Origin of the sequence: Bartonella sp. AC62GZZY (assembly GCF_042196525.1) — a bacterium.
GTDB lineage: Bacteria > Pseudomonadota > Alphaproteobacteria > Rhizobiales > Rhizobiaceae > Bartonella.
Window position 1 is genome coordinate 1 of sequence record NZ_JBHIQN010000002.1, and the last position, 115,343, is coordinate 115,343.

Sequence of the window (115,343 nt, forward strand, 5' to 3'; positions counted from 1 at the left end):
AACAGCCCAATGATAGGAACCGTGTGCCTATTAATAAAACAATCCCTGCCGAAATCAAGCGAGGAGACAGATGAAAACAAAACAAGCAAAACCAGTGAAAGCCGAACAACTTAGAAGTTATTATGAAGAAAGCCGTGGCTTAGAACGTGATCTTATCAATGAATTTATAAGGTCGCGCAGAACGGCATGGCGTGTTGCGAGTACTGTGGGTCTTTTTGGCTTATTCGGTATGATATGTGGAGTTGTTGGATTTTCTCAACCAGCTCCAACTCCCTTAGTATTGCGCGTTGATAATACGACGGGTGCAGTTGATGTTATCTCAATCATGCGTGAACACGAAGAAAGCTATGGTGAAGTTGTAGATAGATATTGGCTAAATCAATATGTGCTTAACCGCGAAACTTACGACTACGATACCATTCAACTGAACTATGACACGACAGCACTTTTAAGTGCGGCATCTGTTCAACAAGAATATTATAAAATCTATGATGGAGAAAATGCACGGGACAAAGTGCTTTCCAACAAAGCACGTATCACAGTTAAAGTACGATCAATCCAGCCTAATGGACTCGGTCAAGCAACTGTACGTTTTACGACTCAGCAACTTGACAGCAACGGTGCTGCTACTGGACCAAAACAGCACCAAATTGCAACAATTGGTTACACCTATGTTGGTGCACCCATGAAATCATCTGATCGATTGCTTAACCCCCTTGGTTTTCAAGTAACAAGTTACCGTTCTGACCCAGAAATACTGTTGAATGATTAAGGAATTGATTGTTATGAAAAAACTTGCGTTCGTTGTTCTATTGTCTTCGTTTTCTTCTCTTTATACGGTACCTGTGCAGGCGCTCAAAAGTCCATCAAATTCACAATATGATCACCGCATTCGCTATATAACGTATAACGAAGCGGATGTGGTTCAAATTGAAACAGTTCTTGGTGTGGCAACACATATTATTCTTGAAGAAGGTGAACAGTACATAACTCATGCCTTTGGTGATTCTGAAGCCTATGCCTTTGCTCATAAAGGGCGGCATATTTTTATTAAACCAAAAGCAGAACTTGCCAATACCAATCTCATCGTTGTAACCGACAAACGGAGTTATAAATTCCGACTACAATTTCGGAATGACCGTGCGGGATCAACATATGAATTGGCTTTCCATTATCCCGATTCAAACGATGAAAAGTCAGAAGAAAACAATCGACGCCTTGCGATTGAACGTGGTTTTCACCAAAGCGTCAACGGCTATAATCTCAGTTATACCATGAGTGGTCACCAAGATATTGCTCCGATAAATGCTTGGGACAATGGGCGTATTACTTACTTTAAATTTCCCGCTAACATGGATATGCCATCGATTTATGTCGTAGATGCTGAAGGTAATGAAAGCTTAATACCACGCACCGTTATCGGCAGTTCTAATGATATTATCGCCGTTCATAAGGTCAATCCTAAATGGCTTATACGGCTTGGTAAACGCGCTCTAGCTGTTTTTAATGAAGCCTATGACCCCAATGGCGTACCAAACACAACAGGGACAGTATCTTCGGTGGTTTATCGTATCAATAAAGGAGGAAAATGATGTTTGACAATAAGGAAGGAGAGGGAAAAGGTACAAAACTGGACAACGTCGAACAAAAACATATTGAAGGTACCTATGGAGGGTCCGAACTAGGTTCTGAACGTCGTCCAACAATTCCAGGTACCCGTGCATTGTTAATGGTAGGACTTATTGTCATAGTAGCGATACCGATTGCCTTGACTTGGAAAGCTTTTAAAATGCGTAATACCGTGGAGGTTGAGGAAGAAAAACCACAACAAATAGTACAGCAAATTATACCAAACTATGTCCCTCGGATTATAGAAGAGCCAAAGATTGTAGAAGAAGCAGAAAAATCAACACAAACAGAAGATTCAAACTTGGATATTCCACCGGCATTGAGTAAACTTCTTCAAACAGCCATTCCTCCACATATGCTCCAAGATTCTGAAGAATTAGCACGCAAACGTATGCTCAGTTCTAGCCTTAACAACGGTGGTAGCGAAGGATCTACAGATACAAATAATAAAGCATCGAATAATGATAGAGGTAATGGCGTATTATTTGATAACCTTCAGCCCGTGCGTTTAGGTCAATCACATGCGATGCAACTTCGTAACCGTGACTTTTTGATTACACAAGGAACGCAAATAGATTGTACGTTAGAAACAAAAATCATTACATCACAACCCGGAATGACAACGTGTCATTTAACACGCGATATTTATTCCACAAGTGGACGTGTTGTTTTGCTTGACCGTGGTTCTAAAGTCGTTGGTTTTTACCAAAGTGGCATACAACAAGGACAAACGCGCGTATTTGTGCAATGGTTACGCATTGAAACGCCTTCTGGTGTTGTTGTCAATCTTGACTCACCAGGCACAGGTCCTCTGGGTGAAGCAGGTATTGGTGGCTGGGTTGACAGACATTTTTGGGAAAGATTTGGTAGTGCAATTATGGTAAGCATTATCGGTGATTTAGGAGAATGGGTAAGAGGAAAAGTTGGTAAAAGCAGCAAAGAAAATAAAGATAACTCACAAAATAAAGGAGCTCAGAATGCTGAATCTATAGCAATCGATGTTCTTCAAAATTCCATCAATATCACACCAACACTTTACAAAAACCAAGGCGAACGAGTAAATATTTTTGTTGCTCGTGATCTGGATTTCAGCGATGTCTACAGTCTCGTCACACGTTAACTCGATACAAAAAGATCAAGCAGTTTTTCAGCTTCTGCAACCGCTTGATTGTTTTTTAGAAGATCCCACGATCACTGAATTATCTATTTGCCGCCCCTGTGAAGTATGGACGAAAAGCTTTAAGGGTTGGCAAGTACATAGCGTACCAGAGTTAACAACCACTTTTTTGCAAACGCTTATTACAGCTATTATCGTTTATAACGGTATGGCTCCCAGAAGTATTAATTATGTGCTCTTGCCTGGTGGACAACGTGGTACAATTATACAAACACCAGCTGTTGTTGATGGTGCTCTTTCCTTTGTAATTCGTAAACATTCTCTCATAGTTAAGACGTTAGAAGAACTCAAAGAAGAAGGGGCATTTGACGATTTTTCTGATGTAAGTTTTAATAAGCCTTCAGCAAAAGAAGCCAATAATTTGTTATCGAAGCAGGACTTCACACGGTTGGAACCATTTGAAGTTCAACTCTTACAAAGTAAACGTGAGGGAAAAATTCTTGAATTTTTGGAAGAATGCGTCCTTCACAAACGCAACATTATTATTGCAGGCAAAACAGGATCTGGTAAAACAACATTTGCTCGCTCTTTAGTTGAAAAGGTTCCTGTAGAGGAGCGTATTATCACAATTGAAGATGTTCATGAGCTTTTTCTACCCAATCATCCCAATCATGTACATATGATTTATGGTAACAATGTAGGCCGTGTTTCAGCTGAAGAATGCCTAGATGCATGTATGCGTCAGTCGCCTGACAGAATTTTTCTCGCTGAATTGCGAGGCAATGAAGCATGGGAATATCTCAATTCGCTCAACACTGGTCATCCCGGGTCGATTACAACAACGCATGCCAACAGCGCTTTGCAGACATTTGAGAGATGTGCCACCTTGATTAAAAGATCAGAAATTGGCCGGCAACTCGAGTTAGAAATGATAAAAATCGTTCTCTATACAACAGTTGACGTAGTGTTGTTCTTTAAAGATAGAAAACTCACTGAAGTCTTTTACGACCCGATTTTTGCTAAATCAAAAATCGCTTAAGGGGAGCTTTCTCTCTCGGTAATATGAAGCAAACAAAAATAGCCGTAACTAATTGTTACGGCTATTTTTTTAACTTTTCCTATTCTCTTTGCTTCTCCAATGGATTTTCTACACTCTTCATGAAGAAAAAAAGAAAAAAGTTAATAGACAACAACTCTACGAGAAAACCAAATTATACATAAGGCTTTCTTTATTCTCTTGCCTTTGATCATTCTTTCCATTTACCTTTTGAAAAAGTATCTTTGATGCAAAAAAGAAAAAATAGCTGCAAAATAAATATTTAAACAAAAGAAAAGAATAAATTTTGATTCGCCTATCAATGAAAGCTTCGTAAAATAGGTACTTTCGATCATCACAAATAATTATCGTCATCAAGACCAAAACTTATCGTTTAAAAATTCTAAGCGCTATTTTCAAGTGATTAATAAATATGTTTTTTAACCAAACAATCTCCAAATATGGAAAACCTCATACGAAATAAATTATCATTTCGATTTAGCATCCATAAACCACATTCTATTTGGTAATAAAAAGTATAGTGACATATCGACGTCTTCTTCGGACGAAGAAAGATTCTTAACCTCCAGTTGTTCGTAAACAACCAAATTTCTCTTAAACAAGCTTTGCTAACCATATTACGTGGCTTATGTCCCTCTCCTAAAGACGATATCCATAGATTCCATAAGGTAAGCTCTACTCTGAATATTCCGGCTCTCTTCTCTGCACCTCAAAAAGCGAAAATTCCTAAAAGAACAGATCTAAAATCCCTCTTCTTAAGATGCATCACATTGACTTATAAAGAGTGTTCATTATTTTGCGTTTTGGATAAAAGATCTTAGTACCGTAGGATTCTCTCATTTCAAAGCTGTTTATTAACCAAAACCATGTCTCTTGCACATTATAAGTAAATAAAACCGTATAGAATGAAACTGTACAAAAAAGCACTAAAAATGCCTTTTATAAACCATCCAAAATGCCCAAAATTGTAACAACATTGGGAGTTGGCAAAGTGTCTAATGACGCCCAACTTGCTCTTTTATGAAGTATAAAAATGGAGATGCTCTATAAATTTTATATTATTCATCGGGGCTTTACCATTATACCATCCACGAGCTCTGTAATGAAATAAGCTTAGGCACCTTAAAGAAAGGTTTCTTAAAAACAAGCGTGTAAATTGACAAGCAAAGTGTATTTGGTTCGGGGCGTTCTGTTTTACATAAGGGTTTCGATCTTATTAAAGAACGAGAGAAACAAAAGCGTGAAGCAATGCGTAATCTCTATTATTTAAAAGACATTACTCTAAATGCTTTTAGAAGTCGTAAAGCAGAATTAAAAAATGATGCTAAAAATGGAAACTGGTTTTCACCTTTACAGCTTCATATTCTCCTCAAATTAGGAGGCTGTATAGCGACTTTCAAAGATTACGCCAACAGAGATACATAATACTCTTAACTCCCATCTGATAAGTAAAAGCTGCAACAGCAAAAGCTCTTTTAGAAAAACAACGCCATAAAGTCATTAATAAACCGGCAATGAATTGGAAAAATGTTCCAGATTTTTATCAAACACTCTGCAAAGCAACAATAATGATACAACTGGCTTTGCATCTGCTTATTCTTACAGGTGTTCGTATTTTTACAGGTGTTCGTACCCATATCTTGCATCAATTCGTGAAAATCAGATTGAAGAGGATATATGAACAATTCTTGGCTCGAGAATACGAACGGTCTGCGTGATACTACAGGAAATTTTGCATGCCCTTAAAAATTTTAAAACAAGCACGCTTGTTTTTTCGCAATGATTTCTGTTTTCTGTAACCGGTCGTAGTCCTTATCAATGTGAATTTCCTATCACAATATATAAGAGAGGTTAGGTTAAAAACCTGTCCACATATATTTCGCTCTAGTTTACGTAATTGGCTAACAGACTCCACCTACCACACCTCAAAGGACGAAGCTTCTTAACACTCACTGATCTGCAAACAATCCGCCCCCTCACCTAGCAGATTTCACCTTCTAACCACTCTAATTACCAAATCCTAAATACGATAGTGTTTTTACGGTAGAACAGAATAAATACCAAAACAATGGCTGATTATATCGTTAATACTTAGGCACCTCTCTTTCATGTTAAGAAATATCTTTTATGCTAAAAAATAAAATAAGAAACACTTTTACTGCTTAAATAATCTTCTTCAGCATATATACAAGAAAAAATGAAACCCTCTAACATAATAAATAAGACCTAAACCTAGAAATCTCTATTTTTTATAGATAAAAACATATAAAATCAAAACCTACGAAACGCAAAAAATATAACATGTTTTCTTGATGATTGAATTCATTCAACTCAAATGAACCTATAAACAGCCCTTATTCCACATTCGCAACACGTGTTCTTAGAATTCTCACTAGTGTTTTCTAAATTTTCGGGAAAAACTATAAATTTGATATTTTTCAAACGTCTTATTTGCTCTTTAGTGAATTTAAATCTATGACGTTACAATAGTTTTAAATTACTACCCCCCTTAACTATATGATCTATCTCTACAATAGAGAGGGATTTTACGTTCTCCATTTTTTGAGAACTATAAATTTTGTTGTTTAATGCGATTAACAATCCAATCTTTAAAATAAAAATATGACCTTTATATATAATGATATTATCAAAAATTCCTAATCCCTGAATATTAGCAATGTTTTCGATATTATAATAAATGTGTCGTAAAATGACGAATTGTCATAATGATCACTCCTTTGTATTTCATTTAGATAATTTACATGCGTTATAATATTTGTATCAGCATTTATTTTTTGTGCTATATTTATACAGAGTTATCGTTTTTTATAAAAAATGATTAATTGAATCTGCATCAAAATAAAAATTCTGATACGAATTTAATAAAAATAAAAACACATGGCATATTGATTTTATTATTTTTACATAGAATGCCTATTTAAAGTATAGTCTACTCAAAAAACTAAAGCCTTTTTAAAGGCAATAATAACTATACTAACCGCCTCATAGAAGCCAATAAATTTTTAGAGATTAAGCCTCAAAAAGGCACAAAAAAAACGCACAATTTTCTGTTTTTTACTTTACTGTTCGTTAATTGATCAATTTTCAACTATGAGTTTTCTGCTCAGCCATTGCAAGGATTGCTTAATTTTTTAGGGATTACTTCACTTTTAGAATGATTATAGCTACTGCGCTCCCATAAGCAGCCGATCTTTTTTTAGAGATTTAATTGCTAAAAGGAGATAGAATTTTCCACCTTGCGCTTTCTTTTGATCAATCAGTCAATTTTCAAAGGCGGCGTTCAACCATGAGTTTTTTAATTTCAGCAATCGCTTTCGCTGGATTTAATCCCTTTGGACAAGTTTGGGCACAATTCATAATCGTATGACAACGATAAAGGCGGAAAGGATCTTCTAAATTATCAAGACGTTCACCACACATCTCATCACGTGAATCCGCAATCCAGCGATAAGCTTGAAGCAAAACAGCGGGCCCCAAATAACGATCACCGTTCCACCAATAACTTGGACATGAAGTCTGACAACACGCACACAAAATGCACTCATAAAGGCCATCGATTTTTTGGCGATCGGAGTGACTTTGTAACCATTCTTTTGCAGGTTCAGGAGAAACTGTTTGTAACCAAGGCTCAATAACTCGGTGTTGCGCATAAAAGCGATTCAAGTCAGGAACCAAATCTTTAACAACCGGCATGGAAGGCAACGGATAAACCTTAATGGGATGTTTTACATCATCCATCCCTTTGGTACAAGCTAATGTATTGGTTCCATCAATATTCATCGCACATGAACCACAGATGCCTTCACGGCAAGATCGACGAAGTGTCAAAGTTGGATCAATATGGTTTTTAATAAACAAAAGCCCATCAAGAATCATCGGGCCACAAGCGGAACGATCTACGTAATAGGTATCTAAACGAGGATTTTCCTCATCATCAGGCGACCAACGATAAACGTGAAATTCTGTTAGTTTTTTAGCACCTTTAGGTTTAGGCCAAACCTTTCCCGGTTTTACCTGAGAGTTTTTAGGAAGCTTAATTTGTACCATATTTCAGTCTCCCCTTAATAAACCCGTTTTTTAGGTGCAATGCGCTTTAAATCGATCCCACCATCAGCTTCAGATGTTAACGGGTCCACATGGACAGGTCGATATGATAACGTCACCTTACCTTCTTTTGACAAATGTGAAAGCGTATGTTTACGCCAATTTTTATCATCACGCTCTGGATAATCTTCACGCGCATGGGCACCGCGGCTTTCTAAACGTGCTTCCGCCGAATAAACAGTCATGATTGCATTCGCCATGAGATTTTCAAGCTCTAATGTTTCAACCAAATCAGAATTCCATATCAGAGAACGATCTGTAACTTTGATATCAGACAATTCCTCCCAGATTTTATTCATCCGCTGACATCCTTGTTGCAAAGAATCCTCTGTACGGAAGACAGCCGCATCTTCTTGCATCGTGCGTTGCATTTTTTCACGCAATACCGCTGTTGGTACCGCCCCTTTTGCAAAACGCAAACGATCAAAACGTGCTATAATTTCATCAACAGCAGCTTCATTCAGGGGTGGAATTTCTGCATTCCGATCAATAATTTTACCTGCGCGAATAGCAGCAGCACGACCAAACACCACAAGATCAATCAATGAATTTGACCCCAAGCGATTAGCCCCATGAACAGAAGCACATCCCGCTTCTCCTACCGCCATCAACCCTGGTTGAATACGATCAGGCGAATCAGCCGTTGGATTGAGAACTTCCCCGTAGTAGTTGGTAGGAATTCCCCCCATGTTATAATGGACCGTTGGCAAGATGGGGATAGGTTCTTTTGTTACATCCACCCCTGCAAAAATCCGAGCTGATTCCGAAATTCCTGGTAAACGCTCGTGCAAGATTGCAGGATCAATATGGTTGAGAACCAAATGAATATGGTCCTTCTTAGGTCCCACGCCACGCCCTTCACGAATTTCAAGAGTGATACAACGCGAAACCAAATCACGTGAAGCCAAATCCTTAAAGGAAGGTGCATAGCGCTCCATAAAGCGTTCACCCTCAGAATTGATTAAATAGCCCCCCTCACCCCGAGCTCCTTCTGTAATTAAGCAACCAGAACCATAAATCCCTGTCGGATGGAATTGCACAAACTCCATATCCTGAAGTGGCAATCCAGCACGTGCGATCATTCCACCACCATCACCCGTACAGGTATGCGCCGATGTCGCAGAAAAATAAGCGCGTCCATAACCACCGGTTGCAAGAACAACCATTTTGGCAGAAAAACGATGTATTGTACCATCATCGAGATTCCATGCCACAACCCCCGTACAAACCCCATCCGTCATGATGAGATCGAGGGCAAAATATTCAATAAAAAATTGCGCATTATGCTTTAAGCTTTGTCCATAAAGCGTATGCAAAATGGCATGGCCTGTACGGTCAGCTGCTGCGCAAGTACGCTGAACAGGTGGACCTTCACCAAATTGTGTCGTATGTCCACCAAAAGGACGCTGATAAATTTTGCCTTCTTGCGTTCGCGAAAAAGGAACGCCATAATGTTCTAATTCATACACAGCAGCAGGAGCATTACGCACCAAATATTCCATTGCATCGGTATCGCCCAACCAATCAGAACCTTTCACGGTATCATATAAATGCCACTGCCAATTATCAGGCCCCATATTTGAAAGCGATGCAGCAATCCCCCCTTGTGCTGCAACCGTATGTGAGCGCGTTGGAAAAACCTTCGTAATACAAGCTGTCTTTAATCCTTGTTCCGCCATACCTAATGTTGCACGTAATCCTGCACCACCTGCCCCAACAACAACAACATCAAATTTATGATCTACAGTGCGATAAGGGGCGTTACCTGCTTTAGCGCCCAGAGATGATCCTGTACCCGCCATACTTGTTTAACCCCCTAATGCAATTTTCAAAAGAGAAAAAATAATGATACCACCTACGAGAAAACAAAATAAAATATTTAACGTCAAAAAGAATATCCGAAAACCTTCACGTGGAATATAATCTTCAATCACCACCTGCATACCAAGTTTCATATGATAAAGGACCGAAAAAGTCATCAATCCCATCAAAATAGCAACAATAGGATGTGCAAGCCGTGCACGCACAATACTATAATCCTTGCCCACAAGCGAAAGAATAAGAACAATAAAAAATATCAAAAGTGGTAGATTGATAAACCCTGTCAAACGTTCTAGCCAAAAATGCTCTGTTCCTTCATGAGCACTGCCACGCCCCCGTACTTTTCCAAGTTCCGTTCGAAAATCTTTTTTCATATCTCTTTTCACCCCCAGCTAAACAACGGTATATCCAATAATCCAAATCGCAAAAGTAACAATAAGAGAAATAAACACTGTCGCCCACGCAGTGACTGTTGCCTTTTCTTTTGCCAAAAGGCAAGGCTTCAGATCCCAAACAATGTGGCGAACACCACCAACCATGTGATGAACCCCTGCCAAAGTATAAAGAAACAAAATACACAATCCAAACCAAGAACTATAAATTTCGTAAACTGTTCTAAATGTCTCCTCGCCACACGCAATAGCAATTAACCAAACAGCAAGAAAAACCGTTCCAACATAAAGTGCCATACCCGTAATGCGGTGTGCAATAGACATGGCCATAGTAATTGTCCAACGATAAATGCTTATATGAGGGGAACGAGGGCGCTCTTTTATCCTAGTTGTCTCTATCATAAAATATCCTGACCTGGTTTATCATAAAATATCCTGACCTGGTTTTTGCAACCGCAATGAACGAAAAAGTTCGCGCAAAACGACTAAACATACTCTCTCGTTTTTACTTGTTTGGCATCTCAAGATACCGATATTACAGGTCGGTTGTCTCAAATAACGGATTAAAGGTCACGCATAAAAAAACCGATTACTCCCCGGATATGATCCGCAAAACTCGCCTTAATCTAATACACTTTTATCTTCACGTCAAAGGTCTAAAATATTTTCCAAATATAAACAGACATTTTTTCAGATTAAACTTATCCTTTTGAGTATCCACGATATATGCAATAGTCTCTTAAACTGCACCCATGATTAAGAATAAAAAGAGGGAAAATTGATAGATTAAACATTTTTATGTCTCCTCCAAGCCTTTTAAAAGGCAAAACGAATCAAGAAAGACACAAATAAGCGGCATAAAAGCCGCTTTTGCATAAAGTTTAGCCGATATAATCTTTACTCAGAAACTTGCTTTTCAACATCTGTACTTACGGCTGCTGCTTCTACTTTCTCAACAACCTTTTCAGCTTTTTTCCGATAATCTCTCTTTTCAGCGATACGCGCAGCTTTACCTCTCAAGCCACGCAGATAATAGAGTTTTGCACGGCGCACTTTACCACGGCGCACCAGCTCAACACCTTCAATCAAAGGAGAAAAAACAGGAAATACCCTCTCCACCCCTTCACCGTAAGAAATCTTGCGTACTGTAAAGGTCTCATTCAACCCACCACCTGAACGTGCAATACAAACACCTTCATAAGCCTGAACACGCGTCCGTGTACCTTCTGTCACACGCACCATAACACGGACTGTATCTCCTGGCTGAAATGCTGGAAATTGGCGCTTTTCTTCAATTTTTGCACATTGTTCAGCTTCAAGCTGTGCGATAATATTCATTTCTTTTATCCTTCACGTTCTTTATCGAACAGTCAGAGCGCTCAACTCTTACCAAAAAAGCCTTTATTAAGAATAAGGAGCTCTTTAGGCTATGTCTTACACAGGAGCGAATACACCATTCCTTCATTTTAATTTTGGAACTACAGAAAACCTTTTATAAAAAACTCTCTAAAAAGAGAGCCATGCAATACACCACCTTATCATATGAATCAAGTTTTCTGATGATTTTTATCATAACGCGCATAAAGATCAGGGCGACGTTGACGTGTTAACAATTCGGCTTGGCTTTGACGCCAATCTGCGATCGCTTTGTGATGACCTGAGAGCAATACAGGCGGAATACCCCGCCCTTCGAAAAGAGAAGGGCGTGTATATTGCGGATGTTCCAGCAAGCCATTTTCAAAACTTTCACACCTTGCAGAAGCTGCATTCCCCATCACTCCGGGCAGAAGACGTATAATAGCATCTAAGATAACCAATGCGGCTGTTTCACCCCCTGAAAGAATATAATCACCAATAGAAATCTCTTCTAATTCTCGTGCTTCTATGACTCGCTCATCAACCCCTTCAAAACGTCCACAAACTAACGTCACACCCGTATCACGAGCCAAGCTATGCGCGTAAGCTTGGTCAAAAGGGCGTCCACGTGGACTCATCAACAATCTTGGCGAATCCTGTGGACAGCAATCAAGAGCAGCCGCCAATACATCCGCCCGCATTACCATACCAGCTCCCCCACCAGCAGGTTTATCATCAACGCTATGGTGTTTATCTAAAGCAAAATCCCTAATCTGTACCGTCTCCAGTGACCAAATTCCACGCTCTAAAGCTTGCCCTGCTAAAGAATACCCTAAAAAACCAGGAAACATTTCAGGATAAAGGGTTAAAACGCGCGCCTGAAATTTCATTTTATTTCTTATCCTTATTTTCTTAAACAGATTCTATAATAGCAAAAATAGCACAAACAAGACTTTTAACGCCATAGCGTTAATCTGAGTCTCCTTGATCTGCGCCATATTCAATACGATCCTTCTAAATACTTACACTAAAAAAAGACTCTAAAAATTCAGGACTATTTCGAAATAAAGTGCTTACAATATCTGCTCAAAAGAGCATTTTTAATATTTTCACACATTCCACTTTTTATTGACGAAATTCATCTGTTGTTTTTTACCTTCATCTTTATTTTTAGATTCAAGCTATTTCCTTTTTATCATTTTCTCCTCTATCGCTAAAACCAGCTGCCATGGGATCAACAACAAGAAAACCAGAGTCCATACAAATTTCTGGTACTGCCGCCTTACTAAAGGGAATAAGAACTCTTTTACCCGTATTCAAACGTATTTCAAGCAAATCACCAGCCCCGAAATTAAAAAAACCACATACCTCACCTAAGATTTTTCCCCCACAATCTTGGACACACAAACCTATTAAATCGACTTGATAAAACTCATCCTCCATCAAATCATCAATTAATTGATCACGCATCACATAAAGGCGAATACCATTTAAAGACTCAGCAGTATTACGATTTTCTATCCCTTTAAAACGTACAATCGCCTTATTTTTTTGCATGCGAAGAGTTACAATGTCATAAGAACGCCCCATATCATCATAAAGAGTACCATAAGACTTGAAACGCTGGGGATCAGCACTTAAAATTCTAACAAAAACATCCCCTTTTACACCATGAGGCGTACCAATAATGGCAAGATAGACTTTATTTTTAAGCTTTTCTTTATTATACTTCATGCAAAAATATTATCTCTCAAAAATGAACCCTTCAATCTTATAGTTTTCTATTCAATCTTGTTGCCATATGAGACAATCTTCTAAAAGACCTTTCTTGGTAACAAAAACAAATTAATAAAGGAGAAAGTCTTATGGCAAATATTATGCTATTTTACAAAGATATCACACCAATCAACAAAATTTCCCATAAAAATCTAAAATTTGCTCCTCCAAGTGATATGTCTTTTGCCAAGGATACTCATTGGGTTCCTTTAGCAAGTACTGAATATTTTCAAGCAGCACTAGACTATCCTATTTTATTTATGTGCGCTGAAGATGAACAAAAAAAACGGCACTACACATCCGCAGCTCTTGTCGGTCTTTCTAATGACGAAAATGACTATATCGCTTCTGATAAAAGTTGGAAAAACAATACTTATGTTCCTGCTTTTGTCCGCCGCTACCCTTTTGTTTTGGCACAAATTAGCAATGAAAAAGAACTTTCTGTGTGCTTTGATCAACAGTCCGGTATGTTTAATGAAGTTGCAGGAACAGAACTTTTTAATTCCGATGGCTCTATTTCTCCTTTTATGGAAGAACGTATTCGCTTTCTTGAAAGTTTTAAAATCGCTATGGAGAAAACCTCTGAGTTTATTGATGCTCTTGTAGAAATGGATCTTCTAAGCCAAAAATCCATCAATGTGAAAAACGATAAAGGTCTCTCAGCGCAATTGGAACATTTTTGGGTTGTTGATGAAGAAAAATTGAATAAATTATCAGCAAGCCAACTTGCCAAACTTCATAAAAATGGCTTTTTAGGATTAATTTTTGCGCATTTGATGTCAACGCACAATCTTTTGAAAATACTCTCTCTCAAAGGTGAAAAGCAGCTTATCAATCGTGAAGAGAAACCCCAAAACAAAAATGGTCATTCTAACGATGAAAAATCTAAAAAGAAAGAAACTCTCAACTAGATAATGCCTATCAAAAACGACAAGAGAAAAGATGAAAATATTCCTCTCATTCCAGCAGACCATGCAATTTTAAACGCAAGGAAAAATTGGTTAGAGTGTCTTACCCAAACACGTCGTATGTCAGCACAAACAGTGCAAGCCTATGAACGTGATACGCGGCAATTTTTGTCTTTTCTCTGTCAACACTTAAGCCATACACCAACCCTTACAGATCTTGCTCATTTACGCGTTAGTGACTTGCGTGCTTATCTTGCTTATCGGCGAACAAATAATGTAAGTGCTCGTTCTTTAAGCCGCGGAGTAGCAGGCATCCGTTCTTTTTTCAAATACTTATCACGTGAAGGAATCGTCAATGTTCCCGCAGCTCAACTTATCCGAAGCCCCAAACACCCCAAATCGCTCCCAAAATCTTTAGCGATAAAATCAGCACTTCACATAGTCAAACAAGAAAATCAACTGGAAAATGAACCTTGGATTACCGCGCGTAATGCTGCTGTCCTCATGCTTCTTTATGGCTGTGGAATGCGAATATCAGAAGCCTTAAGCCTCACACCAGAACAATTTTCTGATCCTGAAAAAACAAGTTTATTTATAACTGGAAAAGGAGGCAAAACACGCCTTGTTCCCCTCATAAAAATTGTTTACGAAGCCGTACAAAATTATCTTCAATGCTGCCCATATCCTTTAATAGACAACCAACCCATGTTTCGTGGTGCGCGGGGTGGTCCCCTACAGCCTGCCATTATTCAAAAAGCTGTCCGTAATTTACGTGCAAGCCTTGGTTTACCAGAAACTGCAACGCCTCATACACTACGCCATTCTTTTGCCACCCATCTTTTATCACGGGGGGGAGATTTACGCACCATTCAAGAACTTCTTGGGCACGCTAGTCTTTCCACCACACAAATCTATACCCACGTCGATACAGACCATTTGTTAAAAATCTATCAAAAGGCCCATCCCCGTTCCTAAAAACGTCTCATCAAAAAATTAGAGTGTTTCAACCTCAAGTGCCAAAGCGTGAACACAAGTAGCAAGCTCTTCTTTTAAAACTTGATAAATCGCTCGATGTATTTCTACACGCGTCATATTGGAAAAAGAAGAAGATAAAATTTTCACCCGAAAATGTGTTTCTCCTTTACCATCAAAAGCATGTTCATCATGAGGATGTCCCTCATGAAGATGACTTTCGTTAATCACTTCCAGTTTCTGCGGATGAAAAGCATCCTGAAGCTTTCTGTTGATGATTGTTTCTATAGACATTTTTCATTCCTCAAACAAAATGAACGTGCAAAAATACACCTTTTTCATAATAGAATAAGTGTGAAAACAAATTTTTCAAAAGTCAATTCTTGTAAAATTAATCAATTTTGCATAAACCAATAATATGACAATAACATCTAAATTATTCGATTCAATTCGCATAAGCTCAAATAAAAAACAAAAAGCTGAGCCAGAAGCACAACAGTGTCAGTGGGAAGGTTGTGAAAAAACAGGGTCCCATAAAGCACCAGCAGGTCGAAATCACGAAGGACAATATTTATATTTTTGTATTGAACACGTACGCGCCTATAATAAAAATTTTAATTACTTCTCTGGTCTTAGCAATAAAGATATCGCAAAATTTCAAAAGGATGCTCTCACAGGACATCGTCCGACATGGCCTACAGATCTGAGCAATGGTACATCGAAAAAAACAGCCGCGAATTATGCAAAGATTCGCTCTGGAACAGCGGCCTATCAAAATCGCATGCGCGATCCCTTCACGCTTTTTACTGGGCAGCATTCAAGCAATAAGTTTTCACGAAAATTAAAGCCCTTAGAAGCAAAAGCTTTTGATACACTGGGACTACAGGCAAACGCTTCAGCAGAAGACATCAAAATGAAATATAAAGAGTTGGTAAAAAAGCACCATCCTGATTCCAATGGTGGTAATCGTGCTTCAGAAGAGCGCTTTCGTGATGTTTTACATGCTTACAATTTGCTAAAAAAATCTGGTTTGTGCTAAAAACACGCGCTTATATGAGTCTATTTTCATTTAGACCATCATTATTTGCGCAAAATGTTACTTTTTTTTGCAAAACATTATAGAATACGTAAAAAAATCTTTCTTTAATATCTAAGGCTCTCATTATAGAGCATTGCATAAATACTTTAACTCTTGTATCGTTTCTAATGAATAAATAGCGTCCTCTCCCTTCCAGAAACATAATGACAAATCTTACCGTTGAAAATTTGCCCGATATTACACTTTGTGCTCGCGATCTATTTCATATTGAAACAGATCTGAAAGTCCCTGCTTTTAGCACAAAAAGTCCCCATGTTCCTGATATCGATGCTGATTATCTTTTTGATCAGCAAACAACTTTAGCGATTCTCGCAGGTTTTACCTTTAACCGCCGTGTAATGGTTTCTGGCTATCACGGTACAGGGAAATCAACGCATATTGAACAAGTTGCTGCACGTCTTAACTGGCCTTGTCTTCGCATTAATCTCGATAGTCATGTAAGTCGTATCGATCTTGTAGGAAAAGACGCTATCGTTTTAAAAGATGGCCTACAAATCACTGAATTTAAAGAGGGCATTTTGCCCTGGGCTTATCAAAATAATGTTGCTCTTGTTTTCGACGAATATGATGCGGGGCGTCCCGATGTTATGTTTGTCATTCAACGCGTTCTTGAAACTTCTGGAAAACTAAGCTTACTTGATCAAAGCCGTGTCATCTCTCCACATCCAGCGTTTCGTCTTTTTGCAACAGCAAATACCATTGGTCTTGGCGATACAACCGGTCTTTATCATGGTACCCAACAAATTAATCAAGCTCAAATGGACCGCTGGTCTATTGTTACGATACTCAATTATTTACCCCATGATAAAGAGGTTAATATCATTTGTTCAAAGGTCAAATCCTTTCAAACGACTGAAGGAAAAAAGATAATTTCACAAATGGTTCATGTTGCTGATATGGTACGCCAATCTTTTATCAATGGAGATCTTTCAACTGTCATGAGTCCACGTACTGTCATTACTTGGGCAGAAAATACAACAATTTTTCAAGATGTCGGCTTTGCCTTCCGATTAACCTTTCTCAATAAATGTGATGAACTCGAACGTGCCACTGTTGCAGAATTTTATCAACGCGCCTTTGGACAAGAGCTTCCCGAATCATTCATTCATGGTGTTTCGCCTTAAGGAATCTGTCACTCATGGCTACCGATATTGGTGACAACAAAAATCCAGCAAAAGATTCTTCCAACAACACTCTTAATACTGAAGCTTTTAAAAAAGCACTTTCCACCTGTATGCGTGCGATTGCAGGCACAAACAACCTTGAAGTTTCCTTTAGTCATAACCGACCATCTTTGAGCGAAAGTTGTGCACGTTTACCAGAATTACCTCAATACGCAACGAATAAAGACATCACCATTACCCGCGGATTAGGTGATTCCATGGCTCTGCGCAAAGCATGGCATGACAACCGCATTCACATGCAATTTGCTCCACTAGAATCAGAAGCACGTGCTGTCTTTGATGCTCTCGAACAAACACGTGTTGAAGCAATTGGCACGTTAACCATGGAGGGGCTTGCAAAGAACCTTGATGTCATGCTCGCTGATAAATACAAGAGAGCCCATTATCATAAGATTAGCAACCAAAGTGAGGCCCCTATCCAAGAAGCGATTGCACTTTTATTGCGTGAAAAAGTAACAAAGCGCCCTGCCCCAAAAGAAGCAGGCCCTGTTTTAGAATTGTGGCGTCAAGAACTCGAACAAAAAGCCGCAGCAGAGCTTAATGAACTTACACATCATATTTACAACCAACAGGCTTTTGCACAAATCGTTCGCCAAATGCTTGTTACACTCAAAATGACAGTACAACAGGGTGAAGCTTCTGCCAATGAAAACAATAAAAAATTAAAAAACGCGAATGAAGCTCAAGATCAAGCAGAAGAAGAAAGCGAAAACAAAAAACACGCTCAAAGTGAAGAACAAACCAGCACTGAACAAGAAAGTGATGTGCAAGACGACGGAAAAACACAAGCGACACAATCAAACAACAATGATCAAGCTGACGGCGAGCAAAAAAATGGACCTTGGCAAGAAAAGCCGCACAAACCCAAACACCTTTTTTCCGATTCGGAACAAATGCAAAGACTTGGCAATTATAAAATCTTCACCCGTCAATTTGATGAAATTTTGGAAGCAACAGATTTTTGTTCTGAAAACGAGTTAGATCACTTACGCCGTTCTCTTGATAAGCAAATCAATCATCTCCAAAACATCGTTGGACGTTTAGCAAACCGTCTCCAGCGCCGCTTGATGGCGCAACAAAATCGCAACTGGAAATTTGACCTTGAAGAAGGATATCTTGATACAGCACGACTTCCACGCCTTATTATTGATCCAACACAACCCCTTTCTTTTAAAATGGAAAGTAATACCCAATTTCGAGACACGGTTGTTTCACTCCTCATTGATAATTCTGGTTCAATGCGTGGACGCCCTATTAGCGTTGCTGCAAGCTGTGCCGATATTTTGGCACAAACTCTTGAACGTTGTGGTGTCAAAGTTGAAATTTTAGGTTTTACCACCAAAACTTGGAAAGGAGGAAAGTCACGTGAAAAATGGCTTACCCAAAACAAACCCCATAATCCTGGACGTCTTAATGATTTATGTCATATCATCTATAAGAGTGCTGATACCCCATGGCGTCGAGCGCGACGCAATTTAGGTTTGATGATGCAAGAAGGATTATTAAAAGAAAATATTGATGGAGAAGCTTTGATTTGGGCGCATCAACGCCTTTTATTACGGCGTGAACAACGTCGCATTCTTATGGTCATTTCTGATGGTGCTCCTGTTGACGATTCGACACTATCGGTCAACTCCAGCAATTATCTAGAAAAACATTTACGTGCAGTGATTCAAGAAATCCAAACCCATTCCCCCATCGAACTCATTGCCATTGGAATTGGTCATGACGTCACACGTTATTATCAACGTGCTGTAACAATTATGAATGCTGAAGAACTTGCCGACGCGATAACAAAACAATTAGAAGTACTTTTTAGTGATAAAAGTCCTCATAGTTATAAGAAATAAGCCTTCCTTGAATCAACAACGATTACATTTTAAAAAATTATTTCTATCATTAAACCATCGGAATTTGATGGCTAAAAACCTGAGAAGATAATCCCACAAATTGAATATCAAACTTTAAGGAAGGCTTCTACTTTACTAGATGCATTATGAATTCTAAAAGAAATGCTCTAACCATCTTCAAAAATTATAATGAGTTTGTTTTTACTTTCCGGTTTTATTGCAACGGATAAGTTTTACTTGGAATTCTCCATTTACGACCGTATCCTAGAGTACCTTTCAAATTAAAAGACTGAATAATCACCCATTTTTGTCTCGATCTTGTGTTATTTCCCTATATTTTAGATATTGAAAGACACGTAGACAAAACAATATCTCTACTAAACATGCCTCTAAAATGTTGCTCTCACAGAAAATATAATACTTAACCTTTCATCTTCAGTAAAACGAGAAGATAAAATTCGTATTTATGATACAGACAAGAAGAATAATCCAAAGAGGCTGTTTTAAACACTAAGAATTATTTTATAAAAGAATCAGCATAAATGGATTCATAGCGATTTTTCGGCAAAATTGCTAAAAGCAAACGACAAGCCAAACTGACACTCCATAACCATTCCAAAACAGTACTCTCCACGAGTGAATGATCAACATAAGCTCCCATCTCATTAATAAAAGCAAAAACCTTTACTCACATAAAATATAAGAAAAAACACGAAAAAAAGAATATTGCTTCATTCACGAAAAAAGCACACACCATTATATATCTTATCCGCACTCTTACATTCTTCCTTGCTTCCAAGCCGATTTCACGACAGTACCCATATATAGCATAATGTAGAATCCGGAATCATCCTTTACGCTTTACAAGCGAAAAGCCAACAGCAGAAACCTATTTTCAAGCTTCCAATATTTTAAGGTCAATCAGTATACTTCCAGCGTCTAATATTGCACTTTTATTGCATTAAAGCTCTTCATAAGAAGTATTTCCTTTTCAAATGGCGTTGTCTCCACGCCAATTTCTCTTGTAACATAGACAAATAAATAATTTTTATTCACTCAATAATAAGAGTATTTAAAAGGCGTAAAAGTTTATGATATTGGACTTTTTCACTCAAATGAAAAACATAATTATCATTTTAATCTATTAATGAAAATAAGTTATAATCTTTTTCACCTTAAACCGCTCGTAAAAAGTATATTTAGCCACTTCTCAAACAATTTTATTCACATTGCCTTCTTGTGAGATACAAACAAATGACTCTATTTCTTCCTCACAAGAGAATTTTGAAAGAAGAAAAGTGTTTTGTGTTAGAGTTCTTACTTAAGTTGGTAAATGATAAAGTATCATTATAAATAACGTGCCATACTAAACATAGCGTACAATTTTTTTGGCTTCAGGAAAACAAAAAGACAAAGACTATTATTTGTTACAAACAAAAGAGGAAGCATCCTTTGAATGCCCTCGATAAAGAGGAAGCTTTATAATGTTAAGAATTGTCCCATAAGGAATCAACATAAACAGACTCATAACAATTTTTACCGAAAAATCACCAAAAGCAAGTGAGAGCCAAACTGGCATGCCTATCCCTCCCAAAACAGTACTCTCCACCAGAGAACTATCAGCATAGCCTGTTATCCTATCAAGAACGGCAAAAAAGCTAGAAAAAGCAAGAGAAAAAAACAGCACTGTATCCAAAGCCGAACCAACCAATGCTGCTGCTAAAGGCGCTTTCCACCATGTTTTACGTCGCAACGGAGTAAAAACAATAATATCAAGGAGTTGCCCAAATAAAAAAGCCAGACTAGAGGCAATTGCAAGCCGTGGGGTCGCCAATACCCAAGAAACAAAGACACCCGCAAAAAAACCAGCATAAACCACACGCCGCGCAGCAGATGGACCATAAAAACGATTGGTCAAATCATTAATCAGAAAAGCAAATGGATAGGTAAAAGCCCCATAAGTCAACAGCTCATTCAAATCAAACCAGTAGACAGGATATTGAACAAAAATATTAGAAGCAGTGACAGCAAGGCACATTGCTAAAATAGAAAAAACAATATACCTTTTCTTTTGCTGTTCTAATAAAGGACCGCTTGAAGACATTTTTTTTAACCTGGGGTATGGAACCAAATAAAGTAGAGCGATCAAAAAGAAAAAAGCCGGAAACAATGACGCTAAAAATTACGCTGCTTGCTCAGCTTTTTTCTCACCTTCTTGCTCAGATTTCTTCTTAATGATTTGGCGCTTTAATAAACGCGCACGTTGCGATAACTCTTTATCGTCTGCTTTTATTAAAAAAACATCAAGACCACCACGGTGCTCAACAGAACGCAACGCACTTGCAGAAATGCGCAAACGATAACTTTGCTGTAACACTTCTGAAATCAATGTCACATTGCAAAGATTTGGTAAAAAACGACGCCGAGTCTTATTATTTGCATGGCTAACATTATTACCATACAGAACCGTCTTCCCTGTCAATTCACATGCACGAGACATAAACTTCACCCTTAAAACTCTAAGAAACTTTCAAATCCCTATACCCAAAGGATAGAATTAACGTAAAGCACGCACAACACTACCTCGAACGGGCATCATTGGGAAGTTTCTTTCTAATAGGGGGTCGACAACAAAAGGTCAAGTCTTTTATAAAACCTTTTTCATCTCTTATGGGAGCATTTTTCATCTTTTTCTGCAATAAGGCGTACAAAATGTTTTTTTTAAGTCACACCATGTTAGAATGAAAGCTTATTGTCCTGAAAGGAAATATAAATCATGAGTAAACAAGAGTCCCCCATGACAAAGCTTCAAGAAAATCCTAACCGTTTTTCTTCTTTTTTGTTTGGAACTTTATGTATTTGTTTTTTTCTTCTCTTCAGTGCATTAGGTATATGGCAAGTACAACGGTTAAACTGGAAAACAAATCTTATCACCAGTACCAATCAGCGCATTCATTTGCCCCCCATAAAAGCCCCCCCCAAAAATCAATGGGCAGATGTTACTTTTGAAAAATATGAATATCAACCTGTTGTTATCACGGGAAAATTTTTAACAGATAAAAATATTTTGGTCACGGCTACCGCTCAAAATACTACGGGATATTGGGTTTTGACTCCTTTACAAACCACTAATGACAATGCATTGACCTTTATCAACCGTGGTTTTATCCCCATGGATGAACGTAACAATTTTCAAAACTCAGAGCAATTGGATACAAATGCCTCATCTCAGCAACATTCTACCACGGACACAGAACAAACAACGATCATAGGTTTATTACGCATGAGTGAAAAAAATGGATTTTTTCCACGCAAAAATAATCCTGACAAAAATTTATGGTATACGCGCGATCTCCCCGCTATGGCACAAAAACTTGGTTTGTCCACTGTTGCCCCTTATTTCATTGATGCCGGAAAAAAAACAACCCCACAAGCAAACCTTCCCATTGCTGGTCTTACGATTATCCATTTTCGAAATAATCATCTCGTTTATGCAATCACGTGGTTTATTTTAGCTGCTGGTGTGTTAGGAGGTTTTCTTTTTCTGCTACGGCAAAAAAACTAAAAAAATACCTCTTCCATCTCAAGTAACAAAAATTTTTAGAATCTTGAAAACTGATAAAGAGAATAAAAGCTACCAACTTGCGCCTTTGTTAAATTAAAGATCATAGGCATACAATGAACTTTATACCATCCACAAAAGATTTACGCCACACTCTTAAAAAGAATTGTCATAACGCTTTTGAAAAACATAAAGTCAAATTTAAAAATAATAGGAAAGATAGTCACCCATTTTTGCCTTTATAATTTTATATTCTTGCTTCATTAGATTATTTCCCATTTCAGAGATTACTCCAATTGATATATGCAATACTTTCGCCTTCATCTAGTATAAAGGCTAATATAGCAGAGAACATACGGATGCATTTTTGTTTCAAAACTGCTATGAAGGTGAGATGTTGAGTTATAAGCAACAAAAAAACATTTAATGTCTCAATGAGACTTTTATACCTATCATCACACCTCAAATGAGAGGTTTTTACAGAATAATAGAAAAAGGTGAGTCATCCTATATTCTAAAAAGACAGTTTATCCTTTCAATGTATTTTGCTAAAGGCTTATGCTATAAACGTATAAGCTTGTTTTACTAGAATTTTAACTCTTTCATTTTTAAGGCTGCTGTTATGGGTGTTGTTGCCAAAAATTTTCCCATACCTGATCTTCATCAGGTTCGTCGTGTTCTCTTTTCTGTGTCTGATAAAACGGGTGTGGTTGCTTTTGCACAAGCTCTTAACGCTACTTACAATGTTGAATTGATTTCAACAGGAGGAACAGCCAAAACCCTCATAGCGGCTGGTTTACCCGTAAAAGATGTTGCTGAAGTTACCGGATTTCCTGAAATAATGGATGGGCGTGTTAAAACACTCCACCCTTTGATTCATGGTGCTTTGTTAGGGGTAAGAGAAGACCCTAGCCATAAAGATGCTATGGAAAAGAACAACATTCATGGAATTGATCTTTTAGTTGTGAATCTTTATCCTTTTGAAGAGACAGCCCAATCCGGCGCCGACAATCAAACAATTCTTGAAAATATTGATATCGGCGGACCGGCAATGATTCGCGCAGCGGCAAAAAATTATGCTTATACCGGTGTTGTAACAGCGATAAACGACTATGATTCGATTCTAGCTGAATTAAAGCAGCATAATGGATGTTTAAGCTTATCTATGCGTCATCAGCTAGCAATGCGCGCTTATGCACACACCGCTGCTTATGATACGGCAATAGCATCGTGGTTTGCACGGGATTTAGAAATTGAAACTCCATCGTGGCAGAGTTTTTCTGGTCATCTTGAAAGTGTTATGCGCTATGGAGAAAATCCACATCAACAGGCAGCATTTTATCGCAATAATGAAAAACGTTTTGGTATTGCAACAGCAAAACTTTTACAAGGCAAAGCGCTCTCTTATAACAACCTGAATGATACAGATGCAGCCTTTGAACTTGTGGCAGAGTTTGATCCGCAAAAAACCGCTGCTGTCGCTCTTATTAAACATGCCAATCCTTGTGGTGTTGCGGAAGGAGAAAATTTGAAAGAAGCTTATTTGAAAGCTCTTATGTGTGATAATGTATCGGCATTTGGTGGAATTGTTGCTTTAAATCAGCCCCTTGATGAAGAATGTGCTGAAGAGATTGTTAAAATTTTTACAGAAGTGATTATTGCTCCTGATGCCACAATGGCGGCACGTGAAATTATTGCCAAGAAAAAAAATCTTCGTTTGCTTATTACAGGTGGAGTTCCTGATCCACGTTGTGGAGGACTTCTTGCTAAAACATTAGCGGGAGGCATTTTAGTGCAATCACGTGATAACGTGGTAGTCGATGATCTTAAATTGCAAGTAGTGACAAAGCGGACCCCAACTCAAGATGAAATGCGTGATCTTCAATTTGCTTTTCGTGTAGCAAAGCACGTTAAATCGAATGCTATTGTGTACGCGAAAAATAGTGCAACAGTTGGAATTGGAGCTGGACAAATGAGCCGCATCGATTCAGCCAAAATTGCTGCAAGTAAAGCAGCAGAAAGTGCGCAAAGAGCAAGCTTAACAGAAACTCTCACAAAAGGATCTGTTGTTGCATCAGATGCATTTTTTCCTTTTGCAGATGGTTTATTAGCAGCAGCTGAAGCAGGGGCAACAGCAGTTATTCAACCAGGAGGCTCCATGCGTGATGAAGAAGTTATCGCCGCTGCTGATGCACAGGGGTTAGCGATGGTTTTTACAGGAACACGTCACTTCCGCCATTAATAATTTTGCTGCTTTTCTTTTCGTATGAAACAAAGGTTTCAAGGACTTTTTCATAATTATCGTATGACTATTGATAACTGTTGAAATGGAAGCAGTTATTCAATCCAAAGAATCTACACGTGAAGAAGTTTATCACCGCAGAAAATGCACATAATTTAGCCATTGGTTAGGGATAAGATGTTCTTGTTGATATTTTTAATGGTTACCCTTTCGCATGAGGAAAATGTTAAAGGGATATTATCTTGTATGTAGATGCATACCTGCTATGATATTATAACACAACTCTTTTTAGTAATATACTCTATTCTTAAACTAAAGAGTGTAATGAAAAGTTTGAGTAGAGGATATGAATATTCTACGTTTTTATAGTAATTGGCGCCGTTATCGTCGAACCGTTAATGCGTTAAGTCGTCTTTCAACATATGAACTCAGCGATCTTGGAATTTGTCGAGGTGATATTGATTCAATTGCACGACGTTATTCGCGTAAATCTTTATGAAAGTTGTTTGAGATATTTGAGAGAATGCTTTGCTATGAAAAAGTATGCATTTTGTGGTTTGTTATTATGACTTCATTTTTAGTATAGTAACAAAGAGCAGAAGAGTTGTTTTTCTTGGCCATTGCTGTGTATCATTTCTCGAATTTTCGGTGCTTCTGTGATATACAACTTTTGATTTATAATAATAATTTAGCGTTATTCATATTAAATGAGAACCCCGAACACCGTAAGATTCTTCCATTTCAAATTTATGTATGTTGAATCAACCAAAACCATTCGCCTGCACGTTACAAGCGGGGGGAGCTGTATGGATAAAAGCTCTTAAGAGAAGGCTAAAAATGCCTCTTATGAACCATCTCTAGTGCCAAGAGCTTGTTACAAACATTGGACACTGATCAATAGTGTGATAGTGCTGAGCTGCTCCTTCATAAGCGTAAAGATGGGGGTGCTTAATGGATTTACCGTTATACCTATCACGGGCATCGTCGCAAAATAGGCTTGGAAGCGTTAAGGGATTTTTCTTTAAAATAAGTCCGTGAACATACAATACAATAGCGCTCTGTTTTTCGTGAAGAGCGTAATCCTATTAATGCAACTCTCTCAGAGAGAAATATTGATCCCAACAGCACACTTAAGAACTTATTGAAGATAAGCAACGGCTTAATTTTCTCTCCATATCTTTAAAGGATCAAAATCCTTAACTAGTACTCATCTGTCAACAATGGTCTTTCAAAAATCTTTTTTTCTGAAGCCAATCCCTTTTAGCATCACCTCATGAAACTCTATGAGCAAACCTTGCCTAAAAACATCCAACCCATACTCCAAAAAAATGCTTCGTGTATAAAATTGATATGATCTTCAAATTTTGAGAATATTACTACAATAAACAATAATGTTTTGCGACACACAAGATAAAACGCAATATACTATGGGTTGGAACAATGTTCTAATTTTTTATCAAACGCTTTACGGATAAAACGCCAACGAACTTTTTCCTGAAATGCAGGACGAAAATATAAAACAATCTGTTGTGTCCGTTGTGGACCTGTTAATTCTGCAAAATCAATCGAATCTTCAAGACAAATATCTGCGTCAGGCGATATAAAATACCATACTTGTTCGCTCTTCACGTTCTCGTTCTTTACGGCTAAACACACACGTTTGCCATCGTAGTTAACTTCAACTTGTGGATGAAGATGAAACCGAACAGCAACATGATTTTGTTCATTTTGCACACTCTTGTGTCTCTTTCCCCCTTTATTTGGCATAAAAAAGCGATCAAAACCTTCGATCGTATCTCCATTTGTCGCCAAAATAAGACCACGCTCATGAATAAGATTAAAGGGTCTCACATAACCATTATGACTCGCAATAAAACCCGTCTTCTCTGAATCCTCTATACGGCATACTTGAACATCTGTTGGTCCATCAAACAAAAATGGCGCGCCATTTTTATTTTTATAATAAAAAGCACCCACTGAACAATCATTAAGCGTAGCTGTTGAATGTGCTGCAGTAACACGCCCTAAATGTCGATAATCTTCCCTCCCATCAGGATTAATACCGGTATTGATAATAAAACGGTGCCCTTGTGAAGACATTTCAAAAGACAAACATCCCGAACAAGCCTGCTGTGCTACAGAGCGGGGTGGAAACTTTCCTGTATCTGCAAGCACTGTTGTTTGATTGGCTTTTAAGCGCTGAAATCCTGAATAACGGGCATAACTAAAAGGATTCCCTCCTGTTTCATCAAGCTCCAAAAGTGATGATAAACGTTCCGACACAAGGGGACCAACCCCATTAAAATGGGCCAACGTTTGATCCTCATGGATAAAGAATCGTAAAGCTGGCAACATACGCTCAACAGAATCAATCAAAATACGAGGTGCCGTTTCATTGCTACGCATAAAAAGATGCCGTAACGACAATAAATCCGATAACAAATTCAGCAAAATAACAGGACTACGGGAAATATGCCCACCATCAACTAGGATTTGACGGGAAAGCTCCTCTATAAGCGTCGTTTGTACCTTTTTTTTCACTGCCACAGAAACAGGCAAAGCAAGAGAGGCGAATGTCAAAGCCATTGCTGCTTGTAAACGTTGATCATTGTGCTCCATACTACAAATTGTCACGCGCAAATAACGAAATTGCAAACCAAGTGCACGTAAAAAGCGTTTTTCAAACCGCTCACTTGCGCCTTCTAACAACATTTTCGAATGACAAATCCATGAAATCAAGCGCCGCGCCACAACAGGACCACTCCAAGCAAGCCCTTTTACCTTCTTGCCAGTATGATCAAACCAATCTTCTAAAAGAGAGCGTGCATGTGCAGAAGCTAAATTACTTTCTGCTACCTCCATATGGCGCAACCAATGAAAATCATGTAGAGCCGCTTCCCATTCTAGCGTTGGTGGAACCAATGAAAACGGCGAAACAGCACCAGAATGAACAATGTGACCAGCAAAAGCAAAACGACCATGATAAAATTCATGCGCCATCATTGGATCAGCTACATGCAAATCCATGGGATGCGCTAAAATTTTATGAGGACGAAACCCTGAAAACCGCCAACGAAACAATGGTCCAGCCCATAAACGCCGCATAACATTCTGTATCGTATCGATACAGTCTGCCACTTTTACCTGAGTAGCTTTTACCGCAACCGCCAAAATTTCATCTCCATTTATGCTGAATCAAATACAATTTCGACCATTTTTGTAAATGAAGCGTTAATTAAGCAATTTTTCGTAAGCGCGCAGCAAAAAAACCATCCATTCCTAAAAATACGGTTTTCTCAGCATCAAAATTTTTATGACAAAAATCCGCAGGCGTTGTCCGTAACATCCCCCCACAAAGCAAATGTTCCAATGCTCCCATTTCCTCTGGATAAATAGGGTCTAAAACAATGTCATTGCGTATCGATAAAATTTTCTCAATAAGATCTTCACCTTCTTCTCTTGCCAATGAACAATTGGAAAAAACAATACGTCCCCCTTCCTTTACCAAAGAAATTGCTGCGACAAGCAAATCATATTGCAACGCCGCTAACTTGACGATATCATCTCTCGATTTCGTCCATAAAATATCTGGATGACGACGGATTGTTCCTGTAGAAGAACAAGGGGCATCAAGAAGAACTGCATCAAAAAGCTGTGTGGGATGGAAGTTTTTCACATCGCCCTGCCAAATGTGAGCTGAAAAATGAAGCCGTTCCATATTTTCTTTTAAACGCTTGACGCGGTTAGCAGAAAGCTCAATTGCAGTCACCTCTGCCTCCTGCAAAGCCAATTGTGCTGTTTTTCCCCCAGGGCTCGCACAAAGATCAGCAACGCGTTTACCCCGAATACTCCCAAATAAACAAGCAGGCAAGGCTGCAGCAAAATCTTGAACCCACCAAGACCCTTCACGATAGCCAGGTAAATCAGAAACAGAACACTCCAAACGATTCAATCGAACAGAACCATTGGGCAACGCAACACCGCCAAGTCTTTCAGCCCATCCAACGCTATCAGATTTCACTGTCAAATCGAGAGGGGGTTCCATACTTTGAATTGCTATAATCTGATGTGCCTTTTCTGTTCCATAAGCTGACACTAAAAGCTGTCCAAACCACGCTGGAACACCTTCAATGGTAGGAACTTGTTGGCGTAAAAGCTCTGCCTCACGCGCAACATTGCGCAAAAGAGCATTCACAACTCCTGAAAAACGATGCATACGAGGATCAAGTTTTGCCACACGTACAGCTAAATCAATAGCCGCATGATCAGGAATATCAAGATAAAGAATTTGTGCGACACTGATATGCAAAAGATGCTGAAGTGAAAGTGCTTGTGAAGGCAAAGGACGTGCCAAAAAGCGTGAGAAAGCCGCTATAATCTGCCCTCGATGACGTAATGAAGCTATCAAAATAGCCCGACACAACAAACGATCTCGTTGTGAAAGTTTTAAATAGTGTGGATGTCCGTGTTCATTATCCGTCAAACCAGAAAGAGGCGTACACTTATCAACCACCGCCCCTAAAAGGCGCACACACACCTGCCGAACAGCTAATCCTGGAACATTTTTTTCAGACACATGCCCCGCTTTTTTGTGTTTCAAAACACCACCTTTATATTACTGCTTCCTTAAAAACTCCCTCAATAACTCTATCAACGAGATCTTTTTGAATTTTCATAACGAAGCCAAGAAGGACGTTTTGTAACACGCTGAAAAGAAATGTTTTCTTGCTCATCTAATGCATGAGCCTGACCACTATGAAAATCTCCATAGTTCATCCCGCTGCTTTTTTCATGTATAGCGTCTTCTTTATTCCAGCCCACACTTTTGGCAAGAGCCCCTTTCATCTCTTCTGCTTGCCGATAAAGAGCAGCAATACGATTTGCAGTTGCTGGATGTGTCGAAAAAAGACTATCGGCTCCCTCACCGCTCAAAGGATTAATAATAAACAGATGCGCGGTTGCTGGATTATGCTCTGCTTCTTCATTATATACCCCACGTCCCCCATCAGCAATCTTACGCAATGCGGAAGCCAACCATAAAGGATTACCACATATTTCAGCCCCTCTCCGATCCGCAGCATATTCCCGTGTACGGCTAATCGCCATTTGCACCAGCATCGCTGCAAAAGGAGCCACGAGCAAGGCAATAAATCCTCCAATTGCCCCAGCGCCATGAGAATCTTCTGAAGAGTTGCGCGGTCCTCCCATAAAGAAAGCAAAATTACCAAGCATTGAAATGGCTCCTGCAATCGTTGCGGTTAGAGTCATTGTTAATGTATCACGATGCTCAATATGTGCGAGCTCATGCGCCATAACGCCGGCAATTTCCTCCGAACTCAACCGCTTTAACAATCCAGTACTTGCAGCAACAGCTGCATTTTGCGGATTACGTCCCGTTGCAAAAGCGTTTGGCTGTGGATTCTCAATAACATAAACTTTTGGTTGAGGAAGAGAAGCTCTTTGCGCTAAATCACTTACAATTTTATAGTAAACCGGCGCAGAATGCTGATCAACTTCACGCGCCCCGTACATGCGTAAAACGATTTTATCTGAATTCCAATAAGAAAAAAAGTTTAAACCACTTGCCATCAAAAGAGCAATGACCATGCCACCACCCCCTCCAACAAGATAACCAACTCCCATAAAGAGAGCAGTTAAAAAAGCCAAAAGCATAGCTGTACGCATTATATTCATTACTCAAAAAACTCCATGATAAAAGTCAATCAATACTATATGATGGTGTTTTCTTTCTGCTTCTTCAATGGAATAGGTGTAAAATGAATAAAAAAGATGAGAAAACAAGCAAAAAAAATGCAACTGTCATTAAACAGCAATCTCTTTCTCCCGCAGCACAACGCGCCCTTAAAGAAGCTGAAGAAAGACGAAAACGCGCAACAAAAAAAGAACAACCTCTAGAAAACGGCGGACGCGGTGGCAAGGACCCTTCCCGCTATGGAGACTGGGAAATTAAAGGCCGCGCCATTGATTTTTAAAACCATTGATTAAAAAAACCAGTGCGGATTTAAACAAGCAGCTTTTTAAAGAAAATCCGTTTTTGATAGACAAAAACGGATAATATTTATTTTTCTAAAGCTTTTAAAAACACGTTGATTAAACAATCATGCTTCTTATGCTGTAGCAGATTCTGCTTCAGCCGCTGCCTCTGCTTCTTCTGCCGCTTGCTTTGCTGCTGCTATACGTTCTTGTGCTTTTTTACCCGGTTCACCTTTATGTGGATTATTACGAGTTGGACGCTTTTTCAAGCCAGCTGCATCTAAAAACCGTAAAACGCGATCTGTTGGTTGAGCCCCTTGCCCAAGCCAATATTGGATACGTTCTTCATTAAGTTTCACCCTCGGTCCATCTTTAGGCAACATTGGATCCCATGCACCAACACGTTCAAGAAACCGCCCATCGCGCGGACTACGAACATCTGCAACGACGATATGATAATAAGGACGTTTTTTTGAACCTCCACGGGACAAACGAATTTTCAATGCCATATTTTATCTCCTATTGTCAGCTCTGGCTTTCGTTTAAATTGACTTTTTTTGTTTTTTGCTCTTCAGCAATCACTTCATGATGACTCACAACTTCTTTAATAATAAATTTTAAAAATCTTTCAGCAAAATCAGGATCAAGATGACTATCTATAGCCAATTGCCGCAAACGCGCTACTTGATGTTTCTCCCGTAAAGGATCTACTTTAGGCAAATCATAACGCGCTTTTAAGCGCCCAACAGCTTTCGTACAACGAAAACGCTCTGCTAAGATATGAATCAAAGTTGCATCAAAATTATCAATAGATGCTCGTAAATGTGCCAATTCGTTTAATACTGTTTCCTGCATCATATTCCTTTCCCTCTTTACATCTTATTTTTTCTTAGGATGCTGAGGAAATTTTCCCCTATCGGCAATGCTATTGGAAAGACCAGGAAATATAGGCCCACGCTTGGGAAGTCCAGGCAAAATCTTCCCTCCATCATTATTTTCAATCTGCTTTTGAAGCGTTGAGAATTGCTTCAAATCCATTCCCGATAAATCAGGTATAACTGGAGAATCTCCACTCAAATTCCCCTTGCCTCCAAAACCCATTTTGGAACCAAGGCCTCCCAACATTTTTCCCATCAAACCACTTTTTCCTTTACCACCCATGGCTTTCATCATATCAGCCATTTGGCGATACATCTTCAAAAGTTTATTAATATCAGCCGCTGTCGTACCAGACCCCTTAGCAATTCGTTGTTTGCGGCTATGTTTTAAAAGCTCTGGATTCGCCCGCTCTTTCGGTGTCATAGATGAAATAATGGCCAATTGACGATCAAACAAACGATCATCAAACCCCGCAGCCGCAATCTGCTCTTTGACCTTCCCCATTCCCGGCAACATGCCCATAATACCGCCCATTCCACCCAGTTTTTTCATTTTCTGCAACTGTTCTGCAAGATCATTCAGATCAAATTTTCCGGCTTGCATTTTTTTTGCAAAAGCAGCAGCTTTCTCGTGATCCATTGTTTCTGCCGCTTTTTCAACCAAAGAAACAATATCCCCCATTCCGAGAATACGATCAGCAATACGACTGGGATGAAATTCTTCTAAAGCATCTATTTTTTCACCAGTTCCAATTGCTTTAATTGGTTTACCTGTAACAGCACGCATAGAAAGAGCAGCGCCACCACGCCCATCACTATCCATCCGTGTTAAAATAATCCCCGTAATCCCTACACGCTCATCAAAAGAACGAGCAAGATGAACAGCATCTTGCCCCGTCAAACTATCAGCCACCAACATAATCTCATGAGGAAGGGAACATGCTTTAATTTCAGCCAATTCGAGCATCAAAGCTTCATCAATATGATTACGTCCTGCTGTGTCAAGAATAAGCACGTCATAACCACCCAATTTAGCAGCTTGCACAGCACGTAATGCAATATCAACTGGCAGCTGACCCGCAATAATAGGCAAGCTTGCAAGTTTTGCCTGTTCTCCCAATTGGCGCAATTGCTCCTGTGCAGCGGGACGGCGTGTATCTAATGACGCCATGAGAACTTTTTTATTGTGCTTATCAGTAAAACGTTTTGCAAGCTTTGCTGTTGTGGTTGTTTTTCCCGAACCTTGCAAACCAGTCATCATGATAACAACAGGAGCTGGTGCATTTAAATCACTCAGAACACTTTCATTTCCAAGAATATGAACCAATTCATCATGAACAATTTTAACCACCATTTGGCCTGGTTTAATTGATTTAACGATTTGGGCCCCAACAGCTTTTTCCCGAACTCTATCGGTAAAAGAGCGCACAACATCAAGAGCAACATCAGCTTCCAATAAAGCGCGACGAATTTCACGCAGCGCCTCTACAACATCCTGATCCGATAAAGCGCCACGTCCCGTCAAATGAGACAGGATAGAACCAAGTCGCTCTTGCAAGGATTCAAACATCATTTACCTCATTGTTGCATAACAAACAAACCAAAATAGCATCCGAGAACGCATCGCGCCGTCGGATGTTGACCTCTGAGATCTCTTTATACCCTTAAACCGGGGTCTCAGTCGGTGGCTCCAAGTTAATTTTGTCACTGAAAGCTTGCTCCTTCAAACAATAAAACCCCAGCTTTGTCAAGTTTTATCATAAAATGTCTTTTTATACGAAGAAATAAAAACAACAAATACTATACTTCAAAACTTTCAACTTCAACACGCATAAAACAACCTGTTTCCTGTTCCATGCTCCATAATTTTCCGCTAGAGATATCAAACCAAACCCCATGCAATGTCAAAAAACCTTGATCTTTGCGAAGCTTTATCCATGGAAACGTCTCTAAATTTCTCAACGAATGACGAATAGAAAGCTGCTCTAATGCCGTCTGTTTTTCTGGCCACGACAGCGACTTATTATTCAAAACAATTTCTGCGGCTGGTGCTAAAAGACTGATCCATTGACCGATAAAATCATTTGATAATAAAGATTTATATGTCTCATTAAGAGCAGTACGAATACCTCCACAATGGGCATGACCAAAAACGACAATATGTCTCACCTCAAGCAATTGCACAGCATATTCAAGAGCTGCTGATGTTGCGTGATATTGGTCATCAGGAGAAAAAGGAGGAACCACATTCGCCACGTTGCGCAGGGTGAAAATTTCCCCTGGCTTAGCATCAAAAATCATTTCTGGTACTGCACGCGAATCACAACAAGCAATGACCAAAACTTCAGGTTTTTGCCCCTCAATCACCAATTGCTGATAATCTGCTATTTTATATAAAAAATGATTGTTTATAAAGTTTTGGTAACCACTTAAAAGTCTTTCTGGTAAATGCGCCATTCTTTTTTTACTTTTGCTTCTTTTTTTACTTTCATTTTGTATATTTTAAAAAACAAACTATTAACATACAAAAATACTAAAAATGCCTTTTCCTTGAAGAAAAATATTTCTTTAAAGTACAAAATATTACTAAAAAATAGCAAAAACAAACTCATTCTTTCCAAATAAAGAGCTATTTTCTTTAGGAAGAAGGTGTTACAGTATGTAAAAATATAATGGTCTGCTTTTAACAAAGAGAAGAAAAGGCCCCTAAGAGCAAAAAGGGAGAGTGAATGTGTTGCAACAAAAAAAAACAGAAATAAAAAACACCCAAGATAAAATAGAACAAATCCTTTTTGCTCAAACCGATGAAGAAGATATTGCTTATTACGAAAGTGAAGAACTTCAAAAGGCCACTGCTATCGCGGTAAAAGCTTTTAATCTCCATCAGACGGGAAAAAATACCATCTTCTTTGAACAAAACTTGACCCGTAATAACAAGCCTATAACCGTTATCACGCTTGTCAATGATAACAAACCCTTCCTTCTCGATTCTATTTTAAATGTCTTCAATCAACACAAAAACCATATTTATTTGATTGCACACCCCATTCTTGATAGTGCTTCTGGAAAACGCATCAGTCTGATGCAAATTCACATCGAGTCACTCAATAAACAGCAGACGCAGAAACTTGAAAATGAACTCACCTTAGTTCTTGAACAGGTTAATGCTGCTGTACAAGACTGGAAACCTATGCTTGAAGAAGTTGAAAAACATATTCATGCCTACCAAATAAGTCTTCCCCCGCACTACAAACAAGAAGGCGAAAAAGCCATTGAATTTCTTCACTGGCTAATGGACGATAATTTCATTTTCCTTGGTATGCGCACTTACAACTTCATCAAAGACCAAAACCCCCTAAAATCCTTTACAGCGAGTAATATTGAACTTGGTATACTCACGGATGCTTCTATTCATATTGTTGACGATAAAAGCATGAAAGAGCCTCCTCAAGAAGTTTTATCCTTCATGGAAAGCGATAATCTATTTATCGTGACAAAAGCGAACAGCCGCTCCAAAATTCACCGTTCTGTTTGGCTGGATTATATTGGTCTTAAAATATTTGATAAAGAAAACCAACTCTGTGGAGAATTACGCATTGTAGGGCTTTTTACCTCCTCAGCTTATACACGTTCTATTTTGCAAATTCCTTTCTTAAAAGAAAAAGCCCGAACTATTATTCAACGTCTTGGACACAATCACGCCGATTATTCAGGAAAAGCACTCATCAGTGCTTTAGAAACCTATCCAAGAGATGAAATGTTTCGCTCTGATGTTGATACATTGACAGAAAACACTAAACTTATTCTACAATTAGATGAGCGCCCACGTTTACGGGTTCTTGCCCATACTGATTCTTTTGGGCGCTTTGTTTCTATCCTTGTCTACGTACCGCGTGATCAATATAGCAGCAGCCTGCGTGAAAAAGTTGGCGAACATTTTGTTGAGCTCTATAAAGGTGACTTTTTTGAATCTTATCCGCTATTTTTGGAAAGCACTCTTATACGTGTCTATTATATCATCCATCGTAAAGGAAACGAAACTGTTCCCCTTATTGAGCGCTCCACACTTGAACAACATGTACGTTCGATTGCACGAAGTTGGGAAGATAGGGTTCAAGCCATCGCTCTTAACAAGAAAATAACAGAGCAACAAACACGTCTAGCTAGTGAATTCCCCAACAGCTATCGTGATTTATTTTCAGCTGAAGACGCTATTAACGATGCCGGACATATTCTAAGTCTTCATGATGAAAAGCCCCTTTTCGTGATCTTTTATCATGCACAAAACAAAGAAAAACAGTGCATTTCTCTTCGGCTTTTTCACCGCCATGAAGCACTTGCCCTTTCCAAACGTGTACCACTCCTTGAAAATATGGGGTTTCGCGTTATTGCTGAACAAACTCTTGAATTACCAGATGGCAATGGGCGCTCTGTGTATCTTCATGATATGCAGCTAGAAAGTACTTTCCAACGCTGTATCGATTTTGAAAAAGACGGTCAAAAACACGCCGAAACCTTTGAAGCCATTTGGGCACAAAATGCTGATAATGACGGCTTTAATGCTCTCACCCAAACAGCTGAGCTTGATTGGCATGAAATTGTTATTTTGCGCCATTATGGGCGCTATCTCCAACAAGCTGGAATTCCTTATTCGCAAGATCGCGTTGCCCAAACTTTAAATGCTTATCCTGACATCACCCAAGATCTTTATGCTTTATTTCATTTAAAATTTCATCAAAGCCATACAGAAAAAGAACGGGAAAAAAACCAACAAGTCATTCAAAAGCGCATTGAAGAAAAATTACGGAAAGTCTCTGGTTTAGATGATGATCTCATTTTACGCCGTTATTGTAACCTTATAGAGGCGAGTTTACGAACAAATGCCTTTACGCCTCTTCCTGATGGAAGTCCACGGCGTATTTTAGCCACCAAATTAAATCCGCGCCAGATTGAAGGTTTGCCTGAACCGCGCCCTTACCGAGAAATTTTTGTTTATGGACCGGAAGTTGAAGGAGTCCATTTGCGTTTTGGACCTATTGCCCGTGGCGGAATTCGTTGGTCTGATCGTGCATTAGATTATCGTACCGAAGTGCTGAGCTTAGTCAAAGCCCAACAAGTTAAAAATGCAGTTATCGTTCCTGCAGGTGCAAAAGGTGGATTCTATCCCCATCGGCTTCCCCAAACAAATGACCGTGCTGTTATCATAGAAGCAGCACGTCAAGCTTATACAGACTTTATCACTGCTTTGCTCTCCATCACAGACAATCTGGTTAATGGCAAAATAAGTGCGCCCCACAATATCATCTGTCATGATGACCCTGACCCCTATTTTGTTGTAGCAGCAGACAAAGGAACAGCAACTTTTTCTGATACAGCCAACGCCATCAGCCAAGCAAACCACTTTTGGCTTGATGATGCTTTTGCCTCTGGAGGCTCAGCAGGTTACGACCACAAAGACATTGGTATTACAGCTAAAGGCGCATGGGAAGCCGTCAAAAGACATTTTAGAGAATCATTTAATCATGATATTCAAACAACGCCCTTCACCTGTGTCGGTGTTGGCGATATGTCTGGTGATGTCTTTGGTAATGGAATGCTGCTTTCCAAACAAACAAAATTGATTGCCGCTTTTGATCACCGCGATATCTTTATTGATCCAGATCCAAACATAGACGAAAGCTACGCAGAGCGTACGCGCCTTTTTAAACTTCCTCGCTCAAGTTGGCAAGATTACGATAAAAGCAAATTATCAAAGGGCGGTGGTATCTTCTCACGAAAAGAAAAAACCATTACTCTCTCACCTGAAGCAGCACAAGCCATTGGTTTTGAAAAACAAACAGGAACACCCTTTGAAATTATCTCTGCTCTTCTCAAAGCCCCGGTTGATCTTTTATGGTTCGGCGGTATTGGTACTTATATCCGTGCTGCAACAGAAAACGATGCCCAAGTAGGTGATCGCGCAAATGATGCAATACGCATTACCGGAGAACAAGTGCGTGCAAAAATTATTGGTGAAGGAGCTAATCTTGGTGTTACACAACGTGGACGGATTGAATATGTCTCAAATGGTGGTCGATGCAATACGGATGCCATTGACAATTCTGCTGGTGTGAATTGTTCTGATATTGAGGTCAATCTCAAAATTGTTCTTGCATCAGCACTACGTGCCAAAACGTTAACCCGCGAAGATCGCAATAAGCTCTTGAAAAAAATGACGCCTCAAGTCGAGCAACTCGTCTTGCGTAACAATTATCTACAACCCCTTGCTCTTTCTTTGGCGGAAAACCAAAGCACTACTGATTTGCCCTATCAAATACGCTTTATGCACGATTTGGAACAAAAAAAACTTCTAGATCGCAGAGTTGAAATACTCCCTGATGAGCAAATTTTACGACAAAGAACAACCCAAGGCAAAGGTCTTCTCCGTCCAGAACTCGCCGTTATTTTTGCCTATGCTAAATTGACCTTAAAAGAAGAAATTGCTAATAGCCCTATTGTTGATGATCACTATTTCAATACAGCCTTGCTGAACTATTTTCCAACCCAAATTCAAGAAAATTTTAAGAAGGAAGTGATTAACCATCAATTGCGTCGTAATATTATCGCAACACTGATTGCCAATGACATTGTAAATCGTGGAGGCCCCACTTTTGTTAATCGGCTACACGATGAAACACAACAAAAGGTTGAAAATATTATTCGCGTTTTTATTGCCATCCGTGATGGTTTTGAAATTCCTCAATTATCTGATCAAATTGATAAGCTTGATAATAAAATACCTGGTCTTGTACAAAACAAATTCTATGCAGCAATGACCCCAATGCTCTTTGAAACGACCAATTGGGGTTTGCACAACATGGATCTCTCACGTCCACTAGAAGAAATTGTAAAAACAATAAAGCAAGCCCGTAGTATTATTGAAAAAGAGCTTATGCATTCTCCCAACAACGATATTAATCAAAAGATTGAAGAAAAAGCACTACACTACAGTGAAGAAGGAGCACCAAAAGCATTAGCAAAACAATTGGCTCTCTTGGAAGCAGCACCAATAATCTGTGATATTTCTTTGATTGCAAAACAAAGCAACAGTGATCTTATTAAAACTGCAGAGATTTATTTCTCGCTTGCACAAATCATTCGTATAAACCGCATTAATGAAGCTCGTCGAACAATTCCCATCTTAGATTATTATGATAGTATGGCTCTAAGCCAAGCCAAAGAAAATGTTTCCGAAAGCTTACGGCAAATCGTTATGAAAATCCTCAAAAATTATGGCAAGAAAAAAGATCCTTTTGACACTTGGAAACAAACAGAAGAAAATAATATTCATAATATTACAAACCGCATTAGTGCCCTTATTGAAAATGATCTCAATATTTCTCGTTTTACTTTTGCAGCAGGATTGATTTCTCAACTTCAAAATGTTGGCTTTCAAACCTAAAGCAAATACAAAACGACCCACTCAATCTCCCGTTCTATCCCACCACCACAACAAACCAGCGAAAATATAGAGCGGGAGTTTGCATTTTAAACATAACACCCAAAATAAAATCTCGCTATTTATCACAATAGAATTGTTTGCAACAATTTCAAAAAAACAACAGGATTGATTTTTCACCCTAAAAACATAAACTTTCAGACTTAAAAGCAGTACAAAACAGCTAAGCTTTTGCTCCGTTCTATCCATCCATGACTAACCAACAAGGGAAGAACGGAAGCCCTATCCTGCATTTTTAGACAGAGCACTCAAAATAAAAAATAAATTCAAATTTTACTGTCAAACATCCTTCATCATAAAAATATAATATATTGATTTACAATCATAATTTTATCATTTTTATGATGACTGATAATTCGATATTCTAAATTTGTCTCATTTAAAATCTGTTTATATTCAATTAATTAACCACATTTCCCCTTGCATATTGCAAATGGGAAAGCCGAATAGATAAAAACAGTAAAGAAAGAACTAAAAATGCCCCTCATAAACTGCCTCAAGTGCCAAAATCTGCAGTAACATTGAGAGTTAGCAAATATAATATGATGGTGTTGCCCCTTAGCTTGTTACTCCATAACCGAAAAGATGGTGGTGCTTAATGGCTTTATCCTTATACCATTCATAAGCGACATCGGAAATAAGAAGTACTGAGAAATATTTTTTTAACAAATGCGTAAATATGCAATACAAATATATTCTGTTTTACGTGGAAGACATATGGCTTCATTAAAAAATATCAGAAATAAAAGGATAAGCTTAATCCATTATTTAAAAGATATAACTGTAACTGCTTTTGAAATGCGTAAAATCGAATAAAAAATGACAGTAAAGATGGATGTTGATTTTCCCCTTTACAACTTCATATTCTCCTCCAGTTAGGCTGTTGACTTGTTTTAATAGATTACCCCCAAACAGATATATACAATATGCTTGCTCCATACATAAAAAATCTACGAACACACAACCCACCACCTGTATAAAAAGGTAATCCAGCATACTTTAAAATGCCACTTTTTCCATACAAACACTGTTGTTATATGTAGTTTGACATAAGATTTTGTACTAAGTGAAAAGAGGTTGGACGAGTTAGGAGTAGGTGATAATTTTTTATTTTTATAGCTATTTTTTTTTACCATTAAATACGCATTTTGTTAAAATATATTTTGACACTCTAAAATTGCAAAAAAGTGTGAAAATCAGAAAAAGTCGAAATTTGATAGTAAAGATGAAAAAAGGCTTTGGTACAACACCTAAAGTGGAGCAAGACGACCAAGTTTTAAAAATCCCAGTTTTACCCACCCATTGTTAATGAGCAATGAAAGAACGGGAGCGCCGTCCGCATTTTTAGGCAAAGCACCTAAAATAAAAAATAACGCTTGAAGATTATTGGCTTGCGCGGGAAATAAGCGCTGCAGAGTGTCAAGAAGCTTCATGGACTGAATAAGGACAAGTTCAAATTTTGCTGTCAAATATCCTTCATCATCAAAAGAAAAAGGTCCACTAATACGCACTGCACCACCTGTATGAAAAGTCAATTCACCTTGCTTTAAAAGTCCACTTTTTCCATACAGTCGCTGTTGCCAATTTTTTTCTTCATCTTCAGATAGAAAAGAAATGTCATTTAAAATCCATTTCAAATTACCATCAATTTTAGGAATATCAACAAAAGAAGATTTTAAAAAGGGAGAAGCATCAAAACCGTCAAAAGTTATATGTCCCGATAAATCATTCTTTTCATGTTTTAGATCAAAACGCAAAAATTCTGCCGTTATTTTTTGAGGCATATCTTGTGGCTCTAATGGCTGAATAATCACGTCATGCGTATTTTGCAAAGATGCCGGATCTTCAATATTTTCTTGTGTCGTTTTTTTATCTATCGTTTGTGCTCTTAATGCTTCTTGAAGCTTTTGATCTTCAGAGAAAGAGGAAAAAGATGCAATCTCAAGCCCTTCAGCTATAAACTTCAATGTTTTACCCGTTTTCCAATAAGGCTCTGTTTCAATCACCAAATTGCGCCAATGCGATACTATAGGAGTTTTTCCGGAAAAAACAATTAATGCAGGAGAACGAACATTAAACTCGACCAAATAAGGTGAATAAATTGGTGCACCAGCCGTCAAACGCCCCGTCGATAAAGAAACCCCATGTAAAGGCCAAGAAAATTGAAACTTGTCACAAACAACACCGACACGTAAAGGATAACCATCCCTGCGTACATTCTCGCATACCGCCGCCATATTATGGGAAGATACTTTTACAAATATATCAGAAACATGGTCTTCTATTTTACGTGAAAAAAAAACCAGAGTGCGCTATAAATAAATATCAGAGCCAAACAAAAAAGCCCAAAAATTAAATAGCTTAAAGAAAAACTTTTTCGTCTTAATGGTAATTGAGAGGATTTGGACAACATTAAAACTTTCTTTATCTCTTAACTTTCTCCCACCCTAAAAAGGACAAAGATTTCTAACCCCGGTCAGTTTATACACAACCCAACTTCTTAATCGACCGGACTTTATCTACTGATCACTTCAAGAAGCCCCCATACATCATTCTAAAGTACTGTATCTCATAAACTCAACAAGGCTTTCTTAAGAAGAACGATTATACCCTTTAACAAAAAATACCTCATGTGTAAAGTTTTACATAGATTTTCTACCTCTGCCTTAAACCATACTCTTTTACAGCACAACAAAAATGATAATGAATAGTGTTTCTTAACGATAAAGCCATTGAGCCCCCCATCTTTACGCTTATGGAGACCCCAAAGCCAGCACCATCATTATATTTGGCTAGCCCCCAAATGTTGCGACAGCTCTTGGCACTTAAGACAGTTCATAAGAAGCATTTTTAGTCTTTTCTTATACAGTTTTTGCCCACACGCCAGCCCTACTTGTGACATGCAAACAAGAGGTTTTTATTGAGTCAATATACACAGGTTTGGAATGAAAAAACCTTACTATATTCGGGGTTCTCATTCAATATACAAAACCGTGAATTACCTATATAAATCAATGCGTTATCAATAATCACACAAGTACGGGCGGTGTACAAAAAATCTGGTGTAATGCGCTTTCAAACCATTGACTCAAAGCTCGATCATAGATTAAACGACCTTTCAAATGTGCACAAGCAGGTTGAGCACCTTTTTCAGTCAATTTATGTGCCGAACGCACGACCAAACGCCGCATCATAGCGCGTGTAAATTCAGCATGAAACTGCAAGCCCCATGCATTGTTTCCATAACGAAAAGCTTGTGTAGGATATGTATTCCCTGTTGCCAAAAGCATTGCCTCTTTCGGTAAATCATAAATACCTTCATCATGGAAATGGTAGACCATCTCTGGCCAATTCATCAATTCCTTCCCTTGTGGGGTTGCTTCTAGTGGATACCAGCCGACTTCAACAGTCCCATCACTTCTTGTACCAACGCGCCCCCCTAGATTTCGCGCTAACATTTGTGCTCCAAGACAAATACCCAAAAAAGGCTTATTTTCCTTTAGTGATAACGAAATCCAATCAATTTCCTCACCAATATAGGCTTCGCTGTCATTCACACTCATCGGTCCCCCTAAAATAACAACGCCGGCATAATGCTCTAATGTATCAGGGAGTTTTTGTCCAAAAATAGGACGATAAATATCAAGAACAAAACCATTTTGTTGTAAAAATTTTCCCAAACGACCAGTATAGGTAGAGCGCCGATGAATAACGACAGCAATCCTTGGTTTGTTATTTTTTTGTTTTTTATCAAGACATCTCTGATTTAAAAACATTTTTTAACCAATCACATCTGCTACCAAGCAAAATTTCATTTTTTAAGCATAAGAGAATAATTTTATTGGACAAGATTAAAGATAATTTTTTTTCTTCTATATTAATTTTTTCTTCTGAAAAAACGCTCATACTACCATATTGATGCAATTTAAAATAAACGAAATTTTTTCCTCGATAAAGATGTTTCTTCTTCTGTTTTAACCCCTGGATCATCAACATTTAAGTGAGTTTGACTGAACATTTTTACATCTTTTTCTTTTATATCTTGTTTCTCCACCTGCGCATTATGCAAAAGAGAATCATCTATAGGTGTTAATTTTTCAAGCTTCTTATCTCCAACATCATCACTTTTTCCCATAACATACTCTTTGTCTTGCCTTTTCGACACAATATTGTCCGCCTCTAATGTGAGAGAAGGCATACAAGGAGGCGCTTTCCATTCAAAACAGCCCAAACGTCCACTGATTGGAGAAACCGCTGACCAAGAAGAAAAAATGGCCCCATCACACATCCACACTGGATCACGTTCAGCACGAAGTGCTAAAGAAAGCCATTGACGCACAGCACCTTGACTGTTTCCCTGTGCCTCTTCAATATCTGCCAACAATAAATAAACACTTTCCCGTGGATGACATTGTAATGCTTTTTGTGCCTTCTCTCTTGCTAATGCTGTTTCACCAGCATCCAAAGCTGCTTTAGCAATAAGGAAAGCCGACTCAAATGCATCTTTATTATAAGAAGCAAGTGTCTTAGCCCTTTTCAATCGCCCAATGGCTCCTTCTTCTCTTTCAAGATAAAGCGCTCCCAAGTCAGGATGAGGCTCCTTTTGCCAAGCCGCTATAATCATTTTATCCGCTTTACGCGTTTCGTTTAATTTATAAAGAATATCAGCAGCAATAACTATTATTGGAACAAAATCAGGCGCCAATTTATGGGCTTTCAAAATAGCTTCACGTGCTTGTACAGGATGTGTATCAAACAAAGAAAGTGCCTGCCCACTTAGTAGTAAAACCTGTATATGCTGCCGCTCTGGAGTCGCGCGAATAGAACGCGGGAGAGCTTTTTGCGTTCTTTCAAAAATAGTAAGTGCCTTATCCCATTTACCCTCAGTACTTAACCGATCGAGCACCGCCTGATGCGCCCATAAAAGTGCTGGCGATAAAGTCAGTGCCTCTTCGGCATATTGTTGCGCTGCCTCATAAGCTTTACTCTTCATCGCTTCACGAAACAAACCATAAAGTCCAACCAGTTTTGTCGGATCTTCCTTTCTCATCTCTTCATAAAGACCGATGGCGCGAACAGAATCATTTTGTAAAGACAAGGTTTGCGCTTGTAAGAGTTTTACCAATGGCTCTTGTTTTCCTGCAAGATATTTAGCAACCCGTGTTTCCATTTTTTGCGCAACCATACTATCACCAGCAAAAGTTGCAAGAATCCCCTTTGAAAGAGCTTCGTAACCACGCTTTTGATGGCGTTTATAAAAATAATTGGAAAGAGCATTCGGTATGGAAAAAAAGAAAGACAATAACCACCATAAAAGCACCAGCGTTACAAAAAACAAAATAAGCACACTTAACACTGTAAGAAATGAAGCAGAAAATCTGAAATGCAAAAATGTGAGAACAAAAATACCATTGTGATTAGCAACCCACGTGAAAGCTAAACCGAGGATACAAACAACAAAAATATAAATAAAAACACGTATCATCTTGGGCCTATTTACATCTTTGTTGCTTTAAAAGATCCTTGTTGCACAGACAATAACAATTGCTGCAACAACTGTTGAATAGCAATATGTCTTTCAAGCTGCTTAACAAAATCCATTGAAACATCTTTTGCACTTTGGGGCAATGATTGCCATTCACTCAAAGCCTTTTCGTAATCACCAGCTTGAATGGCAACTTCCATGCGTGCCGCAATAGCCCCCAGCGTTGTCCCTTCAACATTTCCAATCGGTCGCGAAACAATGAGCCCTTTTATCCACGCTAAAATTCGGTCAAAAAAACCAGCATCTGACGCAACAAGATTTTGCGTACCAACAATTGCATCAGCAACATGAGCAAAATCAACTGAAAGTTGTGCTGAACTTGGAAGACCCACAGTAGCTGTTTTTTGCAACACATCAAGTCCATTAATCGAAGGCGATAATTGCCGCAACAGCTTTAATTCATTATTATAAGATCCACCACGCTCTACAGCATTTTTTAATGAACTAATTGCAGTAAAGAGCGCGGTATCTATTTCTTTTTTCTCACTATTTTTAACAGCAGTTTCTTCCTGTAGTGCTTCTAACTGTTGTTTTAACGCAGCAAGATCATTTGCATTGCTCTGCCCAACAGACAAAGCCGTCTCTATCTCTTTCGACTCTCTAACAAAAGTTTGTACAGTTTCTTCAAGAGTTTTTACTTTTTCCTCTAAAATCGCAAAAGCTTTTTTGCTTTCTTCTTTCGATAGTTCATCATTTTTCGTTGTTTTAAACTGTTGTGATGAAAAAGAAGAAAACTCTGTTTTTAACGCATCGATTTCTTGAAAGACCCGGCTCAATTGTTCCTTTGTGTCTTCACCTTGACTTTTTGCGGCTTCAGCAATCTGCAAGGCTTTTTCCTCCCCAGCAGAATTTGCCACAAAAGGAGAAGGAAAAAAACCAGCCCATTGAAGCCCCATAAAAATTCCCAAAGCAATGAATCCCCCCAAAATCCCAGAAAGGGATAAGAAAAGCCAAATTGTACTAGAGATACTTTTATCCTGACCTTGCATATTCTGTTTTTCTCGTGCAGGAGATTCTACAGAATTGTGGATTTTTTCCTCTGAATCATGGGGAATAGCTTCATGTTCAATAACTGGTTTCTTACGGCGCGTACCAGTATAATGTGATTTAACTTTTGGTTTTGAAGAATCGACCATCTTTATCACTTTTTGTGCACACTTTTTTCAAAAATAAAATAATAAAATGAAAAAAGTTTTAAAAATGAAGCTTTTCTCAAATATCTTCGAAAGAGTATAAATTTACAGAAATTTTCCAAATCTCATTTTTCTCAATAATATTTACAATTATAGACTTTAATAGACAAGTTTTAAAAAAATATTTGCATTTTATACTCGAAAATACAGCTTTATTTTTTAATCAACGATATCATAAAATTCAAAGAAAATGCCAAAACACATATTTTTCATAGAAAAATCAATTCTAAGAGAAATACTTTGCATCTTTTTCTGTTCATGGTACGCACGTAAGAAAGAAGCTTCAATATAAGGTTTTGTTTAAAATGCGTCTGCTGGGAATAGAAACAAGTTGTGATGAAACGGCAGCGGCTGTCATTGAATATAACAATGAATCAAACAGCCGAATTCTTTCCAATGTTGTTTGGAGTCAAATTGATCACCATGCACCTTACGGCGGTGTTGTTCCTGAAATTGCTGCTCGTGCCCATGTTGAAGTTCTTGATCATTTAATTCTGCAAGCACTAACAGAAGCAAACACAAAATTAAAAGATATTGATGGCATTGCAGCCACCAGTGGTCCTGGTTTGATAGGAGGATTGTTGGTAGGCGTTATGAGCGCAAAAGCACTCTCTCTTGCCACTGGCAAACCATTTATTGCGGTAAATCACTTAGAGGGACATGCTTTAACAGCTGTGTTAACGCACAACGTCAGCTTTCCTTATTTATTACTTTTAGTTTCAGGAGGTCATACACAAACAATCATTGTTCATGGAGTAGGCAACTACCGGCGTTTAGGAACCACTATTGATGATGCGTTAGGAGAAGCCTTTGATAAAACAGCAAAACTTTTAGGTCTTCCTTATCCTGGTGGACCAGCACTTGAAAAAGCAGCTTTATTTGGTGATAAAAATCGCATCCCTCTTCCACGACCTTTAAAAGGTGAAAAACGATTAGACTTTTCTTTTTCAGGACTCAAAACTGCTGTTCGACAAGCCGCAACAGCCATAGCTCCCCTTACAGAAAATGATATTGCTGACATTGCCGCAAGTTTTCAAGCCGCTGTGACTGATACGGTACGTGATCGTGTTCACCTAGCTTTACAACACTTTACCCACCAATATCCTCTCTCTGATAATCAAGAAAAGCGTTCTCCTGCTTTAGTTGTTGCGGGCGGCGTTGCCGCAAACCAAGCCATTCGCTCTACGTTGCAAGACCTTGCTCATCAACATGGTTTTGAATTTATAGCCCCTCCTCTTTCCTTGTGTACGGATAATGCTGCAATGATTGCTTTTGCCGGTGCACAAAAACTCGCACGAGGAGAAACAAGCTCTCTTGACATTGCACCCCGCTCACGCTGGCCATTAGATGAAAAAGCCCCGCCCTTGATCGGGATGGGACGCCGTGGAACAAAAGCATAATAAAATTGACGTCCCACACACATCTTAAAGAACGAAGATTTCTACTCACTCCAGTCTATAGATAGTCCGAATTCTCTATCGAGCAGATTCCACCTGCTTCCCACTCACACAATTCACTTAACCCAAAGCTCGACACGTAAATCTAAATATTCACCACACATTCTTAAAAACCTCATGTCTCAAAAAACTGCCTTATATCATTACACTTCAAATGACGGTATTTTACAGCATAATAAGATCTACTCTCTCCCACAAAGCATAGATATGAATGCCATTCGTTGACCTCATCATCTTTGACCATTTATTCGTTTCATTGTCATTGTAATCTTAAAGCTTTTTAGAACCAATTTTCTTAATTTTTTCCAACAAACTCTTATAGTGACCGCATTTCAGACCATAGTTGAAAAGAGAAACAAAGAGCAAAATACTTTTATACAACATGAAATATCAATGGAGCGCGTCTCTCTACTACACATTATTTTGAAACAAGAAAAATAGATAATAGCCGTTATTTACCCCATTTTAAAAATCATCGTTGATGGTATTACAAAGATACTTACAAAAATGCATAACAGTCTATGAAAAAGGAGAACTCATGGCTTATTGGCTTTTTAAATCTGAACCCCATAAATGGTCATGGGAGATGCAAAAGAAAAAAGGAGTTAATGGCGAACAATGGGATGGTGTACGCAATTATCAAGCACGTAACAATATGCGCACTATGAAATATGGTGATAAAGGTTTTTTTTATCACTCAAATAAAGGTTTAGAAATTGTAGGAATTGTAGAAATATGTGCTGAAGCACACCCTGATTCTACAAGTTCTGATCCACGCTGGGAATGTGTAGATATCCGAGCACTTTGTGACATGCCAACACCTGTTTCATTAAAACAAATCAAAGCCAATCCTAAACTAGCAAATATGGTGTTGGTCAAGGCCAGCCGCTTATCAGTACAACCCGTGACAGAAGAGGAATGGACAGAAGTCTGTTTGATGGGCAACCTTAAGAAGGAAATGCTTTTATCTTAAAGCAATAAATTTTATTCATTAATAATCCATTGATTTATAATGATAAATTACTGTTTTGCATGTTGAATAAGAGTCCCGAATATCGTAAGATTCTCCCATTTCAAATTTGTCCCATGTTGAATCAATTAAAACCACTTTCTTGCACATAAAAAGCGGGATGAGTGTGTGAATAAAAATTGTTAAAGAAAAGAGTGAAAATGGCTCTTATGAACCGTCTTAAGTGCTAAGGGCTGTCTCGAAATACCCACGAGCTGGCAAAGTGTGTGATCCGGCTTACTTGTTCATAAGCGTAAAGATGGGAGTGTTCGATGAATTTACCGTTAGACTCATATGAAAAAGCACTTCATATCGCACAAGGCATCCCTCTCTATTGATGTGTTTTCACGCTAAATACATAAATAGGATACTCTTCCTTATCATTTTTCATTCTGCACTCTTCTCAATATAAAATGCCCCAAAACTTCCCCCCTTCATTAGGTATTTTTTAGGCATTTCTAAAGGCAAGACTTACTCAACGATTATAATAAGCAACACCCACGAGCATCACACAGACCTCTTCGCACACAAACTCTACGAAAAAACAAAACTGAACGTGGATAAAAAAACAATAAAAATGACCGTGAAATTCTCCTAAACGGTACATATCTGCTAGGTGTTGCACAGTTCTCTTCACGCTTAAAAAACGCATCATATTGAGTGTTCATTGTTCGCATGTTGGATGAGAGCCTCTCATGCCGCTGGATTCTCTCATTCCCAACCTGTTTATATTGAATCAATCAAAAGCTATTTGCTTGCATATTCTAAGCGGAGAAAGTCCCATATAGATAAAAAACGTGAAAGAAAGCACTAAAAATTCCTCTTATGAATCGTCTCAAGTGCCAAGAACTGTCCGCAACACCCACGAGCTGGCAAAGTGAATGATAGTGCTAGCTTGTTTCTCCATAAGCGTAAAAATGATGACACTCAATGGCTAAAACACATTCTAAAGCATAAAAAATGCTTCCAACCAATACGTAAAATACTCTGCAGACGGAAACACCTTCTTTTCGGCAAACAACCATAGAAATTATAAAAGTTTATTTTTTCAAAGACTTTTTTTTAATTTTCCTCTTTTAATTTTTCTTGCATGAAATCTCATTTTTCATGAAACTATATCAATCAGTGCATCAACATGCCTATAAGGAAAAACATGAACCAATACACTCTTTTAATCGTTGAAGGCGATGATCTACGCCCCATTTTAGTAGAACAATTGCAAATGCATCAAGAATTTAAAATTTCCCAAGCAAAAACAGCAGAAGCGGGAATGAGAATAATCCAAAAAGAAAATATTGATCTCACTATTTTGGGATTTCAACTTCCTGATCTTGATGGCTACAAAGCCGTTAAACAATTACGCACCCAAGGATTTCGTGCTCCCATTATCATGATAACAAATTATGATACAGACTGTGATAATATTTTAGATCTTGAAACAGGCGCCAATGATTATGTAACAAAACCCTTTCGCTTTGCAGTGTTATTGGCGAGAATTCGAGCACAGTTGCGCCAATATGAACAAAATGAAGACGCAACCTTTCATATTGGTCCCTATACTTTTAAACTAAGACAAAAACTTCTTCTTGATCAATGCAACAATAAAATCTGTCTCACAGAAAAAGAAGCAGCGATCCTTAAATGTCTCTATTATGCCAATGATAAAATTGTCAGCCGTGAAACATTGTTAGAACAAGTTTGGGGATATAATGAAAATATTATCACCCATACTTTAGAAACCCATATCTATCGTTTGCGACAAAAAATCGAAAACGATCCCTCCAATGCACAAATTCTCATAACAGATCAAAATGGTTACCGTTTAAATCTTTAATTCGAGATTTACTGTTTCAAAAATAATTTTAATATCCTAAATGAAAACAGAAACGAGATGAAAAAACCTTCGCATATAATTCGAATGCTATTACTTAGAACTTACTCTTATGACAAAATATATAACATTACGAATAAAAAACGAAATATTCCAACATGAGAACCAGAAACAAAAATGCTTTCAACCCTCACGATATACTTTGTAACTTCTGTTTCACATGCTTTTGTTCTTTCTAAAGTTTTTAATATGTTTCGCATATAAATAATCGTGATATCTTTTAGCAACATTCTTGATCATAACTATCATCTTTAGATGAGTGCTATTTATAATTATTTTTTTCAGAAAAACCGCTCCACACATTGCTTTATCTCACATTCACTAACCTAACTTGAGAGATGTTTTTTATCTTTATAGTTTTCCTCCATTCTTTATGACTTTATCTCCTCTTAAGAGATTATATAATTCATGATATAACGCTAAATGTTTATCCTAACGATAAAGCCACTGAGCACCACCATCTTTACGCTTATAAAAGAACAAGCCAGCACCATCACACACTTATGTTAGATCTCGATGTTGCAGAGGAGCCCTTGATACTTGAGATGGTTCATAAGAAGCATTTTAATCCTTCCTTGTACAGTTTTTAACCACCATAAACCATATTATGCAAGATCCTTTGGACTCTGCTATTTTTATGCTTACGAAGATACCAGCATTTTTTCTTTTAAAATGTTTCCGCTATTCATGAAATATGGTTCGATATATAGATACTTGAGATTTTTATTCACATACCAATTCCACATATTAATGTACAAAAGAATATTTTTTAATTGTAAATGCAAAAAATTGAAATAAGAGAATCCTTTTATACTTGCGGTTCTTATGACAATGACAAAATGATTAATTATCTTTATAATTTAAAATATTTCTTGTCTGTGGTGATAAAGCAGGAATAAAAATACGTCGCGACTGACGACGCTGTACGAGCAGACCCTGATAAACACGTTTTTGTGCCTGACACATTAAGAGTCCACCAAAATAAGGCAAAAGATAGCGAGCAAATGGCTCGTAAAAAAATGAGAACAACCGCGAAAAATACCCCGTAGAGGGCATATAGTGTACAATTTCTTGTATTGGTCCAGAAATAAAATTTGTTTTTTCGAACAAACGAATAAGCTGTTGTTGACTATAAGGTTCGCCATAACCAAAGGGCGTAGTCGTATTGCGCGCCCAAAAGCCAGAGCGATTAGGAACAATAACGATCAAATGACCATTGGGTGCTAAAACACGCCATATTTCATTCAACGTTTCAAATGAACTTTCTGTATATTCTAATGCATGGACCAATAAAATACAATCAACTGACGCATCAGGAAGCGGCAAATCTTCTTCAAAAACAAGCGCTGTAGCAACTTTCTCAGCACAAGGCCAAGGCGAAACACCCTGAGCAGCAGGCATAAAAGCAAAACATTGTTGGGCACGTTCACGCAATACAGAAAGATAAGGAATCGCATAACCCAACCCCATAATCCGTTTATCCGTAAGATCAGGCCACCATAAATTTAATTGGTCACACAGCGTCTTTTGCACACGCAGCCCAAGTGCAGAAGCATAAAAATCTTTCAGCGTAACGATATCCAACTCAACATACCATGTAGAAACAAATTTCAAACATTACAGATTTTCATATATCCAACTTATATGGACTTCTGCTCTTTCTCCGCAATAGCGAACACTTCAATATTGCATATTTTAAACTTAAATGATTAAAAAAGCAGTACAATAGAATGATTATCGCGTTACAAGTGCTTTAATTATTTTCTTTGAAGCTGAACTCCATAGAGGTTCTTCATACACTGTTTTTGACATCAATTAAGAAAAAAGCCAACACTGATTAATTAAAATGAAGCAATCTTTCAAGATAGTTTTTTTCTTCTTCTGAAAGATGCTCTTTACCAAGACGTTTGCGAATTTCATCCAAAATCTGCCGCGTACGCATTTGATCACTTTCTTGTGGGAGTGCCTCGCCTTCTTGTTCTTCATCTGTTTTTGAAGAAAGTGGACGTCCTAACGGATCTTTAGGACCAGAATCAGCATTTTGATCATCTCCCGTTTCTTTAAGTGTTTCGCGCATTTTTTTCAAAACATTTTGTGCACCTTGCCTCAAAGATTCCAAAGCATCAGACTGATTTTGTATAGATACCTGATGATTTCCATTATCAAGAGCATTTTCCGCAGAATTCATTTTTTCTTCTGCCCTTTTCAAGGCGCCCCCTGTTTCAAATCCTTGTTCTGATAATTCTTTTTCTAATGTTGATAATTCAGATTGCAATTCAGCTTGACGTTTTTTTAAAGATTTTTTTTGTGTTTCCGGTACATTTTCTCCGCGTTTTTGTTCCATCTCTAACTGATGTGTTTCATTGAGAATTTCTTGCTGACGACGCATTAAATCTCCAAGCTGGTCCATCTTTTCTTTCATTTGTGCAGATTGGCTTTTTTCTCCCTCATTTTGATTACCTTTTTGCACATGCAAATGATCAAGCGTCTGTTCAACTTCCGCCAAGAGTTGTTCAGCTGCTAAAGAAGAGCCTGTTTTAGCCATTTCCTCAATTAAATTTAGCTTTTCTTGTAATGTAGCTTCAGAAAGATTAGGACTTTTTGAGCTTTTAGAATTTTTAGAAACTTGACTATCCGGTGCTTTTTCAGCCAAAGCACGAATATACGCATCCATAGCTTGACGTAAATCTGCCATAAGCCGTTCAATTTCTGCCGCTGAAGCACCGTAACGCAATGCATCACGTAAAGCAGCTTGTGCTTGTTTTAACTTTTTTTGCACGGATTCAAGTTGATTGCCTTCAATACCCAAAGCAATTTGCCATAAATAATCCACCACATTGCGCAAATCCTCGTCTGTTTGTGCTAAAGAAAGTCTTGTCCACGCACTTTGTAGAACAATAAAATGCGATGCATTTTGCAACCCCTTTTCTGGACGCACAAGCAAAGCAGAAAGCATATCAAGTACCCGCTCTCGCGCTAAAGGATTAAGAGCTAATAAACGACGCAGTTCAACCACTGCGCGTGCAACAGGATTCGAAAAAACACGCTGTGGTAATATCATAACAAAAGTTTTGCTACGTCCTTTCTGCCCCGCACCATCTTCTGCCACCAAAGTAATTTTGACTTGCGAACCCGCCCATGGATGCGCTGATATATCCTGCACCATTCGCATTTTCCCCTTTCCACCACGCGGAAGAAGAAGTTCTATTTCCGGAGCATTATAAAGAGAAGAAGCACTTTTATTCTGAGGAAGAAAAGGCTCTATTTCAACAAAAGCCTTTGTCACACCATAATCATCATCCACCACATATCGTAACTCCAATGATCCCGTTAAAATCCTCCCTGGTTTTTCCAACCAATGAATTGTTGGAAGCGTGTCCTTAATTATCTGCAAATGCCATTGCTGTTTTTTACGACGTGATGATACAAATAAATTTATTGAATGCTTTAAATGTGTTTCAAAATGAACAATTGGATCATTCAAAGCTGTTTGCTCCGTTTTCTCTGAAAACGAAATTTCCCTCCCATCTTCTACAGACTTTGCTTTTACTGTAATGCCAGCCCCATTGACAACACGCACAACAACATTACTCCCTTCAGGGATTTCTAGTTGTGTTTTCTCATCTTTTGTCAAATAAATCGGTGCCACACCGGTATAAGCAGGTGGTGTTACCCAAGCATCAATCCGCATGAGTTTTTCATCAACGACAGGACGAAAATCAAAGGCATCAGCCAAACGCCCCCCTTGTGAACCAAAAGAAAAACTAAAAGCGCACACAAAAAGAAGAGCACACAAAGCCCTCAAAGCTAAAGGATCATAATCCGCACTATTAAGAGAGATAAATCCAGTTTTTAAATGGTATAATTGCTTTGCCATTCGGCGTTGATGTTCACGCCAAATAACAACACTAAAATCTTCATCATTTTCAGAACATAAACGATCTGTCTGAATATTCAAAGGCTGGTGTTTAAGGCCATTGACACGTTCAAGACGTTGATCCACTTCCCGCATTGTGGGAAACCGAAAACCAATAAGAAAAAATAAACTTACCCCAGCACAAACAAGCATAGCCCCAAGTAAAAGCCAATGGAACCAATAGCCCAAAACGCCAAAAAGTCCCAACCAGCTAAACGAACAAAACAGACTAAGAACAAGGAAAAATGGTAATAACCGACCCCAGATCCGTTCCAATGAAAGGATCCCCCACATCAAAATGCGCACACACAAAAGCTTCATTGCAAAGCCTTTGATGTTTTTATTTTTCATAAACAAGCATTTATCCCCTTTTACCGTGGTGCATTAAGATCATAAACCCCATACAGAACAATTTCTAGAAAATAAATTGTTTCATCAAAGTTTAGTAAAAATAAGACCAAAAATATTTAATAATGCTCAATCTAATTTGGGCTCAATCCAATCAGGAATATGATCACATCCCATTAATTGCGCATAATCAAGACGTGGACGAATAACTGCATAACGCATATCTTGAACGAGAACTTCAGGGACCAGAAGTCTGCTATTATAAGTACTCGCCATCACGGCACCATAAGCCCCAGCTTGCGTAATTGCCAAAAGATCACTGGGTGCCAAAATTGGCAAGCAACGATCTAATGCTAAATAATCACCAGTCTCACAAACAGAACCCACAATATCTGCACGAATAAGGGAGGCGTCTTTTGCTGCTTGTTTCACAAGGACGACATTCTGCCAAGCATCATAAAGCGTTGGACGCATCAGATCATTCATCGCCGCATCCACAATAACAAAATTCCGCCCTTGCCCCTTTTTTAAATAGAGAACAGAGGTTACCAACACACCAGCTTGACCCACAATGCTCCGCCCCGGCTCCACCACAATATTAATCCCTAAAGGAGCAATATGCTTCTTTACCAGCGCGGCATAATCAAAAGGGGAGGGTACGGTATATTGTTCACAACCATAGGCAATACCAAGCCCGCCACCAATATCTATATGCGTTATTGCATAACCATCACTCCACAATTGACGCACCAAATCTACGATAATAATAAACGCCTCCTCAAACGGCTTTAAATCACAAATTTGACTGCCAATATGCATATCAATACCGCAAACCTGCAATCCAGGCAAAGAGGACGCTCTTTTATAAGCCTCTCTTGCCAACAACAAGGGAATACCAAATTTATTTTCAGATTTTCCTGTTGTAATTTTCTTATGGGTCTTTGCATCAACATCTGGATTAATACGCAATGAAACACGTGCTATTTTTGAAAGTGCAACAGCGCGTTGCGATAACTGTTCAAGTTCCGGCTCTGATTCAACATTAAAACAATAAATATTCTGAGAAAGAGCAAAATCTATCTCTCTCACGGTTTTACCAACCCCAGAATAAACAATACAATGCGCCGGAATACCAACAGCAAGAGCACGCCGTAATTCACCTTCTGAGACCACATCAGCTCCCGCTCCATTGTTAGCTAAAAGCCGCAAAACTGCTTGATTAGAATTCGCTTTAACCGCATAAGCAATCAGACTGGGCATCCCTTGAAATGCTCTTTGATAGTCCTTAAAATGTGTAACCAATGCATTGGCTGAATAACAGTAAAAAGGAGTTCCCACCTCCTGTGCAAGCATAGCAAGTGAACAACCCTCAGCATAAAGTATACCTTGATGATAGGAGAAAAAATCCACACTTGCCTCCTACTTTATCAAACGATCAAGAATAAAAGGTTTATCATCTTCACTTTTAGCAACAGATGTTCCCTGCGTAGGTTTTTCCACACTTGTAGGAGGCATCTCCAATGATCCTTTACGCCCACACCCAACGACACCAAAGCCCCCAAAAAGGACAACCATCAACCCCTTTATTATAACTTTCATTAGTCCTCTTTCCTCATCTTGCTTTCTTTTTTACTTTTAAAATACAATTATTCAAGCGCTCACGAAACGCTTTTTCCAATATGCAATTTGCCGAAGAACCTCTGAAGGTGCTGTTCCCCCAAAGCTTTTCCGACTTTCAACAGATTTTTCAACGGTCAAAACATCAAAAAGTGTTGCATTGATATCAGGACAAATTGCTTGAAGTTCATCTAATGATAAATCCTGAAGGCGACACTGTTTTCTTTCTGCCAATGCCACAGCACGCCCTGTTATGTAATGTGCTTCACGAAAAGGAATCCCTAATTCACGTACAAGCCAATCAGCAAAATCCGTAGCTGTTGCATACCCCAAATCCGCTGCTTGTTTCATGGCTTTTTTATTCACTTTCAAATCAGCAATCATCCCTGTCATTGCTGCTAGTGATAATTCCAAACTCAAAGCCCCATCAAACACATATTCTTTATCTTCTTGCATATCCTTTGAATAAGCAAGCGGTAATCCTTTCATCACCGTTAACAATCCCATAAGCGCACCATTCAATCGACCTGCTTTCGCTCGTACTAACTCTGCCGCATCCGGATTTCTCTTTTGTGGCATAATAGACGAACCCGTTGAAAAGGCATCTGACAAATGAATAAAACAAAACTGTTCACTTGACCAAAGAATTATTTCTTCCGCCAAACGCGAAAGATGCACCGCACAAAGAGCACCAGCGCTTAAAAACTCCAACGCAAAATCACGATCAGAAACACTATCAATTGAATTGCGTGTAGGTTCCCGAAAGCCTAGTGCTTGTGCTGTCATAAAGCGATCAATCGGAAAACTTGTTCCTGCCAAAGCAGCAGCCCCTAAAGGCGATTCATTCATTCGCTCAAGAGCATCACGCATTCGCGATAAATCTCGACCGAACATTTCAACATAAGCCATCATATAATGGCCCAATGTTACAGGTTGGGCTAATTGTAAATGCGTAAAGCCCGGCATAAAGGTATCAACATGTTGTTCTGCGCGAATAAGTAATTGCTCTATCAATCCTTTTAAAGCTTGTGCTATCTTTTGCGTTGCTTCACGTACCCACAAGCGAAAATCAACAGCAACTTGATCATTGCGTGAACGCGCCGTATGCAAACGCCCTGCTACAGAACCTATCAATTCACTCAACCGCACTTCAATATTCATATGAATATCTTCAAGCTTTCGTGAAAAAACAAATTTACCGTCTTCAATTTCTTGGCGAATAAGTTTCAAACCATGAACAATTTTTTCATAATCTGATTGTGAAATGATTTTCGTTTGCGCTAACATAGCCGCATGAGAAAGAGAACCTTCAATATCTTGTCGATAAAGTTTTTGATCAAAATCAATAGAGGCATTAATTTCTTCCATAATTGCAGCAGGACCTGCCGTAAACCGACCACCCCATATTTGGTTCTTTAACTTCTCATCTGTCATATTCTGAAAACACCCATCCAAAGGACAAAATTATGATTTTTCAAATTTTCATCAGCGAAAAAAACAATAAAAAAAGGCAAATCTCCCTTGCATTCTTTATCATTGCATTGAGTTTATACGCAACCATAAACTACGATACTAAAAGAGAGTTTTTTCTTTTCAATTTCATTTCAGCAGCACAAGCACAAGAAATAAACACTGATAAAGCACGAGCAGAAAAAATGATGGCGATACGAAAAGCAGCAAAAGGCTTTTTTAGCCACATACGATTTGCTGATACACCCTCGGATATGAATAAACTCTCTTTCAAGGATATTCTAGGAAAAGAGCGTACACTCAGCGAATTTACCGGAAAACCAATGCTGGTCAATCTATGGGCTATTTGGTGTGCACCTTGCCGCACAGAAATGCCCGAACTTGCGCAATTAAAACGTGAATTAGGTGGAGAAAACTTTGATGTCATAGCGATTAATATCGATAAAACTGCTTCTCCTGAAAAAATTCAGCAATTTTTACGAGATATTCATTCAGATAATTTGCTTTACTATCGCGATGAAACAATGGATATTTTCAATAATGTTAGAAAACAGGGGCTTGCTTTAGGACTCCCCATTACATTGCTCATTGATAAAGAGGGATATCTCATTGCTTCCTTCAATGGTGCAGCTCCATGGGCCAATGACGATGCCAAAACACTTATAAAAGCAGTGATTAAAGAGGCCCTATAACTTTAATAACCGCGTCTTTTTAAACGTTGTATAACAAGATCCAGTGCTGACAAAAAAGCAGAACGGTCTTTACGAGAAAAAGGACGGGGACCACCTATTATACTGCCCTGTCCACGCAAATCTTCCATCAAATTGCGCATCGCCAAAGCCTGACCAATTGAATTTACATCAAAAATACGCCCCGTTGGCGAAAGACAAAAACCCCCAGCTTGCACAACCCTTGCTGCTAAAGGAATATCACTGGTAATAACGATACTCGCCTCATGCACATGTTCTACGATCCAATCATCAGCACCATTGAATTCACCAGCAACGACTACTCTCTCAATGAGCGCTTCATCTGGAAGGAACAAAGAACGATTTGCCACAACAAATGTCTTAAGCTGATAACGATTCATCACACGATAAACTTCATCTTTTACGGGACAAGCATCCGCATCAACCAACAAAGTAATGGCAAGTTTTATTCCTCTATCTATCTTTTGATTTTCGTACGATCTACTGTTTTTTTCATTCATCGAAGAGAGCGCCAATAGTTACGATAAAACATTATTGCGGCGTTTATTTCACCTCCCAAAATAAAAATTGCGCTTAAGATGTAAAGAAAAATAATGGCAACCATAATAGATGCTAACCCCGCATAGGTTGAAATATAATCAAACATCGTCAAATATTGTGCAAAAGCAAGAGAAGCCATAAACCATACAAACATTGTCACCACGATTCCTGGTAAAATATCTATAAATTTCCGCTGTCCTGCTGGAAGCCATTTATGAACAATCAAAAGACTGATAAACAAAATAACGACTGCAACTGTATAACGCCATACACGAATAGCAGCAATATATTCAGTCATAAAAAAAGAATGATTTTGCATAATTTTGATCAACAAAGGCGCCAGAATCAATAAAAAGCTAATCACAACAAGACCAAAAGCTCCAAGGATTACAAAAAACAGACTTTGAAAACGACAAAACAACAAACTCCGTCGATCAGTAACACGGTAAGCTTTATTTAAAGCCGTACGCAAAGCCTCTATCCCATTAGAAGCAAAATAAGCCGCTCCAATGACAGAAAGCGTCAACACACCTCCTCGATGAATGGTTAAAACATTGACAATTTCCTGAGATAAAGGCTCTGCAATAACATCAGGCAATAACTGCACCAGTGCTTTAATTTTTTGCGGTGTATAGGTAAAAGCACCTAGAAAACGAGCAAAAGATGTTCCAAAAATAAAAAAAGGGAAAAATGCTAAAAGCCCCGATAGCGCAACATGGCTTGCAAAAGCACTCCCATTATCACGCCAATAATGACTTACTGCGTCACCAAAAATACGATAGCTATACCAAAAGATATTTTTTAACAAAATTCAATACTTTCTGGTAAAACTCTTCCTCAGTCTATTTCAAGTTTTATAAAAATCATCAAAACTCTGCAAATAAACATTTTGCAATGTTGCAATATAAAGGTCAATAATCAATACGGTCAAGCCCGACTTTATACCAAAACAAAAACAATAACCCACTCTATGAAGTTCTACAACGACTTCATTTTTTTGTTACTTCTACAGATCAGTAACCTCTTCTGTACATCACATGCCCTATAGAGAACTAAGCAAGATGATCGTGCACACATAAAACCTTTTGAAGTCATGGTTATCTGTATCGAAGCAATCGCCACTCTTTTTTATTGCAATCTATGACTGAATAAAGAAAAAACTTCTTATCGATTTCTAGAAAAAACCAACGAAATTCAACACCCCCCCTTGCTTTTATTCACCCTTTTTTAGAAACACTCTGACGTCCAAAATCAGGAGCATCAATTTCCTGTCCGGCATCAATAATATTGCGACGTACAGCACGCGTACGCGTAAAAAAATTAAACAGTGTTTCACCATCCCCTAAACGAATTGCCTGTTCTAAAAAAGCAAGCCCTTCACTAAAACGACCCAACATTTCTAAAATAGCATCTTTATTATGCAAACAAATATCCCGCCACATAACGGGATCAGAAGAGGCCAAACGCGTAAAATCACGAAAACCAGAAGCAGAATAAGCAATCACTTCTGAATTTGTTACTTTTTCTAAATCACTCGCTGTCCCAACAGTATTATACGCAATTAAATGTGGTAAATGCGAAACAATAGCCAAAACAAGATCATGATGCTTAGGCTCCATCTTTTTGACACGCGCACCACAAGCTTCCCAAAACGCTGTTAATTGTGCGACAGCAGCAACATCGCTATCTGCAAAAGGCGTTAAAATACACCAGCGATTGATAAACAAATCAGCAAAACCAGCGTCTGGACCTGAATATTCCGTTCCAGCAATAGGATGCCCTGGAATAAAATGAACCGTTTTGGGCAATAAAGGTGCCATTTCTGTAATAACCAATTCTTTTGTAGAACCAACATCACTTACAATCGCCCCAAGTTTTAAATGATCACGAATGGTTTTTGCCACTTCTGCACTAGCCCCAACAGGAACAGAAAGAATAACCAAGTCTGCTCCTTCAACAGCTTTTGCATTATCTGTCGTATAAAAGTCCCCAAGCTCCAATTCACGCGCTCTTTTCAGGGTTTCTGTACGACGTGTTGCAATAGAAATCTGAGCTGCAAGATTTTTCTTTTTAATCACTCTTGCTAAAGAAGACCCAATCAGACCGATCCCAATGAGTGCTATTTTTTCAAACTGAATATGGAGCATCTTTCACCTTCAAAGATTCTTTGCAAATGGCAATAAAGACAATCGTAAAATCACAATTTTCTTGTTTGTTTGTTCACGAGTTATGCGTAAAATATTAAAAAATGACAACTAGGAAATAAAGAATAACGCAATTTACCAATTATCATCTGCACAAGCTGACAACAGATCACTTTACCTAGAAAACACATAAAAAATAAATGACGAGAAATCTAACATCACGCTCTAAAGCTCCCTCTTAATTACTGATCAAAGCGCATCACCGAAACAAAATAAAATGCACTCTCAATTAGGATAACAACGACTCTACATAAAATCCCATCAGTTTACTTTATCTTACTAATTTACTCACAAAAAAACACATCAAAAGCGTAAGCAGACACTAACTCTTCTCCAATTATCCCGATACGTTCATTAATTTGTACATTAGACCTATATAAAAACGTATTACGCCTCCACCTACAACATCAACATAAGTTTCGCGAATATTGAAAACACCGTAAAACAACGCATACCAACAGATACCATTAAAAACATTTTCCTCTCCCGATTCCGGATACCATAAATCAAATAAATATGAGAAAAACACGCCCTCTCAATAAAGAAAAAGTTTGATAACAAAAACACCGAATATCCCTTTAATGGAATCACACCCCTCACGTAAAATAGAACGCCCTCAACAAAATAAATTTGGATTACAAATTCATGGGTTTGTTTTAAAAGGCATCTCGCTCCCTAGCCTATCTCACGACAGTGTTCATCAATGTTATAACTATAATCTATTAAGCACGACCCTCTTCACACTTAATAAAACACTATCATTATATTTTCCTACCCCCAATGTTGCAAAAAACCTTGGAATTTGAGAGCATTCATAAGAGGCATTTTTATTGCTTTTTTGTACAGTTTTTATCCACACGCCCCCCACTTATGACGTGCAAAAGACATTGTTCTGATTGATTCAATATGAAAAATAATAAATTATTAATAATAAACAATGGCTAGTTCTGTTTATGAGACACATTCATTGCTAAGATTATCATCTCTGTATCAAACATAAAAGTTTCCCCATAGGTGCTGTCGTTTTCATCATAATCTATTTTGACTTTCTCCTCATCCCAAGAAAATTCTTAATTCATACCGATCTGCAAACAATTCATTTTCTTGTCTAAAAGATTCCTCTAGCTCACTATTTTATGTGATTCAATTAATCTATAATACATTGATTTATAAATATAATTATTGTTTTCAGTTTAAATCATAACTTCGAATACTGTAAAATTCTTCCATCACAAACCCTCTTATCAATTAAAATCTCTTGTCTACACGTCACAAGAAGACATGTGAGCAAAATGATGAAAAACGCTCTCTAATGCTAAAAACTGTAGCAACATTAGAGGCTAGCAAAGTATATAATGAGTGTCGACTTGCACTTTTATTAAGCGTAAAGATAAAGTTGCTCTATGGGTTTTATATTCTTCACAAGGAACTTTACTTCTACACCATTCATAAACACCGACGCGAAATAGATATGACGCGCATTGAAAAATATTTCTAAGAAAGCGTATGAATCTACCATACAAGTGTCTTCTTTTGTTTGAGACACTCTGTTTTACATGTGGGTGTTACTCCATTAAGACTCTATGAACCAACCTAATATTCACCACATCCCCACACAAAAAACACCGAATGCGTAAAATTTCACCTGAGCCTTATATTACTAACCTAAAGAACAGTGTTTTGCGGCACAATAAGATAATAAAACTGTATCAAGATTGTCTTTTGAAGGAAAGTTGTTATCAAACTTTCAAGCTCTTAAAACGCCTCCTCAAAAATAGCGTTCCTTTAACCTCTACCTGATAACGCAAAAGCTGTAATTGCTGAAAATGCTTCTGTATTGTATTTAAAATAAAAAATCATAATATTTTTAAAACACTAAGCGGCCATCTGGCGTCGTGCAATAATTGTAAGCCCTAACAAAACTTGACGAATGATAGCTTCAGCCAAAAGCGGATTTTTACGGCTGTCTAAAACAGCACTCTGAATCCTTTCCATCGCATAAGAAATTTGCTCTAACTTCCAATATTTTAAAGCTTGTTCAACGATCTTTTTCCGTTGAAAAAAAATAGGAGGACGTGCTTGAGAAACCACCGTAAAAGGCGATTTTCCTTCAATCTCTACCTGATAACGCAAGAGCTGTAATTGCTGAAAATGCCTCTGTGCTGTACTTAAAATAAAAAAAAGCGTCCCATGCAATGCTGCATGTCGGTTAAAATGCGCTTCAAAGCCTGATATATCGCCCAATAAAAGAGCATCAATGACTTCATCTTGAGAAAGAACACTTACATCACTTACAACAGCTTTCACATCTTCAAGAGTAATATGAACATTTTCAGCGTAAAGACAAAGCTTCTCTAATTCACCGCGAGACACAAGACGATCCGCCCCTAAACTTTCATGCAACCATCTACGTGCATCCAAAGAAAGAGTCTTCTTAAACTGTCCTAAAACCTCATCAATTAAACTGTCAAGAGAACGCATATCATCAGCAAAACAAGGCAAAGCCATTGCTTTTGACGCTGTTTCAACAACATTGCGCAACCCTGTTCCTTTTTTTAAATCTCCTGCCTCAATGAGAATAAAACAAGCTTCTGGTGGCTTCTCAATTAAAAGCTTTAAAGCAGCAAGAAAACCTTTTTGGTTAGCCGCATTAGAGATCCATATCAAACGATCTCCCCCAAAAAGCGATAACGTACGCGCTTCATTTTCCAAACGTGCAGAATCTTTATCAATTTCACCAGCATCCAAACGAACTGTTGAAAATGGATCTTCTATTGCCACCCGTGTAAGCTTAGCAAAATGTTGTGCACGCTCACAAATCAGTCCACGATCCGTCCCATAAATGAGAACAATAGGAAAAGCACGTGAAAAACGCGTTAGAAATTGATCAACTTCATGTGCTTTTTTCTGAGCCACATTATTAACCTATTAACAGTTCATCATCATCAAGAACTTCCCCGCGAACTTTCTGAAACATACCAATTAAATCATTGACATCCAAGCCCTTACGCTCTTCATAACTCACATCCAAAATCACTTTTCCACCATGCAACATCAATGTGCGATCACCAAAATCAAGAGCCTGACGCATAGAATGAGTCACCATGATAGTCGTTAATTTTTTCTCTTCAACGATTTTTTCAGTCAATCGCATCACAAAATCAGCCATTCCAGGATCAAGTGCTGAGGTATGTTCATCAAGCAATAAAACATCCGCATGTGCTAATGTTGCCATCACAAGACAAACTGCTTGGCGTTGCCCACCTGATAAACTATCCATAGGATTATGAATATATGCTTCAAGACCAATGCCTAATTGAGCAATTTTTTCTCGAAAAAGTTGCCGTTTTTCATGGTTTAAAGCTGAACGCAAACCACGACGACTTCCTCGAAGAGCAGCAAGAGCCAAATTTTCTTCAATTGTTAAAGAACCACAACTTCCCTCTAAGGAATCTTGAAAAACACAAGCAATCTTTCCCGCACGTTCACTGACTGATTGCCTAGAAACATTTTGTCCATTAATAACGACTCTTCCTGTCGAGGGAAGCGTTGCACCTGCCAAAACACTAAGCAAAGTGGATTTACCAGCACCATTTGAACCAATAACCGTAACAAAACTACCCTGCTCAATTTTGAGGTTAATATCAATTAAAGCCTGTTTTTCCAAAGGCGTTTGCGGTTTAAATGTGACCCCAACATGAAACAACTCAATCACGTTTACGCCTCCTCCAATAACGTGGCACAATAAGAGTTAAAACAACCAACAGCGAAGTAATCAACTGAAGATCTGTCGATGTATCAATACCAATGCCATTTGCTTCAAATGCAAATTGCACCGCTACACGATAAAGCACAGACCCCACAATACAGCTGATTATAATCCACAAAATATTGCGCGTGCGAAAGAGAGTCTCACCGATAATCACGGCAGCCAACCCAAAAACTATAGTTCCAATTCCACCGGTAATATCAGTTGCGATGGCAGTTTGAATATAAAGAGAACCACCAAGAGCAACACACGCATTAGAAAGCCCCATACCAAAATAAATCAATGCTGATGTATGAACACCTTGCGCCGTCGCCATGCGTGGATTAGCGCCCATTGCACGCATAGCAAGACCAATTTCACTTTCCAAAAAGCGCCAAATCAAAAACGCCATAACTAGCAACACAATACCAACGAAAAGAGGACGCACAAAAATATCGGACAAACCAAACAGATTATAAAAGGGCGTTAACGCCGTATCGGCAAGGGCTAAATTAACATTAGACCCTCCCATAATTCCCATAATACGAAGATTAACCGTATAAAGTGCTGACATTGTTAAAATAGAAGCTAAAAGATTCAAAATGCCAAAACGCAAATTCAATAGAGCTGTTAATAAACCAGCCGCCATACCTGCACAAAAAGCGCAAGCCATAGCTGTCCACGCATTGAAACCTAAGAGAATCAAAACACCACAGACACAGGAACCAAGAAGAAACGAGCCATCAACCGTTAAATCAGGAAAATCTAAAACCCGAAATGAAAGATAAACCCCTATAGCAACAAACGCATAAATAAGGCCTAATTCCACAGCGCCAGAAAACGCAAATATATTCATGTAAAGACAATCCCCATGAAAACTTAACGTATTTTTATTGTATCAACACTCTATCAATAAAAGTTATTGAATCACTTTTGTTGCACGATCAATAACTGCCTGCGGAATAACAATCCCTGCTTTTTTAGCTGCTTTCAAATCAATTCGAATGTCATTATTAGCCGCCTGCACAACATCAATATCACCAGGCTTTTCACCCTTTAGAATACGTACAACCAATTTCCCAGCATCAACCCCTACATCATAGAAATTCACACCTTGCGTCATAAAAGGCCCGCGCCCGATAGTATTAGCATCAACAGTAAATACAGGCATATTGGCTTCCTCTGAGACCTTTATTGCACCTTCTAAAACAGATAAAATCGTATTATCAGCAGGAATAAAAATAATATCGACCTTACCGATTAAAGCGCGTGTTGCTGCCTGAACATCTGAAGGTTTTGGTGCCGATGAAGGAATGATTTCAATTCCTGCTTTTTTTGCTACATCCTTTAATACCTTAAGTGTCGAAACAGAATTTGCCTCAGAAGCATTATAAAGGTAACCAATTTTTTTCAAATCTGGTTTTACTTCTTGTAAAAGTCTAACACTTTCTGCAACATCTATACGATCCGAACTCCCTGTCATATTACCGCCAGGTTTGGTAAGCGAAGAAACGATTTTAGCTCCGATAGGATCAGAAATTGCTGCAAAGACGATAGGAATTGTTTTTGTTGCCGCAAGCATCGTTTGTGCTGAAGGCGTGGTAATTGCGACGATAACATCGGGTTTATCACCAACAAATTTACGTGCAATTTGCGTTGCTGTTGAAATATTACCCTGCGCTGATAAAAAGGTAAGGTGAAAATTTTCACCTTGCTTATAGCCATTTGCTGCAAGCACATCTTCCACACCTTTACGAACAGCATCCGCAGCAGGATGGACCATAATTTGCGTTATTGCAACTTTAACGTGTTTAACTTGGTCATCGGCCTTTGCAACACTGTTCATCATAAAAACAGTTGCAATGATAATCCCTAATATATTTATTCTCTTCAACATTATACTCCACCCCTCTCCATGCAAAAATTAAAAAAGGAATAATTTATTACTGAAGAATTTTCTAAAATCAATCTTTATTTCATTTTATTTAAACATGGACAAAATAAATCAAACTAAAATGATATTTTTTTGTTGCAATTCGTAGAAGCCTACGCCATACAGACAAGACATATATCGAATCGGTAAGCGGGTGTAGCTCAGGGGTAGAGCACAACCTTGCCAAGGTTGGGGTCGTGGGTTCGAATCCCATCGCCCGCTCCATTGAATTTTGTATTTATTCGTTCTTGTGTGGAGTTATAGCTTGTCATCGGTTGTTGTAGCTGTATGTAGCTTGCCAGCAGGTTTTGTATATTTTTCCATTCGGTTTTGTATCAATTTATTTTTTTCAAAGTTTTTCTAAGCTTCGTAATTTCTTATGAAACATCTATTGGATTGGGGGCTTAGATTTAAGATAATAATTTTGAACTTAGACGGATTTTTTACAGCCACCATATAAAAGATTAATTAAAAATGATGAGCAATGATAAGAAAAACAAATGTTAAACAAATCAAAAATTGACTTATCATTAGAGAATAATTTTTGTTCAAAAGTATGTTTTTTACCAAAATTGTGCCCTAAAATAAAGATTGTTGATTTTCCAAATGGCGTGTCTTCTATTAATTCAACATTTGCTTCAGATACATTCAATATTATCTCTGCTAAAAATTTACAAAAAACTATACCTGTAGAGCAGGCAAAGTCTATTATCGATTCCTTTAATGCGCAGAAACTACCTTTAGCTTGGTGGGTTGACCTCATTCGTCTCATTATAAAGTTGATGAAGTTCTCTTATCTATTGGCTTAGAGCATGTTGAAACAGAGGTAGGAATGGCAGCTTTAGCGCAAGATATAGACTCACATGTTACTTCTATGCCGGATAACTTCAAAATCAAAGAAGTTGAATCCCTTCAAGATTTTAGAGATTACGGAAATGTTATGGCATCAGTATTCGAGCCTTTTGATGAAGAAGCGGTTATATTTTATGAAGCAATAGGCCATTATTATAAAAAAGACTCTGATGTAGAGATGTTCGTTGGTTATATAAATAATAATCCTGTAGCAATATGTTTTTGTATTAAAGCAGATGGGATTGGTGGAGTGTATGATATTGTCTCCAAGCCGGATTTTAAGAAAAGAGGTGTTGGGACATTCATGACAAAAATTGCTATTGAGCATTTAAAAAGAAGGAGATGTCATGTAATTGGTATGCAAGCCTCTCACGAGGGAATTAGCATTTATAAAAAATTTGGTTTTACAAACTTTGGTAAATTTAAAATTTATTCCAATAAACACGTAGTGGTTTAGCTATGAACTCTTTTTTTGCTCATCAATTAAAAAATTTATTATTTTCAACAAAACTCAAATATGATCAAGCAATCGATATAACCAAGGAAGCTTGACCAATCCCCTTTAATACTGATAGTGAAAAGCTAAAATCAGTTATTACAAACATAATTGTTTCAAATGACGCACTCAAATTTTCTTATTTTTTTAATTTGTCTTAAAAAGATATCTATCACAAATCTAAGTTGAACAAATGTAATTTTTTATATGATCGATAATCTACTGTATGTTACTGATAATTATGAAGAACTCGAAAGAAAACATTTAAAACGACAGTTGCATCATAGTTTGTTAGATGGTTAGTCTGTTAGTTAATTAATAGAAAAAATTTTTGCTTTATACAATAACCAAAGGAGCTTAAAAAAACTTTTAAAGGTCCTTTATATGTATTGTTTCTTTTTCTATATTACAGTTGATGATGAAAAATCTCTCACGCTAATTGTAATTATTTTCAAACGAAATAAACTGTTTTCACCTATTATTTAGAGTAAATTAAATTTTTGGGATTTCTGGCACATCATTTGAAAGATAAAAGAAATTTTCCCTTGTACTTGTGCAAACAGCGTAGACATCATTTGATAATCCTCTTTCTTGAACAAATTCTTATCCAGAATAATCTTCAATACAAAAATAAATTAATAACTTGGTTTATAAAGATAATTTATCATTATTCATATTGAGCAAGCGTCTCAAATATCATAGGATTATCTCATTTCAAATCTCTATACATTAAAATCACTCACAATCATCTGCTCACACATAACAGGAAAAATTGAGGCATCAATAAAATTCACTTGAAGAAAGGAATAAAAACTCTTCTTCTGAACGCTCTGAAATACCAAAGACTATCGCAAAATTGGGAGCCCAAATAGTATAGGAGGTACCCCTTTCACCTTGAAAAGGTAAAAATGGGAAGCATAATAGCTTTATACACTTCATAGAGGCTTTAGACCATTCACGAACGTTATTATAAAATGGATGTGACACACTTTGAGAGAAATCTCTTTAAAATAGACATGTGAATTAACAATATAAATGCATCCTATTTTACATGAGAAGCATAACTTCAAATCAAGATAAGGTAACATAAAGTATTGAAATCGTCATAGTGCACAACAAAATTAGACCATTTTAAATGTTTAATGGTAACATCTGCTAAACAACAGAATAAAAATTCAATTTTGAAAAGATTAAACCACACGCTACAGGTCTATTGAAACTCCGATTGTGCAATCGACTACCTTCTTGCTAAAATTTAATCACTATAAATATAAAAACCTTAAAGTCCGCTCTAAATTCGTAAAAATTTCTAGATCTTGCTGTATAAATGTTGAAACTCCTCATGGCTACTCATCTGAAACGCCAATAATTCCATAAAGCATCTCCATAAAAAAGGATAATGACGTTGTAATATCCGAAAAAAATTTACCATATCACCTGAAAGATCATTGATAATTCCATCAGGAAGTATCAATTTCTATTTAGAAAACCCTATCCGTGCCGACAAAAACTATGTAAATGTTAGATATATAATAATTTTGATGACGATTTTGACTCATCCTGTTTTGCCACCAATATAAGAAACAGCAAATATAGTGGATCCGCCAGCTTTAATATCGCCTTGTAAAAGGTCTTTCCCTCTACACTTTTTGCTATCAAATCCTGATTTTCAATTCCTTGCTCTCTTTTTTATACTCAAAATTGCCTCTGAAACAGGATAGATTAATCGTAAAAAATATATAAAAGAAGCAAATTATAACATTTTTTCTTATCCTTCTTAATACAAAATAACTGTTAAGCTACAATGCGCTAACACTTATCAATCATAAGCCCAAAACATCATATAATGACGACACAAATTCATAGAATGAAGATTTTTCACAATCAACCGTTGTATTAATCTTTCCATAATGCATAAAAATGATGAAGCGGCCCTCGCCCTTTCCCTACTTTTAAAGCATCTGAGGCAGTTAAAGCGCCATGCAAATAATCTTTTGCTTGTTTAACAGCGCAATCCAAAGGTTGAGTAGGTAACAGAGCTGCAATGGCAGCAGAAATGGTACACCCTGTCCCATGATCATGAGTAGTTGAAAGACGAGAGGCTTCAAGTATAAAAAGGTTTTCACAGTCACAATAAAGATCTGGACTAGAACAATCGTAATTTTCTGTACTATTTTTGGTAATCGTATTCAAATGTCCCCCTTTTAACAAAACTGCATGACACCCTAGCGCCAAGAGTCGTGGAGCATATTGATACATAGTCTCTAAAGACCATTGCACTTCACCTCCCAATAACAGTGCAGCTTCAGGCAAATTTGGCGTGATCAAAGTTGACATCGGCACAAGAACATCACGCATAATTTCAATTGCATCAGACTTTAAAAGAACATCACCACTTTTTGCAACCATAACCGGATCAAAAACAATGAAACGCGCTTTATGATAAGCAAGACGTTCTGCAATAACCTGTGCAATCTGAGCATTTGCAACCATACCAATTTTAACGGCATCAACATGGATATCCTCAAAAACAGAATCAATTTGATCTGCAACAAAAGAAGCATCTAATGCCTGAAAAGAACGCACACCCTGAGTATTTTGTGCAACAACAGCTGTAACCACACTCATACCATAAGTTTTCATAGCTGAAAAAACCTTCAAATCCGCCTGCATTCCAGCGCCACCAGAAGGATCTGTTCCCGCAATAGATAAAATCCGTGGAATAAAAAGTTTATCTTTTTGTAATTCCATTAACCTCTTCCCTTCTGTTTTTAAATATCGGAAAATGAGTTACCGAAAAAATAGATGCTTGAAAAAACATAAAGAAGATGTTTTCTCATGTGAATTATATTATATATGAAGTCTTCTTATAGATATAAAATGGAAAATGTAGTGCTTATCCTTCGTTCTATTCTTTTTACGTTCGCTTTTTATACAACAACTTTCATACAAATGATTCTTTACGCTCCCGTTTATTTTTTAATGCCCCGCAAAAAGGCATGGATTGTCCCTAAAACATGGGCACGCGTTACACTCTTTTTGCAAAAATACATCGCAGGCACAAGTTATGAGATTGAAGGTTTAGAAAATCTTCCCAAAGGACCCTATATCATTGCTCCAAAGCATCAATCGGCTTGGGAAACTTTCAGTCTTGTTCCCTATTTTGATGATCCCACTCTCATTTTAAAACGTGAATTGATGTGGATTCCATTGTTTGGCTGGTATATGGCAAAAACACAAATTATCCCCATTAACCGTACAACCCCCATCAAAGCCTTAAAAATGGTTATACAAAAAGCAAAAGAGAAAGTAAAACAAGGGCGCCAAATCTTGATTTTTCCCGAAGGAACACGCCGACAACCCGGTCAAAAACCAGATTATAAGTCAGGAATTGTCGCGCTCTATAATGAATTAGGACTTCAAGTTGTTCCTATTGCACACAATGCGGGTTTATATTGGCCACGCAATAATTTTCGCCGCTATCCCGGAACAATTCGTGTCCGTATTCTTCCCCCGATAGAGGCAGGTTTAAGCAAACGTGATTTTCTAGATCAACTTGTCCAAAAAACTGAAAAAGCGTGTGATGAACTGCTTCTCTTAGCAGCTCAAGATCCTAGCCCTCCTCCTATGCCACCATACGCTGTTCAGAAACTTCAAAAACTAAATCATCATGAAACAATGCACTGATTGATAAGAATAGTGTATCACTTTGTATATTGAGCGGAGTATAAGAAACAAAAATATAAGAAAGATACTTCAAACTTTCTAATTCAAAATTATAAAACACATGTACATGATAAGAAATAATCAATGTGTAAATTTTTTTGAAAAAGAATTCTTCCTCTCTTTTAAATCATTTAAATAACATACATCTCATTGACTTATAAGGATGTTTTAGCGTTATTCAACTTGAATGAGAACCCTGAATACCGTAAGATTCTCTCATTTCAAATCTATTCTAGGTTGAATCAATTAGAATCATTTTCTTACACATTACAAGCGGGGATATCTGTGTGAATAAAACGATACAAGAAAAGATTAAAATGCTTTTTACGAACAGTCTCAAGTGCCAAGGGCTATCCTAACAGGAGAGCAAGAAAAATGCATGATTATGCAGATTCATTCTTTTCTGAGAAATTCAATCCCTCCAAGAACATGAAATCTTGCACAATCTTCATTATTTAAAAAGTATTTCTTGAGATACTTAAGTCATCAAACCAAATTCAAGGGGAAAATAAAAATGAGTGTTGGTTTTTATCCCACAGACACAACGGATACAGCAATTAACCATCTTTCCTCCCTATCCTAGACTTAAAAGCTTTGTGTGCTACATTAAAACAATTCTAAATAACGAATAAGAGGGAACTAGATTTAAATTAATGCAACGTCTCTTCTATAATTTATTTTTTTCTGTGATTTTGAGTTTATCCAGCGCTGTCGCTCTAGCGCAGCCTTTTATTTCTGTTGATGTTACAACGAGGCGTATCTTAAAACATAATCAAGCTTTTGAGCGTTGGTATCCTGCTTCCTTGACAAAATTAATGACCGCTTATGTTATTTTTCGTGCCATGAGCCGAGGAGAAGTTTCACCAAACAAACATATCACCATCAGCGAATACGCCGCAAAAGCTCCCTCATATCGTTCAGGCTATAAAGCTGGTTCTGTACTCACACTTGATACAGCCTTAAGTATCACCATGGTTAAATCTACCAATGATTTAGCTATTGCCATGAGTGAAGCCATTGCAGGTTCACAGAAAGATTTTGTACGTAAAATGAATAGCGAAGCTAAACGTTTAGGCATGTTTGGCACCCATTTTGCAAACGCAAGTGGTTTACCAGACCCTCAAAACTACTCCACGGCACGCGATATTGCTCTTTTAGCCGTTCAAATACGTCGAGAATTTCCACAATATGCTCATTATTTTTCTATTCCAGCCATTGATTTTGGTAATAATCGAAAAATTCAGCATAATTCAAACAACCTCATTGGCCGTTTTTATGGGATAGACGGTATGAAAACAGGCTTTATCTGTGCCTCTGGTTTTAATCTTGTTGCCTCAGCCACCCGCAATAAACGTACAATTATTGCTGTCATTCTAGGTGCTAACAACATAAGCGAAAGAGAAGAAAAAGCTGCACAACTTCTTGAAATAGGATTTTTGCACCAAGGAAGCCCCCAATTAACACTAGCAACATTAAAACCTTATGGGAGCAACATAACACAAGCCAACAATATGAGACAACAAACATGCACACCTGAAGCCATAAAAATGCATGCAAATTCATATGATGATCAAGGAAATATTATTCTCACCTCACCTTTTATCACTGCTCCACCTTCTTTTTCTCATCCTTTATCAGTACACCTCATTCGTACGCCACAAGCACCTAAAATGACAGTAAAACCACTAAGAAAACCCTATATTCCGTATAAAAAGCACGCAAACCATTCTATAAAAAGCCATAAATCATAATCTACAATTAATTATAATACTTTGATTTATAATGATAATTAATTATTTTGTACCTTATGTCAGACCCACAAGTATTGTAAGATTCTCTCATTTCAAATCTGTATTTGTTGAATCAATAAAACCAGTCTCTTGCGCGCCACAAGATGGATGAACATGTAGATAAAATAATTAAAACAAGGAATAAAAATCCTTCCTATAAATCCTTTCAAGAACCAAGAATTATCATAACATTGACGCTAAAAAGTGTATGATATACCCACGTGCACCTATCTTTATAAGCGTAAAGATAGTGGTACAATAGATTTCATGGGGGATTAACCATTATATCCCTCACGGACACCATTATAAATTGGTTCGACATACTGAGATATATTTTTTAAAAACAAAACTATGATTGATGATTAACATGAAAATAAAGTGCATCCCTCTCACGCTTATTACGGGCTTTTTAGGCTCTGGCAAAACAACTTTGCTTAACCGTATGCTACAAGCCCCTCTTCTAACAGAATGTGCTGTTATCATCAATGAATTCGGCGAAATCAGTATTGATCACCTTCTGGTTGAAAAAACGACAGAAGGAATTATTGAGCTTGCCAATGGTTGCTTATGTTGCAATTTACGCAGTGATCTCATCGACACATTAATTGATTTAATAAATCGCGTTCAGACAGGACAGATCAAACAACTCCATCATATTATCATTGAAACCACAGGGATGGCTGATCCCGCCCCTATTTTACAAATACTTTTAAGCCACCCATTGTTTATTCAAACATTGTCCATAAATGCTGTTATTGCAACATTTGATACATTAAGCCCACTTTCCATATGTAAGCGCTACCCTGAAATATATAAACAATTAATATTTGCTGATAAAATCATTCTCACCAAAACAGATCTTAGAGACCCACAAACGCTTTCAGATACACTCCTTAGCACACTTAAAACAATGAATCCCACAGCACAAATCATTGACGCCCATTCTGAAGATTTCTGTTCAAATCTATTAATAAATAACACATTATGGGATGAAAAAGGAGAAAATACAAAACTTAAACAAAATCTTACGACTACCCCACATGATCATACCCCCCATAAAACCATTCGTACCTTTTCACTAAACTGTGAGGATCCTGTTGATTACGCCACAATTGAAGCTTTTTTAGATCTCCTACAAGAGCGCTATGGTACAAAATTATTACGTATTAAAGCAATTATCGCATTGCGTGATGACCCTTATCGCCCACTTGTATTACATGGCGTACAAACATTTTTTCATCCTCCCATAAGATTGCCAGCATGGCCAAAAGGAATAAAACAAACACGTTTTGTCATCATTGCCGATGGTGTTGAAAAAGAAGCAATACAAAAGCTCCTCAATGCTTTTTTTAATAAACCAGCAATAGATACTGCAGATAAAACAGCTCTCTTAGAAAATCCTCTGGTCATTCCAGGAATAAAATTTTAATTTTTTCGCCCCTTCAATGATATAACATTAAATTCATTGGCACCACCATCTTTATGCTTTTAAAGGAGCAAACCGGCACCATTACACACTTTGCTAATTCCCAATGTTGAAACAAGCTCTTGGCACTTAAAACGGTTTGTAAAAAGCATTTTAGTCTTTCTTGTACAATTTCACCCACGCAGCGATCCCCGCTTGTAACGTGCAAGCAAATGGTTTTAATTTATTCAACATGGAACGGCTTTGAAATGAGAAAATCTTACGGTATTCAGGGCTCTAATTTGACTTGAAAACACTAAATTATCATTATAAATCAAATTGTTACGATAAAAAATTAATACCCATCAATCTGAAAACAGATTGTTTTCTCTCTAAATGCGCTTCATCTGCAAATAACTTCATGTGATTCATTTCACAGACCGATTGGCCAAATTCTTGGTTCTAAAATATTCTGCTCAACTCTATATTTATTCAAGCTAATTGAAATCAAAATCCCTGTTAAGAAAAAAACCAAAATCAGACAGAGGCAATATCGCATTTTAAAATATGTGAATGTATCTTATAACAGCACGACAAGACAATATTTCACAGCATAAAAGAATAAAAAGAGAGGTACATTTCATGTTAACTTACTCAAACGAAGGTTGAGACCAGTAACGATGTGCAAACAATCCAACTTCCTTGAAAAAATTCCTCTTGGCTTCCCACTTCATATGATTTACTTACATAAAGCTCTATGAAAAAACTCTGCGCTTTAAAATATTGACTACTCACTTAAAAACCTTATGTGCAAAGTTTTTGCATATCCTGTATCACCATTATTAAGTGATAGTGTTTACGGTGCTGTAGGATACAATAACACTCACTGCATTAGAGAAACTGAAGTTTTATCAATATCGCGATTAAAAACGTAACGTTTTCCGTAAACCTCAACAGTTGGAGGTTGACGATTTTTTTCAAAAAAATCATAACCTTTCTTAAGCATAACCCAGAATTGATAATGAGGATTCTTGCTATGACGTGACATATTATCCTCGGTCATGCGGAAAGGAAAAGCCTGCAACTGAAACTCTCTTTGTCCTCCTTTAAAAGCATCCCGTGCAAACGCATAAATCTGAGCCATGTTCTTATCACTCATAGAATAACAACCTGCGGAAAAGCAAGAACCATGCACCATAAGATTGCTTCCTGTGCGACCATTTTCCTGATCATACAGGTTAGGAAATCCTATATTAAAAGAGAGATAATATTTTGAATAAGGATTCATTTGGTTTGCGCTAATAGTATAAAAACCCTCTGGTGTCTGAAGATCCCCTTCTTTATATTTAGGTCCAAGCTTACCAGACCATTTGCAAATGCCATAGCGAGCAACCAATATAAAAGGTCCTGAACGAGATTGCTTCCAAACTTCAGCAAGATTTTCTTCCTTAAAAAACCGCATCATAATCGGTGCATAGGGATCTATATCATACAGAACCATTCTATTTTTAATTTCTTGCGGCAATGGCTGCTCAACTTTAGCGCGAATAGAGGCTGGTAATCTTCCTTCACATGCTGTCAATAGTCCCATTACAAACAACACACACACAGCGAGGAATCTGCTAAATGTCATCGAATAAAACTCCAATCCAACACCCCTCACAAAAAATAACCTATGTTAGAGATCGACCAATTTGAAGGTATTTTTCCCTTCTCTCTTGTTTAAGCACTTGACCATCTTTTCCAGCCATAGCTTTTAAAGCCTCTGAAATAACATCACCCGTTGCATCAATGACAATCTCTTTGTCACGATGCGCTCCCCCTAAAGGTTCCGAAATAATGCCATCAATAATCTTTAAGCGATACAAATCTTGAGCGGTAATACGCATATTCATTGCAGCATCTTTTGCACGAGCTGGATCACGCCATAAGATAGAAGCTGCTCCTTCTGGTGAAATAACAGAGTAAATTGCGTGCTCCAACATATAAACTTTGTTGGCAGCCGCGATTGCTATCGCCCCTCCAGAACCGCCTTCTCCAATAACAACGGAAACCACAGGAACTTTCAAACGCAAAGTTGTAGCTGTTGATTGAGCAATTGCTTCCGCTTGCCCACGTTCTTCAGCGCTTACCCCAGGATAAGCACCTGCTGTATCAATAAAAGTGAGGAGTGGCAAACCAAAGCGGTCAGCCATTTCCATAATACGTACAGCTTTACGATAGCCTTCTGGACGTGCAGAACCAAAATTATAGCGCAAACGTGTTTGCGTATCGTGACCTTTCTCTTGACCGATATAAGCAATGGCCTCACCTTTAAAGCGTGCAAACCCCGCTTGAATAGCCTCATCTTCAGCAAACTTGCGATCTCCGGCCAAAGGCGTAACGTCACTCAATAGGCGTTTAGAATAGTCCATAAAATGGGGACGATCCGGATGACGAGCAACTTGTGTTTTCTGCCACGGCGATAATTTTTTATAAATATCGCGCAACGCTGTTTGGGAACGCGTTTCAAGACGAGCAATCTCGTCACTCATATCAAGACTGCCTTTTTCCTGAGAAATTTTTTTTAATTCAAGAATTTTCCCATCAAGATCAGCAACTGGTTTTTCAAAATCAAGATAATTATACATTTGTGTCAACTCATTCAGTGTCACTTATACACTTATAATTTGCTTTATAAAGTCTTTTTCAAAAACATCACCTTTTCTTTAACGAGCCTTTTGCTCATCGGCAAGTGGATGATGCTCATTGACTAAACGATAAAGTCCCTCTTCCAACACATGGGTATAAATCTGAGTAGTAGCAATATCAGAGTGACCTAACAAATGTTGAACGGCACGCAAATCAGCACCATTTTGCAAAAGATGACTAGCAAAAGCATGACGCAACACATGGGGAGAAAAGCTATCACTTCCTATCCCTGCTCTTCTAGCGAGATTTTTCAACTCCCGTGCAACGACTTGACGAGCAATATATCCTGTCTCGGAATGCGCCGGAAAAAGATAAGAACTCGTAGCATCCTTTCCCTGATCACGCAAATTTAACCACTGTGAAAGAACTTGGCATGCTTTTTTTGATAACAGCACCATTCGTTCTTTTTTGCCCTTACCATGAACCAAAACGCTGTACTCTTTCCTTCGAACAGACTGAACCGACAGACTCACCAACTCACTAATACGTAACCCTGTTGCATAAAGCATTTCAATCAATAGCTGAAGACGCAGTGCACGGAAATAACCTTTGGACCCATAGTCTGCTTGATTGACTTCTAACTCCGCAAAATCAAGCAATTTTATCACTGCATCTTCACTCATGATTTTGGGCAAAGGACGCCCCTGACGAGGTGCATCAATATCATGAGAGGGATCATCTGCTCTCAACCCTTCAGCATAAAGGAATTGATAAAACTGACGCAAAGTCGATAAACGGCGCGCTTGCGACGATGCCGCAAAACCAAAAGTATGCATAAGCGACAAAAGGGTAATTAAATCTTCTTTTTGTGCTGAAAAAAGCGAAACAGAGTGTGAAGACAATTCGTCTTGTGCCCACTGCAAATCATGCTGATAAGCCGCAAGCGTATGAGGCGAAGCCCCTCTCTCCGCACTCATCATCTCAAGAAAATGATCTATCACAGCATCACTTTTCATTTCATTGATTCGCTCCCGTAGAAAGATTCCATGAATCCAAAGGAACATCAATGTACATATCCACAGTTACTGGTTCAACCCAAACCACAAGAGCACCCATTATAATGAAAAGAACAGAAAGCAAAATGAAAAGAATCATCAAAAATCTAGTCAATGTTGGCATAAGACAATAACCTACCCAAAAATATTCTATCTCGTATTATGCCTCACAAAGATTAACAGGAATTGACTTTAAGATGGATAAATGCCGAAATAAAGTTATGAAAAGCAATCGACAAAAACGCGTCCCCATAACACAAATAAAGAATCAGCTCTTATCGTCCCTTGATAAAAGAGCACTTGTCCTTGTTGGTCTTATGGGGGCAGGAAAATCAGTGATCGGAAAACGCGTCGCCACCATGCTTCGTTTACCTTTTTATGATTCTGACCAAGAAATTGAAAAAGCTGCACAAATGACAATCACGGAACTCTTTGAAATTTATGGTGAATCCGAATTTCGTGCTCTTGAACAGCGTGTTATTCTAAACCTCATGAAAAAAAGTCCCCTTGTTTTAGCAACAGGTGGTGGTGCCTACATAAATGAAAATATCCGAAAAGCCATTCACCAAAATGGTATATCCATATGGCTAAAAGTCGATCTTGATATCCTCATGCAACGTGTCTCAAAACACCCAACACGTCCCCTGCTTCAAACAGCCAATCCTAAAGAAACTATGCAAAAACTCATGGAACAGCGTTATCCTATCTATGCAAAGGCAAACTTAACAATTAACAGTCATAAAGAAAGCCGTCATACCGTAGCACAAAATGTTATACGATCCGTACAGCACTACCTATACACAGAAATTAACAATAGGGATAACCAGCATGCAAACCAAAACCGTCACTGTTAAACTGGACAAACACTGTTACGATATCATCATTGGTCCGGGTCTGATTACACAAGCTGCTTCACAGATTAAACATGCTCTTAACAAAAAAGATCCTCATCAAACGCGCTTGGCACTTGTTACAGATACAAATGTTGCCTCCCTTTATTTGGAGATATTGCAAGCAGAATTGACAAAAAATAAAATTCATACTGTCCCTATTATTGTAGAAGCGGGAGAACAATCAAAATCATTTTCAACCCTGCAAGTTGTCATCGATCAAATTCTTGCTGCGCGTTTAGAAAGAGGCGACTGTGTTATTGCTTTTGGCGGTGGTGTCATTGGCGATCTAGCAGGATTTGCAGCAAGTATAATCCGCCGTGGTATGAACTTCATTCAAATGCCCACAACGCTTCTTGCACAAATTGATTCCTCTGTTGGTGGAAAAACTGGAATCAATAACCAATATGGCAAAAATCTTATCGGTGCTTTTTATCAACCACAATGCGTTATTGCTGACACGTGTCTTCTTGATACCCTGCCGCCGCGCGAATTTCGCGCTGGCTACGCAGAAATAGTAAAATACGGTCTCATTAACCAACCTGACTTTTTTGAGTGGCTTGAAAAAAATGGGCAGAAAATTTTCTCTAATGGCCCTATGCGAACAGAGGCCATTGTTCGCTCATGCCAATTTAAAGCTGACATTGTAGCACGCGATGAATACGAAACCGGAGAGCGCGCACTCTTAAATCTCGGCCATACATTTGGACACATGCTTGAAACAGCAACCGCTTATGACTCTAACCGTTTAATCCATGGCGAAAGTGTAGCAATTGGGATGATTCTAGCTCATCAATTTTCTGCTCAATTAAATTTAATAAGCCCCACGCTTACACAACGCATTGAAGCGCACTTCAAATTTATAGGATTGCCTACACAATTAAAGGATATCCCAGGGCCTCTACCAGATGCTGAAACTTTAATGACTCTCATTGCCCAAGATAAAAAAGTTTCGCAAAACAATTTGACTTTCATCTTAACACGCGGACTTGGCCAATCATTTATTGCAAAAAATATTTCACCAGATGCAGTTTTATCCTTTTTGGAACAAAAATTAACAGAAATTCGTTAATTCATATTGAATATAATTGATTCGTTTTTATACTTCTATTAAAGATTAAATATGATGATGTCTGCGTAGCTCAGTAGGATAGAGCACAGGATTCCTAAAGAAATTGGGCACTTTGAGGAGAAATCCTCAAAGTGAATCTGCTCAAATTCGGGGAAAGCTTCATGGGCGACTATATGCCAATCCCGAGCCAAGTCTCTTTTCAAATGAGAGAAAGGTGTAGAGACTGAACGGGCAGCACCTAAAGAGCAAAAGCTTCAAGGTGAAGAGACAGTCCAGACCACAAACAGCCGATAAGGCTGGCGGTGAAAATCGAAGTGGTATGAATCCTGGGGTCGCAGGTTCGAATCCTGCCGTAGACACCATCGTATCAGTCAAATTATTCTTTGTGCACAATATTAGGAATATAGGGAAGCATCATGAAAAAAACTTTGCACATTTTAGGATTTTTCACCGCTTTAAGTTTATCACTCTTCAGCTCAAACAATAGCTTAGCTGGTTCTTTAATCATTGAAGTACCAGACAATCCAGAGCCCAAAACAGAGACCATTACCTATCAATGTGATACTGGAACAGGTAAAGAGCGCGTAGAGGCAGTCTATCTTAATGCTGACAATATTTCGTTGGTTGATTTCAAATGGAACGGTGACCGTGTCATTGCTGCTAATGTCATCGCGGCAACAGGAGCAAAATTTGCAGGAGCTCAGTATATCTGGTGGGAGAAGAACAAAGAAGTCACGCTTTATGACCTTGCTCAGGATCCAGAAGAAAAAAAACCTATCCTCTGTAAAGATGAGTCAACATTATTATTTTAAATAATACGGGAAATATTATGAAAAAAATTTCTTTTACTAAACAATTTTTCATTACTTTAAGTGTTTTACTCCTCGGTTCAATTAATGCATTAGCAAGTTCTTTAGTCATTGAAGTACCAGATGATCCAGAACCAACAACAGAGACCGTCTCCTATCAATGCGACATGGGAACAAGTAAAGAGCATGTTGAGGCAACTTATCATAATGCTGGCAATATTGCGCTTGTTGATTTAAAATGGAACGGTAAGCGCATCGTTGGTTCTAATGTAATTGCCGCTTCTGGAGGAAAATATGTGGGTGGTCAATACATTTGGTGGATAACTAAAAATGAAGCCATATTTTACGATCTTATTAATGATCCAAAAGAAGAAAAACCCATCCACTGTGTAGAAGAAAAAAGCACAGAATAAAGAAGATTTCAAGAACCGCGCTGGCTCTCATCTCTTGATGTTCCTTCTGACGTGGGTAACTTTTCCTCCGTCTGGTGTAATAAAAGAGCCAGCGGTTTTTCTGACTGTTCTTCTGAATGATGTCGATAAGCTGCTGTATGTGAAAGCAACATAGAAGCTACCGGTGCTGTTAAAAACAAAAAAAACATCAGCAAAACTTCATGAAAAACAAAATAATGATCCACAAATATTGAATAAAGAAATGAAGAAATAAGAATACTACCAACGCCCCAACTCGTACATACTGAAAGCATATGCAAACGCTTATAAAAATTGGAAAAACGCACCAAACCTATCGTTGCGATCAATGTCAATCCAGACCCTAATATTAAGAAAACTGTGATAGCAATAGCAACCACAAGCGATATATCATCTTTCATTCAATAATCTCCCCCCGCATAAGAAATTTCGCCAAAGCGATGCTTGAGACAGATCCCAACAACCCAATAATGAGAGCTGCGACAAAATAAGTGGTTGTTCCTGAACGAATATCGAATGTAAGAAACAAAAGAATAGTGGTTATATAAAGGGCATCCAAACCAACAATTCTATCCTGCGCCCGTGGACCACGAATCAACCGAAACAGCGCAAAAATCACCGCTAAACTTAAAAAAAACTGTGAAAAGAAAAGCCCCCAATAAAGAATCACCATACTCATAAAAAAATCTCCAAAAGCAATTGCTCATACCGTTGTTTGATCAACTGTTTGTAATCATATCCATTTTTTAAATTTAAGACATGAAGCAAAAGTTCACCCTTTTTACTATTATAGGCAACCCAAGCAGTTCCAGGGGTTGCCGAAAGGATGCATGCTAAAATAGCCAAAGCAGTGCGATTATGAAGCAGAAGAGGTACTACAATAAAACCAGATTTCTGCTCTCGAGACCTTTTTGTTAAAACAGACCAAGCCACCGAAACATTTGAGAATATAGAATCTATAAATACTCGAAAAACGAGACGAAAAACCGCACTCCAGCTTTTAATAACAGCCTTCTCCAGCTCCAGAAGCCGTATCATCCAACCACAAAACAAAGCGGTTAAAATCCCTAAAAGCAATTGCCCTAAACTAAAACCATTTAAAATAAGCCACATAAGGACAATGACACCACTGAAAAAAGGGGAAGGACAAAAACGATTCATTTACTCACCTCCCTATTTTCGAGAGAAAAATCCGTTAAAACGCTCCTAATATAGTTTTGAGGTTCATACAAAGTCTTAGCAGTTTCAGACATATAATGACTAACAGGACTGGCTACAATTGTTATAAGAAAACACAAAGCAAGGAGAGCGGCAATAGGCGCAAATTCTATCACTTGCACACGGGGAATACGCCCTTCAAGAGAAACCCAAAAAGTTCGGATACCCGTTCGTGTCAATGCAATCAAAGCCGCAAAACCAGAGAGAGTGACAAAAACTATAAAAAGCCAATCTTGGTAAACCGGTAGAGAGGCAGAAAAATCCTCTCTACTGTGATTTAAAATTGCCATGAACATCATAAATTTAGCAACAAAACCAGAAAAAGGCGGCAATCCAATAATCAAAATGGCACAGATACCAAAACAAGCTCCAAGAATTGCCAAGGTTACTGGAAAATAGATGCCAACTTCATCTTCTTCCTCCTCTTCATCGTCACCATACACCTCCATTGTGACAGCAAGAACATTAGCAGCCACATCTTGACAGCGTTCAACCAACTCTACCAAAAGAAAAAAAGCTCCCAGTGCTAAAGTTGAAGAAACAATATAAAAAAGTGCGCCTGCTGTCAGTGCTGCATTGCCTATCCCGATCGCAGCCAACAATGTACCAGAAGAAACAAGCACACTATAAGCTGCCAAACGCACCAAAACTTGGCTCGCCAATACCCCAATAAAACCAACAATCATAGTGGCAAGCCCACCATAAAACAAAACCGTATGACCAAAATGGTTAAAATATTCACTTTCAGGACCAAACCATAGCAACGTTAAACGTAAGATAATATAAATACCAACCTTGCTCAAAATTGCAAAAGAAGCTCCAACAGGCGCTGCTGCTGCACTGTAAGTTGGCACCAACCAAAAATTAAGCGGCCACATACCCGCTTTAAGCAAAAAAGCAATACCTAAAAGTGCAACACCTATTTCGAATAAAACAATATCTGTAGAAGATATATATTTTATTTTAACAGCCAAATCGGCCATATTAAGAGTACCAACGACTCCATAAATGAGCGCTATACCAACTAAAAAAAATAATGAAGCAACAAGATTAACCACAACATAATGCAATCCTGCGCGCACGCGTGTCTGACCAGAACCATGCAAAGCAAGCCCATAGGAAGCCGTTAACATAACTTCAAAAAACACAAATAAATTAAATAAATCGCCAGTCAAAAAAGCACCATTTATCCCCACCATAAAAAATTGCATTAGTGACTGAAAATGAGAGCCAGCTTTGTACCAATGAGCCCGCGCAAAAACCAACACGCTAGTCACCAACAAGCTGGAAAGTAAAAGCATCATAGCGCTTAAGCGATCAAGGACTAAAACAATTCCAAAAGAAGACGGCCAATTACCAAGTCGATAAACATCGCAAGCCGGTGCTATTTCAAGAGTATGTATAATCAATAAAATGGCAGTAACAACCAACAGTCCCGCAGAAGAAAGACTGATGAATGATTTAAGTTTTGCACGACGTTCATCATAAAAAAGAAGAAGTGCTCCAGTGATTAACGGCAAAAGAATAGGCAAAATAAGGAGATGATGCACTCCTATTTCCATTATTGCACCTCACGTCCATCAACGTGATCAGAACCCGTTAAACCACGTGAAACCAACAAGATAACTAAAAATAAAGCTGTTGTTGCAAAACCAATCACAATCGCAGTTAAAACCAAGGCTTGTGGGAGAGGATCGACATAATTAGCTGGATTAATAACAGTGGTAGAATCAACAATTGGAGCAGCATTACTACGCGGTCTACTCATTGAAAATATAAAAAGATTAACACCATAGGAGATCAAGGACAAACCAAGAATGACTTGAAAAGTACGTGGACGCAAAACAAGCCAAATACCTGATCCGACAAAAACACCGATACCCAAAGAAAGAACAATTTCCATTAATTTTCCTTCTCTTTTAAAATAGGTTTCTTACCGATTCGGTAACTCCGAATTGACTGGTGTGCAAGTGCAATTAAAATGAGAACAGTTGCTCCTAACACAAGAGAAAGCACACCAAAATCAAACAAAAAAGCAGATGCCATGGGAACTTTCCCAATTAACGGAAGATGAATATATCGAAAAAAGGATGTTAAAAAAGGATATCCAAAAAACCAAGAGCCCATCCCCGTTACGACTGACAATAATAAACCAAAGCCTATCCAACGCAAAGGTAAAACTCTCAAATGCGTTTCCACCCACCGAATATCGCGTGCAAGATATTGTAAAATAAATCCTATAGCCAAAGTAATACCACCGACAAATCCACCTCCTGGCAGATCATGCCCTCGCATGAATAAATAAATAGCAAAAGCGATAATAATCGGAAAGAGCCAACCCATAATAACAGCAGGAACAGCTAAATAATTCAATACTGTATCTCCCACATTTCGATTAGGCTGTGCTATATCAAAGGCTTTCTGGATACGTTGTTGAAAAGGCGCATCAATACTCTCAGGCGCAGGACGAAAACGTCGTAAGAGTGCAAAAACAGTAAGGGAAACAACACCCAAAACCACAATTTCTCCCATGGTATCAAAACCACGGAAATCAACCAATAACACATTCACAACATTGCGACCACCAGCATCTGAGTAAGCATGTGTTAGAAAAAAATCAGAAATCGTCGTACCTTGAGGACGTGTCATCACTGCAAAAGAAAGCCATGCTACACCAGCACCTCCTACAAGGGATATGATGAAATCACGGAAACGACGCAAGCGAACCCAAAAATGAACAGCAGCTGGCCCAGGGTCATGCAAACGTTTAGGCAACCACCGTAAACCAAGCAATAATAAAACGACTGTAACAACCTCAACAACCAATTGTGTTATTGCTAAATCAGGAGCAGAAAGCCATAAAAAGGTTGTACAAGTCATCAAACCAGCTCCCCCTAAAAGCATAAGTGAAGCAAGACGATGAAACTTTGCTCGCCAAGCCACTAAAAGCGCACATAATCCGCCAACCAGCCAAAGAGCGAGAAAAGGAATATCAAGTGGAAAAAGCGGTAATGTCCCCACTGGAATGAAACCATCGCACCAAAGTAAAAGACCAACAAAGGCAAAACAGACCCAAAAAATCCAATGCAATTGGATCTGCAAACGGCGTGTTGACAAAGCAGACTCCACCGCACGTGCCCATTTCCAAGAAATAATTACGAGAATGCGTTCAAAAATACGCGGCCCTTTTAAGTGACGGAAAAAAGGAGCCCCATCATCACAGGATAAAAAATAACGATGCCCAACAGCATAGAGCAATCCGCCCCCTAATAATGCAACAAAGCTCATCACTAATGGAGTGTTAAACCCATGCCAAACAGCCAAACTATAAGGAATTGTCATTGGTCCTAAAACAGACACGACCGCATTATCTAAAATAGGTCCTATTGTTAAATTAGGAAAAATACCAACCGCTAAACAAATAAACACCAAAAGCTCCATTGGTAAACGCATGAAATGCGGTGGTTCATGGGGAGTCTTGGGCAAATTGTCAGGCTTTGATCCTAAAAAAACGCCATGAATAAAGCGTATAGAATAGGTCACACTAAACAGACTGGCCAGCGTTGCCACATAAGGTGCAATCCAATCGAGCCATGATTCCATATGCGTTTCAACAGCTTCAGCAAAAAACATCTCTTTCGATAAAAAACCATTCAACAAAGGAACCCCAGCCATCGCTGCACTCGCAACTAAAGCAAGAGTTGCTGTAATAGGCATAGAACGATAAAGCCCTGACAGTTTACGCATATCACGTGTTCCCGTCTCGTGATCAATAATGCCAGCAGCCATAAATAAAGAAGCTTTAAAAGTAGCATGATTGGCCATATGAAAGATCGCCGCAACACATGCAAGTGGACTACCAAGACTTAAAAGTGTTGTAATTAATCCAAGATGACTAATAGTCGAGTAAGCAAGCAGTCCTTTCAAGTCTTGCTGAAACATGGAAAAATAGGCACCTAGAAGAAGAGTTGAGAGTCCTGAAAAGCCAACCAGCCAAAACCAAAGCTCTGTTCCAGAGAGCACAGGCCATAAACGAACGAGCAAAAACAATCCCGCTTTTACCATTGTTGCCGAATGCAAATAAGCCGATACGGGGGTTGGAGCAGCCATCGCGTTGGGTAGCCAAAAATGAAAAGGAAATTGCGCGCTTTTTGTTAACCCTCCCAATAAAATACAAATAAGGATAGGACTATAAAGAGAACTTAACCGGATCATATCTCCAGACTGTAGCACCTTATCCAAATCAAAACTGCCAACAGTATACCCAATCAATAAAACTCCAATAAAAAGAGCAAAGCCGCCAAAACCTGTGATCGTTAGAGCCATACGCGCACCCTCACGCGCACTTGCATTATGGTACCAATAGCCGATCAGCAAAAAAGAAAAAATACTGGTGAGTTCCCAGAAAACAACCAAAAAGACGAGATTACCTGATAAAACTATTCCTATCATTGATCCCATAAAGGCCAAAAAAAAGGAAAAAAAACGCGGTACAGAATCCGCTGGATCTATGTAATAACGTGAATAAATGACAACAAGCAGCCCAATCCCTGTAATAAGCAAGCAAAAAAGCCACGACAAACCATCTATGCGGAGAATCAAATTGCTTCCCCATTCTGGAAGCCAAGAAATATCTAAACGCACTATGTGGTTTCCACGAACTTCCGGATAAAGCATTATTGTAAAAATAAGACAGAAAAGTGCGACAACCCCAGCAAACCAAGCTTCATTATTTTTTGCTGTCGAACGAAAAAAGCCAATGACAGCACTTCCACCAAAGGGAAGCAAAACGAGCAATACCAACATTGCTTCCCGTGTTGTCATTCTTTAAACTCCATTTTACCTTAATATTTTGTCATCGACAAAACAAAAACTTATATTCTCACCCCCCATTCTACACTTAATGATAATAAGATTTAATAAAACTTAAAAGCATTTAAATTTAAAAAAAACAATGCTTGCATGAAAATACTGCGCACCACACAAGTCTTCTCTTTATTGTAAGAACAATAACGCTCACGACAAGAAGCAATTAAAATTTTATTTAATTTCTATCCTTTAAAAAAGCGTGATAGACACTGCCTACGCCCCCCATGAAAAGGCTGAAAACTATTATCATTTTTATTATAAGAGCGATAACGTACACGGCAAGATTCAATGTGTTGTTTAAGCATCCATGGCTCTTTTTTTTCTAATTTTTCCGAAGAAGACGTTAAAAACACTTTTTTAGCATCTGATACAACTTTTAATGATGCGCCTTTTGTGCTTAAGTGTGGTGATGTAACAAATGCCACTTCAGGATACCACCAATTATCACTGTATTTACGATAACCACGCCGATAATGACGATAACCTTTGAAACCATTAAGCTCTCTACGCCCCGTAAAAATCAGAGGCACCGAACTATCTAGGACAGAAGTCTGAGTAACCAATTTGGCTTTAGCGTCACTTCTATTTTGCCCCCAATTAACAAAAGTGGTTGTTATAATGAAAAAACTGCTAACAAATACAAAAGCTAAAGCATAATATAATTTTTTTTTCATACTCATAACAAAAAACTCAACATAATAAACAACAGTAATTACAGAAAGCCTTTCTCTTGCTAGACAGAAACAGATTCTTTTCTTAAGATTCTTTTTTCTTGAGACATTCTGTTACTCTTTGTACTAAACGTTGATCTTGGCAATAAGATCCTTCAAAAAAGAATGAATAAATGATGATAAAAACCCCCTATTATCTTATAGACAAATCGAAACTCATCAAAAATATGCAAACAATTTCTCGTTTACGGGAAATGTCCAGAGCTAAAATTTTACTTGCTTTAAAATGTTTTGCCACATGGAGTGTTTTTGATTTAATGTCTGAGTTCATGGATGGAACCACATCATCATCCCTTTATGAACTACGTTTAGGAAGAGAAAAATTTGGCAAAGAAACCCATGCTTATTCAGTGGCTTGGGCAGATAATGAAATTGATGAAGCCTGTGGTTATGCAGATAAAATCATCTTTAATTCCATCCAACAGCTCCAACGCTTTTCTGATGCAACAAAAACCATTCAAAGAGGTTTAAGGTTAAACCCAGGAATCAGTGCATCAAATTTTGATCTTGCCAACCCCTCTCGCCCTTTTAGCCGCTTAGGAGAAACAAACCAAAGCGCTATTAAAGAAGTTCTGCCTCTTATCAACGGATTGATGATCCATAACAATTGTGAAAATGCTGACTTTAATCTTTTTAACCAAATGCTTGGGTATATGGAAGAAAAATTTGCAGAACTTTTTTCTGCTGTTGACTGGATAAGCCTTGGCGGCGGAATCCATTTTACGGCTGAGAATTACCCTCTAGAAGCTTTCGCAAAACGCTTAAAACAATTTTCTGAAACCCATGGTGTCACTCTTTTTCTAGAACCAGGAGAAGCTGCTATTACCCAAAGTACCACATTAGAAGTCAGTGTTCTTGACACATTGTATAATGAAAAGAATCTAGCCATCGTTGATAGCTCAATTGAAGCACATATGCTCGATCTTCTCATTTATCGTGAAAATGCTAAATTAGAACCCAATCAAGGACCACACGAAATTATGATTTGTGGAAAATCTTGTCTTGCCGGCGATATTTTTGGAACATTTCAATTTCAAAAACCTCTTAAAATAGGCGATAGACTGTCTTTTCAGGATGCAGCAGGGTATACAATGGTCAAGAAAAACTGGTTTAATGGCGTTACAATGCCTGCTATTGTTCTCAAAGAGTGCGATGGTACATTAATACTTCAACGCCAATTCAGCTATAACGACTATCAGGAAAGCCTTTCATAAAGACCAACCATAAAAACGTCATACAACAGTATTAAAAAGGGAGATGGACCTACAATGAAAAAAAATGTTCTCATTATTGGTGCTGGAGGTGTTGCACAAGTTGTTGCACACAAATGTGCTCAAAACAATGATATTCTTGGTGAAATTCATATTGCTTCACGAACACTCAAAAAATGTGAAGCCATCATTTCTTCTATTAAAGAAAAAAACACAATGAAAGAGCAAGGTGTTTTCAAAAGCCATTCGCTCAATGCCATGAATGTAGAAGAAACTATAAAGCTCATCCAAAAGACCAAATGCGAAATTGTCATTAATGTTGGTTCTGCTTTTCTTAATATGTCTGTTCTTTCAGCTTGTATTGAAACCAAATGCGCTTATATCGATACCGCAATTCATGAAGACCCATTGAAAATTTGTGAAACACCTCCTTGGTATGGAAATTATGAATGGCCTCGGCGTCCAGAATGTGAAAAAGCTGGTATAACCGCTATTTTAGGAGCAGGTTTTGACCCAGGTGTAGTGAATGCTTATGCAGCATTAGCGCGCGATGATTATTTTGATAAAATCACAGATATTGATATTATTGATATTAATGCCGGAAATCATGGACGTTGGTTTGCTACAAATTTTGATCCAGAAATTAACTTCCGTGAATTTACAGGACAAGTATGGTCGTGGCAAAATAAAAAATGGACTTCCAATAAAATGTTTGAAGTCAGCCATGAATGGGATCTTCCCGTTGTGGGAAAACAAAAAGCCTATATGACAGGACATGATGAAATTCATTCACTTTCCAAAAATCTTGATGTAGAGAATGTCCGTTTCTGGATGGGATTTGGTGATCGTTATATCACTGTTTTTACGGTTCTAAAAAATCTTGGTCTCTTATCTGAACAGCCCATTAAGACAGCAGAAGGACAAGAAGTCGTTCCCTTGAAAGTCGTAAAGGCCGTCTTACCCGACCCTTCCTCTCTCGCCCCAGACTACACAGGAAAAACCTGTATTGGAGATCTTATTAAAGGCGAAAAAGATGGAAAACCGAGAGAAATTTTTATCTATAATATAGCCGATCACAAACAAGCTTTTCATGAAACTGGGGCACAAGGCATTTCCTATACGGCTGGCGTACCAGCAGCCGCAACAGCTCTTCTTATTGCCACAGGTGAATGGGATGTTAAAACTATGGTCAATGTGGAAGAGTTACCACCCCACCCTTTCCTTAAATATCTTGATCATATGGGGCTTCCCACTTTTATAAGAGAACAACAAGAGGATAAAAAATTACAATTTTAATACCTATAGAAAGCATATGCTTAATTTTTTAAGTTATCATAAAACTGCCCAATGAAAACAAACTTAATATTCTCGTGTAATTATGGTTTTCAAAAAAATTTTAGCTATTCGTTATGTTTTGGCAACATTGCGATTTCTTAACAACCGTAAAGAAGAGACATAGCATCTTTTTAAGACATAGCGAGCAATGATCAAGAAAAACAGAGAAGAAAAAACTAATTTAATCACACTGTATAACTTGTCATTATCATCAAAAAGATAGTGTCATAAACAAAAGATATAAAAATACCGCTCTTTTAAAGAAGAGCGGTATTTTGTAGAATATTCAATTCCTCCCTTCTTCATCTTAAATGACAAAGATCCTTAACCTATACCAATCATTAAACAATTCAATTTCTTCGGGTGAATGAATTCCTCTTGGCTTCCCTTTTCATATGATTCATCATCATATATAACATGTTGATTCATAACGCTGAATACTGTAAAATTCTCTTAATCACAAACTCTCTCACATTGAAGCAATTAAAATCTTTTGTCTGCGCATCACAAACAAAGCGAGCGTATGAGGTAAAATGATAAAAAAACAGAATAAAAATTCTCTTATGAAAACTCTCAAATAATAAAAAGCTTTAGCAATATTGAGAACTGAAAAAGTGTATTATCAATGTCAGCGTGTATTTTTACTAAACATAAAGATGATGGTGCACAATAGGTCTTATAACAGTTTGAATGAATTTCATATATTTCAAGAGAAACTTTACAGCTATACCATTCACGAGCACCATTGCGAAGTAGATTTGGGCATTTTGAGAGATGTTTTCTTAACACAAAGCACGCAGATAGGCTCAGAATCCTATCTTAAATATTTTATAACAGTATAAAAACTACCCCATATATAAAACTTTACATAGACTAAACACCACCGCTCTAAACGATAGTGCACAACAGAATAATCAATCAAAACTGCACAACAGATATCTAAAACAGTAATTATCGAAAAGCATACAACAAACGGAACACTTCAATACAATTGGTTATATTCTTTTTTAAAGTTTTAAAATGTTGTTGCATGCTTCACAAATATTTTCTGCCCCCCGTACCTTTTAAAATTTACTTTTTAAAAGCTTTTTAAATATGAAGTGGTTTAGCAAATGTTGCCAAAGCTGCCTCACGCACAGCTTCTGATAAGGTAGGATGTGCATGGCAACAACGTCCCAGATCTTCTGATGAACCACCAAATTCCATTAAAACTGCAATTTCATGGATCATTTCACCAGCACCAAATCCAAGAATATGCCCCCCTAATACCCGATCTGTTTTTTTATCAGAAAGGATTTTAACAAACCCATCACTCTTTTGCATTGCACGTGCACGACCATTGGCCATAAAAGGAAATTTGCCAACATTATATTCAATGCCAGCAGTTTTTAGCTCTTCTTCTGTCCTTCCTACACTCGCAATTTCCGGCTGTGTATAAACAACACTAGGAATAACATCAAAATTAACATGCCCTTTTTGACCTGCCAAAATTTCTGCCACAGCAACGCCTTCTTCCTCTGCTTTATGTGCTAGCATTGGTCCTTTTACAACATCACCAATCGCATAAATTCCTGGAACATTCGTCTGCCAATGAGCATCAATTGCAATAAATCCGCGTTCATCTAACTGAATACCAACCTCTTGTAAGCCAAGCCCCTCTGTATAAGGAGAACGTCCAGTAGCAATAAGCACAACATCAGCTTCTAAAGTTTCAGATTCACCACCTTTGACAGATTCAAAGCTCACCTGAGCAGTTGAGCCAGATTGTGTAACAGCTGTTACCTTTGCACCCGTTTTATATTCAATCCCCTGTTTTTCCATTAACTTCTGAAATTGCCGTGAAACTTCACCATCCATTGAGCCCAAAACTTTATTAAGATACTCAATAATGGTCACCTTAGCACCTAAACGGCTCCAAACTGATCCAAGTTCTGAACCAATGACACCAGCACCCACGACAATCATATGCGTTGGTACTTTTTCAAGTGAAAGAGCTCCCGTAGAAGAAACAATAGTCTTTTCATCAATTTCAACATTCACTCCTGGAATGCCTGAACTCTCTGAACCGGTAGCAATAATAATATTTTTTGTTTCAATTGTTTGTTTATTACCATCTCTGGCAACAACTTCCACATGACCCGCACTCAAAATTTTGGCTGTCCCAAAAAAAGTATCAACTTTATTTTTTTTCATCAAAAAAGAAACACCACTCGTATTGGCCGTCACCACAGCTTTCTTATGAACCATCATTTGTTCAAGATTAAGCTTAGATTTACCAATAGAAATACCAAGCGTTTCAAAACCATGCTGGGTTTCAGAAAACACTTCTGAAGCATGCAACAACGCTTTAGAAGGAATACAACCAACGTTGAGACATGTTCCTCCTAATGTTGTACGCTTTTCAATAATTGCTACTTTAAGTCCCAGTTGCGCCGCCTTTATTGCTGCTACATAACCACCTGGACCCGCTCCGATCACAGCCACATCATAAGACATCCGTTTCTCCTTTCATCCTGAAAACTGTATTTTACAAATCAAGAACAAGGCGTTCCGGATCTTCTAAGCTTTCCTTAACACGCACAAGGAAAGTCACAGCTTCTTGCCCATCCACAATACGGTGATCATAAGAAAGCGCTAAATACATCATGGGGCGGATCACAACTTGACCCTCAACAACCATTGCTCGCTCTTTAATCGCATGCATTCCCAAAATACCAGATTGTGGTGCATTCAAAATCGGTGTTGACATCAACGATCCATACACACCACCATTGGTAATAGTAAAAGTTCCGCCCTGCATATCAGAAACGGCTAATTTTCCATCACGCGCAAGACGCCCCAAACGACCAATCTCTTTTTCAATCTCTGCCAATGACATTTTATCTGCATCTCGCACCACTGGAACAACAAGTCCTTTATCCGTTCCAACAGCAATTCCAACATTGACATAGTTTTTGTAAACAATATCTGTCCCATCAATCTCTGCATTAACAGCAGGAAGTTCTTTTAATGCATGACAAACAGCCTTAGTAAAAAACCCCATAAAACCAAGCTTAACACCATGTTTCTTTTCAAAAAGATCCTTATACCGCTTGCGCAAATCCATCACCGCTGACATATCAACCTCATTAAATGTGGTTAACATTGCTGCTACATTTTGTGCATCTTTAAGACGGCGAGCAATTGTTTGACGCAATTTCGTCATACGAACCCGCTCTTCACGTGTTTCTTGGACAGGAGTTGCCGAAGAACTCGTCGCAGAAGAAGAGGGTGTAGGAGCATTTGTACTTTGTTTTAATCCACCAAGAACATCTTCTTTAAGAATTTGTCCACGTTTTCCAGAACCTGAAATATCGCTTTTTGCAACATTATTTTCAGCCATCAATTTTGCTGCTGAAGGAGAAGGAGGCATTGCACTGCTCAAAGCAGGCTTCTCCGATTCAGATGAAGCCGCTGGAACAAGTGTAGCAGAAGGTGAAAGTGATTGGGAGATACCAGCTTCTCCAGCTTTCACCACTCCTAAAAGAGCATTTACTTCAACCGTATCGCCTTCTTTTGCAATGATTTCAGATAATTTCCCAGCAACAGGAGAAGGAACTTCAACGGTTACCTTATCAGTTTCTAATTCAACCAAAGGCTCATCCATAGCGACAGCTTCGCCAAGTTTTTTAAACCATTTGCCAACCGTTGCTTCGGTAACCGATTCGCCCAAAGTAGGAACACGAATTTCAGTAGTCATAATATTTTTCCATACATCAGAGTAGTAATAAATTAAGAACCTAACGCGTCTTTAAGAAACGCAGCCAGTTGTTCAAGGTGTTTCACCATTAACCCAGAGGCCGGTGACGCACTCGCAGGACGTCCTGCATAACGAGCACGTGAATATTGCGCATTAATATGCGTCAAAACCCATTCCAAATAAGGCTCAATAAATGACCAAGCCCCCATGTTTTTTGGTTCCTCTTGGCACCAAAAAACTTCCGCCTGCAAAAAGCGCGACAACACATTCACCAAAACTTTTGCAGGGAAAGGATAAAGCTGTTCAATACGAAGGAGATAAACATCATCAATACCCTTTTTTTCACGTTCTTCATAAAGGTCGTAATAAACCTTACCAGTACAAAGAACGACACGGCGAATCTTATTATCTTTTTGCAACTTAATGACAGAATCTTTGATACATTCTGCATCATCAAGTAACACACGACAAAAACTTGTTTCTGGCCCCATTTCATTGAGAAGAGAAACAGCTCGCTTATGACGTAAAAGTGATTTCGGTGTCATCAAAATCAATGGCTTACGGAAATCACGCTTAATTTGTCGACGCAAAATATGAAAATAATTTGCAGGGGTTGTACAATTAGCAACCTGCATATTATCTTCCGCACAAAGTTGAAGAAACCGTTCTAAACGTGCAGAAGAATGCTCCGGCCCTTGCCCTTCAAAACCATGAGGCAATAAACACACAAGACCAGACATACGAAGCCACTTACGCTCTGCGGATGAAATAAATTGATCAAAAATGACCTGTGCACCATTAGAAAAATCACCAAATTGTGCTTCCCAAAGTGTTAATCCTCGTGGTTCAGCAAGAGAATATCCATATTCAAAACCAAGAACAGCTTCTTCAGAAAGCATAGAATTAACAACGTCATAAAGTGCTTGCCCCTTTTGTAAATGATTCAAAGGAATATAACGCGCCTCATTTTCTTGGTCATAAAGAACTGAATGACGTTGTGAAAAAGTTCCTCGCTCAACATCTTCACCGGAAAGACGAACCGGTGCTCCTTCCAAACAAAGTGAACCAAAAGCTAAAGCTTCAGCAGTTGCCCAGTCAACACCCTCACCGGTTTCAAAAATTTTAGCACGATTATTTAAAAAACGTTGAATGGTTTTGTGAACGTGAAAATCTGCTGGAATTTCAACAATTTTCTGACCAATTTCCTTTAAAGTTTTTAATTCAACACCAGTTGTTCTAGAATGCTGCTCATCAGAACTACTAAAAGCCTTGAGTCCCGTCCAGCTTCCATCAAGCCAATCAGCCTTATTAGGTTTGTAAGAAGCACTTGCTTCAAGTTCACCTTCAAGCTTATCGCGCCATAATTTTTTTTGTTGCTCAATCTCTTCTGAAGTAACCATTCCTTCTTCTACCAATTGGTCACTATAAAGTTGAAGTGTTGTTTTATGATTACGTATTGCTTTATACATAAGCGGCTGCGTAAAGGAAGGTTCATCACCTTCATTATGCCCATAACGGCGATAACAAAACATATCAATAACCACTGGTTTATGAAAAATTTGGCGAAACTCTGTTGCTATTTTGGCAACAAAAACAACTGCCTCAGGATCATCACCATTCACATGGAAAATTGGTGCGTCAATCATTTTTGCGACATCTGATGGATAAGGCGAAGAACGTGAAAAACGTGGGGATGTTGTAAAACCAATCTGGTTATTGATAATAACATGAAGTGAGCCCGCAACACGATAACCTTTAAGACCTGAAAGACCAAAAGTTTCTTGGATAACGCCTTGTCCTGCAAAAGCAGCATCACCGTGAATAAGCAATGGCATCACTTTTGAACGCTCACTTAATGGGAGTAAATCAGTATGCGCAGGTCCCATAAGTTGATCTTGTTTAGCACGTGCTTTTCCCATAACAACCGGATCAACAATCTCAAGATGAGATGGATTGGCCAACAGCGATAAATGAACTTTTTTACCATCAAAGTCCAGATCAGCGGTAGTTCCCAAATGATATTTGACATCACCGGATCCCTCCACATCATCAGGCTTGTAAGATCCCCCTTTGAATTCATGAAAAATAGCCCTATGCGGTTTGGCAAGAACTTGTGAAAGAACATTTAAACGACCACGATGTGCCATTCCTAAAATAACTTCCCTAACCCCCAAAGCACTACCACATTTGATAATCTGTTCAAGAGCGGGAATCAGCGCCTCACCACCATCGAGTCCAAAACGCTTTGTACCTTTATATTTAGTGTCTAAAAACTGTTCAAATCCCTCTGCCTGAATAAGCTTATTCAGAATAGCTTTCTTGTCTTGTTGTGTGAAAGAATTTTTTTTATCTCGCCCTTCAATGCGTTCTTGAAGCCATACTTTCTGAACCGGATCAGAAACATGCATATATTCCACACCGATTGTTGAACAATAGGTACGATTGAGAATCTCAAGCATTTGCGGAATAGTTGCATATTCCAACCCTAAAACATTATCAATAAAAATGGGACGCTCGTAATCAGCTGGAGTAAAACCATAAGCTTCTGGAGAAAGTTCTTTATAATCTTCTTGTTTTTCGGCCAATTGAAGAGGGTCAAGTTGTGCATGAAGATGTCCCCGTTCTCGAAACGCACGAATCATCATAATTGCATGAACAGAATCACGTGTTGCACGAATAATATCTTGTTCACTGGAAGTTTTTCCCTTTTGTGCAACACCTGTTATTGCTTTTTCTTTTAATTTATCGCCAAAATATTTTTCAAGAGAAGACCAATCACCATCAAGAGCAGAAATCAATTCACCCTCTGCTTTTAATGGCCAATGATCACGCTGCCATGTTGCTCCTTCAGCATTTTTAAGAACATCTTCTTTGTTATCATGAAGTCCTTCAAAAAAAGCACGCCACTGTGAATCAACACTGGTAGGATCTTTTTCATATTGAGCATAAAGTTGATCTATATAATCCGCATTCCCACCATAAAGAAATGATGTCTGTGCAAAAAGGCTATTTATTTCGTCCTGCCTTGCCATATACTTCTCCGGAACATTTATTCCGTCTCCTTATATCTCATATCTCTTTTTGATCTTTAAATGCTTACAAACAAGCAGTGATCGAACATTCAAAAAAGTTTTACCTTATTTATACTCAAGCTTTTTCACCTGAATCTAAGAACCTTTTCTTATTCAGGTGAAACTTTCTTTTAGCCTTTCAAAACTGACATCAAAGTCTTACCTATCTGTGATGGCGAAGAAGACACACGAATCCCTGCTGATTCCATTGCCGCAATTTTATCTTCTGCTCCACCTTTACCACCAGAAATAACAGCACCAGCATGTCCCATTGTGCGTCCTGGAGGAGCCGTACGGCCAGCAATAAAGCCAACAACTGGCTTTTTACGACCTTTTCTTGCTTCATCTTGCAGAAACTGTGCTGCTTCTTCTTCAGCAGAACCACCAATCTCACCAATCATAACAATAGACTCGGTTTCATCATCCGCTAAAAACATTTCCAACACATCAATAAATTCAGTACCCTTAACAGGATCGCCACCAATCCCTATAGCAGTTGTTTGTCCGAGACCTTCCTGACTCGTTTGAAAAACGGCTTCATAAGTTAAAGTTCCCGACCTCGAGACAACGCCAACAGAACCTTTTCTAAAAATAGAACCAGGCATAATACCAATTTTACATTCATTTGGTGTAAGAATACCGGGACAATTAGGACCAACAAGACGCGACTTTGAGTTTTCTAATCGCGCCTTTACTTTCACCATATCCATAACGGGAATACCTTCCGTAATACAGATAATTAAACGAACTTCAGCTTCAATAGCCTCTATAATAGCTGCCGCAGCCCCTGCAGGAGGAACATAAATAACAGAAGCATCCGCGCCTGTTTTTTCTTTTGCTTCTGCAACATTAGCAAAAATAGGAAGAGTTTCGCCTTTTGAACCCTCCCATGTTTCTCCACCCTTTTTAGGATTAACGCCACCAACCATTTGCGTACCATGATAAGCAAGCGCCTGTTCTGTATGAAATGTTCCTGTTTTTCCTGTAAGCCCTTGAACGAGAACTTTTGTCTCTTTATTCACAAGAATCGACATAACTTAAGCTCCCTTCACGGCTGCAACAATTTTTTGGGCAGCATCATCTAAATCATCAGCAGGAATAACATTCAAACCACTCTCATTGATAATTGCTTTACCTTGCTCAACATTAGTACCTTCAAGACGAACAACCAAGGGAACCTTTAAACCAACCTCACGAACAGCAGCAACCACACCTTCAGCAATGACATCACAACGCATAATACCACCAAAAATGTTAACCAAAATGCCCTTAACATTCGGATCGGCCGTAATAATTTTAAAAGCAGCTGTCACTTTTTCTTTTGATGCTCCACCACCAACATCCAAAAAATTCGCTGGCTCTGCTCCATAAAGCTTAATGATATCCATTGTTGCCATAGCAAGCCCAGCACCATTAACCATGCAACCAATCGTACCCTCAAGAGCAACATAAGCAAGATCATGCTTTGATGCTTCTATTTCCTTTGGATCTTCTTCTGAAAGATCGCGCAATTCTAAAATATCTGGATGACGAAACAGAGCATTATTATCAAAAGAAACTTTTGCATCAAGAACGCGCAAGTGACCATCTTTCATCACAATAAGCGGATTGATTTCTAAAAGGCTCATATCTTTTTCACAAAATGCCTTATAGAGAATCGGAAAAAGCTTTTCACCATCTTCTCGCGCACTACTTTGTAGTTCCAACGCATCACAAAGTCTTGCACTATCAGCAGAAGTAACACCCTCTACAGCATCAATGGGAAGTGTGAATATTTTTTCTGGTGTCTCTTCAGCAACCGTTTCAATATCCATTCCACCTTCTGTTGAAACAACAAAAGCAATTCGACCAACGCTACGGTCAACCAAAAGTGAAAGATAAAGCTCCCGTTCAATATCGGCACCATCTTCAATATAAAGGCGGTTGACCTGCTTACCCTCTGGACCAGTTTGTTTGGTTACCAAAGTTTTTCCAAGCATTTCTTGAACATTTGCAACAACTTCTTCAACAGATTTTGCAAGCCTAACACCACCCTTTGCATCAGGACCAAGTTCTTTAAACTTACCCTTACCACGACCACCAGCGTGTATCTGACTTTTAACCACATAGAGAGATCCGGGTAATTTTTCCGCCCATTTTTCAGCTTGCTCTACAGAATAAACAGCGACACCATTTGCAATTGGTGCTCCATATTCATGAAGCAGACGTTTGGCCTGATACTCATGGATATTCATGCATTTGTCCTTTTCTTTTATGGATTATTATTAGTCCTAAAGTTATAATATTCTAAATACTTTAATTTTAATGAACAAAATCCTGTTCAATTTACTTGAGGCTAGGCACAAGAGCAATACAAGCTTCACAAAGCTTTTTAACCGCATTTACTGAATAATCAAAAGCACCTCTTTCTTCTTTATCAAGATCAATTTCAATGACTCGTTCAACACCACCTGCACCAAGTACAACAGGTACCCCAACATAGGTATCATTAACCCCATATTCCCCTGAAAGATAGGCTGCAACAGGCATAACACGCTTAGTATCCTTTAGGTAGGCCTCAGCCATAGAAACAGCAGAAGCTGCTGGTGCATAATAAGCAGAACCTGTTTTTAACAAACTAACAATCTCTGCACCACCATCACGGGTACGTTGAATAATTTGATCAATTCTTTCCTGTGTTGTCCAACCCATTTTAACAAGATCAGGCAAAGAAATACCACCAACTGTTGAATAACGCACCAAAGGCACCATTGAATCACCATGCCCACCTAAAACAAAAGCTGTCACATCTTTGACAGAGACTTTAAGTTCTTCAGATAAAAAGTAACGAAAACGCGCTGAATCCAGAACACCAGCCATACCAACCACTTTATGCACTGGAAGAGCTGAAAATTTCTGCAATGCCCATACCATTACATCAAGGGGATTTGTAACACAAATAACAAAAGCTGAAGGTGCATATTTTTTAATTCCAGCACCAACTTGTTCCATAACTTTTAGATTAACACCCAAAAGATCATCACGGCTCATACCAGGTTTCCGTGCAACCCCTGCTGTTACAATAACAACATCAGCACCTTCAATTGCATCATAGGCATTTGCCCCTTTTAAATGAACATCGAAACCATCAACAGGTGAAGACTCAGCAATATCAAGAGCTTTACCCTGTGGTACACCTTCTGCAATATCAAATAAGATAACATCACCAAGCTCTTTAAGCCCAATAATATGTGCCAAAGTACCACCAATCATACCTGAACCAATGAGAGCTATTTTTTTTCGTGCCATTTTATTTTTTCCTAACTTTTAGACAATCCAGCGCACACTCATTTGCGTCCGTATACTGAATATTTTTGACTTCAACCATATTTAAACAATATCATAAAAAGGAGTAAAGCAATGAAATTTACAAATTTCTCTCTTCACAAAAACAATAACCCTCCGCACAAACAACTATTAGAAAATTATCATGATGTATCGATAAAGTGAATTTAAAAAAAATACAACAGAATTATTGCATATCTTTAATTTCAAAGAGTTATTATTTTTACAGTTTACGTAAAGGTAAAAGTATAATCAATGCTTCTTCTTCAAAAGAAAATGTTCTTCCCAAAGTTTCAAATAATCGTGACTTTGCATTTCAAAAAGACGTGACTGTGTTCTTTGAAACTCAAATGTTTCCGTGATCTGCGCATGCCCCTTATACAAATGCTCCACATCTGCTGCTGCAGACATAAATAATCGTATGTGGCGCTCATAAAGAGTATCAATGAGCAAAATAAACCGTTTTGTTTCATTGCGACATGTATCATCCATAACCGGTACATTATCGATAAAAATCGTATGATAACGCTCGCCTAATACCAAATACTCAGCCGCGGCCAAAGGCTGTACACACAAATCTCGATAATCAAAGCGTGCACATCCCGCACCAAAACGCGGAATAGGAATAAGGCGCCCTTTTATAGAAAACTCATCAGATATCTCCTTATTTCCTTGCAATACAAGTGCCCATGCTTTATCCATGCATTCATCTGCTTTTTTCCCTAAAGGTGTTACATACACGGGCTGTAGATTTGATTTTTCAAGACGATAATCTGTTTTTGCATCAAGATTAACAACACGAACATATGCTTTCAAAACTTGAATAAAAGGCAAAAAGAGTTCGCGATTTAAACCGTTATAATAAAGGTTATCGGGCGCCACATTTGAAGTTGCAATAAAGAAAATTCCTTTATCAAACAAAGCAGAAATAAGCCGCCCCAACACCATAGCATCAGCGATATCTGTTACACTAAATTCATCAAAACAAAGCACCTTTGTTTCTCGTGCAAGATCTTCAGCAACAGCTAAAATAGGATTATCCTGTTTAGATTTTGTATGCCCAGATGCTTGACGATACAAATTAATGCGCTCATGCACATCAGCCATAAAGTCATTAAAATGGGCGCGCTTTTTATGACCTTTCGGCAAACAAGAAAAGAACAAATCCATCAGCATGGTTTTGCCCCGTCCTACTTCACCATAAATATACAGCCCCTGAAAAGATCCATTTTCAGCCCCTTGTTTTGCAACACGAGCAATATTTTGTTTTTTCCTTTTAAGTATTCTTTTTAAAAAAGACAAAAATACCAAAAACCAAGGACGAGAAACATTTTGTTCCTCAATTTTTTTTAATAAATGATCAAAATGCTCTGTTAAAACTAATTGAGCTGGATCAAAACAAACTTCTCCTTTAGAGACCAACTCCTTATAGCGTGTTGAAACGAGAATCATCCAAACAACCTTTTTCAAACCGTTCTCAATGAAAAATACAAATTTTTTTCACGAATCTGTTTCTATAACTTACTTTTTCATAAACGGTCAAAAATGATTTAACGACTTAAAATAACGGGATGATCATCAAGTGTGCGTCCCTCAAAACGATCAACATTTGAAGAATAAAAAACGAGGATAACACGTCCAGAGTTATTATAAAAATATAATCTTTTTCCTTTAACAGCCCACGATCTCACTTGGGAAGCAATTCCTGGACAGTGTAAAGGACCAGCACGGTACCCTTGTCCAAACTTTGTTTGTGGAGTTGCAATCCGGCAAACTTTTCCTCCCATAGAAAGATTCCATACCCCAGCAATACTTGCAGGAAATAAATCAGTGGCATTGCTTGGCAATTCGAGACTAGCCATTCGTCCATCGCTCTGAGAATCTCCTTTTTCATACATCGGAGCGTTTGCATCTTCAGATATCGACGAAGAAGTGGACGACAGATCAGACGCTTCTAATATTGTCATTTGTTGAGATGGATAAAAAACTTCTAATGCGTTACCATCGTCATTACCATCAAACCGTGTTGTTGAACATCCCCCTAAAAACATTACAGTTGATAGTGCAACGAAAAACGAAACTTTTGAAAACGCCATGTCTGTACTCTCTCCCACAGCAATAAATAAGCTTATAAAAAATCAAGTGAATATTTGTTATAGTTACAAAGATAAATTAACAAATGAAAAAAAACAGGATTTAAATTACTTATTTTAAATGAAATAATTTATATACCCAATTTTATATTTATTAAACACTAGAAATTTATAAGATTTTCAGTCATATATCCCTTAATTAAGTAATCATTAGAAATAGAGAAGTTTCATGAAAACGCCATTTAGCAAAATGGACGGTCTTGGAAATCAAATTATTGTTGCGGATATGCGTGAAAGCGCACATGCTTTTACACCACAAGCAATCCTTGCTTTATCGGTAGATCCCGAAATGCATTTTGATCAAATCATGGCTATCCACACACCAACCCAGAAAAAAGCCGACTTCCGCATCGAAATATGGAATGCTGATGGTTCAAAAGCTAAAGCTTGTGGCAATGGTACCCGCTGTGTTATTGCATGGCTCACAGACCGTAATTTTGGTGAAAATTTTCGTTTAGAAACTCCTGCTGGCATTATTGAAGGAAAACGCCAAACCGGCGATCTTATCTCTGTTGATATGGGATGCCCAAATTTCAATGCAAAAGAGATGCCTGTTTCACGTGAAATAGTTGATACCAATCACGTAGAAATTACGGCTGGTCCTCTAAAAGATGCTTGCCTTATATCCATTGGCAATCTCCATGCTATCTTTTTTATTGAAAATGATATTCAACATTTTCCTTTAGAAAAATATGGACCAAAACTTGAACATGATCCCCTGTTTCCCGAACGGTGCAATATTTCCATTGCTTGCATAACGTCAAAGAAAAGTCTAAATTTACGCACATGGGAGAGAGGGGCAGGATTAACACAAGCATGTGGGAGTGCTGCTTGTGCAAGTGCTGTGGCTGCTTATCGTCGTGGACTTACAGAGCGCCATGTTGATGTGAATTTACCAAAGGGAGCTCTTAATATTTTTTACCGAGAAGACAATCATATTATCATGACAGGACCAATAAAATATCAATTTAGTGGTTTTTTAAGCCCTTTAACAGGGTGCTACAAAAAGGATCACTCCTGATGGCAGTAGAAATTGTAACTTTTGGTTGTCGACTCAATAGCTACGAATCGGAAATAATTCGCAAAGAGAGCACTTCTTCAGGGCTAAACCAGCTTAAAGATGGTGCTATTATTTTTAATACCTGCGCTGTCACTGCCGAAGCCGTACGACAAGCAAAACAAGCTATCCGCAAAGCGCGACGTGAAAATCCTCATGCGCGCATCATTGTAACAGGATGTGCAGCCCAAACAGAAGCACAAAATTTTGCCTCAATGACAGAAGTGGATCTCGTTTTAGGAAACGAAGATAAACTTCACGCCCATTCTTATCGTCAACTTCCTGATTTTGGTATTAACCATACCGAAAAGGTGCGTATCAATGATATCATGGAAGTGAAAAAAATTGCTCCACATATGGTTAGTGCAATGCAAGAACGTACCCGCGCTTTTGTACAGGTACAAAACGGATGCGATCACCGCTGTACATTTTGCATTATTCCTTATGGACGTGGACCATCTCGTTCAGTTCCCATGGGTGCTGTCATAGAACAAATTAAAAAGCTGACAGATGTGGGTATTCAAGAAGTGGTCCTTACAGGTGTTGACCTTACAAGTTATGGCCACGATCTTCCTGGAAAAGCTACTCTAGGAAAATTAACTTCAGCTATTTTGCATCATATTCCTGACTTAGCGCGATTACGCCTCTCATCTATTGACTCTATTGAAGCAGATGAAGAACTCATAAATCTTTTAGCCTATGAAAAAAGAATCATGCCCCATTTGCATTTATCTTTGCAAGCAGGTGATAATATGATTTTAAAACGGATGAAACGACGGCATTTGCGTGAACATGCCATTCAATTTTGCCAAGAATTGCATGCCAAACGTCCTACAATGGTTTATGGTGCCGACTTAATTGCTGGTTTTCCTACCGAAACAGAAGAGATGTTTCAAAACAGTCTTGCTTTGATTAAAGAGTGTAATTTAACCCACCTACATGTCTTTCCCTTTAGTCCAAGAGAAGGAACACCTGCCGCACGTATGCCACAAATCAACCGTAGAATAGTGAAAATGCGTGCTGAAAGACTACGTAAAGCAGGTGAGGAAGCTTACCAAAAGCATCTTGCTCATTTAAAAAACAGTCAACAAACAATTCTCGTTGAAAGAGATGAAATCGGACGAACGGAAGATTATACTCTTGTACAAATTAAAGGTGTAAAAGCAGGAACAATTGTTCAAGCCCTTATCGTTGACCATGATGGCGATAAATTAATTGCTGTCCTTCCAAAATTAAACGCTGCTTGAACAGGAAATTTCTTATGACAAAATCTTTTATAAAAAAAATATTTTCTTTTAACAAATCTAAAGAGCAGGAAATGGAACAAATTTCTATTCCTGATAAAAGTGATATCATAGAAAAAAAGAAGGACAAAAATGAAAGAACAAAAAATAAAAAGTCAACACCTACAAAGTGTGATGAAAAATCTCCACCTTTAGAATCTCATTCTGATAAAGCTTCCCTTTCTGTTAAAATTCCCCCTTATGGAAAAATTATTGTCACAAACACCATCCGTGAAAAAAAGGATGAAGAAATTTTGTCTGAATCCTTTGTTGAACAAAAAAAGACAGCGTGGTTTGGACGCCTTAAAAAAGGTCTATCGCTTTCTTCACAACGCCTAAGCGGATCAATTAGTGACCTCTTTGTTAAAAGAAAACTTGATGAAGCTACACTGCAAGAGCTCGAAGATATTCTGATTCAAGCTGACCTCGGTGTAGAAACGGCAACGCGCATCACAAATACTTTAGCTTCCAGTCGTTATGGAAAAGACCTCTCTCCAGATGACATTCATACTATTGTAGCTGATGAGATCAAAAAAGTTCTGGAACCTGTTGCAATACCATTAGAACTTGATCTCAGCCATAAGCCTCATGTTATTTTGCTAGTAGGTGTAAATGGCACTGGAAAAACGACAACTATTGGAAAACTTGCCGCCAAATTAACAGCAGGGGGATTAAAAGTTATGCTTGCAGCCGGTGACACTTTCCGAGCCGCAGCTATTGAGCAACTGCATATTTGGGGTGAACGTACTGATTCTCCTGTTATTTCTACAAAATTAGGTGCAGATGCTGCAAGTTTAGCCTTTGATGCTTTTGAGAAAGCAAAAAAAGCAAACAGTGATGTATTAATTATTGATACAGCAGGACGTTTACAAAATAAATCTGAATTGATGGATGAGTTAGCAAAAATTATTCGTGTTTTAAGAAAACACACCCCCCAAGCGCCCCATACAATCCTTCAAACACTTGATGCAACGACCGGACAAAATGCACTCAACCAAGTGGACATTTTCCGTGATATTGCTGGTGTTAATGGTTTGGTCATGACAAAGCTGGATGGAACAGCACGAGGAGGAATTCTTGTCGCTATCGCAGCAAAATATAAATTACCCGTTTATTTTATCGGTATAGGAGAGAATATTGAAGACCTTCAACCCTTTTCTGCTTCTGACTTTGCCGAAACTATTGCAGGAAAACATGTATGAAACAGCCTTTATCTAACCCTAATTCACATAATAATTCTGAAAAAAATGTGAATAACAATAAAAAAACGCCCCTTTCACCAACACTTAAGTTTCTTTTAGAAATGGGACCATTGGTCGCCTTCTTTTTTGCTAATTATAAAGGAGAATGGTTGATAAAAAACATTGAATTTTTTCAAAATTTTAGCAAGCCTATTTTCCCTGCAACAGCTATTTTTATGGTAGCAATTATTATTTCTCTAAGCTTATCATGGATCCTTGCAAAACAAATTCCTATTATGCCTCTTATTTCGGGAATATTTGTTTTAGTTTTTGGTTTTTTAACTCTCTGGCTTCATAATGAAACTTTCATAAAAATGAAACCAACAATCATTAATAGCTTATTTGCTTTGATACTTTTTGGTGGAATGTTTTTTAAAAAACCCCTTTTGCGTTATGCTCTTGATTCTACCTTAAAACTTGATGATTTAGGCTGGCAAAAATTGACCTATCGTTGGGCATTTTTTTTCATTTTTCTTGCTCTTTTGAATGAAATTATTTGGCGCAATTTTAGCGATAATTTTTGGACGAGTTTCAAAGTTTTTGGCGTCATGCCTATAACAGTCCTTTTCATGCTTACCCAAATGCCTATCATTATAAAACATTCAAAAGGACTTTTTACAGAAGAGGACAAATCTGATTCTTAAAAAACTTACCATCACAAATTATTTTATAGATTCATTGCGAAACACTGTTCAGGAGAAAAAACATGCTGATTGAACAGTTTATCTGTCGAGAAGATAATTTTGGTGTGCTCATTCATGATGAAAAAAGTGGTATGACAGCCGCAATAGATGCTCCAGAAAGCAAAGCGATTCATAACGCTTTAAAGCGCCGTAATTGGACACTTAACACTATTTTTGTGACTCACCATCATCACGACCATGTAGAAGCCCTAGCAGAATTAAAACAAGTTTACAATGCTATAATTATTGGACCAGAAGCAGAAAAAGAAAAGATTCATCATCTTGATCAAACACTTCACCATGATGAGAAACTTTTTTTTGGTTCTCACACACTTTTAGCTCTATCAACACCTGGCCATACGCTAGGAGCGCTATCTTACTATTTTTCTGAAAAAAAATTACTGTTTGCTGGAGACACACTTTTTTCACTTGGTTGTGGACGTCTTTTTGAAGGAACAGCTGCACAAATGCTAAATTCTTTAAAAAAACTTCGTAAACTTCCCGATGAAACACTCCTCTATTGTGGACACGAGTACACAAAAAATAACGCTCTTTTCGCGCTAACAATTGACCCACATAATAAAAAACTCCAGCAAAGAGTAGAAGATGTTTTTTTACTGCGCGCAAAAAATGCCATGACTCTTCCTGTCACTTTAGGGCAAGAAAAAACAACAAATCCCTTTCTCCGCTGGGATGATAGTGTGTTGCGAAGAAACCTTGTAATGGAAGAAGAAACAGATGAAGAAGTCTTTGCTGAAATTCGAAGAAGAAAGGATAATTTTTAACCATGCTTAAGTTCGTATTACGTTTGTTCCTCCTTTTTCTTTTCGTGATACATATTCAACTAACAAGGGCAGAGGAAAAGGAAACAGATAATTCTTCTCTTATATCATCTCTCATCGCAAATTATCCCTTAACAGAAGATTTTTTTTTAAAGCTGGAAAAAATTGAAAAAGAATGTAAAAATTTACTTCCAGAAACAAAAAATAATCTTATAAGTTATGATTCTAGTATCCATTCTAGTATTGAAAATTACACTACCTATATTTCTAGTAAACCAAAACTTGTAAATATTTTAAAAGAAAATAATATAACACCGAAAGATTTTGCTTCAGGAACCTTAGCTCTTAAAGAAATATCAACGCTTCTCATATTTGTACCTGAAAAGGAATATTCTACTGAGAAAAATACTATATTTCTAAACAATCTTGAATTTGTTAAAAAACATTTTTTTAAAGCGACAATTCTTTTAGATAGCTGTGAAAAACTCATTTTGAGCAACTAATCAGCTATGAGACATTAAAAAATATCATCCCATTAATCTAATAAAAAAGTCCGTGCATTAAAAAATCACCGTGTTTTTATCATTCCTAATAATTGTGTTTATTTCGATTACATTTAACAAATGTTTTTCTAAAAATAAAGAATAACAGACGAAAAAATATTTATTGAAATTCAAAAAAGAAAGGATAATTTTAGTCATGTTTAAACCTCTATTGTGCTTTTTCTTCATTTTTCCTTTTGCATCATACGCTCAAGAAAAAAAACAAGAAATAGATGAGCTTTCTTTTATATCGCCTTTCATTGCAAATTATCCCTTAACAGAAGATCTTCTTTTAAAGCTGGAAAAAATCAAAATAGAATGTAAAAATTTATATTCAGAACCAGAACAAACAAATAAAAAAAGTGATTTAAATACTTATAATGATAATATTGAAAAATACGCTGCCTATATTTCTAATAATCCAAAACTTGTGAATATTTTAAAAGAAAATAATATAACACCGAAAGATTTTGTTGTTGCTCACCTAGCACTTCAAGCGACATTGTATGTACTTACTAATGAAGAAAATTCTACTTATGAAAAAAACTTTTTACCTTCAAACAATATAGAATTTGCTAAAGAGCATATGTATAGAATAATAAAAATTTTAAAAGATAACTGTTAAAAAACATTTTTAGAACATTTGATTAACTTTGTAAACGCCGACAAATTTCATCTAATTGTTCTAATGAAGAATAATGTATTTTTAAATCTCCACCTTTTTTACCATGTCGAATAATAACTTTCATTCCTATCACATCTGCAAGTAATTTTTCTAAAGATTTTGTTTCAGCATCTTTCTCCGAATTGGTACGTTTTTTAGTTTTAGGATTAGCTTGCTCATATGCAAGTATTTCTGTTTGACGTACAGAAAGCCCTTCACGAATAATTTTCTCAGCTAAATCTTGTGGATTATCAACGGTTATAAGACAACGTGCATGACCTGCGGAAAGTTGTCCATCAGTTAAAAATTGTTGTACTTTTTCTGGAAGTTTTAACAAACGAAGCGTATTTGCAACATGACTACGACTTTTTCCTATAACTTGCGCTAAATCTACTTGCGTATAATCATGTTCATTTAGAAGCATCTCATATCCCTTTGCTTCTTCGATAGGATTAAGATCTGCACGTTGAACATTTTCAATAATTGCCAATTCCAAAGCCGTTTTATCATCTACATCGCGAATAATAACTGGCAATTGGTTTAAATTTGCACGTTGTGCTGCACGCCAACGCCGTTCACCAGCAATCAATTCAAACCGATGAGGATGATCTCTTAAAGGCCTTACAATAACCGGTTGAACCACACCGTGTTGACGAATTGATTGTGTCAAATTATCAAGCTCTGTTTCAGTAAAATGACGCCGAGGATTATGAGGATTACATGAAATAGATTCAATTGGAATAAATTGCTCAGAAAGACTACCGGATTCATTTAATTTATCAAAGCTTGATGAACGTGCAATATTATTGTTTAAATTGATATCTCCAATCAATGCCGCTAATCCACGTCCTAGTCTTTTTTTTGAGAGATCATCATTCATAATTTTTCTCTTTGAATTTTTAGATTATTTTTTTATATTTCTAAGCAGCAGCGCGTGCTTGTTTTTCACGTTGAATCACTTCTGATGCTAGACGCAAATAAGCTTGACTTCCAGCACATTTGAGATCGTAAAGCAATACAGGTTTACCAAAAGAGGGCGCTTCTGATACTCTTACATTTCGTGGAATAACAGTACGATAAACTTTATCTCCCATAAAAGAGCGTACATCTTCAACAACTTGATTTGAAAGATTATTACGTCCATCATACATTGTTAGAACAATACCTTGGATCTCTAAAGATGGATTAAGTACGGATCGCACTTGTTTTACTGTTTCAAGTAATTGACTTAAACCTTCAAGTGCTAAAAATTCACACTGCATAGGCACTAAAACAGAATCCGCAGCCCCCATAGCATTAAGTGTTAAAAGATTAAGGGAAGGAGGACAATCAATTAAAACATAATTGAATTTTTTTTCCATTTCCGGATCATCATAGAGAGCTTTACGTAAGCGTTGTATGCGATCTTTTGATGAAGAAATTTCCATTTCCACTCCTAAGAGATCAAGTGTAGAGGGAACTATATAAAGATTGGGTACGGCTGTTTTTAAAGCCGCCTGTGTAATTGAAACGCCCGAAACCAAAACATCATAAGAAGATAAAGGACGGCTATTACGATCAATCCCTAAACCTGTACTAGCATTACCTTGTGGATCAACATCCATAATAAGGACATTTTCACCAATAGCCGCTAAAGCTGTAGCAAGATTAATTGCTGTGGTTGTTTTTCCGACTCCACCTTTTTGGTTTGCAATAGCGATAATTCGTGTTTCGCTCATTTTGCTCTACCCTCTATATGATCGAATATGAGAAATTTCCAAAATAACAGAATTTTCATCAACTTTACTTTTATGTTTTAACAGATCAAAGTGCCAATTGGCAGAGGCATTTTTTATTTCTGTAGCGTAATCCCGACCTTTTTGCAAAAGAGCTATTGTTTTTTCTGTTAATAAAGGAAAAATGAGTTGTAAAAGAGTATCAAGCGGCGCTAATCCTCGTGCCGTTATAATATCAGATATGGGAATTTTTTGATATATATCTTCAATTCTAGCGTGATAAACCGTTGCTGGAAGATTAAGTTGAGCAATAACTGTTCGCAAAAAAGCAACTTTTTTCCCATTACTTTCAACAAGATTAATATGTCCTGCTTTTTTTTCTTTCAAAAAGATAGCAATCACAATTGCAGGAAAACCTCCTCCTGATCCTAAATCACACCAATGTAAAGAATGAGCATATAAAGGAAAAATTTGTGCTGAATCTAAAATATGTCGTGTCCATAGATCTGGTATAGTTGTAGCAGATATCAAATTAATATGTGCATTCCATTGAAGTATTAAAGACTCAAACTGCATTAAATTTTCCATCGTTTCACGTGAAACAGAAGGAATAATATTTAATAATTGTTGATATTTTTTTTCTGTAGAAAAATCCATTAAGCTGTTTTAGCCTTTTCACGCCGTTGACGTTGAATATATGTAATAATAAGTGATAATGCGGCAGGAGTCATGCCATCAATTTTTTGTGCATCAGCAATTGAACGAGGCGATACTTCTTGAATTTTTGATTTAAGTTCATTTGAAAGACCTGAAATTGCCTCAATATTAAGAGAAGAAGGAATTTCTAAACGTTCATCTCTTTGAAGAGAGGCAATATCTTGTGCTTGTTTATCTAAATAAACCGCATATTGTGCTTCAATTTCTAAAGCTTCAACTGTTTTAGAATCAATTTCTTGTAATTGTGGCCATAAATGTGAAAGACGCTCTACAGTCATATGAGGATATGCAAGAAAATCATAAGCCGAACGCCGAATCCCATCATGGTTAACGTGTAATCCATGAGCAGAAGCTTCATTAGGTGTTAAAAAGAGATTTTGACATATCGATCGTGCTTGATCAAGCCGTTGTTGCTTTTTCTGATAATAATCCCAACGTACTTTACTCACAATACCCCATTCTTTTGCCAAAGGTGTTAAACGCGTATCAGCATTATCAGATCTTAAAGATAAACGAAATTCAGCACGTGATGTAAACATTCTATAAGGTTCACAAACACCACGTGAAACCAAATCATCAACCATAACACCAATATAAGCAGTAGAACGACTTATAAGTATTTCATCTAATTTACCTACCTTGCATGCAGCATTTAATCCAGCTAAAAGACCTTGTGCTGCCGCTTCCTCGTATCCTGTTGTGCCATTAATTTGGCCCGCTAAAAACAAACCTGGTAAAGAGCGTACTTCCAAACTTTTCGTTAATTGTTGAGGATTAACAAAATCATATTCAATAGCATAGCCAGGTTGCAAAACTGTAGCATTTTCCAATCCTTCAATGGTTTTCAATAAAGAAATTTGTACATCTTCAGGAAGAGAAGTAGAAAGACCATTTGGATAAACAGTATCATCATTTAATCCTTCTGGTTCTAGAAAAATCTGATGTCCATCACGTTCTCCAAATTTAACGATTTTATCTTCAATTGAAGGACAATAACGTGGTCCTAATCCTTCAATATTTCCAGAATATAAAGCAGAACGATAGATATTTTCGCGAATAATTTTATGTGTTTGTGCATTTGTACGCGTTATTGCACATTCAATTTGTGGCTGTTCAATTTTCTCTGTTAAAAGAGAAAAGGGAACGGGATTTTCATCTGCTTGTTGTTTTTGGAGAGTTTCCCAAGCAATTGTTTTTTTACTCAGACGAGCAGGGGTTCCTGTTTTTAATCGTCCAAGTTTTATATGATATTTTTTCAAATGTTCAGCAAGTTTCACACTTGACTGATCTCCCATACGACCAGCAGCCCATGTTTTATTACCAATATGAATAAAGCCATTTAAAAATGTACCTGTTGTTAAAACAACAGCACCAGAAAAAATTGTTCCTTGTTTTTTTAAAATAACACCTGATACACAATTATCTTTAACAACCAAATCAAGTACTTCATCCTCAATAAGAATAAGATTTTCTTGTTCTTTTAATAATTTTTGAATTGCTTCTCTATAAAGTTGTCGATCTGCTTGTGTCCGTGGTCCTCTTACTGCCGGTCCTTTGCGTCTATTAAGAAGTCTAAACTGAATTCCAGCAGCATCTGCTGCTCTTCCCATGAGACCATCTAACGCATCTATTTCACGAACCAGATGCCCTTTTCCAAGACCACCAATAGCAGGATTACACGACATTGTTCCCAGTGCTGATATTTTATGTGTAACAAGCGCTGTTTTGGCTCCTACACGTGCTGAAGCTGAAGCTGCTTCACAGCCAGCATGACCACCACCAACAATAATAACATCATATGATCGCATTTAATTCATTCCGTAGAAAATTTCTAAGGTTTCACGTGAAACAGGATATAAATTACATAATCTTTATAATCTGTCTATGAAATAATCAATGTTTCACGTGAATCATTATTTACCAACACAAAACTCTGAAAAAATGATATCAAGCAAATCTTCAACATCAATATCTCCCGTAATTTTTCCAAGAAAATCACTTGCACGACGGAGATGTTCTGCACGTAAACTGAGATCAAAAAAATGATAATTGAGAGCAAACTCAATCTCTTTAACAGCTTCTTTTAATAATTGAAGTTGCCTTTTACGTGCTGGAACAATATTTCCAATTTCAGAAGCACGATGATGACAAAATAATTCAAGTTCTTTGATAAAAGAATCAAAATTTAAACCAGTTAATGCGGAAAATTGTATAGACCAACGCTGATCATTTTTTTCATAAAGATCAAGCTTATTACCAACATGCCATATTTCAGCCGATGTTTCTGGTAAATCAACTTGCTTAGGATTTCCTATATCATAAACCAAAATAACCAAATCAGCTTCTCTAACATGCTGTTTAGCAACTTCTATTCCCATCTGTTCTATTTTATTTTCTGTTTTTCTAAAACCAGCAGTATCGGTTAAAAAAACAGGTAAACCACCAAGAATAATTCTCATTTCTAAAGCATCACGGGTTGTTCCTGCTTCTTCCGTTACAATAGCAACAGATCTTCCTGAAAGACGATTCATAATGCTTGATTTTCCAGAATTTGGAGCACCAGCAATAACAATTTTTAATCCATCACGTAAAATACTCGCACGTTCTCCTTCAGTAATATATTCCCTAATAGAAGTACAAAGATCCTCAACATCTTTCCAAACTTTATCAGATATTGCGTTGGGAATATCTGCTTCATCAACAAAATCAAGTTCTGCCTCAATAAAAGCACGCGCCTTCATAAGCTTATGACGCCAATCACGATAAAGCGTCGTTAAATGTCCACTTGTACCCATAACAGCTAAACGCCG

The 115,343-nt window shown here is 37.9% G+C and carries 95 protein-coding genes and 1 tRNA gene (1 of these 96 running past the window's edge); 38 read left to right on the plus strand and 58 right to left on the minus strand.

Going from position 1 to position 115,343, the window contains the following annotated elements; genetic code table 11:
• Window positions 1–70: 70 nt before the first annotated feature.
• The 5 genes from ACFIML_RS01590 to ACFIML_RS01610 all read left to right on the plus strand — a co-directional run bounded on the left by ACFIML_RS01590 (window position 71) and on the right by ACFIML_RS01610 (window position 5,228).
• Complete coding sequence (locus ACFIML_RS01590) at window positions 71–772, plus strand: virB8 family protein (protein WP_375606007.1); 702 nt, start codon at window positions 71–73, stop codon at window positions 770–772.
• 13 nt (window positions 773–785) lie between these two features.
• Window positions 786–1,592 (plus strand): P-type conjugative transfer protein VirB9, encoded by an 807-nt coding sequence (gene virB9, locus ACFIML_RS01595; RefSeq protein WP_375606008.1) that lies wholly within the window; start codon window positions 786–788, stop codon window positions 1,590–1,592.
• Window positions 1,592–2,749, plus strand: coding sequence for a type IV secretion system protein VirB10 (gene virB10 / locus ACFIML_RS01600; protein WP_375606219.1), 1,158 nt, complete (start codon window positions 1,592–1,594; stop codon window positions 2,747–2,749). The genes virB9 and virB10 overlap by 1 nt, the downstream gene beginning before the upstream one ends.
• Window positions 2,724–3,785, plus strand: coding sequence for a P-type DNA transfer ATPase VirB11 (gene virB11 / locus ACFIML_RS01605; RefSeq protein ID WP_375606009.1), 1,062 nt, complete (start codon window positions 2,724–2,726; stop codon window positions 3,783–3,785). The genes virB10 and virB11 overlap by 26 nt, the downstream gene beginning before the upstream one ends.
• A 1,266-nt stretch (window positions 3,786–5,051) precedes the next feature.
• Window positions 5,052–5,228, plus strand: a complete 177-nt coding sequence (locus ACFIML_RS01610; protein WP_375606010.1) for a hypothetical protein — start codon at window positions 5,052–5,054, stop codon at window positions 5,226–5,228.
• A 1,863-nt stretch (window positions 5,229–7,091) separates the two neighbouring features.
• Here ACFIML_RS01610 and ACFIML_RS01615 read toward each other — a convergent pair.
• From ACFIML_RS01615 to rimM, 7 genes are all read right to left on the minus strand, one after another.
• Window positions 7,092–7,871 (minus strand): succinate dehydrogenase iron-sulfur subunit, encoded by a 780-nt coding sequence (locus ACFIML_RS01615; protein ID WP_375606011.1) that lies wholly within the window; start codon window positions 7,869–7,871, stop codon window positions 7,092–7,094.
• 14 nt (window positions 7,872–7,885) lie between these two features.
• The gene (gene sdhA, locus ACFIML_RS01620) at window positions 7,886–9,730 is read right to left on the minus strand and encodes a succinate dehydrogenase flavoprotein subunit (RefSeq protein WP_375687226.1); all 1,845 of its coding nucleotides are present in this window, start codon (window positions 9,728–9,730) and stop codon (window positions 7,886–7,888) included.
• Between the two features lie 6 nt (window positions 9,731–9,736).
• The gene (gene sdhD / locus ACFIML_RS01625) at window positions 9,737–10,123 is read right to left on the minus strand and encodes a succinate dehydrogenase, hydrophobic membrane anchor protein (protein WP_375606013.1); all 387 of its coding nucleotides are present in this window, start codon (window positions 10,121–10,123) and stop codon (window positions 9,737–9,739) included.
• Window positions 10,124–10,141: 18 nt separating this feature from the next.
• Complete coding sequence (gene sdhC, locus ACFIML_RS01630) at window positions 10,142–10,543, minus strand: succinate dehydrogenase, cytochrome b556 subunit (RefSeq protein ID WP_375606014.1); 402 nt, start codon at window positions 10,541–10,543, stop codon at window positions 10,142–10,144.
• A gap of 495 nt (window positions 10,544–11,038) precedes the next feature.
• On the minus strand, window positions 11,039–11,479 hold the full coding sequence (rplS, locus tag ACFIML_RS01635; RefSeq protein ID WP_375606015.1) for a 50S ribosomal protein L19: 441 nt from the start codon (window positions 11,477–11,479) through the stop codon (window positions 11,039–11,041).
• 209 nt (window positions 11,480–11,688) lie between these two features.
• Window positions 11,689–12,387, minus strand: a complete 699-nt coding sequence (gene trmD, locus ACFIML_RS01640) for a tRNA (guanosine(37)-N1)-methyltransferase TrmD (protein WP_375606016.1) — start codon at window positions 12,385–12,387, stop codon at window positions 11,689–11,691.
• A gap of 286 nt (window positions 12,388–12,673) precedes the next feature.
• Window positions 12,674–13,231: a ribosome maturation factor RimM gene (gene rimM, locus ACFIML_RS01645; protein ID WP_375606017.1), complete on the minus strand. Its 558-nt coding sequence runs from the start codon at window positions 13,229–13,231 to the stop codon at window positions 12,674–12,676.
• A gap of 131 nt (window positions 13,232–13,362) precedes the next feature.
• On the opposite strand from rimM, the gene ACFIML_RS01650 reads away from it, so the two are divergent.
• Together ACFIML_RS01650 and ACFIML_RS01655 are read left to right on the plus strand one after the other, a co-directional pair.
• Window positions 13,363–14,184 carry a SapC family protein gene (locus tag ACFIML_RS01650; protein WP_375606018.1) on the plus strand — a complete coding sequence of 274 codons (822 nt, stop codon included), beginning with the start codon at window positions 13,363–13,365 and terminating at the stop codon, window positions 14,182–14,184.
• Between the two features lie 3 nt (window positions 14,185–14,187).
• Window positions 14,188–15,156 (plus strand): tyrosine recombinase XerC, encoded by a 969-nt coding sequence (locus tag ACFIML_RS01655; RefSeq protein ID WP_375608471.1) that lies wholly within the window; start codon window positions 14,188–14,190, stop codon window positions 15,154–15,156.
• A gap of 18 nt (window positions 15,157–15,174) precedes the next feature.
• On the opposite strand, the gene ACFIML_RS01660 is transcribed toward ACFIML_RS01655, so the two are convergent.
• Window positions 15,175–15,447 carry a BolA family protein gene (locus ACFIML_RS01660; protein ID WP_375606020.1) on the minus strand — a complete coding sequence of 91 codons (273 nt, stop codon included), beginning with the start codon at window positions 15,445–15,447 and terminating at the stop codon, window positions 15,175–15,177.
• Window positions 15,448–15,571: 124 nt separating this feature from the next.
• Here ACFIML_RS01660 and ACFIML_RS01665 point away from each other — a divergent pair, with 124 nt between their 5' ends.
• The 3 genes from ACFIML_RS01665 to cobT all read left to right on the plus strand — a co-directional run bounded on the left by ACFIML_RS01665 (window position 15,572) and on the right by cobT (window position 19,286).
• The gene (locus tag ACFIML_RS01665) at window positions 15,572–16,192 is read left to right on the plus strand and encodes a J domain-containing protein (protein WP_375606021.1); all 621 of its coding nucleotides are present in this window, start codon (window positions 15,572–15,574) and stop codon (window positions 16,190–16,192) included.
• 203 nt (window positions 16,193–16,395) lie between these two features.
• Window positions 16,396–17,376 (plus strand): cobaltochelatase subunit CobS, encoded by a 981-nt coding sequence (cobS, locus tag ACFIML_RS01670; protein WP_375687228.1) that lies wholly within the window; start codon window positions 16,396–16,398, stop codon window positions 17,374–17,376.
• 14 nt (window positions 17,377–17,390) lie between these two features.
• Window positions 17,391–19,286, plus strand: a complete 1,896-nt coding sequence (cobT, locus tag ACFIML_RS01675) for a cobaltochelatase subunit CobT (protein WP_375686443.1) — start codon at window positions 17,391–17,393, stop codon at window positions 19,284–19,286.
• A gap of 517 nt (window positions 19,287–19,803) precedes the next feature.
• Here cobT and ACFIML_RS01680 read toward each other — a convergent pair.
• From ACFIML_RS01680 to rpmB, 3 genes are all read right to left on the minus strand, one after another.
• On the minus strand, window positions 19,804–19,947 hold the full coding sequence (locus tag ACFIML_RS01680; RefSeq protein ID WP_375606024.1) for a hypothetical protein: 144 nt from the start codon (window positions 19,945–19,947) through the stop codon (window positions 19,804–19,806).
• Window positions 19,948–20,706: 759 nt separating this feature from the next.
• On the minus strand, window positions 20,707–21,390 hold the full coding sequence (locus tag ACFIML_RS01685) for a VUT family protein (protein WP_375609043.1): 684 nt from the start codon (window positions 21,388–21,390) through the stop codon (window positions 20,707–20,709).
• A gap of 78 nt (window positions 21,391–21,468) precedes the next feature.
• A complete protein-coding gene (rpmB, locus tag ACFIML_RS01690) occupies window positions 21,469–21,786 on the minus strand; it encodes a 50S ribosomal protein L28 (RefSeq protein ID WP_375609042.1) in 318 nt (105 codons plus the stop codon).
• Between the two features lie 276 nt (window positions 21,787–22,062).
• On the opposite strand from rpmB, the gene ACFIML_RS01695 reads away from it, so the two are divergent.
• The 3 genes from ACFIML_RS01695 (at window position 22,063) to ACFIML_RS01705 (ending at window position 25,589) form a co-directional block, all read left to right on the plus strand.
• The gene (locus ACFIML_RS01695) at window positions 22,063–22,851 is read left to right on the plus strand and encodes an SURF1 family protein (protein ID WP_375614365.1); all 789 of its coding nucleotides are present in this window, start codon (window positions 22,063–22,065) and stop codon (window positions 22,849–22,851) included.
• Between the two features lie 619 nt (window positions 22,852–23,470).
• Window positions 23,471–25,090, plus strand: coding sequence for a bifunctional phosphoribosylaminoimidazolecarboxamide formyltransferase/IMP cyclohydrolase (purH, locus tag ACFIML_RS01700; RefSeq protein WP_375687230.1), 1,620 nt, complete (start codon window positions 23,471–23,473; stop codon window positions 25,088–25,090).
• Between the two features lie 346 nt (window positions 25,091–25,436).
• Window positions 25,437–25,589 (plus strand): DUF1127 domain-containing protein, encoded by a 153-nt coding sequence (locus ACFIML_RS01705; RefSeq protein WP_273790070.1) that lies wholly within the window; start codon window positions 25,437–25,439, stop codon window positions 25,587–25,589.
• 926 nt (window positions 25,590–26,515) lie between these two features.
• Here the strand turns inward: ACFIML_RS01705 and ACFIML_RS01710 are convergent.
• The 3 genes from ACFIML_RS01710 to htpX form a co-directional block, all read right to left on the minus strand.
• Window positions 26,516–28,261, minus strand: coding sequence for a heparinase II/III family protein (locus tag ACFIML_RS01710; RefSeq protein WP_375687232.1), 1,746 nt, complete (start codon window positions 28,259–28,261; stop codon window positions 26,516–26,518).
• Window positions 28,262–28,325: 64 nt separating this feature from the next.
• Complete coding sequence (locus ACFIML_RS01715; protein ID WP_375606030.1) at window positions 28,326–29,690, minus strand: RsmB/NOP family class I SAM-dependent RNA methyltransferase; 1,365 nt, start codon at window positions 29,688–29,690, stop codon at window positions 28,326–28,328.
• Window positions 29,691–29,740: 50 nt separating this feature from the next.
• The gene (gene htpX / locus ACFIML_RS01720) at window positions 29,741–30,784 is read right to left on the minus strand and encodes a zinc metalloprotease HtpX (RefSeq protein ID WP_375606031.1); all 1,044 of its coding nucleotides are present in this window, start codon (window positions 30,782–30,784) and stop codon (window positions 29,741–29,743) included.
• Window positions 30,785–30,867: 83 nt separating this feature from the next.
• On the opposite strand from htpX, the gene ACFIML_RS01725 reads away from it, so the two are divergent.
• A complete protein-coding gene (locus tag ACFIML_RS01725) occupies window positions 30,868–31,083 on the plus strand; it encodes a DUF1674 domain-containing protein (RefSeq protein ID WP_375606032.1) in 216 nt (71 codons plus the stop codon).
• A 135-nt stretch (window positions 31,084–31,218) separates the two neighbouring features.
• Here the strand turns inward: ACFIML_RS01725 and rpsP are convergent, their stop codons facing one another.
• The 4 genes from rpsP to ACFIML_RS01745 all read right to left on the minus strand — a co-directional run bounded on the left by rpsP (window position 31,219) and on the right by ACFIML_RS01745 (window position 34,419).
• Window positions 31,219–31,593, minus strand: a complete 375-nt coding sequence (gene rpsP, locus ACFIML_RS01730) for a 30S ribosomal protein S16 (RefSeq protein ID WP_375606033.1) — start codon at window positions 31,591–31,593, stop codon at window positions 31,219–31,221.
• 16 nt (window positions 31,594–31,609) lie between these two features.
• Complete coding sequence (locus ACFIML_RS01735; RefSeq protein WP_375606220.1) at window positions 31,610–31,939, minus strand: chorismate mutase; 330 nt, start codon at window positions 31,937–31,939, stop codon at window positions 31,610–31,612.
• A gap of 24 nt (window positions 31,940–31,963) precedes the next feature.
• A complete protein-coding gene (ffh, locus tag ACFIML_RS01740; protein WP_375687321.1) occupies window positions 31,964–33,532 on the minus strand; it encodes a signal recognition particle protein in 1,569 nt (522 codons plus the stop codon).
• Window positions 33,533–33,762: 230 nt separating this feature from the next.
• The gene (locus tag ACFIML_RS01745; protein ID WP_375606034.1) at window positions 33,763–34,419 is read right to left on the minus strand and encodes a carbonic anhydrase; all 657 of its coding nucleotides are present in this window, start codon (window positions 34,417–34,419) and stop codon (window positions 33,763–33,765) included.
• A 274-nt stretch (window positions 34,420–34,693) separates the two neighbouring features.
• On the opposite strand from ACFIML_RS01745, the gene ACFIML_RS01750 reads away from it, so the two are divergent.
• Window positions 34,694–39,403, plus strand: coding sequence for an NAD-glutamate dehydrogenase (locus tag ACFIML_RS01750; protein ID WP_375687234.1), 4,710 nt, complete (start codon window positions 34,694–34,696; stop codon window positions 39,401–39,403).
• A gap of 1,307 nt (window positions 39,404–40,710) precedes the next feature.
• On the opposite strand, the gene ACFIML_RS01755 is transcribed toward ACFIML_RS01750, so the two are convergent.
• The 4 genes from ACFIML_RS01755 to ACFIML_RS01770 all read right to left on the minus strand — a co-directional run bounded on the left by ACFIML_RS01755 (window position 40,711) and on the right by ACFIML_RS01770 (window position 46,141).
• Window positions 40,711–41,697 carry a DUF2125 domain-containing protein gene (locus ACFIML_RS01755; protein ID WP_375606036.1) on the minus strand — a complete coding sequence of 329 codons (987 nt, stop codon included), beginning with the start codon at window positions 41,695–41,697 and terminating at the stop codon, window positions 40,711–40,713.
• A gap of 792 nt (window positions 41,698–42,489) precedes the next feature.
• Window positions 42,490–43,236, minus strand: coding sequence for a glutamine amidotransferase (locus tag ACFIML_RS01760; RefSeq protein WP_375606037.1), 747 nt, complete (start codon window positions 43,234–43,236; stop codon window positions 42,490–42,492).
• A 149-nt stretch (window positions 43,237–43,385) separates the two neighbouring features.
• The gene (locus tag ACFIML_RS01765) at window positions 43,386–44,945 is read right to left on the minus strand and encodes a heme biosynthesis protein HemY (protein WP_375606038.1); all 1,560 of its coding nucleotides are present in this window, start codon (window positions 44,943–44,945) and stop codon (window positions 43,386–43,388) included.
• An 11-nt stretch (window positions 44,946–44,956) separates the two neighbouring features.
• Window positions 44,957–46,141: a hypothetical protein gene (locus ACFIML_RS01770; protein WP_375606039.1), complete on the minus strand. Its 1,185-nt coding sequence runs from the start codon at window positions 46,139–46,141 to the stop codon at window positions 44,957–44,959.
• A 362-nt stretch (window positions 46,142–46,503) separates the two neighbouring features.
• Between ACFIML_RS01770 and tsaD the strand changes: the two genes are divergently transcribed.
• From tsaD to ACFIML_RS01785, 3 genes are all read left to right on the plus strand, one after another.
• Entirely contained in the window at window positions 46,504–47,598 is a 1,095-nt protein-coding gene (gene tsaD, locus ACFIML_RS01775) for a tRNA (adenosine(37)-N6)-threonylcarbamoyltransferase complex transferase subunit TsaD (RefSeq protein ID WP_375606040.1), read from the plus strand.
• 595 nt (window positions 47,599–48,193) lie between these two features.
• A complete protein-coding gene (locus ACFIML_RS01780; RefSeq protein ID WP_375606041.1) occupies window positions 48,194–48,628 on the plus strand; it encodes an EVE domain-containing protein in 435 nt (144 codons plus the stop codon).
• Window positions 48,629–49,817: 1,189 nt separating this feature from the next.
• Entirely contained in the window at window positions 49,818–50,498 is a 681-nt protein-coding gene (locus tag ACFIML_RS01785) for a response regulator transcription factor (protein ID WP_375606042.1), read from the plus strand.
• A 900-nt stretch (window positions 50,499–51,398) separates the two neighbouring features.
• On the opposite strand, the gene ACFIML_RS01790 is transcribed toward ACFIML_RS01785, so the two are convergent.
• From ACFIML_RS01790 to argH, 5 genes are all read right to left on the minus strand, one after another.
• A complete protein-coding gene (locus ACFIML_RS01790; protein WP_375687237.1) occupies window positions 51,399–52,169 on the minus strand; it encodes a class I SAM-dependent methyltransferase in 771 nt (256 codons plus the stop codon).
• A gap of 223 nt (window positions 52,170–52,392) precedes the next feature.
• Entirely contained in the window at window positions 52,393–54,822 is a 2,430-nt protein-coding gene (locus tag ACFIML_RS01795; RefSeq protein WP_375687239.1) for a TIGR02302 family protein, read from the minus strand.
• Window positions 54,823–54,948: 126 nt separating this feature from the next.
• Complete coding sequence (lysA, locus tag ACFIML_RS01800; RefSeq protein ID WP_375614360.1) at window positions 54,949–56,229, minus strand: diaminopimelate decarboxylase; 1,281 nt, start codon at window positions 56,227–56,229, stop codon at window positions 54,949–54,951.
• Between the two features lie 9 nt (window positions 56,230–56,238).
• On the minus strand, window positions 56,239–56,418 hold the full coding sequence (locus ACFIML_RS01805) for an LPS translocon maturation chaperone LptM (protein WP_375606046.1): 180 nt from the start codon (window positions 56,416–56,418) through the stop codon (window positions 56,239–56,241).
• A 51-nt stretch (window positions 56,419–56,469) separates the two neighbouring features.
• On the minus strand, window positions 56,470–57,870 hold the full coding sequence (gene argH / locus ACFIML_RS01810) for an argininosuccinate lyase (protein WP_375608452.1): 1,401 nt from the start codon (window positions 57,868–57,870) through the stop codon (window positions 56,470–56,472).
• Window positions 57,871–57,902: 32 nt separating this feature from the next.
• Between argH and ACFIML_RS01815 the strand changes: the two genes are divergently transcribed.
• On the plus strand, window positions 57,903–58,598 hold the full coding sequence (locus ACFIML_RS01815) for a TlpA disulfide reductase family protein (RefSeq protein WP_375608451.1): 696 nt from the start codon (window positions 57,903–57,905) through the stop codon (window positions 58,596–58,598).
• 2 nt (window positions 58,599–58,600) lie between these two features.
• On the opposite strand, the gene ACFIML_RS01820 is transcribed toward ACFIML_RS01815, so the two are convergent.
• The 7 genes from ACFIML_RS01820 to ACFIML_RS01850 form a co-directional block, all read right to left on the minus strand.
• Window positions 58,601–59,116 carry a YaiI/YqxD family protein gene (locus ACFIML_RS01820; RefSeq protein WP_375606049.1) on the minus strand — a complete coding sequence of 172 codons (516 nt, stop codon included), beginning with the start codon at window positions 59,114–59,116 and terminating at the stop codon, window positions 58,601–58,603.
• Window positions 59,113–59,964, minus strand: a complete 852-nt coding sequence (locus ACFIML_RS01825) for a YihY/virulence factor BrkB family protein (protein WP_375687242.1) — start codon at window positions 59,962–59,964, stop codon at window positions 59,113–59,115. The genes ACFIML_RS01820 and ACFIML_RS01825 overlap by 4 nt, the downstream gene beginning before the upstream one ends.
• A gap of 409 nt (window positions 59,965–60,373) precedes the next feature.
• Entirely contained in the window at window positions 60,374–61,303 is a 930-nt protein-coding gene (locus ACFIML_RS01830; RefSeq protein WP_375606051.1) for a prephenate/arogenate dehydrogenase family protein, read from the minus strand.
• Window positions 61,304–63,235: 1,932 nt separating this feature from the next.
• Window positions 63,236–64,276: a DNA polymerase III subunit delta gene (gene holA, locus ACFIML_RS01835; protein WP_375687244.1), complete on the minus strand. Its 1,041-nt coding sequence runs from the start codon at window positions 64,274–64,276 to the stop codon at window positions 63,236–63,238.
• A gap of 4 nt (window positions 64,277–64,280) precedes the next feature.
• Window positions 64,281–65,075, minus strand: coding sequence for an ABC transporter ATP-binding protein (locus ACFIML_RS01840; RefSeq protein ID WP_375606053.1), 795 nt, complete (start codon window positions 65,073–65,075; stop codon window positions 64,281–64,283).
• Window positions 65,068–65,964 carry an ABC transporter permease gene (locus ACFIML_RS01845; protein WP_375687246.1) on the minus strand — a complete coding sequence of 299 codons (897 nt, stop codon included), beginning with the start codon at window positions 65,962–65,964 and terminating at the stop codon, window positions 65,068–65,070. The genes ACFIML_RS01840 and ACFIML_RS01845 overlap by 8 nt, the downstream gene beginning before the upstream one ends.
• A gap of 63 nt (window positions 65,965–66,027) precedes the next feature.
• Window positions 66,028–67,005, minus strand: coding sequence for an ABC transporter substrate-binding protein (locus ACFIML_RS01850; protein WP_375687248.1), 978 nt, complete (start codon window positions 67,003–67,005; stop codon window positions 66,028–66,030).
• A 186-nt stretch (window positions 67,006–67,191) separates the two neighbouring features.
• On the opposite strand from ACFIML_RS01850, the gene ACFIML_RS01855 reads away from it, so the two are divergent.
• From ACFIML_RS01855 to ACFIML_RS01865, 3 genes are all read left to right on the plus strand, one after another.
• Window positions 67,192–67,266, plus strand: a tRNA-Gly gene (locus ACFIML_RS01855).
• Window positions 67,267–67,541: 275 nt separating this feature from the next.
• Window positions 67,542–67,850, plus strand: a complete 309-nt coding sequence (locus ACFIML_RS01860) for a hypothetical protein (protein WP_375606056.1) — start codon at window positions 67,542–67,544, stop codon at window positions 67,848–67,850.
• 23 nt (window positions 67,851–67,873) lie between these two features.
• Window positions 67,874–68,350, plus strand: coding sequence for a GNAT family N-acetyltransferase (locus tag ACFIML_RS01865; RefSeq protein ID WP_375614927.1), 477 nt, complete (start codon window positions 67,874–67,876; stop codon window positions 68,348–68,350).
• A 1,935-nt stretch (window positions 68,351–70,285) separates the two neighbouring features.
• Here the strand turns inward: ACFIML_RS01865 and thiD are convergent.
• Window positions 70,286–71,140, minus strand: coding sequence for a bifunctional hydroxymethylpyrimidine kinase/phosphomethylpyrimidine kinase (thiD, locus tag ACFIML_RS01870; RefSeq protein ID WP_375614353.1), 855 nt, complete (start codon window positions 71,138–71,140; stop codon window positions 70,286–70,288).
• Between the two features lie 129 nt (window positions 71,141–71,269).
• Here thiD and ACFIML_RS01875 point away from each other — a divergent pair, with 129 nt between their 5' ends.
• From ACFIML_RS01875 to ACFIML_RS01885, 3 genes are all read left to right on the plus strand, one after another.
• Window positions 71,270–72,076: a lysophospholipid acyltransferase family protein gene (locus ACFIML_RS01875; RefSeq protein WP_375606059.1), complete on the plus strand. Its 807-nt coding sequence runs from the start codon at window positions 71,270–71,272 to the stop codon at window positions 72,074–72,076.
• A 692-nt stretch (window positions 72,077–72,768) separates the two neighbouring features.
• Window positions 72,769–73,866 carry a D-alanyl-D-alanine carboxypeptidase family protein gene (locus ACFIML_RS01880; RefSeq protein ID WP_375609965.1) on the plus strand — a complete coding sequence of 366 codons (1,098 nt, stop codon included), beginning with the start codon at window positions 72,769–72,771 and terminating at the stop codon, window positions 73,864–73,866.
• A 406-nt stretch (window positions 73,867–74,272) separates the two neighbouring features.
• Window positions 74,273–75,334 carry a CobW family GTP-binding protein gene (locus ACFIML_RS01885; protein WP_375687250.1) on the plus strand — a complete coding sequence of 354 codons (1,062 nt, stop codon included), beginning with the start codon at window positions 74,273–74,275 and terminating at the stop codon, window positions 75,332–75,334.
• A gap of 859 nt (window positions 75,335–76,193) precedes the next feature.
• Here the strand turns inward: ACFIML_RS01885 and ACFIML_RS01890 are convergent.
• The 3 genes from ACFIML_RS01890 to ACFIML_RS01900 form a co-directional block, all read right to left on the minus strand.
• Window positions 76,194–76,943, minus strand: a complete 750-nt coding sequence (locus ACFIML_RS01890) for a L,D-transpeptidase family protein (protein WP_375606062.1) — start codon at window positions 76,941–76,943, stop codon at window positions 76,194–76,196.
• Window positions 76,944–76,983: 40 nt separating this feature from the next.
• Complete coding sequence (locus ACFIML_RS01895; RefSeq protein WP_375606222.1) at window positions 76,984–77,940, minus strand: acetyl-CoA carboxylase carboxyltransferase subunit alpha; 957 nt, start codon at window positions 77,938–77,940, stop codon at window positions 76,984–76,986.
• Between the two features lie 78 nt (window positions 77,941–78,018).
• On the minus strand, window positions 78,019–78,957 hold the full coding sequence (locus ACFIML_RS01900) for a site-specific tyrosine recombinase XerD (RefSeq protein WP_375687252.1): 939 nt from the start codon (window positions 78,955–78,957) through the stop codon (window positions 78,019–78,021).
• 260 nt (window positions 78,958–79,217) lie between these two features.
• On the opposite strand from ACFIML_RS01900, the gene ACFIML_RS01905 reads away from it, so the two are divergent.
• The 4 genes from ACFIML_RS01905 (at window position 79,218) to ACFIML_RS01920 (ending at window position 82,180) form a co-directional block, all read left to right on the plus strand.
• Window positions 79,218–79,850 (plus strand): shikimate kinase, encoded by a 633-nt coding sequence (locus ACFIML_RS01905; protein ID WP_375606223.1) that lies wholly within the window; start codon window positions 79,218–79,220, stop codon window positions 79,848–79,850.
• Window positions 79,825–80,958: a 3-dehydroquinate synthase gene (gene aroB, locus ACFIML_RS01910; RefSeq protein WP_375606064.1), complete on the plus strand. Its 1,134-nt coding sequence runs from the start codon at window positions 79,825–79,827 to the stop codon at window positions 80,956–80,958. The genes ACFIML_RS01905 and aroB overlap by 26 nt, the downstream gene beginning before the upstream one ends.
• Before the next feature lie 416 nt (window positions 80,959–81,374).
• On the plus strand, window positions 81,375–81,770 hold the full coding sequence (locus ACFIML_RS01915; protein WP_375606065.1) for an MliC family protein: 396 nt from the start codon (window positions 81,375–81,377) through the stop codon (window positions 81,768–81,770).
• A 17-nt stretch (window positions 81,771–81,787) separates the two neighbouring features.
• Entirely contained in the window at window positions 81,788–82,180 is a 393-nt protein-coding gene (locus tag ACFIML_RS01920) for an MliC family protein (RefSeq protein WP_375606066.1), read from the plus strand.
• Window positions 82,181–82,188: 8 nt separating this feature from the next.
• Here the strand turns inward: ACFIML_RS01920 and mnhG are convergent, their stop codons facing one another.
• From mnhG to ACFIML_RS01955, 7 genes are all read right to left on the minus strand, one after another.
• Window positions 82,189–82,599 (minus strand): monovalent cation/H(+) antiporter subunit G, encoded by a 411-nt coding sequence (gene mnhG, locus ACFIML_RS01925; protein WP_375614351.1) that lies wholly within the window; start codon window positions 82,597–82,599, stop codon window positions 82,189–82,191.
• Window positions 82,596–82,877, minus strand: a complete 282-nt coding sequence (locus ACFIML_RS01930; RefSeq protein WP_375606068.1) for a K+/H+ antiporter subunit F — start codon at window positions 82,875–82,877, stop codon at window positions 82,596–82,598. The genes mnhG and ACFIML_RS01930 overlap by 4 nt, the downstream gene beginning before the upstream one ends.
• A complete protein-coding gene (locus ACFIML_RS01935) occupies window positions 82,874–83,359 on the minus strand; it encodes a Na+/H+ antiporter subunit E (protein ID WP_375606069.1) in 486 nt (161 codons plus the stop codon). The genes ACFIML_RS01930 and ACFIML_RS01935 overlap by 4 nt, the downstream gene beginning before the upstream one ends.
• Entirely contained in the window at window positions 83,356–84,978 is a 1,623-nt protein-coding gene (locus tag ACFIML_RS01940; protein WP_375687254.1) for a monovalent cation/H+ antiporter subunit D, read from the minus strand. The genes ACFIML_RS01935 and ACFIML_RS01940 overlap by 4 nt, the downstream gene beginning before the upstream one ends.
• Window positions 84,978–85,319 (minus strand): Na+/H+ antiporter subunit C, encoded by a 342-nt coding sequence (locus tag ACFIML_RS01945; RefSeq protein WP_375606071.1) that lies wholly within the window; start codon window positions 85,317–85,319, stop codon window positions 84,978–84,980. Before ACFIML_RS01945 ends, ACFIML_RS01940 begins: the two co-directional genes overlap by 1 nt.
• Window positions 85,319–88,240: a monovalent cation/H+ antiporter subunit A gene (locus ACFIML_RS01950; RefSeq protein ID WP_375606072.1), complete on the minus strand. Its 2,922-nt coding sequence runs from the start codon at window positions 88,238–88,240 to the stop codon at window positions 85,319–85,321. The genes ACFIML_RS01945 and ACFIML_RS01950 overlap by 1 nt, the downstream gene beginning before the upstream one ends.
• A 227-nt stretch (window positions 88,241–88,467) precedes the next feature.
• Entirely contained in the window at window positions 88,468–88,965 is a 498-nt protein-coding gene (locus tag ACFIML_RS01955) for a BA14K family protein (RefSeq protein ID WP_375687256.1), read from the minus strand.
• A gap of 167 nt (window positions 88,966–89,132) precedes the next feature.
• On the opposite strand from ACFIML_RS01955, the gene ACFIML_RS01960 reads away from it, so the two are divergent.
• Together ACFIML_RS01960 and ACFIML_RS01965 are read left to right on the plus strand one after the other, a co-directional pair.
• On the plus strand, window positions 89,133–90,230 hold the full coding sequence (locus ACFIML_RS01960; protein ID WP_375606224.1) for a carboxynorspermidine decarboxylase: 1,098 nt from the start codon (window positions 89,133–89,135) through the stop codon (window positions 90,228–90,230).
• 54 nt (window positions 90,231–90,284) lie between these two features.
• Entirely contained in the window at window positions 90,285–91,523 is a 1,239-nt protein-coding gene (locus tag ACFIML_RS01965) for a saccharopine dehydrogenase NADP-binding domain-containing protein (RefSeq protein ID WP_375606074.1), read from the plus strand.
• A gap of 1,128 nt (window positions 91,524–92,651) precedes the next feature.
• Here ACFIML_RS01965 and lpdA read toward each other — a convergent pair.
• The 8 genes from lpdA to ACFIML_RS02005 all read right to left on the minus strand — a co-directional run bounded on the left by lpdA (window position 92,652) and on the right by ACFIML_RS02005 (window position 103,792).
• A complete protein-coding gene (lpdA, locus tag ACFIML_RS01970; protein WP_375606075.1) occupies window positions 92,652–94,058 on the minus strand; it encodes a dihydrolipoyl dehydrogenase in 1,407 nt (468 codons plus the stop codon).
• A 31-nt stretch (window positions 94,059–94,089) separates the two neighbouring features.
• Window positions 94,090–95,301, minus strand: coding sequence for a 2-oxoglutarate dehydrogenase complex dihydrolipoyllysine-residue succinyltransferase (odhB, locus tag ACFIML_RS01975; protein WP_375614348.1), 1,212 nt, complete (start codon window positions 95,299–95,301; stop codon window positions 94,090–94,092).
• 32 nt (window positions 95,302–95,333) lie between these two features.
• Entirely contained in the window at window positions 95,334–98,333 is a 3,000-nt protein-coding gene (locus ACFIML_RS01980) for a 2-oxoglutarate dehydrogenase E1 component (protein WP_375687258.1), read from the minus strand.
• A gap of 170 nt (window positions 98,334–98,503) precedes the next feature.
• On the minus strand, window positions 98,504–99,406 hold the full coding sequence (sucD, locus tag ACFIML_RS01985) for a succinate--CoA ligase subunit alpha (protein WP_375606078.1): 903 nt from the start codon (window positions 99,404–99,406) through the stop codon (window positions 98,504–98,506).
• Window positions 99,407–99,409: 3 nt separating this feature from the next.
• Entirely contained in the window at window positions 99,410–100,606 is a 1,197-nt protein-coding gene (sucC, locus tag ACFIML_RS01990; protein ID WP_375606079.1) for an ADP-forming succinate--CoA ligase subunit beta, read from the minus strand.
• Between the two features lie 91 nt (window positions 100,607–100,697).
• Window positions 100,698–101,660: a malate dehydrogenase gene (gene mdh / locus ACFIML_RS01995; protein WP_375606080.1), complete on the minus strand. Its 963-nt coding sequence runs from the start codon at window positions 101,658–101,660 to the stop codon at window positions 100,698–100,700.
• 288 nt (window positions 101,661–101,948) lie between these two features.
• Window positions 101,949–103,148 (minus strand): cell division protein ZapE, encoded by a 1,200-nt coding sequence (gene zapE, locus ACFIML_RS02000; RefSeq protein WP_375606081.1) that lies wholly within the window; start codon window positions 103,146–103,148, stop codon window positions 101,949–101,951.
• Between the two features lie 98 nt (window positions 103,149–103,246).
• Window positions 103,247–103,792, minus strand: coding sequence for an AprI/Inh family metalloprotease inhibitor (locus ACFIML_RS02005; RefSeq protein ID WP_375606082.1), 546 nt, complete (start codon window positions 103,790–103,792; stop codon window positions 103,247–103,249).
• 226 nt (window positions 103,793–104,018) lie between these two features.
• On the opposite strand from ACFIML_RS02005, the gene dapF reads away from it, so the two are divergent.
• From dapF to ACFIML_RS02040, 7 genes are all read left to right on the plus strand, one after another.
• A complete protein-coding gene (gene dapF / locus ACFIML_RS02010; protein WP_375614921.1) occupies window positions 104,019–104,870 on the plus strand; it encodes a diaminopimelate epimerase in 852 nt (283 codons plus the stop codon).
• Entirely contained in the window at window positions 104,870–106,153 is a 1,284-nt protein-coding gene (gene mtaB / locus ACFIML_RS02015; RefSeq protein ID WP_375609976.1) for a tRNA (N(6)-L-threonylcarbamoyladenosine(37)-C(2))-methylthiotransferase MtaB, read from the plus strand. Before dapF ends, mtaB begins: the two co-directional genes overlap by 1 nt.
• Before the next feature lie 14 nt (window positions 106,154–106,167).
• On the plus strand, window positions 106,168–107,391 hold the full coding sequence (gene ftsY / locus ACFIML_RS02020) for a signal recognition particle-docking protein FtsY (RefSeq protein ID WP_375606085.1): 1,224 nt from the start codon (window positions 106,168–106,170) through the stop codon (window positions 107,389–107,391).
• On the plus strand, window positions 107,388–108,074 hold the full coding sequence (locus ACFIML_RS02025) for a septation protein A (protein WP_375606086.1): 687 nt from the start codon (window positions 107,388–107,390) through the stop codon (window positions 108,072–108,074). Before ftsY ends, ACFIML_RS02025 begins: the two co-directional genes overlap by 4 nt.
• 62 nt (window positions 108,075–108,136) lie before the next feature.
• A complete protein-coding gene (gloB, locus tag ACFIML_RS02030) occupies window positions 108,137–108,898 on the plus strand; it encodes a hydroxyacylglutathione hydrolase (RefSeq protein ID WP_375606087.1) in 762 nt (253 codons plus the stop codon).
• 2 nt (window positions 108,899–108,900) lie between these two features.
• Window positions 108,901–109,398, plus strand: coding sequence for a hypothetical protein (locus ACFIML_RS02035; protein WP_375606088.1), 498 nt, complete (start codon window positions 108,901–108,903; stop codon window positions 109,396–109,398).
• 196 nt (window positions 109,399–109,594) lie between these two features.
• Complete coding sequence (locus ACFIML_RS02040) at window positions 109,595–110,062, plus strand: hypothetical protein (RefSeq protein WP_375687261.1); 468 nt, start codon at window positions 109,595–109,597, stop codon at window positions 110,060–110,062.
• A 22-nt stretch (window positions 110,063–110,084) separates the two neighbouring features.
• Here ACFIML_RS02040 and ACFIML_RS02045 read toward each other — a convergent pair whose 3' ends face one another.
• The 5 genes from ACFIML_RS02045 to mnmE all read right to left on the minus strand — a co-directional run.
• A complete protein-coding gene (locus tag ACFIML_RS02045; protein WP_375614338.1) occupies window positions 110,085–110,981 on the minus strand; it encodes a ParB/RepB/Spo0J family partition protein in 897 nt (298 codons plus the stop codon).
• A gap of 40 nt (window positions 110,982–111,021) precedes the next feature.
• Window positions 111,022–111,819 carry a ParA family protein gene (locus tag ACFIML_RS02050; protein ID WP_375606091.1) on the minus strand — a complete coding sequence of 266 codons (798 nt, stop codon included), beginning with the start codon at window positions 111,817–111,819 and terminating at the stop codon, window positions 111,022–111,024.
• A gap of 6 nt (window positions 111,820–111,825) precedes the next feature.
• Window positions 111,826–112,473 (minus strand): 16S rRNA (guanine(527)-N(7))-methyltransferase RsmG, encoded by a 648-nt coding sequence (rsmG, locus tag ACFIML_RS02055; RefSeq protein WP_375607902.1) that lies wholly within the window; start codon window positions 112,471–112,473, stop codon window positions 111,826–111,828.
• On the minus strand, window positions 112,473–114,341 hold the full coding sequence (gene mnmG / locus ACFIML_RS02060) for a tRNA uridine-5-carboxymethylaminomethyl(34) synthesis enzyme MnmG (protein WP_375687263.1): 1,869 nt from the start codon (window positions 114,339–114,341) through the stop codon (window positions 112,473–112,475). Before mnmG ends, rsmG begins: the two co-directional genes overlap by 1 nt.
• Before the next feature lie 105 nt (window positions 114,342–114,446).
• Window positions 114,447–115,343, minus strand: partial view of a tRNA uridine-5-carboxymethylaminomethyl(34) synthesis GTPase MnmE gene (gene mnmE / locus ACFIML_RS02065; RefSeq protein WP_375687265.1) — the 3' portion only. It continues 411 nt past the right edge of the window; the window shows 897 of its 1,308 coding nt (coding positions 412–1,308); its start codon lies off the right edge, out of view — the gene reads right to left on this strand; the stop codon is at window positions 114,447–114,449.

Excerpts from the sequence above, each read along its gene's own strand:
- ACFIML_RS01590 (WP_375606007.1), top strand. The coding sequence starts at position 71 with ATGAAAACAAAACAAGCAAAACCAGTGAAAGCCGAACAACTTAGAAGT.
- virB9 (WP_375606008.1), top strand. The coding sequence starts at position 786 with ATGAAAAAACTTGCGTTCGTTGTTCTATTGTCTTCGTTTTCTTCTCTT.
- virB10 (WP_375606219.1), top strand. The coding sequence starts at position 1,592 with ATGTTTGACAATAAGGAAGGAGAGGGAAAAGGTACAAAACTGGACAAC.
- virB11 (WP_375606009.1), top strand. The coding sequence starts at position 2,724 with ATGTCTACAGTCTCGTCACACGTTAACTCGATACAAAAAGATCAAGCA.
- ACFIML_RS01610 (WP_375606010.1), top strand. The coding sequence starts at position 5,052 with ATGCGTAATCTCTATTATTTAAAAGACATTACTCTAAATGCTTTTAGA.
- ACFIML_RS01615 (WP_375606011.1), bottom strand. The coding sequence starts at position 7,871 with ATGGTACAAATTAAGCTTCCTAAAAACTCTCAGGTAAAACCGGGAAAG.
- sdhA (WP_375687226.1), bottom strand. The coding sequence starts at position 9,730 with ATGGCGGGTACAGGATCATCTCTGGGCGCTAAAGCAGGTAACGCCCCT.
- sdhD (WP_375606013.1), bottom strand. The coding sequence starts at position 10,123 with ATGAAAAAAGATTTTCGAACGGAACTTGGAAAAGTACGGGGGCGTGGC.
- sdhC (WP_375606014.1), bottom strand. The coding sequence starts at position 10,543 with ATGATAGAGACAACTAGGATAAAAGAGCGCCCTCGTTCCCCTCATATA.
- rplS (WP_375606015.1), bottom strand. The coding sequence starts at position 11,479 with ATGAATATTATCGCACAGCTTGAAGCTGAACAATGTGCAAAAATTGAA.
- trmD (WP_375606016.1), bottom strand. The coding sequence starts at position 12,387 with ATGAAATTTCAGGCGCGCGTTTTAACCCTTTATCCTGAAATGTTTCCT.
- rimM (WP_375606017.1), bottom strand. The coding sequence starts at position 13,231 with ATGAAGTATAATAAAGAAAAGCTTAAAAATAAAGTCTATCTTGCCATT.
- ACFIML_RS01650 (WP_375606018.1), top strand. The coding sequence starts at position 13,363 with ATGGCAAATATTATGCTATTTTACAAAGATATCACACCAATCAACAAA.
- ACFIML_RS01655 (WP_375608471.1), top strand. The coding sequence starts at position 14,188 with ATGCCTATCAAAAACGACAAGAGAAAAGATGAAAATATTCCTCTCATT.
- ACFIML_RS01660 (WP_375606020.1), bottom strand. The coding sequence starts at position 15,447 with ATGTCTATAGAAACAATCATCAACAGAAAGCTTCAGGATGCTTTTCAT.
- ACFIML_RS01665 (WP_375606021.1), top strand. The coding sequence starts at position 15,572 with ATGACAATAACATCTAAATTATTCGATTCAATTCGCATAAGCTCAAAT.
- cobS (WP_375687228.1), top strand. The coding sequence starts at position 16,396 with ATGACAAATCTTACCGTTGAAAATTTGCCCGATATTACACTTTGTGCT.
- cobT (WP_375686443.1), top strand. The coding sequence starts at position 17,391 with ATGGCTACCGATATTGGTGACAACAAAAATCCAGCAAAAGATTCTTCC.
- ACFIML_RS01680 (WP_375606024.1), bottom strand. The coding sequence starts at position 19,947 with ATGGGAGCTTATGTTGATCATTCACTCGTGGAGAGTACTGTTTTGGAA.
- ACFIML_RS01685 (WP_375609043.1), bottom strand. The coding sequence starts at position 21,390 with ATGTCTTCAAGCGGTCCTTTATTAGAACAGCAAAAGAAAAGGTATATT.
- rpmB (WP_375609042.1), bottom strand. The coding sequence starts at position 21,786 with ATGTCTCGTGCATGTGAATTGACAGGGAAGACGGTTCTGTATGGTAAT.
- ACFIML_RS01695 (WP_375614365.1), top strand. The coding sequence starts at position 22,063 with ATGAGTAAACAAGAGTCCCCCATGACAAAGCTTCAAGAAAATCCTAAC.
- purH (WP_375687230.1), top strand. The coding sequence starts at position 23,471 with ATGGGTGTTGTTGCCAAAAATTTTCCCATACCTGATCTTCATCAGGTT.
- ACFIML_RS01705 (WP_273790070.1), top strand. The coding sequence starts at position 25,437 with ATGAATATTCTACGTTTTTATAGTAATTGGCGCCGTTATCGTCGAACC.
- htpX (WP_375606031.1), bottom strand. The coding sequence starts at position 30,784 with ATGAATATAATGCGTACAGCTATGCTTTTGGCTTTTTTAACTGCTCTC.
- ACFIML_RS01725 (WP_375606032.1), top strand. The coding sequence starts at position 30,868 with ATGAATAAAAAAGATGAGAAAACAAGCAAAAAAAATGCAACTGTCATT.
- rpsP (WP_375606033.1), bottom strand. The coding sequence starts at position 31,593 with ATGGCATTGAAAATTCGTTTGTCCCGTGGAGGTTCAAAAAAACGTCCT.
- ACFIML_RS01735 (WP_375606220.1), bottom strand. The coding sequence starts at position 31,939 with ATGCAGGAAACAGTATTAAACGAATTGGCACATTTACGAGCATCTATT.
- ffh (WP_375687321.1), bottom strand. The coding sequence starts at position 33,532 with ATGTTTGAATCCTTGCAAGAGCGACTTGGTTCTATCCTGTCTCATTTG.
- ACFIML_RS01745 (WP_375606034.1), bottom strand. The coding sequence starts at position 34,419 with ATGGCGCATTTACCAGAAAGACTTTTAAGTGGTTACCAAAACTTTATA.
- ACFIML_RS01755 (WP_375606036.1), bottom strand. The coding sequence starts at position 41,697 with ATGGCGGCGGTATGCGAGAATGTACGCAGGGATGGTTATCCTTTACGT.
- ACFIML_RS01760 (WP_375606037.1), bottom strand. The coding sequence starts at position 43,236 with ATGTTTTTAAATCAGAGATGTCTTGATAAAAAACAAAAAAATAACAAA.
- ACFIML_RS01765 (WP_375606038.1), bottom strand. The coding sequence starts at position 44,945 with ATGATACGTGTTTTTATTTATATTTTTGTTGTTTGTATCCTCGGTTTA.
- ACFIML_RS01770 (WP_375606039.1), bottom strand. The coding sequence starts at position 46,141 with ATGGTCGATTCTTCAAAACCAAAAGTTAAATCACATTATACTGGTACG.
- tsaD (WP_375606040.1), top strand. The coding sequence starts at position 46,504 with ATGCGTCTGCTGGGAATAGAAACAAGTTGTGATGAAACGGCAGCGGCT.
- ACFIML_RS01780 (WP_375606041.1), top strand. The coding sequence starts at position 48,194 with ATGGCTTATTGGCTTTTTAAATCTGAACCCCATAAATGGTCATGGGAG.
- ACFIML_RS01785 (WP_375606042.1), top strand. The coding sequence starts at position 49,818 with ATGAACCAATACACTCTTTTAATCGTTGAAGGCGATGATCTACGCCCC.
- ACFIML_RS01795 (WP_375687239.1), bottom strand. The coding sequence starts at position 54,822 with ATGAAAAATAAAAACATCAAAGGCTTTGCAATGAAGCTTTTGTGTGTG.
- ACFIML_RS01805 (WP_375606046.1), bottom strand. The coding sequence starts at position 56,418 with ATGAAAGTTATAATAAAGGGGTTGATGGTTGTCCTTTTTGGGGGCTTT.
- argH (WP_375608452.1), bottom strand. The coding sequence starts at position 57,870 with ATGACAGATGAGAAGTTAAAGAACCAAATATGGGGTGGTCGGTTTACG.
- ACFIML_RS01815 (WP_375608451.1), top strand. The coding sequence starts at position 57,903 with ATGATTTTTCAAATTTTCATCAGCGAAAAAAACAATAAAAAAAGGCAA.
- ACFIML_RS01820 (WP_375606049.1), bottom strand. The coding sequence starts at position 59,116 with ATGAATGAAAAAAACAGTAGATCGTACGAAAATCAAAAGATAGATAGA.
- ACFIML_RS01830 (WP_375606051.1), bottom strand. The coding sequence starts at position 61,303 with ATGCTCCATATTCAGTTTGAAAAAATAGCACTCATTGGGATCGGTCTG.
- ACFIML_RS01845 (WP_375687246.1), bottom strand. The coding sequence starts at position 65,964 with ATGAATATATTTGCGTTTTCTGGCGCTGTGGAATTAGGCCTTATTTAT.
- ACFIML_RS01850 (WP_375687248.1), bottom strand. The coding sequence starts at position 67,005 with ATGTTGAAGAGAATAAATATATTAGGGATTATCATTGCAACTGTTTTT.
- ACFIML_RS01860 (WP_375606056.1), top strand. The coding sequence starts at position 67,542 with ATGTTAAACAAATCAAAAATTGACTTATCATTAGAGAATAATTTTTGT.
- ACFIML_RS01865 (WP_375614927.1), top strand. The coding sequence starts at position 67,874 with ATGGCAGCTTTAGCGCAAGATATAGACTCACATGTTACTTCTATGCCG.
- thiD (WP_375614353.1), bottom strand. The coding sequence starts at position 71,140 with ATGGAATTACAAAAAGATAAACTTTTTATTCCACGGATTTTATCTATT.
- ACFIML_RS01875 (WP_375606059.1), top strand. The coding sequence starts at position 71,270 with ATGGAAAATGTAGTGCTTATCCTTCGTTCTATTCTTTTTACGTTCGCT.
- ACFIML_RS01880 (WP_375609965.1), top strand. The coding sequence starts at position 72,769 with ATGCAACGTCTCTTCTATAATTTATTTTTTTCTGTGATTTTGAGTTTA.
- ACFIML_RS01885 (WP_375687250.1), top strand. The coding sequence starts at position 74,273 with ATGAAAATAAAGTGCATCCCTCTCACGCTTATTACGGGCTTTTTAGGC.
- ACFIML_RS01890 (WP_375606062.1), bottom strand. The coding sequence starts at position 76,943 with ATGACATTTAGCAGATTCCTCGCTGTGTGTGTGTTGTTTGTAATGGGA.
- ACFIML_RS01895 (WP_375606222.1), bottom strand. The coding sequence starts at position 77,940 with ATGTATAATTATCTTGATTTTGAAAAACCAGTTGCTGATCTTGATGGG.
- ACFIML_RS01900 (WP_375687252.1), bottom strand. The coding sequence starts at position 78,957 with ATGAAAAGTGATGCTGTGATAGATCATTTTCTTGAGATGATGAGTGCG.
- ACFIML_RS01905 (WP_375606223.1), top strand. The coding sequence starts at position 79,218 with ATGAAAAGCAATCGACAAAAACGCGTCCCCATAACACAAATAAAGAAT.
- aroB (WP_375606064.1), top strand. The coding sequence starts at position 79,825 with ATGCAAACCAAAACCGTCACTGTTAAACTGGACAAACACTGTTACGAT.
- ACFIML_RS01915 (WP_375606065.1), top strand. The coding sequence starts at position 81,375 with ATGAAAAAAACTTTGCACATTTTAGGATTTTTCACCGCTTTAAGTTTA.
- ACFIML_RS01920 (WP_375606066.1), top strand. The coding sequence starts at position 81,788 with ATGAAAAAAATTTCTTTTACTAAACAATTTTTCATTACTTTAAGTGTT.
- mnhG (WP_375614351.1), bottom strand. The coding sequence starts at position 82,599 with ATGAAAGATGATATATCGCTTGTGGTTGCTATTGCTATCACAGTTTTC.
- ACFIML_RS01930 (WP_375606068.1), bottom strand. The coding sequence starts at position 82,877 with ATGAGTATGGTGATTCTTTATTGGGGGCTTTTCTTTTCACAGTTTTTT.
- ACFIML_RS01935 (WP_375606069.1), bottom strand. The coding sequence starts at position 83,359 with ATGAATCGTTTTTGTCCTTCCCCTTTTTTCAGTGGTGTCATTGTCCTT.
- ACFIML_RS01940 (WP_375687254.1), bottom strand. The coding sequence starts at position 84,978 with ATGGAAATAGGAGTGCATCATCTCCTTATTTTGCCTATTCTTTTGCCG.
- ACFIML_RS01945 (WP_375606071.1), bottom strand. The coding sequence starts at position 85,319 with ATGGAAATTGTTCTTTCTTTGGGTATCGGTGTTTTTGTCGGATCAGGT.
- ACFIML_RS01950 (WP_375606072.1), bottom strand. The coding sequence starts at position 88,240 with ATGACAACACGGGAAGCAATGTTGGTATTGCTCGTTTTGCTTCCCTTT.
- ACFIML_RS01955 (WP_375687256.1), bottom strand. The coding sequence starts at position 88,965 with ATGAGTATGAAAAAAAAATTATATTATGCTTTAGCTTTTGTATTTGTT.
- ACFIML_RS01960 (WP_375606224.1), top strand. The coding sequence starts at position 89,133 with ATGATAAAAACCCCCTATTATCTTATAGACAAATCGAAACTCATCAAA.
- ACFIML_RS01965 (WP_375606074.1), top strand. The coding sequence starts at position 90,285 with ATGAAAAAAAATGTTCTCATTATTGGTGCTGGAGGTGTTGCACAAGTT.
- lpdA (WP_375606075.1), bottom strand. The coding sequence starts at position 94,058 with ATGTCTTATGATGTGGCTGTGATCGGAGCGGGTCCAGGTGGTTATGTA.
- odhB (WP_375614348.1), bottom strand. The coding sequence starts at position 95,301 with ATGACTACTGAAATTCGTGTTCCTACTTTGGGCGAATCGGTTACCGAA.
- ACFIML_RS01980 (WP_375687258.1), bottom strand. The coding sequence starts at position 98,333 with ATGGCAAGGCAGGACGAAATAAATAGCCTTTTTGCACAGACATCATTT.
- sucD (WP_375606078.1), bottom strand. The coding sequence starts at position 99,406 with ATGTCGATTCTTGTGAATAAAGAGACAAAAGTTCTCGTTCAAGGGCTT.
- sucC (WP_375606079.1), bottom strand. The coding sequence starts at position 100,606 with ATGAATATCCATGAGTATCAGGCCAAACGTCTGCTTCATGAATATGGA.
- mdh (WP_375606080.1), bottom strand. The coding sequence starts at position 101,660 with ATGGCACGAAAAAAAATAGCTCTCATTGGTTCAGGTATGATTGGTGGT.
- zapE (WP_375606081.1), bottom strand. The coding sequence starts at position 103,148 with ATGATTCTCGTTTCAACACGCTATAAGGAGTTGGTCTCTAAAGGAGAA.
- ACFIML_RS02005 (WP_375606082.1), bottom strand. The coding sequence starts at position 103,792 with ATGGCGTTTTCAAAAGTTTCGTTTTTCGTTGCACTATCAACTGTAATG.
- dapF (WP_375614921.1), top strand. The coding sequence starts at position 104,019 with ATGAAAACGCCATTTAGCAAAATGGACGGTCTTGGAAATCAAATTATT.
- mtaB (WP_375609976.1), top strand. The coding sequence starts at position 104,870 with ATGGCAGTAGAAATTGTAACTTTTGGTTGTCGACTCAATAGCTACGAA.
- ftsY (WP_375606085.1), top strand. The coding sequence starts at position 106,168 with ATGACAAAATCTTTTATAAAAAAAATATTTTCTTTTAACAAATCTAAA.
- ACFIML_RS02025 (WP_375606086.1), top strand. The coding sequence starts at position 107,388 with ATGAAACAGCCTTTATCTAACCCTAATTCACATAATAATTCTGAAAAA.
- gloB (WP_375606087.1), top strand. The coding sequence starts at position 108,137 with ATGCTGATTGAACAGTTTATCTGTCGAGAAGATAATTTTGGTGTGCTC.
- ACFIML_RS02035 (WP_375606088.1), top strand. The coding sequence starts at position 108,901 with ATGCTTAAGTTCGTATTACGTTTGTTCCTCCTTTTTCTTTTCGTGATA.
- ACFIML_RS02040 (WP_375687261.1), top strand. The coding sequence starts at position 109,595 with ATGTTTAAACCTCTATTGTGCTTTTTCTTCATTTTTCCTTTTGCATCA.
- ACFIML_RS02045 (WP_375614338.1), bottom strand. The coding sequence starts at position 110,981 with ATGAATGATGATCTCTCAAAAAAAAGACTAGGACGTGGATTAGCGGCA.
- ACFIML_RS02050 (WP_375606091.1), bottom strand. The coding sequence starts at position 111,819 with ATGAGCGAAACACGAATTATCGCTATTGCAAACCAAAAAGGTGGAGTC.
- rsmG (WP_375607902.1), bottom strand. The coding sequence starts at position 112,473 with ATGGATTTTTCTACAGAAAAAAAATATCAACAATTATTAAATATTATT.
- mnmG (WP_375687263.1), bottom strand. The coding sequence starts at position 114,341 with ATGCGATCATATGATGTTATTATTGTTGGTGGTGGTCATGCTGGCTGT.